The organism is Stenotrophomonas sp. YJH_SMC_16 (assembly GCF_059367875.1).
In genome coordinates, this window is record NZ_JCAFRH010000002.1 from 225,084 (window position 1) to 339,220 (window position 114,137).

99 protein-coding genes and 3 pseudogenes (2 of these 102 cut by a window edge) are annotated in these 114,137 nt (G+C 66.5%); 61 read left to right on the plus strand and 41 right to left on the minus strand.

From position 1 onward, the window contains the following. The 4 genes in view from AC5P6E_RS05790 to AC5P6E_RS05805 are tightly spaced (at most 12 nt apart) and all read left to right on the plus strand, a layout consistent with a single transcriptional unit that may run on beyond the window. A protein-coding gene (locus AC5P6E_RS05790) for a TonB-dependent receptor plug domain-containing protein (RefSeq protein ID WP_329834692.1) crosses the window boundary here: on the plus strand, positions 1-1,831 show its 3' portion. The gene continues 554 nt to the left of window position 1, outside the view; only the last 1,831 of its 2,385 coding nucleotides appear in the window; its start codon lies off the left edge, out of view; its stop codon occupies positions 1,829-1,831. A gap of 10 nt (positions 1,832-1,841) precedes the next feature. Next, the gene (locus tag AC5P6E_RS05795) at positions 1,842-3,305 is read left to right on the plus strand and encodes a DUF3526 domain-containing protein (protein ID WP_029550669.1); all 1,464 of its coding nucleotides are present in this window, start codon (positions 1,842-1,844) and stop codon (positions 3,303-3,305) included. Continuing rightward, positions 3,302-4,660, plus strand: coding sequence for an ABC transporter permease subunit (locus AC5P6E_RS05800; protein ID WP_019336539.1), 1,359 nt, complete (start codon positions 3,302-3,304; stop codon positions 4,658-4,660). The genes AC5P6E_RS05795 and AC5P6E_RS05800 overlap by 4 nt, the downstream gene beginning before the upstream one ends. A 12-nt stretch (positions 4,661-4,672) precedes the next feature. Next, positions 4,673-5,383 (plus strand): ATP-binding cassette domain-containing protein, encoded by a 711-nt coding sequence (locus AC5P6E_RS05805; RefSeq protein WP_019336538.1) that lies wholly within the window; start codon positions 4,673-4,675, stop codon positions 5,381-5,383. Here the strand turns inward: AC5P6E_RS05805 and AC5P6E_RS05810 are convergent. The 3 genes from AC5P6E_RS05810 to AC5P6E_RS05820 all read right to left on the minus strand — a co-directional run bounded on the left by AC5P6E_RS05810 (position 5,380) and on the right by AC5P6E_RS05820 (position 8,172). Then, entirely contained in the window at positions 5,380-7,152 is a 1,773-nt protein-coding gene (locus AC5P6E_RS05810) for an asparagine synthase-related protein (protein WP_495230770.1), read from the minus strand. The two genes, AC5P6E_RS05805 and AC5P6E_RS05810, sit on opposite strands and share 4 nt — an antisense overlap. Before the next feature lie 81 nt (positions 7,153-7,233). Next, positions 7,234-7,935, minus strand: coding sequence for a lasso peptide biosynthesis B2 protein (locus tag AC5P6E_RS05815; RefSeq protein ID WP_029550668.1), 702 nt, complete (start codon positions 7,933-7,935; stop codon positions 7,234-7,236). 84 nt (positions 7,936-8,019) lie between these two features. Next, positions 8,020-8,172, minus strand: a complete 153-nt coding sequence (locus tag AC5P6E_RS05820; protein ID WP_162257677.1) for a hypothetical protein — start codon at positions 8,170-8,172, stop codon at positions 8,020-8,022. A gap of 192 nt (positions 8,173-8,364) precedes the next feature. Here AC5P6E_RS05820 and AC5P6E_RS05825 point away from each other — a divergent pair, with 192 nt between their 5' ends. Further along, complete coding sequence (locus tag AC5P6E_RS05825) at positions 8,365-9,291, plus strand: hypothetical protein (protein ID WP_019336534.1); 927 nt, start codon at positions 8,365-8,367, stop codon at positions 9,289-9,291. Between the two features lie 68 nt (positions 9,292-9,359). Here the strand turns inward: AC5P6E_RS05825 and AC5P6E_RS05830 are convergent, their stop codons facing one another. Both AC5P6E_RS05830 and AC5P6E_RS05835 read right to left on the minus strand, forming a co-directional pair. After that, positions 9,360-10,103 carry a FadR/GntR family transcriptional regulator gene (locus AC5P6E_RS05830; RefSeq protein ID WP_019336533.1) on the minus strand — a complete coding sequence of 248 codons (744 nt, stop codon included), beginning with the start codon at positions 10,101-10,103 and terminating at the stop codon, positions 9,360-9,362. 102 nt (positions 10,104-10,205) lie between these two features. Continuing rightward, entirely contained in the window at positions 10,206-13,097 is a 2,892-nt protein-coding gene (locus tag AC5P6E_RS05835; RefSeq protein ID WP_050815675.1) for a TonB-dependent receptor, read from the minus strand. Between the two features lie 241 nt (positions 13,098-13,338). On the opposite strand from AC5P6E_RS05835, the gene AC5P6E_RS05840 reads away from it, so the two are divergent. From AC5P6E_RS05840 to AC5P6E_RS05865, 6 genes are read left to right on the plus strand one after another with little or no spacing between them, the layout of a single operon-like run. Then, positions 13,339-14,778 (plus strand): chondroitinase-B domain-containing protein, encoded by a 1,440-nt coding sequence (locus AC5P6E_RS05840; protein WP_019336531.1) that lies wholly within the window; start codon positions 13,339-13,341, stop codon positions 14,776-14,778. Next, positions 14,775-17,003: an oligoalginate lyase gene (locus tag AC5P6E_RS05845; RefSeq protein ID WP_019336530.1), complete on the plus strand. Its 2,229-nt coding sequence runs from the start codon at positions 14,775-14,777 to the stop codon at positions 17,001-17,003. The genes AC5P6E_RS05840 and AC5P6E_RS05845 overlap by 4 nt, the downstream gene beginning before the upstream one ends. Then, positions 17,000-18,304, plus strand: coding sequence for an MFS transporter (locus AC5P6E_RS05850; RefSeq protein WP_019336529.1), 1,305 nt, complete (start codon positions 17,000-17,002; stop codon positions 18,302-18,304). The genes AC5P6E_RS05845 and AC5P6E_RS05850 overlap by 4 nt, the downstream gene beginning before the upstream one ends. A 60-nt stretch (positions 18,305-18,364) precedes the next feature. Next, positions 18,365-19,117, plus strand: a complete 753-nt coding sequence (locus AC5P6E_RS05855) for an SDR family NAD(P)-dependent oxidoreductase (RefSeq protein WP_019336528.1) — start codon at positions 18,365-18,367, stop codon at positions 19,115-19,117. Between the two features lie 14 nt (positions 19,118-19,131). Continuing rightward, positions 19,132-20,319, plus strand: coding sequence for a GDSL-type esterase/lipase family protein (locus AC5P6E_RS05860; protein WP_019336527.1), 1,188 nt, complete (start codon positions 19,132-19,134; stop codon positions 20,317-20,319). Positions 20,320-20,329: 10 nt separating this feature from the next. After that, the gene (locus AC5P6E_RS05865) at positions 20,330-21,349 is read left to right on the plus strand and encodes a sugar kinase (protein WP_019336526.1); all 1,020 of its coding nucleotides are present in this window, start codon (positions 20,330-20,332) and stop codon (positions 21,347-21,349) included. Between the two features lie 17 nt (positions 21,350-21,366). Here AC5P6E_RS05865 and AC5P6E_RS05870 read toward each other — a convergent pair whose 3' ends face one another. The 6 genes and pseudogenes from AC5P6E_RS05870 to AC5P6E_RS05895 all read right to left on the minus strand — a co-directional run bounded on the left by AC5P6E_RS05870 (position 21,367) and on the right by AC5P6E_RS05895 (position 30,347). Then, on the minus strand, positions 21,367-22,224 hold the full coding sequence (locus tag AC5P6E_RS05870; RefSeq protein ID WP_019336525.1) for an aspartyl protease family protein: 858 nt from the start codon (positions 22,222-22,224) through the stop codon (positions 21,367-21,369). Positions 22,225-22,386: 162 nt separating this feature from the next. Then, positions 22,387-23,838 (minus strand): S41 family peptidase, encoded by a 1,452-nt coding sequence (locus AC5P6E_RS05875; RefSeq protein ID WP_019336524.1) that lies wholly within the window; start codon positions 23,836-23,838, stop codon positions 22,387-22,389. Between the two features lie 87 nt (positions 23,839-23,925). Beyond that, positions 23,926-25,500: a S15 peptidase family protein gene (locus AC5P6E_RS05880; RefSeq protein ID WP_019336523.1), complete on the minus strand. Its 1,575-nt coding sequence runs from the start codon at positions 25,498-25,500 to the stop codon at positions 23,926-23,928. 154 nt (positions 25,501-25,654) lie between these two features. Continuing rightward, positions 25,655-25,894, minus strand: a pseudogene (locus tag AC5P6E_RS05885) (YadA-like family protein); the annotation flags it as partial. 294 nt (positions 25,895-26,188) lie between these two features. Next, positions 26,189-26,908 (minus strand): annotated as a pseudogene (locus AC5P6E_RS05890) (YadA family autotransporter adhesin); the annotation flags it as partial. Between the two features lie 82 nt (positions 26,909-26,990). Next, positions 26,991-30,347, minus strand: coding sequence for a S8 family serine peptidase (locus tag AC5P6E_RS05895; protein WP_019337399.1), 3,357 nt, complete (start codon positions 30,345-30,347; stop codon positions 26,991-26,993). A 339-nt stretch (positions 30,348-30,686) separates the two neighbouring features. On the opposite strand from AC5P6E_RS05895, the gene AC5P6E_RS05900 reads away from it, so the two are divergent. The 3 genes from AC5P6E_RS05900 (at position 30,687) to AC5P6E_RS05910 (ending at position 33,820) form a co-directional block, all read left to right on the plus strand. Further along, a complete protein-coding gene (locus tag AC5P6E_RS05900) occupies positions 30,687-31,991 on the plus strand; it encodes a hypothetical protein (protein ID WP_019337400.1) in 1,305 nt (434 codons plus the stop codon). A gap of 288 nt (positions 31,992-32,279) precedes the next feature. After that, complete coding sequence (locus AC5P6E_RS05905) at positions 32,280-33,020, plus strand: DNA/RNA non-specific endonuclease (RefSeq protein ID WP_019337401.1); 741 nt, start codon at positions 32,280-32,282, stop codon at positions 33,018-33,020. A gap of 104 nt (positions 33,021-33,124) precedes the next feature. Then, entirely contained in the window at positions 33,125-33,820 is a 696-nt protein-coding gene (locus AC5P6E_RS05910; RefSeq protein WP_010485561.1) for an HAD family hydrolase, read from the plus strand. A gap of 7 nt (positions 33,821-33,827) precedes the next feature. On the opposite strand, the gene AC5P6E_RS05915 is transcribed toward AC5P6E_RS05910, so the two are convergent. Both AC5P6E_RS05915 and AC5P6E_RS05920 read right to left on the minus strand, forming a co-directional pair. Continuing rightward, positions 33,828-34,058, minus strand: coding sequence for a hypothetical protein (locus tag AC5P6E_RS05915; RefSeq protein ID WP_019337402.1), 231 nt, complete (start codon positions 34,056-34,058; stop codon positions 33,828-33,830). Next, positions 34,055-34,480: a VOC family protein gene (locus AC5P6E_RS05920; RefSeq protein ID WP_019337403.1), complete on the minus strand. Its 426-nt coding sequence runs from the start codon at positions 34,478-34,480 to the stop codon at positions 34,055-34,057. The genes AC5P6E_RS05915 and AC5P6E_RS05920 overlap by 4 nt, the downstream gene beginning before the upstream one ends. A 276-nt stretch (positions 34,481-34,756) precedes the next feature. On the opposite strand from AC5P6E_RS05920, the gene AC5P6E_RS05925 reads away from it, so the two are divergent. Next, on the plus strand, positions 34,757-37,240 hold the full coding sequence (locus AC5P6E_RS05925) for an aminotransferase class V-fold PLP-dependent enzyme (protein WP_237707007.1): 2,484 nt from the start codon (positions 34,757-34,759) through the stop codon (positions 37,238-37,240). Between the two features lie 20 nt (positions 37,241-37,260). On the opposite strand, the pseudogene AC5P6E_RS05930 reads toward AC5P6E_RS05925, so the two are convergent. Both AC5P6E_RS05930 and AC5P6E_RS05935 read right to left on the minus strand, forming a co-directional pair. Continuing rightward, positions 37,261-37,704 (minus strand): annotated as a pseudogene (locus AC5P6E_RS05930) (helix-turn-helix domain-containing protein); the annotation flags it as partial. Further along, entirely contained in the window at positions 37,701-38,627 is a 927-nt protein-coding gene (locus AC5P6E_RS05935) for a LysR substrate-binding domain-containing protein (RefSeq protein ID WP_019337406.1), read from the minus strand. The pseudogene AC5P6E_RS05930 and the gene AC5P6E_RS05935, both read right to left, overlap by 4 nt. A 91-nt stretch (positions 38,628-38,718) precedes the next feature. On the opposite strand from AC5P6E_RS05935, the gene AC5P6E_RS05940 reads away from it, so the two are divergent. From AC5P6E_RS05940 to AC5P6E_RS05955, 4 genes are all read left to right on the plus strand, one after another. Further along, positions 38,719-39,759, plus strand: coding sequence for a hypothetical protein (locus AC5P6E_RS05940; protein ID WP_019337407.1), 1,041 nt, complete (start codon positions 38,719-38,721; stop codon positions 39,757-39,759). Beyond that, positions 39,756-40,637, plus strand: coding sequence for a TolB-like translocation protein (locus tag AC5P6E_RS05945; protein ID WP_019337408.1), 882 nt, complete (start codon positions 39,756-39,758; stop codon positions 40,635-40,637). The genes AC5P6E_RS05940 and AC5P6E_RS05945 overlap by 4 nt, the downstream gene beginning before the upstream one ends. A 62-nt stretch (positions 40,638-40,699) precedes the next feature. Next, complete coding sequence (locus AC5P6E_RS05950) at positions 40,700-41,242, plus strand: GFA family protein (RefSeq protein WP_019337409.1); 543 nt, start codon at positions 40,700-40,702, stop codon at positions 41,240-41,242. Beyond that, a complete protein-coding gene (locus AC5P6E_RS05955; protein WP_019337410.1) occupies positions 41,235-41,543 on the plus strand; it encodes a DUF6958 family protein in 309 nt (102 codons plus the stop codon). The genes AC5P6E_RS05950 and AC5P6E_RS05955 overlap by 8 nt, the downstream gene beginning before the upstream one ends. On the opposite strand, the gene AC5P6E_RS05960 is transcribed toward AC5P6E_RS05955, so the two are convergent. Further along, the gene (locus AC5P6E_RS05960; protein WP_312717611.1) at positions 41,544-42,899 is read right to left on the minus strand and encodes a sigma-54 interaction domain-containing protein; all 1,356 of its coding nucleotides are present in this window, start codon (positions 42,897-42,899) and stop codon (positions 41,544-41,546) included. 396 nt (positions 42,900-43,295) lie between these two features. On the opposite strand from AC5P6E_RS05960, the gene AC5P6E_RS05965 reads away from it, so the two are divergent. The 10 genes from AC5P6E_RS05965 to AC5P6E_RS06010 all read left to right on the plus strand — a co-directional run bounded on the left by AC5P6E_RS05965 (position 43,296) and on the right by AC5P6E_RS06010 (position 52,510). Further along, positions 43,296-43,826: a FapA family amyloid fibril periplasmic chaperone gene (locus tag AC5P6E_RS05965; RefSeq protein WP_235650535.1), complete on the plus strand. Its 531-nt coding sequence runs from the start codon at positions 43,296-43,298 to the stop codon at positions 43,824-43,826. Next, entirely contained in the window at positions 43,823-44,440 is a 618-nt protein-coding gene (locus tag AC5P6E_RS05970; RefSeq protein WP_235650536.1) for a FapB/FapC family functional amyloid domain-containing protein, read from the plus strand. The genes AC5P6E_RS05965 and AC5P6E_RS05970 overlap by 4 nt, the downstream gene beginning before the upstream one ends. A 43-nt stretch (positions 44,441-44,483) precedes the next feature. After that, complete coding sequence (locus AC5P6E_RS05975; protein WP_125426229.1) at positions 44,484-45,800, plus strand: FapB/FapC family functional amyloid domain-containing protein; 1,317 nt, start codon at positions 44,484-44,486, stop codon at positions 45,798-45,800. Positions 45,801-45,900: 100 nt separating this feature from the next. Beyond that, positions 45,901-46,605 (plus strand): C39 family peptidase, encoded by a 705-nt coding sequence (locus AC5P6E_RS05980; protein WP_312717615.1) that lies wholly within the window; start codon positions 45,901-45,903, stop codon positions 46,603-46,605. Between the two features lie 12 nt (positions 46,606-46,617). Continuing rightward, positions 46,618-47,367: a hypothetical protein gene (locus tag AC5P6E_RS05985; protein ID WP_312717617.1), complete on the plus strand. Its 750-nt coding sequence runs from the start codon at positions 46,618-46,620 to the stop codon at positions 47,365-47,367. 46 nt (positions 47,368-47,413) lie between these two features. Beyond that, positions 47,414-48,706: a transporter gene (locus AC5P6E_RS05990; protein WP_049409609.1), complete on the plus strand. Its 1,293-nt coding sequence runs from the start codon at positions 47,414-47,416 to the stop codon at positions 48,704-48,706. A 27-nt stretch (positions 48,707-48,733) separates the two neighbouring features. Then, complete coding sequence (locus tag AC5P6E_RS05995) at positions 48,734-49,642, plus strand: NAD(P)-dependent oxidoreductase (protein ID WP_277883831.1); 909 nt, start codon at positions 48,734-48,736, stop codon at positions 49,640-49,642. Between the two features lie 101 nt (positions 49,643-49,743). Next, the gene (locus AC5P6E_RS06000; protein ID WP_049455166.1) at positions 49,744-50,883 is read left to right on the plus strand and encodes an SPFH domain-containing protein; all 1,140 of its coding nucleotides are present in this window, start codon (positions 49,744-49,746) and stop codon (positions 50,881-50,883) included. Between the two features lie 20 nt (positions 50,884-50,903). Further along, the gene (locus tag AC5P6E_RS06005) at positions 50,904-52,256 is read left to right on the plus strand and encodes a TFIIB-type zinc ribbon-containing protein (protein ID WP_197597250.1); all 1,353 of its coding nucleotides are present in this window, start codon (positions 50,904-50,906) and stop codon (positions 52,254-52,256) included. Continuing rightward, entirely contained in the window at positions 52,253-52,510 is a 258-nt protein-coding gene (locus AC5P6E_RS06010) for a hypothetical protein (RefSeq protein ID WP_248853529.1), read from the plus strand. The genes AC5P6E_RS06005 and AC5P6E_RS06010 overlap by 4 nt, the downstream gene beginning before the upstream one ends. A gap of 100 nt (positions 52,511-52,610) precedes the next feature. Here AC5P6E_RS06010 and AC5P6E_RS06015 read toward each other — a convergent pair whose 3' ends face one another. Together AC5P6E_RS06015 and AC5P6E_RS06020 are read right to left on the minus strand one after the other, a co-directional pair. Then, on the minus strand, positions 52,611-53,507 hold the full coding sequence (locus tag AC5P6E_RS06015) for a tyrosine-protein phosphatase (protein WP_329834675.1): 897 nt from the start codon (positions 53,505-53,507) through the stop codon (positions 52,611-52,613). Positions 53,508-53,524: 17 nt separating this feature from the next. After that, positions 53,525-55,813: a TonB-dependent receptor gene (locus AC5P6E_RS06020; protein WP_478416100.1), complete on the minus strand. Its 2,289-nt coding sequence runs from the start codon at positions 55,811-55,813 to the stop codon at positions 53,525-53,527. Between the two features lie 123 nt (positions 55,814-55,936). Between AC5P6E_RS06020 and AC5P6E_RS06025 the strand changes: the two genes are divergently transcribed. Further along, positions 55,937-56,581 carry a TetR/AcrR family transcriptional regulator gene (locus tag AC5P6E_RS06025; RefSeq protein WP_495230771.1) on the plus strand — a complete coding sequence of 215 codons (645 nt, stop codon included), beginning with the start codon at positions 55,937-55,939 and terminating at the stop codon, positions 56,579-56,581. Positions 56,582-56,628: 47 nt separating this feature from the next. Here AC5P6E_RS06025 and AC5P6E_RS06030 read toward each other — a convergent pair whose 3' ends face one another. Next, a complete protein-coding gene (locus tag AC5P6E_RS06030; RefSeq protein ID WP_248853532.1) occupies positions 56,629-56,883 on the minus strand; it encodes a hypothetical protein in 255 nt (84 codons plus the stop codon). A gap of 226 nt (positions 56,884-57,109) precedes the next feature. Here AC5P6E_RS06030 and AC5P6E_RS06035 point away from each other — a divergent pair, with 226 nt between their 5' ends. Together AC5P6E_RS06035 and AC5P6E_RS06040 are read left to right on the plus strand one after the other, a co-directional pair. After that, complete coding sequence (locus AC5P6E_RS06035) at positions 57,110-58,069, plus strand: cation diffusion facilitator family transporter (protein ID WP_248853533.1); 960 nt, start codon at positions 57,110-57,112, stop codon at positions 58,067-58,069. A gap of 233 nt (positions 58,070-58,302) precedes the next feature. Continuing rightward, a complete protein-coding gene (locus AC5P6E_RS06040) occupies positions 58,303-60,012 on the plus strand; it encodes a sensor domain-containing diguanylate cyclase (protein ID WP_329834670.1) in 1,710 nt (569 codons plus the stop codon). 25 nt (positions 60,013-60,037) lie between these two features. Here the strand turns inward: AC5P6E_RS06040 and AC5P6E_RS06045 are convergent, their stop codons facing one another. Both AC5P6E_RS06045 and AC5P6E_RS06050 read right to left on the minus strand, forming a co-directional pair. Continuing rightward, positions 60,038-61,981 (minus strand): MacB family efflux pump subunit, encoded by a 1,944-nt coding sequence (locus AC5P6E_RS06045; RefSeq protein ID WP_329834668.1) that lies wholly within the window; start codon positions 61,979-61,981, stop codon positions 60,038-60,040. A gap of 2 nt (positions 61,982-61,983) precedes the next feature. Then, on the minus strand, positions 61,984-63,165 hold the full coding sequence (locus tag AC5P6E_RS06050; protein ID WP_019337247.1) for an efflux RND transporter periplasmic adaptor subunit: 1,182 nt from the start codon (positions 63,163-63,165) through the stop codon (positions 61,984-61,986). A gap of 236 nt (positions 63,166-63,401) precedes the next feature. On the opposite strand from AC5P6E_RS06050, the gene AC5P6E_RS06055 reads away from it, so the two are divergent. From AC5P6E_RS06055 to AC5P6E_RS06070, 4 genes are all read left to right on the plus strand, one after another. Continuing rightward, positions 63,402-63,959 carry a hypothetical protein gene (locus AC5P6E_RS06055; protein ID WP_019337246.1) on the plus strand — a complete coding sequence of 186 codons (558 nt, stop codon included), beginning with the start codon at positions 63,402-63,404 and terminating at the stop codon, positions 63,957-63,959. A gap of 47 nt (positions 63,960-64,006) precedes the next feature. Beyond that, positions 64,007-64,723, plus strand: a complete 717-nt coding sequence (locus AC5P6E_RS06060) for a response regulator (protein WP_019337245.1) — start codon at positions 64,007-64,009, stop codon at positions 64,721-64,723. A 4-nt stretch (positions 64,724-64,727) separates the two neighbouring features. Next, positions 64,728-65,804: an ATP-binding protein gene (locus AC5P6E_RS06065; RefSeq protein ID WP_019337244.1), complete on the plus strand. Its 1,077-nt coding sequence runs from the start codon at positions 64,728-64,730 to the stop codon at positions 65,802-65,804. A 201-nt stretch (positions 65,805-66,005) separates the two neighbouring features. Further along, entirely contained in the window at positions 66,006-66,932 is a 927-nt protein-coding gene (locus tag AC5P6E_RS06070) for an ABC transporter six-transmembrane domain-containing protein (RefSeq protein ID WP_019337243.1), read from the plus strand. 92 nt (positions 66,933-67,024) lie between these two features. On the opposite strand, the gene AC5P6E_RS06075 is transcribed toward AC5P6E_RS06070, so the two are convergent. Then, positions 67,025-67,639 (minus strand): TetR family transcriptional regulator, encoded by a 615-nt coding sequence (locus AC5P6E_RS06075; RefSeq protein WP_019337242.1) that lies wholly within the window; start codon positions 67,637-67,639, stop codon positions 67,025-67,027. 170 nt (positions 67,640-67,809) lie between these two features. Between AC5P6E_RS06075 and AC5P6E_RS06080 the strand changes: the two genes are divergently transcribed. The 5 genes from AC5P6E_RS06080 to AC5P6E_RS06100 all read left to right on the plus strand — a co-directional run bounded on the left by AC5P6E_RS06080 (position 67,810) and on the right by AC5P6E_RS06100 (position 73,253). Next, the gene (locus tag AC5P6E_RS06080; RefSeq protein WP_029550735.1) at positions 67,810-68,646 is read left to right on the plus strand and encodes a siderophore-interacting protein; all 837 of its coding nucleotides are present in this window, start codon (positions 67,810-67,812) and stop codon (positions 68,644-68,646) included. Positions 68,647-68,841: 195 nt separating this feature from the next. Then, the gene (locus tag AC5P6E_RS06085; RefSeq protein ID WP_019337240.1) at positions 68,842-71,019 is read left to right on the plus strand and encodes a TonB-dependent receptor; all 2,178 of its coding nucleotides are present in this window, start codon (positions 68,842-68,844) and stop codon (positions 71,017-71,019) included. Between the two features lie 52 nt (positions 71,020-71,071). Continuing rightward, positions 71,072-71,371 (plus strand): DUF3649 domain-containing protein, encoded by a 300-nt coding sequence (locus AC5P6E_RS06090; RefSeq protein ID WP_019337239.1) that lies wholly within the window; start codon positions 71,072-71,074, stop codon positions 71,369-71,371. Then, the gene (locus tag AC5P6E_RS06095) at positions 71,368-72,978 is read left to right on the plus strand and encodes a PepSY-associated TM helix domain-containing protein (protein WP_019337238.1); all 1,611 of its coding nucleotides are present in this window, start codon (positions 71,368-71,370) and stop codon (positions 72,976-72,978) included. The genes AC5P6E_RS06090 and AC5P6E_RS06095 overlap by 4 nt, the downstream gene beginning before the upstream one ends. Beyond that, positions 72,975-73,253 (plus strand): DUF3325 domain-containing protein, encoded by a 279-nt coding sequence (locus AC5P6E_RS06100; protein WP_019337237.1) that lies wholly within the window; start codon positions 72,975-72,977, stop codon positions 73,251-73,253. The genes AC5P6E_RS06095 and AC5P6E_RS06100 overlap by 4 nt, the downstream gene beginning before the upstream one ends. Positions 73,254-73,421: 168 nt before the next feature. On the opposite strand, the gene AC5P6E_RS06105 is transcribed toward AC5P6E_RS06100, so the two are convergent. Then, positions 73,422-74,510 carry a DNA glycosylase AlkZ-like family protein gene (locus AC5P6E_RS06105; RefSeq protein ID WP_029550733.1) on the minus strand — a complete coding sequence of 363 codons (1,089 nt, stop codon included), beginning with the start codon at positions 74,508-74,510 and terminating at the stop codon, positions 73,422-73,424. Between the two features lie 104 nt (positions 74,511-74,614). Then, positions 74,615-75,199, minus strand: a complete 585-nt coding sequence (locus AC5P6E_RS06110; protein ID WP_029550732.1) for a TetR/AcrR family transcriptional regulator — start codon at positions 75,197-75,199, stop codon at positions 74,615-74,617. Positions 75,200-75,443: 244 nt separating this feature from the next. On the opposite strand from AC5P6E_RS06110, the gene AC5P6E_RS06115 reads away from it, so the two are divergent. Then, positions 75,444-77,639 (plus strand): TonB-dependent receptor, encoded by a 2,196-nt coding sequence (locus AC5P6E_RS06115; protein WP_019337235.1) that lies wholly within the window; start codon positions 75,444-75,446, stop codon positions 77,637-77,639. A 250-nt stretch (positions 77,640-77,889) separates the two neighbouring features. On the opposite strand, the gene AC5P6E_RS06120 is transcribed toward AC5P6E_RS06115, so the two are convergent. Next, the gene (locus tag AC5P6E_RS06120; protein WP_019337233.1) at positions 77,890-78,555 is read right to left on the minus strand and encodes a TraX family protein; all 666 of its coding nucleotides are present in this window, start codon (positions 78,553-78,555) and stop codon (positions 77,890-77,892) included. 114 nt (positions 78,556-78,669) lie between these two features. On the opposite strand from AC5P6E_RS06120, the gene pip reads away from it, so the two are divergent. The 7 genes from pip (at position 78,670) to AC5P6E_RS06155 (ending at position 86,183) form a co-directional block, all read left to right on the plus strand. Then, positions 78,670-79,617, plus strand: coding sequence for a prolyl aminopeptidase (pip, locus tag AC5P6E_RS06125; RefSeq protein ID WP_029550731.1), 948 nt, complete (start codon positions 78,670-78,672; stop codon positions 79,615-79,617). 206 nt (positions 79,618-79,823) lie between these two features. Next, complete coding sequence (locus AC5P6E_RS06130) at positions 79,824-80,123, plus strand: EF-hand domain-containing protein (RefSeq protein WP_019337231.1); 300 nt, start codon at positions 79,824-79,826, stop codon at positions 80,121-80,123. 292 nt (positions 80,124-80,415) lie between these two features. Then, the gene (locus AC5P6E_RS06135; protein WP_005413574.1) at positions 80,416-80,715 is read left to right on the plus strand and encodes a hypothetical protein; all 300 of its coding nucleotides are present in this window, start codon (positions 80,416-80,418) and stop codon (positions 80,713-80,715) included. A 63-nt stretch (positions 80,716-80,778) separates the two neighbouring features. Then, the gene (gene mgtA / locus AC5P6E_RS06140; protein ID WP_019337230.1) at positions 80,779-83,538 is read left to right on the plus strand and encodes a magnesium-translocating P-type ATPase; all 2,760 of its coding nucleotides are present in this window, start codon (positions 80,779-80,781) and stop codon (positions 83,536-83,538) included. A gap of 30 nt (positions 83,539-83,568) precedes the next feature. Further along, entirely contained in the window at positions 83,569-84,306 is a 738-nt protein-coding gene (locus AC5P6E_RS06145; RefSeq protein WP_019337229.1) for an MgtC/SapB family protein, read from the plus strand. Positions 84,307-84,493: 187 nt separating this feature from the next. After that, positions 84,494-85,549: an ATP-binding protein gene (locus AC5P6E_RS06150; RefSeq protein ID WP_019337228.1), complete on the plus strand. Its 1,056-nt coding sequence runs from the start codon at positions 84,494-84,496 to the stop codon at positions 85,547-85,549. Further along, positions 85,542-86,183: a response regulator gene (locus tag AC5P6E_RS06155; protein ID WP_019337227.1), complete on the plus strand. Its 642-nt coding sequence runs from the start codon at positions 85,542-85,544 to the stop codon at positions 86,181-86,183. Before AC5P6E_RS06150 ends, AC5P6E_RS06155 begins: the two co-directional genes overlap by 8 nt. 162 nt (positions 86,184-86,345) lie before the next feature. On the opposite strand, the gene AC5P6E_RS06160 is transcribed toward AC5P6E_RS06155, so the two are convergent. The 3 genes from AC5P6E_RS06160 to AC5P6E_RS06170 all read right to left on the minus strand — a co-directional run bounded on the left by AC5P6E_RS06160 (position 86,346) and on the right by AC5P6E_RS06170 (position 88,315). After that, positions 86,346-86,780: an EamA family transporter gene (locus AC5P6E_RS06160; protein ID WP_029550730.1), complete on the minus strand. Its 435-nt coding sequence runs from the start codon at positions 86,778-86,780 to the stop codon at positions 86,346-86,348. 86 nt (positions 86,781-86,866) lie between these two features. Continuing rightward, entirely contained in the window at positions 86,867-88,039 is a 1,173-nt protein-coding gene (locus AC5P6E_RS06165; RefSeq protein ID WP_495230772.1) for a low temperature requirement protein A, read from the minus strand. A gap of 9 nt (positions 88,040-88,048) precedes the next feature. Beyond that, positions 88,049-88,315 carry a hypothetical protein gene (locus AC5P6E_RS06170; RefSeq protein ID WP_010485461.1) on the minus strand — a complete coding sequence of 89 codons (267 nt, stop codon included), beginning with the start codon at positions 88,313-88,315 and terminating at the stop codon, positions 88,049-88,051. 202 nt (positions 88,316-88,517) lie between these two features. On the opposite strand from AC5P6E_RS06170, the gene AC5P6E_RS06175 reads away from it, so the two are divergent. The 4 genes from AC5P6E_RS06175 to blaL1 all read left to right on the plus strand — a co-directional run bounded on the left by AC5P6E_RS06175 (position 88,518) and on the right by blaL1 (position 93,344). Next, the gene (locus tag AC5P6E_RS06175) at positions 88,518-89,042 is read left to right on the plus strand and encodes an RNA polymerase sigma factor (protein ID WP_241874860.1); all 525 of its coding nucleotides are present in this window, start codon (positions 88,518-88,520) and stop codon (positions 89,040-89,042) included. Continuing rightward, complete coding sequence (locus AC5P6E_RS06180; RefSeq protein ID WP_430371429.1) at positions 89,039-89,875, plus strand: FecR family protein; 837 nt, start codon at positions 89,039-89,041, stop codon at positions 89,873-89,875. The genes AC5P6E_RS06175 and AC5P6E_RS06180 overlap by 4 nt, the downstream gene beginning before the upstream one ends. A gap of 71 nt (positions 89,876-89,946) precedes the next feature. Continuing rightward, positions 89,947-92,376 (plus strand): TonB-dependent receptor, encoded by a 2,430-nt coding sequence (locus AC5P6E_RS06185; RefSeq protein ID WP_495230773.1) that lies wholly within the window; start codon positions 89,947-89,949, stop codon positions 92,374-92,376. 95 nt (positions 92,377-92,471) lie between these two features. Beyond that, positions 92,472-93,344 carry a L1 family subclass B3 metallo-beta-lactamase gene (gene blaL1, locus AC5P6E_RS06190; RefSeq protein WP_495230774.1) on the plus strand — a complete coding sequence of 291 codons (873 nt, stop codon included), beginning with the start codon at positions 92,472-92,474 and terminating at the stop codon, positions 93,342-93,344. Between the two features lie 115 nt (positions 93,345-93,459). Here blaL1 and AC5P6E_RS06195 read toward each other — a convergent pair whose 3' ends face one another. Then, positions 93,460-93,999: a DUF411 domain-containing protein gene (locus AC5P6E_RS06195; RefSeq protein WP_100050621.1), complete on the minus strand. Its 540-nt coding sequence runs from the start codon at positions 93,997-93,999 to the stop codon at positions 93,460-93,462. A 477-nt stretch (positions 94,000-94,476) separates the two neighbouring features. Further along, positions 94,477-96,762 (minus strand): FdhF/YdeP family oxidoreductase, encoded by a 2,286-nt coding sequence (locus tag AC5P6E_RS06200; protein WP_495230775.1) that lies wholly within the window; start codon positions 96,760-96,762, stop codon positions 94,477-94,479. 244 nt (positions 96,763-97,006) lie between these two features. Between AC5P6E_RS06200 and fdhD the strand changes: the two genes are divergently transcribed. Further along, a complete protein-coding gene (gene fdhD / locus AC5P6E_RS06205) occupies positions 97,007-97,855 on the plus strand; it encodes a formate dehydrogenase accessory sulfurtransferase FdhD (protein ID WP_495230776.1) in 849 nt (282 codons plus the stop codon). Positions 97,856-97,893: 38 nt separating this feature from the next. On the opposite strand, the gene AC5P6E_RS06210 is transcribed toward fdhD, so the two are convergent. Then, complete coding sequence (locus tag AC5P6E_RS06210; protein WP_019337220.1) at positions 97,894-98,430, minus strand: carboxymuconolactone decarboxylase family protein; 537 nt, start codon at positions 98,428-98,430, stop codon at positions 97,894-97,896. Positions 98,431-98,536: 106 nt separating this feature from the next. Here AC5P6E_RS06210 and AC5P6E_RS06215 point away from each other — a divergent pair, with 106 nt between their 5' ends. Next, entirely contained in the window at positions 98,537-99,418 is an 882-nt protein-coding gene (locus AC5P6E_RS06215; protein ID WP_049481039.1) for an AraC family transcriptional regulator, read from the plus strand. A gap of 94 nt (positions 99,419-99,512) precedes the next feature. Here the strand turns inward: AC5P6E_RS06215 and AC5P6E_RS06220 are convergent, their stop codons facing one another. The 8 genes from AC5P6E_RS06220 to AC5P6E_RS06255 form a co-directional block, all read right to left on the minus strand. Beyond that, on the minus strand, positions 99,513-100,076 hold the full coding sequence (locus tag AC5P6E_RS06220; RefSeq protein WP_049481037.1) for a TetR/AcrR family transcriptional regulator: 564 nt from the start codon (positions 100,074-100,076) through the stop codon (positions 99,513-99,515). A 4-nt stretch (positions 100,077-100,080) separates the two neighbouring features. After that, positions 100,081-101,613, minus strand: a complete 1,533-nt coding sequence (locus AC5P6E_RS06225; protein WP_071305286.1) for an MFS transporter — start codon at positions 101,611-101,613, stop codon at positions 100,081-100,083. A 151-nt stretch (positions 101,614-101,764) separates the two neighbouring features. After that, on the minus strand, positions 101,765-102,511 hold the full coding sequence (locus tag AC5P6E_RS06230; protein ID WP_071305287.1) for a hypothetical protein: 747 nt from the start codon (positions 102,509-102,511) through the stop codon (positions 101,765-101,767). Next, a complete protein-coding gene (locus tag AC5P6E_RS06235; protein ID WP_071305288.1) occupies positions 102,511-103,131 on the minus strand; it encodes a DUF3299 domain-containing protein in 621 nt (206 codons plus the stop codon). The genes AC5P6E_RS06230 and AC5P6E_RS06235 overlap by 1 nt, the downstream gene beginning before the upstream one ends. Beyond that, entirely contained in the window at positions 103,121-103,672 is a 552-nt protein-coding gene (locus AC5P6E_RS06240; RefSeq protein ID WP_043396119.1) for a DUF3299 domain-containing protein, read from the minus strand. Before AC5P6E_RS06240 ends, AC5P6E_RS06235 begins: the two co-directional genes overlap by 11 nt. A 2-nt stretch (positions 103,673-103,674) precedes the next feature. After that, the gene (locus AC5P6E_RS06245) at positions 103,675-104,928 is read right to left on the minus strand and encodes an ABC transporter permease (protein WP_143994656.1); all 1,254 of its coding nucleotides are present in this window, start codon (positions 104,926-104,928) and stop codon (positions 103,675-103,677) included. Next, on the minus strand, positions 104,921-105,616 hold the full coding sequence (locus tag AC5P6E_RS06250; protein WP_019659824.1) for an ATP-binding cassette domain-containing protein: 696 nt from the start codon (positions 105,614-105,616) through the stop codon (positions 104,921-104,923). The genes AC5P6E_RS06245 and AC5P6E_RS06250 overlap by 8 nt, the downstream gene beginning before the upstream one ends. Continuing rightward, the gene (locus AC5P6E_RS06255) at positions 105,613-106,146 is read right to left on the minus strand and encodes a ZrgA family zinc uptake protein (RefSeq protein WP_495230777.1); all 534 of its coding nucleotides are present in this window, start codon (positions 106,144-106,146) and stop codon (positions 105,613-105,615) included. The genes AC5P6E_RS06250 and AC5P6E_RS06255 overlap by 4 nt, the downstream gene beginning before the upstream one ends. Before the next feature lie 32 nt (positions 106,147-106,178). Between AC5P6E_RS06255 and AC5P6E_RS06260 the strand changes: the two genes are divergently transcribed. Next, positions 106,179-106,655: a MerC domain-containing protein gene (locus AC5P6E_RS06260; RefSeq protein ID WP_495230778.1), complete on the plus strand. Its 477-nt coding sequence runs from the start codon at positions 106,179-106,181 to the stop codon at positions 106,653-106,655. 57 nt (positions 106,656-106,712) lie between these two features. Here AC5P6E_RS06260 and AC5P6E_RS06265 read toward each other — a convergent pair whose 3' ends face one another. After that, positions 106,713-108,869: a TonB-dependent receptor gene (locus AC5P6E_RS06265; protein WP_495230779.1), complete on the minus strand. Its 2,157-nt coding sequence runs from the start codon at positions 108,867-108,869 to the stop codon at positions 106,713-106,715. 165 nt (positions 108,870-109,034) lie between these two features. Here AC5P6E_RS06265 and AC5P6E_RS06270 point away from each other — a divergent pair, with 165 nt between their 5' ends. The 5 genes from AC5P6E_RS06270 to AC5P6E_RS06290 all read left to right on the plus strand — a co-directional run bounded on the left by AC5P6E_RS06270 (position 109,035) and on the right by AC5P6E_RS06290 (position 113,385). Then, positions 109,035-109,889, plus strand: a complete 855-nt coding sequence (locus tag AC5P6E_RS06270) for a helix-turn-helix domain-containing protein (protein WP_049481020.1) — start codon at positions 109,035-109,037, stop codon at positions 109,887-109,889. Positions 109,890-110,004: 115 nt separating this feature from the next. Further along, positions 110,005-110,382: a copper homeostasis periplasmic binding protein CopC gene (gene copC / locus AC5P6E_RS06275; protein ID WP_049481018.1), complete on the plus strand. Its 378-nt coding sequence runs from the start codon at positions 110,005-110,007 to the stop codon at positions 110,380-110,382. 10 nt (positions 110,383-110,392) lie between these two features. Continuing rightward, positions 110,393-111,277 (plus strand): copper homeostasis membrane protein CopD, encoded by an 885-nt coding sequence (copD, locus tag AC5P6E_RS06280; RefSeq protein WP_329836737.1) that lies wholly within the window; start codon positions 110,393-110,395, stop codon positions 111,275-111,277. Positions 111,278-111,322: 45 nt separating this feature from the next. After that, complete coding sequence (locus AC5P6E_RS06285) at positions 111,323-112,021, plus strand: heavy metal response regulator transcription factor (protein ID WP_109814228.1); 699 nt, start codon at positions 111,323-111,325, stop codon at positions 112,019-112,021. Next, positions 112,018-113,385 (plus strand): heavy metal sensor histidine kinase, encoded by a 1,368-nt coding sequence (locus tag AC5P6E_RS06290; RefSeq protein WP_191862907.1) that lies wholly within the window; start codon positions 112,018-112,020, stop codon positions 113,383-113,385. The genes AC5P6E_RS06285 and AC5P6E_RS06290 overlap by 4 nt, the downstream gene beginning before the upstream one ends. Here the strand turns inward: AC5P6E_RS06290 and AC5P6E_RS06295 are convergent. Then, positions 113,374-114,137, minus strand: partial view of a LysR family transcriptional regulator gene (locus AC5P6E_RS06295; protein ID WP_241877206.1) — the 3' portion only. 160 nt of this gene lie beyond the right edge of the window; 764 of the gene's 924 nt are visible here — the last part of the coding sequence; the start codon falls outside the window, past its right edge; its stop codon occupies positions 113,374-113,376. The two genes, AC5P6E_RS06290 and AC5P6E_RS06295, sit on opposite strands and share 12 nt — an antisense overlap.

The window sequence follows — 114,137 nt, forward strand, 5'->3', positions numbered from 1 at the left end:
TGTGGTCAACATCGTCCTGCGCCGCGATTTCACCGGCTATGAAACCTCACTGCGCTACGGCAGCGTCACCCGCGGCAGCATGGACGAATACCAGGCATCGCAGTCGGCCGGCTGGTCGTGGGAGGGTGGCCACCTGATGGCCAGCTACGAGTTCCTGAAGCAGTCCAACCTCGCCGCGGTCGACAAGGACTTTTCCCGAAACGTCACGGTCAGGCCGTACGACATCTATCCCGGCTCGAAGCGGCACAGCCTGTATCTGGACGGCGTGCAGGCGCTCAGTGATGTGCTGACGCTCAACCTGACCGGCTCCTTTGCCAAGCGCGAGATGGACACCACCATTTCCGGCACTGCCGACGAGACCCGCCTGTTCCCGCACACGCGGCAGTTCGATGTGTTCGCCGGCCTTACCCTCGAGCTTCCGCGCCAATGGCAGGCCCGTCTGAATTCCGGATTCGGCAGAAGCGACGTCTCCTACGAGAGAACCACCATCACCGGCAGCTCGGTCAGCACCGCACCGCCGACGGATACCCATTCCGAATCGCGCTACCTGGAGATGATCGCCGACGGCGAGCTGTTCAATCTTCCGGCCGGCGGCGTACGCACGGCATTCGGTGCGGGCTACCGCCGCGATGGCTATGAACTGCTCGATCACCGTGGGCTTGAGAAGCCGCTGGATCTGCAGCGCACGATCCGTTCCGCTTTCGCCGAGCTCAACATTCCGCTGCTGGCAGACATGCCTGGCGTTCGTCGGCTGTCGCTGACTGCGGCCGCACGCTACGACGACTACAGCGATTTCGGTTCCACCCTCAATCCCAAGCTCGGCCTGCTGTGGGAAGCAACGGAAGGACTTTCATTCCGCACCAGCTACGGCCGCTCCTACCGGGCGCCGGTCTACCAGGACATGCAGCTGAACAACACCGTGGTGGTGGCCAAAGTGCCCAACCCGAGCGCGGCCAACGGAAGCACGGTGCTGATGATGCTCTCCAACGGCAACCCGGACCTGGGGCCCGAACGTGCCAAGACCTGGACCGGCGGCTTCTCGTTCGCGCCCCCGTCGCTGCCGGGCCTCAAGATCGACGCGAACTACTACCACATCGAGTATGCCGACCGGATCGGCAGCGGTTTCGGCGGCAGTTTCCCGTCGCTGTTCCTGCAGTCCACCGCACCCTATGCAGACCTGCTGACCGTCAACCCGACGCCGCAGCAGATCCAGCAGGCGCGCCAGCTGGGTGCCTCCGGCCTGGGACTGTTCCTATCGCGGGTGGGCCCTTATGCCCTGGCACCAGGAACCGATGAAACCAGCAGCGAGGTCATCCTCGACAACCGCTTCCGCAACAACGCGTTCACTTCGCAGCGCGGCGTCGACTTCAATGCCTCCTACGATTTCGACGCCGGCCAGACCCGTATCGCATTGAACCTTGCCGGCCAATACATCATCGATTCCAAGCGCCGCGTGACCGCCACCTCGCCCGAGGTCGACGCGGTGAACGCGGTGTACTTCCCGGTCGACCTGAAGGTGCGCGGTGGCCTCGCCATGAGCCACCGGCAGGTTGCCGGCGGGTTGTTCGTGAACTATGTGGACAGCTATCGCGATCCCGCCAACCGCGCCGACCCCCATGTCAACGCGTGGACGACGGTCGACCTCAATCTCAGGTATGACTTCAGCGGTTCTGCCGGCACCGGCCAGGGCACCTCGCTGGCCTTCAACGTGCAGAATCTGTTCGACAGGAATCCGCCCTTCATCGTCAACAGCATCAACACCGGTTTCGACCCGACCAATGCAACGGCGCTCGGCCGCTTCCTGTCCATGACATTGACCCATCGCTGGTAGGGCGCCCGCCGTGAGCGATGCCTCCCCCGCCCTCTCCAGACCCGCGTCCGCCGTGCGCCAGGCGCTGGCCGTTGCCGCGACCCAGCTGAAGCTGATGTGGCGCGAACGGCGCCTGTTGTGGCTCGCGCTGACCCTGCTTCTGCTTGCGGGAGCGTCGGTTACCACGGGCGCAGCGCGGCTGGCCCAGCAGGCCCAGGAGCGCCAGATCGTAGCGGAGCAGGAGGCCGGGCTGTGGGACAGCCAGGGCACGATCGACCCGCATGCTGCCGCGCACGTCGGCCGCGCCATTCCCGCGCCGGTGCGGCCGCTGGCGGCGCTCGACCCGGGCATCACGGATTTCGTCGGCACCTCGGTGTTCATCGAAGGCCATGCGCAGAACCCGGCCCGGCACCGACCCATCGACGCCGGCACCGCGCTCAGCCGGTTCGATGGCTTCTCCGCCGCATGGGCGCTGCAGGTCGTGGCGCCCCTGCTGATCATCCTTGCCGGATTCGCCAGCCTCTCCGGCGATGTCGCCCGCGAGACCCTCCGCCAGGAGCTCGGCAGTGGTGCATCGGCCCACGTGCTGATCGGTGGCCGCCTGATCGCGCTGGCAACGGCATCGCTGCTGCTGGTCCTCGCCCTGCTGGCGGTCAGCCTTCCGGGCATGGTCGGCCGCACCCTCGGCACGGCCGACATCACGGCGCTCGTTGCGATGTTCGCGGCGTATGCGCTCTATCTCCTGGTGTTCTGCGCCATCACCATCGGTGTCTCGGCGCGCTTCAGCGCAGCACGCACGTCGCTGGTGGTGCTGCTCGGCTTCTGGGTGGTGGCCACCCTGCTCGCGCCGCGGGTGGCCCCCGCACTGGCCGAATCGCTGTATCCCACGCCTACTGCACCCGCGTTCCGGGCGGCGGTCACCGAGGACGCGGAGCACGGCGCTGATGGTCACGACCCGGCGGACAAGCGGCTGGACGCACTGAAAGCAGAGATGCTGGCACGCTACCAGGTGAAGGACGTGGACGATCTTCCGGTCAACTTCCGTGGTGTGGCGCTGGAGTTCGCCGAAGCGAATTCCACCGAGACCTACAACCGCCACTTCGAGCGCATCTACGCCACCTACCAGCGGCAGGCGATCACGCAACGCGCCTTTGCGGCGCTGTCCCCCACCCTCGCGCTGCAGGCCGTGTCACGGGCACTGGCGCGCACCGACTTCCCTGCACATCTGGCGTTCCTGCGCGGGGTCGAGGACTATCGCTACCGGCTGATCCAGGCACTCAACCTGGAAGTGAAACAGCACAAGGCCGCGAACGGCAGCAAGCATCTGGCCGATATCGCGACCCTTACCCGCTCCGTGGCGTACAGCCCGCAACACCCCCCGCTGGGCCACATCGCCGCGGCACAGTCGGTGAACTTCGCCATCCTGCTGGCCTGGGTGCTGCTGGCCCTGGGGCTGGTGTTCACGTCCGCGCGGCATCTCGGGAGTGCCCCATGAGCAGCCTGTCGATCGCAGGGCATGAGATCCGTCGCCTGCTGCGTGACCGGGCGTTGCCGGTGCTGCTTGGCCTGCTGGCGGTGCTGGCGGCCTTTGCAGCATGGAATGGCAGTGCGTGGGTCGGGCAGCGCGAGGCAGCCATCAGCCTGATCAACGCGGAAGAACAGGATGCCAGGGACCGCAGCCGGGGGTTCGTTGGCAAGGCGCCGTCGGTACTGCCCCGCGTCCAGCCTGTGCTCCCTCCCGGCCCGATGGCGGCGTTGTCGATTGGACAGGCGGACGCCTACCCCTACACCGCCGACGTGGTTGCGCTGGGTGACCGTAGCCAGCTGCTCAGGCATGTGTGGTCCGACATCGGTAATCCCGCCGTGCAGGCCGCAGGCCGATTCGACCTGGCCTTCGTCATTGTGTTCCTTCTGCCCCTGGTCATCCTCGCGACCACCTTCGATCTCTGGTCGCGCGAACGCGAGCGCGGCATCACAGCGTTGGTGTTGTCACAGCCCATCGCGGCAGGGCGGCTGATCGCGGTCAAGGCCCTGGCCCGAGGTGCCATCGTGCTGCTGCCTGCGCTGGCGATCATCATTGCCGTTGCCGCTGGCTCGGGCGCAACACGCCCTTCCGGCCTGGCCGTGCTTGCCCTGATCGTGCTCGCCTACGGCAGCTTCTGGCTGGCACTGGCGGTGCTTATCGGCTGCTTCGCCCGGCGCACCACCGAGGCCGCGATCGCCGCTGGCGCACTGTGGCTGCTGATCGTTGTCATGGCCCCATCACTGGTCCTGGCAGCGGTGAACCTGATGGTTCCACCGCCCTCGCAGATGCAACTGGCGACCGCACTGAAGGCGCAGCTGGCCGACACTGCCCGCCAGCAGCAGCTGCGCCACGCGGCAGCCTCCCCCGCCACGCGTTCGCCAGCACCGCGCATTGCGGACGCCGTGCGCGTGGCCTATGCCGATCTTGTCCAGGCCGATCAGGCCATCGCGCCCTTGATCGCCGCGCATACGGAGGCTGAGGACGCGCGGCGCCAGGCACTCGACCGGGCGCGCCTGCTGCTGCCTTCGGTCGCGGTGCAGGATGCACTGGACCGCCTCGCCGGATCCGACGCCGACCGGGCGCTGGCGTTCCAGCAGCAGGTCCTCATGTACTGGCACGCACGTCGGCAGCTGCACAAGGCCTATCTGGACCGTGACCTGCCACAGACGCTGGCCGAGTACGACGCCTTGCCCCGTTTCGAATTACAGGACACGGCGGGCGCCCTGCAACGCGGTGTACTGATCGACATGGCCGCATTGGCCATCGCCACCCTGCATCTGCTGATCGCGGCCTGGTCGATGCGGCGTCGGCTGGCCACCCCCTGAGGTACATCACACATGCTGACTGCAACGCATCTGGTCAAGGAACACGGCACGCATCGGGCGCTGGATGATGTGAGCTTCACGGTGCACCCCGGCGAGATCTTCTGCCTGCTGGGAGCCAACGGGGCCGGCAAATCGAGCACGATCAAGCTGTTCCTGGGCTTCCTCGAACCCACCTCCGGATCCGCCGAGGTTGATGGGCTCAGTGCCTGGCAGCAGCCACACGAGGTACGCCGGCGCCTGTTGTACATCCCGGAGAACGTGGCGCTGTATGACGAACTGACCGGCTATGAAAACCTGGACTACTTCGCGCGCCTGGCTGCGGTGGAGCAGCGCTCGCCCGCACGGCTGAAGGACGCGCTCAGGTCGGCCGGGCTGGCGCCCGAGGCATTCGGGCGACGCGTCGGGCTTTACTCCAAGGGCATGCGCCAGAAGGTGGGCATCGCGCTGGCCATCATCAAGGAAGCCAGGGCACTGCTCCTTGATGAGCCGACGTCGGGCCTGGACCCGACCGCCTCGGCCGAATTCCACGAGCTGATCGTGCGCCAGCGCGACCGCGGCACGGCGATCCTGATGGCCACCCACGATCTGTTCCGTGCCCGCGAAGTGGCAACGACCATCGGGCTGATGCAAGCCGGCAGGCTGTGCAGGACACTGGATGCCAGCACGATCACCGCCAATGATCTTGAGAGCCTCTACCTTGAGGAAATGAGCCGGAGCACCTAGGCCACGCCGGCTGCGGGCATGCCTGGCGCGCCCATCCAGCGCCTGAGCCAGGCTTCGATGTTGACCTGCGGACCGAAGATGCCCAGCACCTGGGATGAGTGATCGGGGCTGACCCTGCGGATGCCCGCGTCGGCCGATGCGCTGTCGATGTAGCCCCGCCGCGCCAGCAGGCCATCCACCAGCAGGCCCCTGATGAACTGCTGATGCCGCTGGGTGACCGCCACCGAGTGATCGTCGAGGTAGGACTTCACCTTGCGCGACAGCAGCGCCTGCGGCAGCAGGCCCTGCAGTGCGCGACGCGCGATCGTCCGGTCTTCCGCGCCGGCCATCAGCAGGTGCAGTGGCAGGCGGGCGAACAGTTCCACCACAGGCTGCGCGCTGATGGGGGATACGCCGTGCCAGCGTCCGGCGCCCTCGAAGGGATCGAGCACGCTGGTCGGGAAGATCATCCGGTCGATGTGCGCCAGCTTGTGCGGAGAGAGCCTGTGCCCCTGTGCGCGTGCCTGCCGCAGCCAGGCCGGCGGCAGGCCATCCTGTTCTGACGCATCCACCTTCACCCATTCGCACGGGTTGCCCCAGCGGCCATTGATGTTGCCCGGCTTCTTGAGCACGCCGTGGACGAAGGCATCCTTGAATACCCCGTACAGCGAATCACCCGACTGCGCGGTTTCGAACGCAACACGGAAAAAGTCACGGTCGATCCCACGCCGCCACGCATAGTCGATGGCAGCGGCATTGCCCTTGAAGCGGAGGAAGACCGCATCGCCGCCGACACCGGTGAACTGCACCGTGTCCACGTCGACATCCACGTCGCGCCGATGCAGCAGGTAACCCGAGCAATGCGCAGGACGCGCGGTTCGCGGGAAGTCCATGATCTCTTCCAGCGAGCAGTGCGGCTGCCGTTGGTACTCGACGAACTCGCAGCTCCTTCCGGAGGATTCACTGGCACCGGCAACGGCCATGCGCGCGAACATGCGCTCATCGGCACCAATGCCGGCATCGTAGTGATGGACGCACTTCACCTCCGGTGCGGAGGGCGCATGCAGCAGGCCGGCGAGGACGATGGAGGAGTCCAGCCCGCCGGACAACTGAAGCTGGATGCATCGATGCTGGCTCGCCAGCGCACCGATACAGCCCAGCAGCGTTGCACGTGCCAGTTGCACGGCTTCCTCCAGATCTTCGATGGGCGCTTCACTGGCCTGCCGCACCACATCCCACTGGTAGTGCCGGCCGATCGGCCGGCCATCACGGATCGTCACTGCCTCGCCCGCTTCGAGCGCGGTGACCTCCTCGAAGCCTGTCTGCAGGCCGTCACGGAACGGGAACAGCAGCGAATAGGACAGGAACGACCAGTCGACGTTGAAGTCACCCACTCCCAGCAGCAGGCAGTCTTCCATGCTCGAAAAGACCACCGTCAACTGATCGACCGTGGTCATGTAGCACGGAATCTCCGCTGTCGGATCGCGCAGCACGAACCAGCGGGTGGTATCCGGCTGGTAGCCCACGGCAACGTAGCGCCCCCAGTACTGCTCCACCAGGCTCCTGCCCTGCGTACTGCAGGCGCTGTCTGCCGATGCAGCATCGGGAAATGCCTGTGCGGGAACGGTATCGGCGCCGAATACCTTGTGGAACAGCTTGCCGAGTACCACCAGCGGACCGGACCGGCTGTACTCGAAGTAGCCCGGGTTGTCGGTCTGGGCATAGGTGGCGCCGCCGCAGCCCTTCATCACGCAGGCGATGCCGGGGCGGCCCGCTTCGATCCGTTCCATGGCCTGCAAAGCCTGCGCACGAGCGGATTCGGAATGTTCGTTCCAGAACAGAGCGATGTATCGGTACATGCCTCAAGCCGGTTACAGCACCAGGATGGGCGTCATCCGGCGCAGATTGAAGGGGATGTCGGTCAGGACCTGGTCGCCGTGCTGCAACCAGCAATGCGCTGCGAACGGCTGGGTGCGCACCGCGAACACCCACGCGGGAACGATGCCGTACCGCGACAGGAACTCACGCATGGCCAGGCAGTAGAGGAAGCACTCATCGGTCTTCCTGAAGGCGATCGGTCGCAACCAATCGAACACCCGGACCAGGAGGGCCAGCTGCTGCAGCTCCACCTCGCCCGGCATGGAGGCCTGACCACGCCTGCGGGCTGCCGACACCGTGTAGTTGAAAGGCAGGAACGTCCTGCTGCAGGCCGCGCGCGTGACCGAGGCCAGGAAGCGGCGCACATCGCAGGCCGTGATCGGCGGACATCCTCGGGACTCGCCCTCGCGCACCCAGTGCAGGGGCAACGCGATTTCGGCACTTGCTGCGGATTTGCCACGCAGCGGATCCTGGGTGATCAGGCGCCGATCAAGCAGCGACTGCAGCATCCTCGGCCTCGGCGCTCCATCGGAGGCCAGAGGCCAGTCCTGCACCAGCCCGCCAAGCGCCGCCGCTCCGCGCCGATCGATGGAGAGATAGCTGCCGGAGGCCTGATCAAGAATGACCATTGCGTCACCGGTCACACAGACATGTGCGTGCTTCGAAAGGAAGTAGGTGGTTTCAGGCTGGTCCATCGCGAGCGTGATCTCATGCTGCTGCAGGCATCAGAGCGGTGCATGCGGGGGGCATGCACCGCAGGTCATGCAGGGTGCGATGGATCAGGGCGAGGTGGTCGGGAAGACGCCATCCCACAACGTGCCGTGGTTGTGCGCCTTCGTTTCGGAAACCACCGAGCCCAGCTCGATCAGTTCACTCGGATCTTCGTGATTCTGCTCTCCAGCCACTACGCCCAGCTCAATCAGTTCGTTCATGAACATCTCCTCTAGTCAGTGGATGCACCCACGCGATGCAGCGGATGCACAGCGGCCAGGCCAGCGTCGCCCTGCGTATTTCAGGACGATTGCCGCCAAGGCACGCAAATGCTACGATATAACATATTATTTTGGTGTGATGGCCGACCGTGATCGGACGCCGCTGCAGCGACTCCCAAGAGAGCGAGATGGATGCCCACCGAGATCAATGACGATGGCCTTGATCCCACCCTTCTGCTGAAGGGCCTGTTTCCACTGCCGAAGTTCATCCGCTTCGTCCGGGAGCGTTGCCCACCAGGAAGCTTTGATGAAGCGATGCTGGTGGAGCAGTGGCGGGAAGCCCGCGCCCTGGTGCGTCGCCTTCATCACGACGAAGCAGACCACGCCGATGCCATGGACGTCCTCGACCTGCCCGAAGAAATGCGGCCACTGGCCGAGCAGGCGCTTCGCCAACCCTCGATGCACCGCATGACGAGCATGGTCCCACGCAGTTGGAGGATGGTGGAGATCGACCGGCTGGTGGTCTTCCAGGAGTGCATCAACCTGCGCCACATCGATCAGCTTGCAGCGGCCACGGCCGCGTCACCCGATGCAAGCGAGATCATGGAGCTGGTGGCGCGATGTGGACGCCACACACATCCGGATGTGCGCTTTACCCAGTCCGATGGCATCTACACGTTCGCATCTGCGTCCAACGACCTGCGCTTCCTCGACGTGGCGACGATCGACCCTCGCACCATCGCCGGTTACGAGCCGTTCGGCGCAGCCAGCCACGCCCTTGTCGTCTATCTCGGTTTCAGCGACAACCTGATCAGCGCCACACGCATTGGCCGCCGGATCATCCTGACCAACGGCTCGCACCGGCTGTACCTGCTGCGCAGGCTCGGCTTCCGCCATGCCCCCTGCCTGGTGACCGATGCGTCCGACAGCGATCTGTCCGACGTGTTGCTGCCCGCCGCGGTGAAGCAGGATCGGCCGTTCTATCTGGGCGCTTCGCGACCGCCGATGTTCAAGGACTACCTGGATCCACGCCTGACCTGCACCGTGCCGGTCACCCGCAAGCACTATGCGCTCAGGGCCAAGCTGGATCTGCAGCGGATCACGGTTCCAGCGGTGTAGAAAGGCCGTGGGCATCACGCCCGACGGCGGTAGCCAGCCACATCAGGTCGTCGCCCGCAGAACGCCTTTCAGATACGCGTCGTCGCCATGAACCGTTCGCGGTCCTGCTGCGTGCGGCGGCGGATCTCCTCCAGCGCCTGGCTTTCGGTCGCCTGCAGCATGGCTTCGAACAGGCGCTGGAAGTGATGGCGCATCGCATTGCGTGCGGCCACCGGATCACGCGCACGCAGGGCTTCGAAGATGGCCATGTGCTCGTCGGCACGGCTGGCGCCATCATCGTGGCAGACCCGGGCATAGACCTCGCTCACCCGCGGCAGTTCGCTGCGCATGCGCCAGATCTGCTGCACGAAAAATTCCACCACCGGATTGCCGGAAAGCCGTGCGATGGCCAGGTGGAAACGGCGGTCGTACTCGCCGGCTTCGGCGTCGCTCAGGTCGCGACGGCACAGCGCTTCGGCCAACGCCTGCAATTCGGCAATGCCGGCATCATCCAGATTGCTGGCAGCCAGCGCGGCAGCCTCGGCTTCGAATACCGCGCGGGCAGCGGTGAGGTCGAAGGCGCTGACATCCGGCAGCCCGCCGGACGCCTGCGTCGGGCGCGGCTTCACATGCACGCCCGAACCGATGCGGATGGCGATCCAGCCCTGTGCTTCCAGTGCGATCTCGGCTTCGCGGATGGTGACCCGGCTGACACCGAACCGTTCGGCCAGTTCACGCTCGCCCGGCAGCCGCGAGCCCGGCGGAAATTCGCCGTCCTCGATCAGCTTGCGGAGCTTGGCAGCGATGGTCTGGTAAAGGCGGTTGGCGGACATGCGGCTGACCCTTGGCGATTCCCTCCGGGTCCCTGCCCTGCCACCGCGGCCGGCAAGGGTCCGGTTGGAGCGACGGCGCGACCACTGGCCGCGCCGCCCTGTTCAGAACTTGTATCGTACACCGAAATACGCACGCCGCCCGTAGGTCACCACTTCGCGGAAGTTCCCATAAAGCGGCTGGTAGGCCACGCGCGGCTCGTTGGTCAGGTTCATCAGCTCCAGCGACAGCGACAACTGCTTGTTCACCCGGTAGCGCAGGCGCAGGTCCACGCTGGTGTTGTCATCGTAGTAGCGGTTCTGCTGCGCGGTATTGCCGGTGAAGTCCTGGTAGTAGTGCGAGCGGAACTTGCCGATGGCCTGAATGTTGAAACGTCCGACGTCCCAGTAGATCGAGCCGGACAGGACGTGCCGCGAGAAGCCGCTGAGACCCGCCGGCGGCACGATCGCCGGAATGATCGTGCCATCACTGGCCAGCTGCTCGCCCAGTCGTGAGTCCTGGGTCCGGAAGTCGGCATCGGCGTAGTTGTAGCTGACCTTGAATCCCAGCCCGTCGAACGGCTTGGGCAGGTACGACAGTCGATGGGTGGCGGTCAGCTCGAAGCCGGTCAGCGTGCTGTCCTCGTCGGTGGTTACCTGCTGCCGCACCGGCACAGTCACGCTCTGGCCGTCGATGGTGTAGGTCTCCGGCACCAGCGCGGTGGCGGTGCCGCCGTTGAACTGCTTCCAGTACACCGCGCCGGCCAGCATCGTGTCCGGGTTCGGGTACCACTCCAGTGACAGGTCGCCGTTCCAGGACATCAGCGGCTGTGCCGCCGGGTTGCCACTGGCGCTGATGTCATCCAGCGCATCGGCCAGGTTGCCGTAGGTGGCATCACTGCTCACGTTGATGGTGCGCCCCGCACCCAGCGCGGCGATGTCCGGCCGTGACATCGCGCGGTATGCACCGACCCGCAGCAACACGTCCGGGCGCAGTTCGAAGGCCGCGTTGAGGCTGGGCAGCAGCTTGTCGTTGCCCGCCTTGAACACCTGCGTGCTGTACTCGCCGGTGGGTTGCAGGCGGATCGTCCCGTCACCGTTGTCCTCGATACGCAGGCCGGTACGCACGCCTTCGGAGCGAACATCGGTCTTGACCCAGCGCAGGCCGAGGTTGCCGGTCACCGGCAAACCGAACAGGCTGCTGCTGAACTCACCCAGCAGATAGAGCGCGCGTGTCTTCTCGGTGATATCGACATTGTTCGGATCCTGGAAACCCGGATCCAGCCCGCTGTCGAGGCTGCCACGGAACGACTGGTACAGGCAGTTCGGATCGAAGTACGCCCACGAGGAGATCGTGTTGCCGCTGGCGGCATCCATGAAGTCATCCTGGGGGAATGGTGCACGGCAGGCCTGGTTGGCAGCGATGATCTTCGCCTTGTCGGCCGCCACGCGCTGGTCGTAGTCGGTTACCAGAGTGTTGTCGCGCAGGCGGTAGTCGGCCTGGCTGGCGCGCACGCCGCCCTTGATGCGGGTGAAGAAACCGGACTCGGGCATGAAACTGGCATCGAAGCGGCCGGCCTTGATCTTGTGGTCATTCTCCGTTGCGCTTGAGGTCACCCGCGCCGCCCCGGTGTAGGCGTCCCAGTTGGTGGGGTCGAAGTTCGGCGCCAGCGCGACACTGGGCACTTCGCCGTGCCAGTCCCAGTCATAGTCCACGTAGCCGGTGGCACCACTGCTGATGCCGGGCACGGCGGCATTGTTGACGTCGCGCTGGTTCGCGCGCAGGCGGGTCATGCGCTCGCTATCGAGGCGATTGGTATGCGAGTACGAAAGATCGGTGGACAGCTCCCAGGCCGGGGTCGGTCGCAGGATCAGGTTCAGGCCACCCCCGGTGTATTCCTCGCCACGCCAGTAGCGGTTGGAGGTGGAGTCGATCGAGGTGCTGCCATGCAGGTGGCGCACGATGCCCTCTGCGTCCACGTCGCGTTGGGTGATGCCGCGACGTGCGTTGGACAGGCTCAGATCGCTGCGGTTCTCGTACCAGTTGCGCTCGGTGTGTTCGAAGTCGAGATTCACTTCAACCACGTCATTGGGCCGCCACTGCAGTGCAGCGAACTCGCTCTGGCGGTCGTTGCGCTCCTGCTTGAGCCGGTAGATGCGGCTGCTGGGCACCAGGTAGTAAGGTGCGCCGTTGGCGATGGCCTGCGCGGACACTTCATTGCAGTTGGCATTGCCCACGTTCTGCGTGCCATCGCAGGCATACCAGGTGGAACCGCTGGTGATGCTCTCTTCCGGATCGGTGCCGTCCAGGCTCTGGAAACCCAGCGAAATGCCCAGCTTCTGTCCGTTTCCGAACTCGAACTGGTCGATGTAGCTGGCGGTGCCGCGGTAGCCGATGCCGTCGTCGTCGCGGTACTTCTTGTCATACTCGGCCCAGCTGCCACGCAGATCGATCTGCGCCGCCCGCTTGCCGTACTCCAGTGGGCGCACTGTTTCCAGGCCGATGGTGCCGGCCACGCCGCCTTCGATGATGTCGGCGCGCTGGGTCTTGTAGATGGCGACCGTATTGATCAGCTCGGCGGGGAACATGTTGAAGTTCACCGAGCGGTCGCCACTGCCGTTGGTGATCTCGCGGCCATTGAAGTTGGTGCTGCTGAGGAAGGCGCCCAGGCCACGGATGGAGATTTCCGAGGCCCCGGTCTTGTCGCGGGTCGAGGCGGCGCCGGTCAGGGTCTCGATCGCGTCGGCCAGCGAGGGCGCCGGCAGGTCGCCGATGTCATCGGCCGAGAGCACATCGGCAATGACCGTGTCGTCGCGCTTCTTGTTGATCGAACTCTGCATCGATTCGCGGATGCCGGTGACCTGCACCTGGTCCAGCGTGGTGGGATCCTGCCCTGCTGCCTCCTTGCTGGATTGCGCCTGGGCCGTGGGCAGGCCCGCCAGCACGGCGAGCAGCGCCACGATCAGGGGTGTGGGGGACAACGAGATGCTATGCACTGCTCCGGCGGGTCGCCGCATGGTTTCCTCCTCCCAAAGGATCGCCTGCATGCCAGGCGTGGGACGCAGCTTCGGCACGGCGACATGAAAATGTCAACCAATTGGTATGTGAATGTTCAAATGCCTTTGATCCATACCAGTTGATCGCAATTTAATGTGCTTCTGCAGCATGACTTTGCGCGAAAGCTGGCTTACAACAGACCCGAAAGTGGTATGCAGACCCACCCTGAAACGACGGCCGGGCCGTCCCTGGAAGGATTTCATGCGCATTCACTCGCTGGCACGTCACCCGTCCAACTATCCATCACTGTTTTGCCTGGCCACTGGTCTGGTCATGTGCCTGACCACTTCAGCGGCAAGTGCTACCAGCTGGCTCGTCCACGATGTCGCTGAGTTCACTACCGCCGCCTCGGCGCTGCAGCCCGGCGATGAGATCGTGTTGGCTGACGGCATCTGGACCGACTCCCGGTTGCTGCTGAAGGGCCAGGGCACGGCAGCCGCGCCGATCGTGCTGCGCGCGCAGACCGCCGGCAAGGTCGTGCTCAGCGGGCGCTCGGACCTGCGCCTGGCAGGGAGCTACCTGCAGGTGTCCAACCTGGTGTTCCGCAACGGCTACGCACCGGGTGATGCGGTGGTGGCATTCCGCGAATCGAGCAAGGCCGTCGCCAGCAACAGCCGCGTCACCGGCCTGGTGATCGACGACTACACCAACCCCGATGCCAGCGACCAGGACTACTGGGTTTCCTTCTATGGCAGCCACAACCGCCTCGATCACAGCCAGCTGCGCGGCAAGACCAATGCCGGGCCGACCGTGGTGGTGGTGCGCGATGCCACCCAGGGCCTGGACAACCAGCACCGCATCGACCACAACTGGTTCGGCCCACGCCCAGCGCTGGGCGTCAACGGCGGTGAAACGATTCGCGTCGGCACCAGTGACACCTCACTGAGCAATTCCAACAGCACGGTGGAGAACAACTGGTTCGAAGGCTGCGACGGCGAGACCGAAATCGTCTCCAACAAGTCTGGCGGCAATACCTTCCGCGGCAACGTGTTCTATCGTTCGGCCGGAGCACTGACCCTGCGCCACGGCAATGGCAACCGGGTGATCGACAATGTCTTCCTCGGCGATGACAAGGCCGGCACCGGCGGCGTACGCATCATCAACGCCGACCAGACCGTCAGCAACAACTACTTCGAACGACTGGCCGGGTCCAGCAACCGTTCGGCACTGGCGGTGATGGATGCGCAGGCCAATCCGCCGCTGTCCGGCTATGCGCCGGTGGTGAATGCCACGATCAGCCGCAACACCTTCGTGGACGTGGCGAAGATCAGTTTCGGCGTCGGCCATGATGAGGCGAAGGGCATCGTGGTGGCCGCCAGCAACAGCCGCTTCACCGGCAACCTGATCGTCAACCGCACCAGCAGGAACCCGCCCAATGCCGCCAGTTCGCTGGCCGGTATCGACTTCAGTGGCAACGTGCAGTCGCCGGCAGCCAGCACTGTGTTCCCGGGAGGCGTAGAGAGCCGTGGTGTCAGCCTGCAGCAGGCTGATAGCGGATTGTGGGTTGCCACGCCTGCCCTGCCCGCCGTGGGTGCCGATCCTGCCCTGGCAATGACCGCGCGCGAGGCGACCGGCGTTGCCTGGTATCCCAAGGTGGGCGAAGTTGCCCTGCCACGCACCCGCAATGGAGTTGATCGATGAGGTTGCAGCCGCTGTTCGTTTCCCTGGCTTTGGCCGCCCCCTTCGCCCTGCTGCCGAGCGCATCGCTGTTCGCAGCCCCCACTGCTGCCGTGCGACAGGCCGAGGCCGCGCCGGTGCTGGTCACCGCCGCACAGTGGCAGCAGATGGCCAGCGAAGGCCGCCGCTACCCGTGGTTTTCCAAGGAACAGGCGCGCACCGAGGCGACGCTGAAGAAGATGATGAAAGCCGGTATCGACGTGCCGGTACCCAAGGACAAGGGCGGCGGGCGCACCCATGAACAGCACAAGCGCAACTACCAGGCGCTGCTGGCGGCGGGCACGCTGTACCGGCTGACCGGCGACAGGGCCTACGTGGACTATGCGCGCGACATGCTGCTGCAGTATGCCCAGCTCTACCCGACGCTGGGCCCGCACCCGGAAGGCCGTGGGCAGATCCCCGGGCGCGTGTTCTGGCAGGTGCTCAACGATTCGGTATGGCTGGTCAACGCCATCCAGGGCTACGACGCGATCCGCGACGCGCTGTCCGCCAGCGACCGCAACACCATCGAATCGAAGGTGTTCCGGCCAATGGCCGAGTTCCTCGTCAGCGAGCCGAAGAACTACGACCAGATCCACAACCACGCCACCTGGGCGGTGGCCGCCACCGGCATGACCGGCTACGTGCTGCGCGACCCTGAGCTGGTGGAGAAATCCCTGCGCGGCAGTCGGAAGGACGATCAATTCGGCTTTCTTCGGCAGATCGACCTGCTGTTCTCGCCCGATGGCTACTACGAGGAAGGCCCCTACTACCAGCGCTATGCACTGGCGCCGTTCCTGCTGTTCGCCAATGCCATAGAACGCAACGAACCTCAGCGGAAGATCTTCGCGCGCCGTGACGGCGTGCTGTTGAAGGCCGTGGATGTGCTGGTGCAGTCCAGTTACAACGGCTTGTTCTTCCCGATCAACGACGCCATCCTGGACAAAGGCATCGACACCGAAGAGCTGGTGGCCGGCATCGGCATTGCCTATGCGCGTACCGGTGATGACCGCCTGCTGTCCGTGGCCCAGCAGCAGAAGCGCCTGCTGCTTTCGCCCGAAGGGCTGGAGGTGGCGCAGGCGCTGGCGGCGAACAAGGCCAAACCTTTCGACTACAGGCCGATGCTGCTGCGCGACGGCCCTGACGGCGACCGCGGCGGCTTGGCCATTCTGCGCATGAACGGCGAGCGCGGCCAGGCGCTGGTGCAGAAGGACACCATGCAGGGCATGGGCCACGGCCACTTCGACAAGCTCAATTGGCTGTTCTACGACAATGGCAATCCAGTGGTGACCGACTACGGCGCGGCCCGCTTCCTCAACGTGGAAGCCAAGCGCGGCGGCATCTACCTGGCTGAGAACCGCAGCTGGGCCAAGCAGACCGTGGCTCACAACACCCTGGTGGTGGACGAGCAAAGCCACTTCAAGGGCGACTGGAAACGCGGCGAGGAACACGCGCCGCAGGTGCGCTTCTTCCAGGCCGATGCCGATACCCAGGTCGCCTCGGCAACCATGCGCGATGCGTATCCAGGCGTGATCTTCACCCGCACCCAGGCGCTGCTGCGCCACCCCGACCTGGGTCTGCCAGTGGTGCTGGATCTGTTGCAGGTGCACGGTAACAAGGCCGCGCGCTACGACCTGCCGCTGCACTTCAACGGTCACATCGTCACCACCGGCTTCGAGGCCGAACACTTCCCCGCCCAGCGCCCGGTGCTGGGCAAGGACAACGGCTACCAGCACCTGTGGCTGGATGCACGCAGCAAACCCGGCAGCGAACCGCGTTCGCTGGCCTGGCTGCTGGACGGCCGCTTCTACACCTACCGCTTCGGCAGCAGCGCACCCGCGCAGGCGCTGCTGGTGGAAAGCGGTGCCAACGACCCGGAATTCAACCTGCGCCGCGAACCGGCCCTGCTGCAGCGCGTGGAAGGCCAGAAGGACGTGACCTTCTTCAGCGTGCTGGAGCCGCACGGCGAGTACAACGGCACCGCCGAGTACGTGCACGGCGCCGACAGCCGCATCAAGGACATCGTGCGCACCCGTGGCAGCGATGCCGAGGTGATCGAACTGCGCCTTGCCAGTGGAGCCCGCATCGCGCTGGGCGTGGCCGATGACAGCAGCGCCAAGGGCGAGCACAGCGTGACCGTCGACGGGCATGCCTACGGCTGGAGCGGCAGCCACGCGCGCATGGACCGCAGCAAGGATGACGCGAAATGAACGGCCCTGCGGTGGTGGCCAACCTGCGCAAGGTGCCGGTGCGTTCAACAGTGCGCTGGCTGATCGTGGGCCTGATCGCCGTGGCTACGGTCATCAACTACATCGACCGCAACGCACTGGCGGTGATGTGGCCGGAAATCGCCAAGGAAGTGGGCGCGACCAAGGATGACTACGCGCTGCTGGTGACGGTGTTCATGCTGTTCTATGCCGCCGGCCAGTTCCTGTTCGGGCGCCTGTTCGACATGATCGGAACGCGCCTGGGTTTCGCTCTGTCGATCAGCGTGTGGTCGATCTCCATCGCCCTGCATTCGGTCACCCATTCGATGCTGTCCTTCAGCCTGGTGCGGGCGATGCTCGGCATCAGCGAGGCCGGTGCCTGGCCAGGCGCGGTCAAGGCCAATGCCGAGTGGTTCCCGGCACGCGAGCGCGCATTGGCGCAGGGCGTGTTCAACGCAGGTGCGTCGATCGGCGCGATTGTCTCCGCACCGGCCATCGCCGGCCTGTACCTATGGCTGGGCTGGCGCGGCACCTTCGTGCTGGTCGGTGCGATCGGCTTCCTGTGGCTGCTGCCATGGCTGTTTGTCTACCGCGCCGGGCCGGACAAGCATCCGTGGGTGAGCGATGCCGAGCGCCGGTTGATCCAGGAAGACCAAGCCGGGCAGCAGGCAGAGGTGGCACCGAAGGCCAGCGTTCGTGAGCTGCTGGCCCATCGGCAGAGCTGGGGCATGCTCGCCTGCCGCTTCCTGCTGGACCCGATCTGGTGGTTGTTCGTGTCCTGGCTGCCGATCTACCTGGCCGAAACCTTCGGCTTCGACATCAAGCAGATCGGCCTGTTCGCCTGGGTGCCGTTTGTCGGCGCGATGCTGGGCAGCCTCAGCGGCGGCTGGCTGTCCGGGCGGATGATCCGTGCCGGGCACAGCGTGGACCGCGCCCGCAAGCTGGCCATCACGCTGGGCTGCGTGATCATGGCCCCTGCCCTGCTGGCTGCCGTGCTGGCCAACCAGCCGCTACTGGCGGTGCTGGCGATCGCCGCCGTGCTGTTCGGCTTCCAGGTGGCCATCGGCAACATCCAGACCCTCCCCGGCGATCTGTTCGACGGCCGCTCGGTGGGCACGCTGGCGGGCCTGGGGGGCCTGGCCGCCGTGGCCGGCACCTTGATCACCACCTGGCTGGTGCCGGTGCTGACCCGCCATTCCTACGCCCCGATCTTCATCCTCGTTGCCGCGCTGGTGCCGCTGTCGCTGGCCGCGCTGTGGTGGTGGACCGGGCCTATCCAGAAGCTCGACCGCCGCGCCGGTTGAGCCTGGGTCTCCTTCTTTTCCAAGTACATCCATTCCCCCGCAAACCAAGGAGTTTTCCGCATGTCGTTCCAGGACAAGGTGGCCATTGTCACCGGCGGTGGCCGCGATATCGGTCGCGCCGTTTCGATCAAACTGGCTGCCGCCGGTGCACGCGTCTGCATCAACTACGCCAATGATGAAGCCAGTGCCCAGGAAACGCTGGCGCAGATCCAGGCGGCCGGTGGCCAGGCCATCGTGCATCGCGCCGACGTCACCGATGCCGCTGCCGTCGCCGGCCTGGTCGCTGCGGCACAGGCCGCGTTCGGTGAGCGCATCGACCTGCTGGTGAACGTGGCCGGTGGCATGGTGCAGCGTCGCCCGCTGGCCGAGATCGACCCGGCGTTCTTCCACAAGGTGATGGACCTCAACATCACCTCCACCTATCTCACCACGCACGCGGTGGTGCCGCACATGCGCGAAGGCGCGGCCATCGTCAATTTCGCCTCGCAGGCCGGTCGTGATGGCGGCGGCCCGGGCGCATCGATCTACGCCACCGCCAAGGCGGCGGTGATGACCTTCACCCGCGCCATGGCCAAGGAGCTGGGGCCGAAGGGTATCCGCGTGAACGCACTGTGCTGCGGCATGATCGCCACCCGCTTCCACGACGAGTTCACCAAGCCGGAAGTGCGCACGGCCGTTGCCGGCGCCACCCCGCTGCGCCGCCAAGGTGCGCCGGACGAAGCCGCTGACGCTGCTGTATTCCTGGCCTCGGATGCGGCGGCGTTCATCACCGGTGCGAATCTGGACGTCAACGGCGGCACCTACTTCTCCTGACTGGAATCCTGCTCATGCAGCGCTGGACGCTCCTGCTTTCATTGACGATCTGTTCCGCCGCGACCGCGCCTGCCGCTTTGGCTGCACCGGTCTGGGTCACCGCCTGGACCGCCTCGCCGGCACCTGACCGCAAGGATGGCACCGCCGAGGCACCCGTACAGTTCGCCGCACAGACCGTGCGCCAGGACATGCGTATCGGCAGCCGTGGCGATGCGCTGCGGCTGCGCATCAGCAACGAGCTCGGCACGGTGCCCTTGCGGGTCGAGGACCTTCGCGTGGGAGTCAAGAACGGCAAGGCCGCACCGCTGCCGGTAACTGTGGATGGCCGCGCGGTCATCGAGGTGCCGGTGGGTGCAGCGCTGCTGAGCGATCCGGTGCGGATGCCGGTGGCGGCGCTGCAGGAAATCAGCGTGAGTGCCTATTTCCCGCAGCCCACCCGTCCCGCCGTGCGCCGCACCGAGCTGCGGGTAGCGGACGGCAGGCAGGCAACCGTTGCCGACAGCGTGCGGCTGAGCTACCAGCAGAACGTGTTCTCGGCGGTGATGGTGCAGCGCGCAGATCGTCCCCAGGTGATCGTGGCGCTGGGCGATTCCATCACGGAAGGTGCCACAGCCCGTCGCGGGACCTTCAACCAGTGGCCGGAGCGGTTGGCGCAGCGCCTGCAGCAGGCCTGCCCGAACCGGTTCGTGGTGCTCAACCAGGGCATCAGCGGCAACAAGCTGCTTGACCATGGCCGCAGCCACAGCGCCCTGTCACGATTGGATCGCGATGTGATCGCGGCGGCCGATGCCGATCAGGTGATCCTGTTCGAAGGCATCAATGACATCCGCCACGGTGGTGGCGCGCAGCCGCTGCCTGGCCGCAACGCGGCGGACATGCTGATGGGCTATCAGCAGGTTGCGGCGCGGCTGCATGCGCATGGCATCCGCGCCTGGCTGGGTACGTTGACCCCATTCGGCGGCTCCGAGCGCTATGAGCCCGTGTCCGCAGCCACCCGCACCACGATCAACCAGTGGGCACGCGGTGGGCAGACCGGGTTCGATGGCATCATCGATTTCGATGCCGCCCTGCGTGATCCGAAAGCGGCGGAATCGTTGCCCAACGAGATCACCCGCGACCATCTGCATCCCAACGACGAAGGCTACCGGCGCATGGCCGATGCCATCGATCTGCGCATGCTGGGCTGCGCCACCGCCGACTGAGAGGGAACCGATGAGCCGCGTCGTTTGTTTCGGTGAGTTGCTGCTGCGCCTGGGTGCGCCGGGTCGTGAACTGCTGCTGCAGACGCCGCAGCTGCAGGTCCATGTAGGAGGCGCCGAGGCCAATGTTGCGGTCTCGCTGGCCTGCCTGGGCCACGATGTGCAGATGGTCAGCACGGTACCCGGCAACGCGCTGGGCCGGCATGCCGTGGCCGAGCTGCGGCGGCATGGCGTAGGCGTGGCCGGCGTGCGCGAAGTGGATCGCGACCGCATGGGCCTGTACTTCCTGGCGCCCGGTGCGGTGCACCGCGCCAGTGAAGTGGTGTATGACCGGGCGGGGTCTGCATTCGCAAACAGCAGCGCCGAGGATCATGCGTGGCCCGCTCTACTGTCCGGCGCGCAGCTGCTGCATGTCTCCGGCATCAGCCCGGCGCTGGGCGACAACGTGGCCGGGTCCGTGCTGGGGGCCGTGCGTGCGGCGCGCGCGGCGCGCGTCCAGGTGTCCTTCGACGGCAATTACCGTCCCTCACTGTGGCGACGTTGGGGCGGCGACGCCGGGGCGATCCTGCGCGAAGTCTTCGCCGAGGCCGACATTGTCTTTGCCGATCATCGGGACATCGAACTGGTGCTGGGGCTGCACTTTCCGCAGGACGATGCCGTCGCCCGAACCGAAGCCGCTGCGGCCGCCGCCTTTGCCGCATTCCCGCATCTGCAGTGGTTGGCGTGCACCCAGCGCGATGTGGTGAGCGCAGACCATCACATCCTGGGCGCGCTGCTGCTCGGCCGCGACGGCTCGCGGGCGCAGGCACCACCGCGCCCGCTCCCCGGTATCGTTGATCGCATCGGGGGCGGCGATGCCTTTGCCGCCGGCATCCTGCACGGAATGCTGTCCGGGCTCGACGCAGAAAGCACAGTGCGCTTCGGACTGGCTGCGGGCGCGTTGAAGCACGCCATTCCCGGTGACTTCAGCCCGGTAGCTGAGGCGCAGGTGCTGGCCCTGCTGGGCGATGGAGGTGCGGATGTCCAGCGCTGAATGCCGAAGGCGCGTGGTCACCCCGCCGGGGTGGCGACGAAGCGACGGTTGGGACGCAGATAGATGCTGCCGGAACGGGCATCCAGCAGGATATTGAACTGCTGCAGGACTTCGCTGCCAAGCGTCCCGTCGTCCGTGGAGCCATCGTCATCGACGGTGATCGAGGCTTTCGGCCCCTTCAGTTGCAGGGTCGAGATGCTGGCCACGGGCACGCGCACGTCCACCGCGCGGATCTTCCGGCCCGCGCTGCCGCTGAACTGTGATGTTCCAAGTCGTTCCGGAAACGCTTCCTGCAGGCGGTGGGCGCTGCCGAAGGCGTAGGACAGGTCGATGTTGCCGTTGCTGCCGGTGTCCAGGGTAAGCCAGGGTGCGAAAGTGCTGCTGCCGTTGCCGAGCGTGACCTGGATGGCTGGGATATTGTCGATCCAGCGCACGTTGGCCCGGATATACCCGGCAAGGTCGGGAACATCGTCGTGCACGCGCAGCAGGCTGCGGTCGTAGTCGATCTCCAGCACCTTGCCCTGGAAGAAGGTCCAGCCCAGTACTGCATCGAAGGGGCGCCCCGTGTAGTCGATCACCACGGCCCCCATCGGTCGCTGCACGCCGCCGATCTGCACGGCGTTGTGCGTGCTGTAGTCGAGAAGCGTGACGCCATCGGAACCGGTGTTCTCACTCTGGTCGTCAATGACCAGCTTCGCGTCCTGCTGGATGCGCCTGGCAACGGCGATGGCCGACGCGCCTGTATCGACGAGAAAGCGCAGTGGTCGCGAGCCGTTGATCGTACCCTCCACGTAGATCCGGTGATCCTTGCCCAGCTCGAACGGAACTTCGGTGACCGCAGCACCTGCTGCGAAAGGCACCAGCATGATCAACATCGCGCATTGAAGCGCAGTACGAGGCAGTTCGCACATCCGAGGGCTCCTTCGGTCAGTAGAGCTGCAGCAGCGGTTGCCGGGCTCATTGCGGGTTGGATGCAGCTGCCGGTGAAAAGGTTTAATGCGCCGGAACTGCTTCACCGGTACGCCACCAGGACGGGATCATCGTCCGGAGATCCACGCCTCAAGTGCTGCGGTGTCCCGCATGTCGCCGGTATAGCGATGATCGGGCACGTGTGGTTCGTTCGAACCACGCACCCGCCCCCGGAACACCTTCATCGGCACCGAAATCCTGGCCAGCCCGCTTGGCAGCCGCTCTGGCCGCACGTCCATGTAGAGACTGTCGGCCGATGTTTCGACGCCCACCTGCACCGCGCCCAACCGCTTCCACAGGTCCAGCGCATCCAGGCAGGCCGAACCACAGGCGGCATCAGCCACGATCACCACCCTGCCCTTGCGCAGCGGTGCGGCCGGGCCTGAGGTTGGTGCTGTATCTGCGCTGGCCTCGGATGGCTCGCGCCACAATGCCTCACCCCGGCCGCGTGCCTGTGCCATGCCCGCCGTCACCGACTCCAGCATACGACGCAGCTCTGGCGACGCGTCGGGCGCCTGCACCAGCTTCTGCAGGAAGCTGCGCAACTGGGCGATGTTGGCCTCGGAGGTCCGCCACTCCACCCAGCTGGGGTCGGGCAGCACGTCCACGGCGGCCCGGCCCCAGATCAATCGCGCCAGTTCGATGCTCCATTGCGAAGCTCCGCCGCTGTTGCCGCGCAGGTCCAGCACCACCGACGGTGCCTGCTGCAGTGCTTCGGCTTTCGGAGCAAGCTGCTCAAGCAGGGCGGTCAGTTCCTTGAAGTTCTGCTCCGTGGGGTCGGCATTGAAGCTGCTGGTGGTGATCCAGTAGCCGCCATCGGGCATGATGTGCCAGCCGTTGGCCGGGCGGAAGCTGCGCCGGGTATCGGCCAGACGCTCCTTGCGCTGTGCCGCCTGCAGTGGCTGCCACTGCAGTGTGTAGGATTTCTCGTGTCCATCCACCTGGAAAACGCAGGTGCGCAGCGTGGGCACGAACGGATTGCCCTGATCCAGCAGCACTTCGCCACCGCCGTGGATGCGGCTGGCCTGCAGGTTCCAGCGCCCGCTGAAGTCCCCGATCCGGCGCGCAGCCAGCGTCTGTGCATCGATGCCATCACAGGACAGCAATCGCGCCCCAAGTGGCGGATGGCCATGGCCACCATCCACGGTCATGACCAACTGCGCATCGCCGTCGAAACCGGTCAGGAACCCGGGCCATTGCGTTGGAACATCGGGAGCGTCGGCAAGCGCGTTGAGGCTGACATGCCCATCGTTGAAGAACGCCGCATAGCCTTTCATCGCCCACCAGTAGCCCTGGTAGTTGGTGACCCGACCTGCACGCGAACGTGCAAGCGCCTGGGCCTCGTCGAGCTGCGCGCCGAACCCGGGATTCCGCAGATCCACTGCGCCCGGATGACTGCCACGCAGGGCGGCGTCGGCAGCGTCCAGATCCTTCAACAGCGTGTCCGGCCAATCGATCGGCGCACCTTTCGCGGTGGGTGCCGCGAGCACCGCACCGAGCAGCAGCCATGCAATGACCATGGATTCATCCGTTTGCCGGGACAAACACGAGTCTCGCAGTTTTCCGGCCCGGTGTACCGCGCCCGCCGCAACGGGCGCGGCCGCACATCAATGCAGCGGCACTTTCAGCACCGACGGCGCATTGGCTGGCGAGGTGAAGGTCACCGCCCCACCCAGCTGGCTGATGCCCGCATAGCGCAGGTCCACGGTATCGACCACCAAGGTCAGGCGGCTGCCGGCTGGAAGGTTCCAGCTGCTCGCTTCCAGCCGCAGGTCGAGCGTTTTCGCCTGGCCCGGCGTGGCACCGCGCAAGGTGTACGGCTTGTGGCTGATCAACTGACCATTGCCCAGCACATCCTCGGCGTACAGGTAGGCGTACAGCGTGGTGTTGGCACGGCTGGGCGTGACCGTCAGGCGCACTTCCGGCGCACCGTCCAGGCGTTTGGCGCTCCACTGGATCGGCCCCTGCCAGACACCGGCGGCACTGCGGCCAACAAACGGTACGTAGGCACCCGGCGGCAGGTTGATCATCTGCAGCGCGCCGGAGGCCATCGCCACGCCGGAATTGGCCGCAGTCAGCAAACCGCTGCCGATGCGGTAGTTCCAGCCGGTGCCGCCACCGTGCTCGGCCAGGCCGCCGGTCGGCAGCAGCAAACCAGAGGGTGCGGTCAGGCCGTAGCTGACCGCACCCTTGCTGGTCGCCTGCCAGTCCGGGTAACTGCTCCAGCTGCCCTTCTGTGACTTCAGCTGCACCGCCGGCTGGCGGTCGATGCCGTTGGCCACTGCCTTCAGATAGTGATCGAACCAGTCACCCACCTGGTCATAGACTTCGTTGGGAATGCCCAGTGCACCGAGCGCTTCGTTGAGCGCGTGGTCACCGTGGCGCAGCTGCAGCTGCTTCGGGCCTTTCAGCCGGTTGAAGAAATCAACCAGCTGGCCCGGCGGGAACAGGCTGTCGTTGAAGGCGTTGGCCAGGAACACCGCCGGCTGGTTGGCGTTGATCTCGTCGATGCTGGCCGCGGGACTGCGCTGCGCCGCCACCGGCAACAGCGAATCCACCGCGCCCTGGTAGTTGCCCGCCAGAACATTGCGGTTGATCGTGGCCAGCTCCGCGCCAGGGCGTCCGGTCACCAGGCCGGCCGCAACCAGCAGTGCGATGCCCTGCGCGCTCGGGGTGTCGTTGCTGTACAGCGAGGCCTGCAGATCGGCCCAGCCACTGAGCGCGGCCACGGCCTTGATGCGCGGATCGCGTGCCGCCGCCAGCAGGCTCGTGCCCGCACCGTAGGAGATGCCCGAAACGCCGATCCGGTCCGGGTCAGCGCGGGTGTTGTCCAGCGCCCAGTCGATCAGCGCGCTGACATCCTCCACCGTGGAGGGCCCGGCGATGTCGATGCTGCCGCCGGATTCCCAGAAGCCACGCGAGCTGTAGCTGATCACCACATAGCCGCGCTGTGCCAGCGACTGCGCCACCCCCACGTACTCCACGCTGGGCACCGCCCAGCTGCTGGGCATCACCAGCAGCGGATAGCGCCCGCCGCCCGCATCCTGCGGTTCGATGACGAAGGCCCCGAGAGGCGTTCCATCCCAGCCGGCAATGGTGCGATGGGTGGTCTTGACCGTCGCGGCCCAGGCAGTGGGCGCCAGGCCGGTCAGCAGGATCAACAGCAGCAATACCTTGCGCATCGTCGTCTCTCCCCGTCGGTGGTGGTGCAACGGGTTGGACCGTACCAGTGCGAATGGTGCGTGGCACCTTGCGACGCAGCATGACGTTTGCTGCACGTTCGCAGCGCTTGTTGGCTGAACAGGGGGCGCTGCACGCCCCCTGCCCTGCATTGCCTTACAGGTCTACGCCGAAGCCCATGCCGGCAGACCTCTCGCCATTGCTGAAGGCACCACCCAGCGAGAAGGAAGCACGCTCGCCGATCCGTTTACCGTATCCGATCGACAGCGCCTGCTCGCCGCCCTGGAAGCCGGCACCCACCGCAATGCGACCGCGCGGGCTCTGTGAGCCGGCGGCGTTGATGGCCATGTTCAACATCGCCGAGCTCATCGCGCCCATGCGATCGATCCGCTGGTCCTGATGACGCAGGCGGCGTTCCATCTCCTGCTTCAGCCCGTTGTTGTCCAGCGCGAACTGCGCCAGGCGCTGGTCGGTGTAGGCATTGGCCGTCGTCACCGCCTGCGCGGACTTCGTGTCGGTATAGGAGTTGGCCGAGGAGAGCGTGGTTGCGCTACTGGCATCGGTATAGGCCTTTGAGGTCGTCACTGCCGCGGCGCTGCTGGCATCGGTATAGGCCTTTGAGGTCGTCACTGCCGCGGCGCTGCTCGCGTCGGTGTAGGCGTTGACGGAGTTGATGGTCGCCGTGGCCCGCGCATCGGCATAGCTGTTGGCCGAAGTCAGCGTATTGGCGTTGGCGGTATTCATCTGATTGAGGTTCACCGCATCGGTGCCCTGCGTGGCGGCGGCCACGTTGGTCAACTGGCGTTCGTTGCCGGCGCTGCCTACCGATACCGAGTTGGCACGGTCGGCGACGGAGCCATTGCCCAGTGCAACGCTGTCGTTTGCAGAAGCGATGGCACCATTGCCCACGGCACTGCTGTTGTTGCCACTGGCTTCGGACAAGCTGCCGAGCGCGGTGCTGTTTTCGCCCGTGGCGTTGCTGCCAGCGCCTGACGCGGTGGAGAACGAGCCCGTTGCGGAGCTGCCCGAGCCACTGGCACTGCTGAAGTCACCACTGGCGGTGGCGCTGTCGCCGATCGCCGCACTGTTGGCGCCGGAGGCGGAAGCACCCACGCCCACGGCTGCGCTCTGGTCGCCGGAGGCGCTGCTGGCTGCGCCGATCGCCGTACTGCCGGTGCCGCTGGCACTGGCGCCGGTTCCGACGGCCGCCGATAGATCACCGCTGGCATCGGCACCACTGCCGCACGCCAGCGAGGCGGCACCACCGGCGCTGGCGCCACCGTTGGACACGCCGCCGAAGCCATCGTCCAGCTGGCAGGTATCACCGGCCCACGCCGGTGCGGTTGCCATGGCCAGTGCCACGGCAAGGATGTGCTTGTGCATCGTCTTCACGGTACCCCCGAGGTCCATCAGGAAGGGTTCCCGGCAAGCGCCGGAAACGGTGGGAAACCGGCCGCCCCTGCACAGGGGCGGCCGGGATGCTGCAGGCGCCTTACGGCGTTACGGTCAAGGCGACACGGACAGCAGTCTTCGGCGTGCTCGGGTCATTGCTGCCGACACAGACGAAGCCCGAATAGCTGCCCGGCGCGAGGCCGCTGGCATTGATCTGCACCTGCGTGCTCTGGCTGCCGCCTGCGGAGATGCGGCCCAGGGCACGGGTCGGTGTGCCGATCCAGCCGGCGCCGCACGCATTGCTTCCGCCCAGCCCATAGGCCAACCCAGGCGCGCCGGCGGTGGCGGACCAGGCACCGCTGCCATCGGGATTGATGATCGCGCTGCGGTACACGCTGTCGCCGCTGGTGGCGTTGAACCAGAACCAGCTGGTAGCCAGCGGCGCGCGCACCGAGACCACCAGCCAGTAGCGGCCTGCCGGCAGGTTCACGTTCTGGCCTGCAGCGGCCAGGTCAAGGTTGATGGTGGCCAGCGTGGCCGACGTTCTTATGCCCGGACCGCTGACGGTGGAGGTGTAGCTCCACAGCGCCAGCTGCGGGCTCGATTCCGGATTGCCCTCCGGATTGCCGCCAACATCCCGGTAGATCGACCAGTTGATGTTGGTCGAAGTTGCCAGCGAGCCACCGTTGACGAAGCCGTCAGCGACGATGCGGGTAATGCCGGTGGCCTCGCCCAGAGTGAAGTCATCGGCACCAAGCTGTGCACGTGCACCCACTGTCGCCGCATCGGTGAAGCGCGTCGAGCGACGGCCATTGGCGTTGTTTGGCGCCTGCGCTACCAGCGTGCGGGTGCCCACTCCGGAATTGTCGATCTGCCATTCCAGCGGTGAGCCGCCGGTATTGGCGATCTGCAGGTTCACCGTTCCACTGCCACCGGCCGGCAGGGTCAGCGAGTTCGTCGGCGGCGCGGCGGCGATCTGCGGCGGCGGCACCGACACGGCGATCGGCAGGCGCAGCAGCGGCTGGCTGGTATCACCGCCCTGCGGTGAGAGGGTGAGCCTGGCAAAGCGCCAGCTGCCATCGTTCGGTACCGAACCGGTGGTGACGATGACCCGCACCGACTTGCTTTCACCCGGCGCCAGGGTAAACACCGATGGCGAGACAACCGCGGTCAGGCCCTGCACCTTCGCCGTCCACGTCTGCCGGGTCGGCAGCACATTGCGGAACACGCGGGTGAAGCTGCAGCTGTCCGCGCAGCTGCGCTTGCCGAGGCTGGCGATGTTGAGCGACGACACTTCACCCCCATTGGCTGGATTGGCGGCCAGGAAGTTGGTCTTGGTCTCGTTGAGCACCAGCCCTGCGCGCAGTGCCTGGTCCACCTGGATGCGTCCAGCGCCCATCGCGAATGCGTCGGCCGGTGTGACGCCATCTTCCTTCAGCACCTCCTGCCGCGCGGTCATCATCAACGCCGAGCGTGTCTCCTGCACGGTCCAGTCAGGACGCGCCTGGCGCAGGAGCGCGGCGGCACCGGCGTGATGTGGTGATGCCATCGAGGTGCCGTCCATCAGGCCGACGGCGTTCTCCGAGCCGGTCACCTCATTGCCTGCGATCACGGCCAGCACACGCACACCCGGGGCGGTCACGTCCGGCTTGACCAGATCAAAGATCCCGGCCGGGCCGCGCGAACTGAAGTCGCCCAGCACATCCGGCGTATTGCTGATCTTGCTGGCCGGATAGGCAATGCCGGCGGTTGCGTTGTTGCCAACGCTCGACGCAAAGGTCCGCAGTGCATTGGCGTCCGACTGGTCGATGGCGAAGGCGGGAATGGTCGCCCCGGCCACGTTGGGCAGGATGGGGGCCGGCTGGTTGTTGCCGATCAGCACGGCGATCGCACCCGCTGCAGCGGCGTTGTTGACCTTGTCGCTGAAGTTGCACGAGCCACGGCGGATCACCGCAACGGCGCCCTGGAAGGTATTGGCCGGGAACGGCGCGCACCCATCGTTGGCACTGTCGATGCCTGCACTGACACGCAGCGGCGTGGTTGCAGGAATCGGCGTTGCGAACGGCACGCCGCCCGAGCCTTCGGTCAGCAGGATGGCAGTGAGCGCCGGCGGCACGCTGCCGGGGCCGCTGACCGCAGCGAACAGCACGATGTCGCCGCGGCCATGCGTGGCCGCCGCAGTGCTGCCGGTCCAGGGTTCCAGATGGCCCATCGTGTTCGGACCTGGGCCGGAGTTGCCGGCCGAAGTGGCCACATAGATGCCGGCATCGGATGCGTTGAGGAACGCCAGCGAGACCGCCTCTCCCCACGGCGCGGTGCCACCGGCAATGGAGTAATTGATGACGTCGACCACGCCATCGGCGAGGGCCTGGTTGACCGCTGCCAGCGTCGAGGTGTTCGGGCAGAAGCCGCGCCCGGTAGAGACCTCGGTGTAGCAGGCGTCGTAGGCGATGATGTTGGCGCGCGGCGCAACACCGGAAATGTGGATCTGGTTGCCACGGTAGGACGCAGTGTGCGGGTTGCCGGCGGCGGTGGAAGCGGTATGGCTGCCGTGACCGTTGGTGTCACCAAATCCAGGCTCCTCGCGTACGTCCGCAACGCCACACTGGTTGCCCGGCGCACCGCAGACGAAGTCGTAGCCGCCGATCAGCTTGCTGTTGCAGCGACCTTCGTCGATGCCGCCCGGCGCGCAGGTACCGAGGTAGTTGCCTGCGCCCAGCGGATTGACGTGCTCGTAACCATCTTCGGCGCGGGCGGTGAAGGCCGGGCTGCCGAAGTTGATGCCCGAGTCGATGACGCCGACCACCACACCTTCGCCACGGAACGGCGCAGGTGTGCCGTTCCACAGCGCAGGTGCGCCGATCAACCCCGGTCCGACGTCGGTGTCCTGCTCATACTCCCTGTACTCTTCAACCAGCTGCACATCGGGAAGTGCGCGCACGCGCTCCGCTTCCTGCGGGTTCATCTGCAGCACCGATGCGTTGATCGCATGCTGCATGCGCCGTTCGACCTTTACGCTGCGACCCAATGCTGCATTGATGCGGGCCTCGTGCTGTACCTGGCGGTCAGCGAGGAAGCGCACATAGTCCTGCGAGCGTGCCCCCTTTACAGCGATGCGCGGTGTCGGCGCATTGCCGGTGGCTGCCGCTGCACGCGCGGCGCTGGCGGATGGGCGCATGCGTTCCGGTGCCGCGAGGCCCTGGATGTCGCCCTTGTAGGTGGCCAGCGGCTCCTCGCGGTAGACCACGATATAGCGGTTGGAGAGCTCGGCGAAGCCGCTACCCGGACCGCGTGCCGCAGGCCCGGACGGATTGCCGGCGCGCGCGTCCACCGAGGGATTGCCGGTCTTTGACTGGGCACCGGTACTGCGTATGCCCACGGCAGCGGCGGCCAGTGCGGCACCCGCCACCAGGGTCAGTGCAACCCATTTGCTTCGTTTGATCCATGCATTGCGCATCGAATACCCCCTTTTCATTGAAAGCCCGAGATGCACGCCGGCGTCAACGCCGGCGCTGTGATGTCTGGTGCTTCAATTGCGGGTGCGGCGCGTAGTCCCCGACGCCTTGCACCCCGCTGCGCCCCGGCAGCAGAATCGACACTACCTCAAAATTTGACGCGGCGCACAGTTTTTCGTGACAGCGGCAAGACAGAGATCAGTACGCGAAAGTATGGATGCGCGCCTGCATGGCGTAGCCATGGCCCCGGCCGCCGAAGCGGCAACGCGTTCGTTGCCCGTCGTTGAAGGGCAACGGTGTCCAGTGCTATGACTGCCTGCGCCCATCAACGCACGGATGCCATGGATATTTTCCGCACTGCACTGATTGCCGGTGTTGCCTGTGCAGCAGGACCGGCATGGTCCGCTGAATCACCGATCGCAGACGCCGACGCGCGCGGAATCTTCATCGATGCACAGCACCTGTGCCAGGTCGATGGCGGCCAGCTGTGGGGGCAATCCCTGTGCGGGCCGATGATGCTGGTCGATCCGAAGAGCCGCCAGGTCACCGCCTCGCATGCGGATGTACACGGCGCGTTGAAGGGGAGTGGCGAGGTGTTCGTGGGCCAGCTTCCGCCCGATGCGATCGTTGCCAACACCGCCGTGGAATGGTCCGGCATACGCTGGACGCAACTGCTCTGGCCATTGCCGCAGGACGTGTCCAGGCGCAGTACGCTGCTGGCTCACGAAATGTTCCATCGGTTGCAACCGGCGTTGCCCATCACCGCGCCGACCGAAGGCGGCAACGAGCACCTCGACACACTTGAAGGACGCTACTGGCTGCAGCTGGAATGGCGCGCGCTTGCGGATGCGCTCACGGCCACCGATGCAATGGCGCAGCACACTGCGGTGAACGACGCACTCGCCTTCCGCGCCGAGCGCCACCGCCAGTTCCCTGCGGCAGCGCAGGAAGAAGCGGCGCTGGAATTGAACGAGGGCCTGGCCGAGTACACCGGCGTGTTCGTCGGCAACCCAACGCGCTCCACACGTATCCAGGCGGCGCTGCATGACCTTCGCGCGCACGTTGCCGATCGCAGTTTCGTCCGCTCTTTCGCCTATGCCACCGGTCCGGCCTATGGCCTGCTGTTGGACCAGGCGGCCCCCGGCTGGCGCAACCATCTCGCCCACCCCGCCCGGGACCTCGGCACGCATCTGGCCGAAGTGACCCGGACCCCGATGCAGCGGGGTGCGACCGAGCTGCGGGCCGCTGCTGCGCGCTACGGCGGACGGGCACTGCGCGAAGCCGAAATGCTGCGCGAACGGCAGCGCATTGCGCAGCTGGAACACAACCGTGCGCGCTTCGTGACAGGCCCGGTCGTGCGGCTGGATCTGCGCAGCATGCGCATCCAGTTCAATCCCAACACGATGCAGTCGTTGCCGGGCCGTGGCACGGTATATCCAACGATGCGGCTGACCGACACCTGGGGCAGCCTGGACGTCACCGACGGAGCGTTGATGCAGAGCGACTGGAAGGCCGTGTTCGTGCAGGCACCCGCAACTGCCCACCCGCCGCTACAGGGTCCAGGGTGGTCGCTGAGTCTGAAACCAGGATGGTTACTGGTGCCGGGAACACGCAACGGCGATTACGTGTTGAAGGCGACCCCCTGACAACACCCGCAGGCATCGCGATGCTCTAGCACGCGAGCGTTTCAGCCACGTCCTGCTCCATTTGACACATCTCCAGTGCTTGCGCGCTGTCACAGCTTCGTCTTTTCATCGTTGACCGAAAGACGACAGCTTGTGACGCTTACGACACCGCACGGCCTCCACGGCCCTGTCATCGCGGTCACGTCTCACCGCAATCCGTAGCACCCGTCTCCGCAACGTCCCCCATGACCTCGCCTCGGCCCGGTCGTGGCGGACGGCTGCGCCCTGAACTTCTGCTGGAGAACCGCAATGCGCCTTGCAAGCCTCTTCTTCGCGTTCGTCCTCAGTGCCTTCGCTGGCGCTGCCCAGGCCCAGGTCGTCACCCTCAACAAGGGCGGCTTCGTGCTCACCTACGACTGCAGCATCCACAGCGCCACCCGCTACGAGTACACGCTCACCGCCGACACCGGCTCGGCCGCGCGCCCGTCCAGCTTCTACAAGGATCCGGACCTGCCGGCAGGCTGCCTCGGCCAGACCAGCACCGCCTCCTACGCCAGCATCAAGTCCGGCTACGACCGTGGCCATCTCGTCACGTCCAATCACATGGACTACAACGCGACCTACATCCGCCGCGCCAACTACATGACCAACATCGTTCCGCAGGTGTCCAGCTTCAACCAGGGCATCTGGGTGAAGGCAGAGAACGTGGCCGAGTGCTACCGCGACATCGCGCCGGTGGATGTCTACGGTGGCGTGGTCTACGGCGACGCCTCCAACGACTACTTCCTTTCCAGCCACGGCATCCCGACACCGGAGTTCTTCTGGAAGACCATCATCACCCGTGACCCGAACACCGGCACGGCCAAGGCGATCAGCTGGATCATTCCCAACGAAGCCAATCTCGGCAGCCTCGACAGCTACCTGGTGACCATCGCCGATCTGGAGGAGCTGCTGGGTGCGAGCTACGTCGCGATCAACGCACCGGCCTCGCTGAAAAACATGCTGCCGGCCAGCACCTGGCCGCAGCCGGCGGGGTGTGACCTGGGCTGACCGGCCTGCCGGGAATGGGTGGCACCCTGCCCGGGTGCCACGCAAGGATGGCTGTGGGAAAATGACGGGCAATTGCACCACCGCATTGCCCCCTGGAGCTGTAGATGTCCCGTTTTCCCTTCGATGCCGTGCTGTTCGACTGCGACGGCGTATTGGTTGATTCCGAGCCGCTGGTGGCCCGCGTCCTCTCCGAGATGCTGACCGAACGTGGCTGGCCATTGACTCCGGCACAGGCGGGTAAAGTCTTCCTTGGCCAATCCGTTGCCCACTTGGCCGGACTGATCGAAGAACGCACCGGCAAGCCGTTCACCGAGGCGTGGCTTGAAGAGTTCCGCCAGCAGCGCAACCGGGCACTGGAACGTGACCTGGAAGCGATCCAGGGGGCACCCGAGGCCGTGCGTGCGATCGCTGCGGCCACCGGTGGGCGGATCGCCTGCGCCTCCGGCGCCGATCTGCTAAAGGTGAAACTGCAGCTGGGCAAGGTCGGCATCCTCGATGCCTTCGGCGACCACGTCTACAGCGGCCAGGACATGCCGAACACCAAGCCGCACCCGGACGTCTACCTGGCGGCCGCTGCCGCGCTGGGTGTGGATCCGAAGCGCTGCGCGGTCATTGAAGACACCGTGACCGGTGCGACCGCCGGTGTGGCCGCAGGTGCCACCGTGTTCGGCTTCAGCGAGGGCGGCCCGCACCACAGCACGCCCGAGGCTCTGCGCGCGGCCGGTGCCCAGGTGATCTTCCAGCGCATGGAAGATCTTCCCGCACTGCTGGCGGCCTACACTGCCGACGCTGCCGCCTGACCCGGCGTCAACCCGCAGCGCCCTGCCCGGCGCTGCGGCACCTGCCGCTGTAGTGCAGCGCAAACAGGTACAACCCGGTGAACAGCTGCAGGAACAACGGCGGCAGCGGCGAATAGGTGATCCACGCCGCAGGCTCGCCCTGCCCCAGCCCGCGCACCACGAAGTTGGCGATCACCGCCAGGGTGAACACGATCGAGGTCCAACGATGCACGGGCCGTGCCCAGCCACCGCGGCTCATTGCCGGCGCCTCGCTTCGGAACGGGCTTCGATCATCTTCCAGCCATTGCCCGATGGATCGCGGAATCCGGCGTCGACGGCGCCAAAGCGCTCGATCGGCTCCTGGGTGAATTCCACGCCCTGTGCCAACCACTGCGTGTAACGCGCCTGGCAGTCATCCACAGCCAGCACCAGGGGCGGCATTGCGCCTTTGGCCACCAGCTGCTGCAGCGAAAGCGCGGTGGCCGCATCGTGGGTGGGCGGACCCGGCACGAACAGGCCCAGCTGGAAACCGTCCTGGCCTGAGCTGCGTACCGTCAGCCAGCGGTAGCTGCCATTGCGCACGTCGGTATGCACTTCGAAACCGAGCTTGCCGACGTAGAACGCCAGCGCCTCATCCTGGTCGCGCACATACAGGCCGACCGTGTTCACCATATCTGACATGCAGCACCTCCTCTCAAGTGCGCCTACGTTACGCCCCGACGAGGCGGTTCTGCTTCTCCAAAACTGCGCCAATGGCTGGGACGGCGAACGTGAAGGAATCAAAAGTACATGGCCCTCCCCAAAAGCGGATGAATACGCAGTTCCGCGACGGCGGATAATCCGCCCCGGCATTAAGTCAACTTAATGTGATGCCAATCACGCACGCGCCTGGGGGCGCATGCGATAACCGCGCGGACCGGGATTAATCGGCACCATCGCGCCGACAGGGAGCGCATCATGCAGGACGTAACGCAACGCCAATGCAAAGTTGTGTCCGACAGCCGCTGGTCGCTCAGTACCTTCATGGAATTCTATGAGCGGATATTGAGCCCTCGCATTTTCCAGCCTTACGGGATGCTGCTGGCCGGGGAAATCGCCAGCGACATCGATGCAGGGTTCGCGGTCAAGGACGTGCTGGAAGTGGCATGCGGCACCGGGGTGATCACCGCCAGCCTGTATGAGGATCTTGCGCGGCCACGGGGCTTGCGGCTGGTGGCCAGCGATCTCTCGCAGATTGCGGTGGACATGGCCCGACGTGTCCTGAACCCCGAGATCCAGCAGAACGTTCCGTTGTTGGCCGACGTGGACATGGCAGAGCTTCCATTCGATGACAACAGCTTCGATGTGATTGTCTGCGGCTTCGGCCTGATGTTCCCGCCCGACAAGGCGCGCGTGGCCAGGGAGTTCCGGCGCGTGCTGCGGCCGGGGGGGCGTGTCTACGCGACGATGTTCCACTACAACCAGCTCTTCGAACTCACCCGCCAGCAATCGCAGCTGCATTTCGGCATGCCTTCCCGGTTGATGGACGCGGCGCTGAGCCTGACCGACCCGTCGCCGATCACCCGCGCCTTCGCGATCGAAGGGCTGTCCCGGGCCAACGACGTGCCTGCTGGGCTGCATCCCCTGTCGTTCTCGCTCGACGCAGCCGGTGCGCGCGAGTTCCTGTTCAATGCCTGCATCCTGCTCGAAGAGTTCAACCAGTGCGACACCCGCACCCGTGAGCACTACCTGGACCTGATGCTGGCGCAGTTCGGCAAGGACGTGCCTGACCAATGCTACCGGGTGGAGGCATGGTTGCTGCGCGGCCAGGCCGATCCCGCCAATGCGAGCACGACGGTGGACATCGCGTCGCCCGACTTCTCGCCGCTGGTGCGCTGCCAGCAGCTGACCCATCGCGCGTCCAGCGCGGGCGTCGAGTGCGCAATCGCCGTGCAGGAGGCACAGGGGCTCGCTGCATTCACCGCTGCCAAGGCGGAGTTCCTGGCTGAGTATCCCGGCTTCCCCGACGCATCGGTAGAGAAGATGCGCAACGAGGAGTACGCACGGCTGGACGAGCAGCACGTCACGTATCTGGATCATGTAGGCGGAACCCTGCCACCCGAAAGCCTGCTCGAACAGGACCTGCAGGCGTTGAAGCACGCAATCCTGGGAAATCCGCATAGCGGATCGAAGGCCTCGCAGGCGGCATACCAGGAGGCGCGGGATGCCATCTACGCCTTCTTTGACTGCTCTCCGGACGAGTACGAAGTGATATTCACTGCGAACGCCAGCAGCGCGATCCGGCTTGTGGCGGAATCGTTTCCGTTCCAACCGTGCACGCAGCTGCTGTTGACCAAGGACAATCACACGTCGGTGCATGGACTGCGCGAATACGCCAGGGCCAAGGGCGCCTCGGTGAAGTACATCCCTCTGGACGACGATCTGCTGCTGCACGACGACCTGATGCGGCGTGCGCTGCAGCGGCTGGGCGACGGCGCCCCACACCTGCTGGCCTTTCCCGCCCAGTCCAACGCGACCGGCGCGCGGCATGACCTCGCCTGGATCGCCCGCGCGCAGGCGCACGGTGCGATGGTGCTGTGCGATGCAGCCGCACTGGTCCCGCAGGCGCGGCTGGATTGCGGCACCCTTCAACCGGATTTTGTGGTGGCCTCGTTCTACAAGATCTTCGGCTACCCCACCGGCGCAGGCTGCCTGCTTGCCCGCCGCTCGTCGCTGCAACTGCTCAGGCCACCGTCCTTTGCCGGTGGCGGAGTCTGCTACTACTCAGGCCCCTGGTCGCCCACCGAGCGGCTGCTGTATCGCGATGCCGGGCAACGTTTTGAGGTGGGAACACCCAACTACGCCGCGTTCCCGGCGATCGCCCGGGGCTTTGCCTTCGTGGCACGGATGGGCGGCGCCGAAGCCCTCGCGCTGCACTCCACTGCACTGGCCCGGTGGATCGAGGTGCGTCTTGCCGCGCTTCGCCATACCGTGCGCGGCGACACACCACTGTGCCGCGTGTACGGCCCGCCGGCACAGCGAAAAGGAGCGACGGTGATGCTCAACTTTTTCGACTGCTATGGCTCGATCGTGCCGCATGCCCGCGTCAAGCACCTCGCCGACCGCTTCGGCATCACCCTGCGCAACGGATGCTTCTGCAACCTCGGAGCTGTCCAGCAGGCAACCTATGCAACTGCGGGTGCCGAGCACTGCGAACTGGACAAGACCGGGAAGATCCTCGACTGCACCGCCTTCGATGAGAAGATCCTGGACAAGGGAGATTGTGGCGCGGTCAGGATTTCATTTGGGCTCGGTTCGAATTTTGCCGACGCCTACCGCTTCCTGATGTTTGCGACCTGCCTCCTGGACACCGACGTTTCTGGTCCTGAAGGTGTGCTCGCCGCGAGTGACCCTGAAGCCGATGCCGGCAGTCCTCGTACCGCTCCTGCCGTGCCGGCCTGACGCTCCACGGCGAGTGCCACCGCCGGCGCGCGACGGCGACGTTGTTCCAGCACGGATGTGTCCAGGCGGGGGCGCTGCGCGGCGCGTGCGTGGCATTCCGGCACACTGGCCGACGCCGCCTGGCCAGCACGCTCACGCTCGCGCACAGTGCCCGGGCTGTCACCGGTGATGTCACGGAAGATGCGGCCAAAGGTACCCAGGCTGCGCCATCCGGTCTGCGCGGCGATTTCGGTCACCGCCAGATCGGTATCACGCAGCAGCGCCACCGCTCGTTCGATGCGGCGGCTGAGCAGATAACGGTGCGGCGGCAGCCCGAAGGCCTGCTTGAACGAGCGGGCGAAGTGCGCCGGCGACACCGCACTGACCTCAGCCAGGCGCGCGACGGGCCATTCCTCATGGCTGGCCCGATCCATCCGGTCCTTGGCGCGCAGCAGGCGCCGGAGCAGTTCGGGGCTCTGGCTCATGGCATTACCGCCCGGGCCAGGTAATGGCGGGCTGCATGCCGCGCCTCGGCGGCCTGCTCGACCAGCCAGTCACGGAATGCAATGACCTTGGCACTGCCACCTCGCGCCGTGGGTGCCACGAACCAGAAGCTGCGACCGTCGCAGGCCACCCCCGGATGCGCCTGCACCAAACGCCCGCTGTCCAGCTCGGCCTGGAACAGGATCGGCGAACCAATGGCGATGCCCTGCCCTGCGATCGCGGCGCCGACATCCAGATGCTCGACGGCAAAGGGCGCGACGAAACTCTCCGGTGCCGGCGGTGGAAGGTCCCCGTGCGCGGCAAACCACAGGGCCCACCAGTCCGGCCGCCCGAGCAGGGGAATTTCCAGCGCGCTGCTGCCCAGCCCACGGGCCGCTGGTAGCAGCGCCGGCGCACACAACGGTGTGAACACGCTGGGAAACAAAGGAGTTGCCTGAAGACCTGGCCATTCGCCCTGGCCATTGCGGATGGCCGCATCGAAGTGACCGGCGGCCAGATCCTGCGGCGCTGCCGACAGGTCCAGCTCCAGCACGAACTGCCGGTGGCGGGCGCGGAACGTGCCCAGCCGCGGCGTCAGCCAACTGGTGCCCAGCGTGGGCAGTACAGACAGGCGCAGTCGCGCCGCATCCATGTCTGCGGCGCGCATGAAGCTGGCGCGCAGTGCATCGAATGCCCGGGTGGCCTCCTGCGCGACGCTGGCCCCCGTCGCCGTCAGTTCTACGTGCTGTGCATGGCGCAGGAACAGGGAGGTACCGGTCTGGGCCTCCAGCCGCCGCACGTGGTAGCTCACCGATGCCGCGCTGGTGTCGAGCTCTTCGGCGGCACGCGCGAAGCTGCCCAGCCGCGCCGCCGCCTCGAAGGCACGGATGGCGGCAAGCGACGGAAGCTGGCGTTGGGTCACCATAAGTGTGGCTTAGCCTGAGCCCCGATATCTACGTGGTCAATCCCCCCTCGTGCCCGCAACGATGGAGGCACCTTCGGTAGCGGATCAGCACATGGATCGACGGCAGTTCCTGGCCACTTTGGCCGCCGCGGCAGCGTCCACCGCCCTGCCCTCCGGGTGGGCCCTGGCCAGCCACAGCGAAGATTGGACATGGTTGCAGGGCAACTGGCGGGTCCGGCACCAGCGCCTGAAGGAGCGCCTGGTGGGCGATACCCGCTGGGAGTCTTTCACCGGCTCCAGCGCGGTCTGGCTCACCCTGGGCGGGCTCGGCACCATTGATGACAACGTCATGGCGCTGCCTTCGGGCCCCTACAGGGGGCTGGGCGTGCGTGCATTTGATCCAGTGTCTTCCACGTGGTCGATCTGGTGGATCGATGGCCGCAATCCTGCCCATATCGAAGCCCCCGTGCGCGGGGGCTTCGAGGGCGATGCCGGCAGCTTCCGTGGCACCGACCGGATCGACGGGCGCCCCATCGATGTGTGGTTCCGCTGGCATGACATCCACGGCGAGGAGCCGTGGTGGGAACAGGCGTTCTCCGACGATGCCGGTGCGCACTGGGAAGTGAACTGGCGCAACTGGTTCCGCCGAACTGCTGCGGCCCCCTCTCCGCTTCCGAAGCTGCCGGATGCACCGGGCGACTTTGATTTCCTGGTGGGCCATTGGAACGTGCGCCATCGTCGCCTGCGTGCTCGGCTGGCAGGCAGCGATGCGTGGGACGCGTTCAACGGCACCCTGCACAACTGGCCGGTCCTGGGAGGATTCGGCAACGTGGGAGACAACCTGATGGACGTGCCTGGAGCACCGCTGCGCGGCATGGGCATCCGTGCCTGGAATGCGGCGGAGCGGCACTGGCTGAGCTGGTGGCTGGATGGCCGCGAGCCGACCCGGATCGGCGCGCCACTGCGTGGTGGTTTCCAGGCCGGTGTCGGCCGCTTCTTCGGCGAAGACCAGCACGACGGTCGATCAATCCAGACGCGGGTGATCTGGTCACGCATTACCCCGCGCTCGGCGCGCTGGGAACAGGCGGCCTCGGCCGATGGTGGGCGCAGCTGGGAAACAAACTGGGTCAGCGACTTCGAGCGACAGGCATGAAGGCGCTGCTGGCCGTGATGCTGCTGGTTGCTGCGTCGCCTCCCGCGTCTCCATCAAGGGTGCTGCGGATCGTCGGCCCCGCCGAGCGCTTTGCCCCGGGCGTTGCATCCACGCAATACGACGAGATTCGACTGACCTTGAGTCCGGACGGGAAAACCGCACTGTGGTTCAGCCGCAACCGGCCCGGCGGTCCGGGCGGGTATGACATCTGGGTCTCCCGCAACGATGGGCAGCGCTGGCGGCCGGCGACGCCGGTGCCGTTCAACACGCCGGGGCGCGACTTCGATCCCGCCTTTTCCGCCGATGGCCGCGTGGTGTATTTCTGTTCGGATCGCGCAGGCGGCCAGGGCGGCGACGATCTGTATCGGGTCAGCATGGGGAGCGACGGTCGATTCGGGGAGCCAGTCAATCTTGGCCCCGCAGTGAACAGCGCGGCCGATGAATTCGCGCCGATGTTCTCGCCGGACGGTCGTACGCTGTTGTTCTCCAGCGATCGTGCGGGCGGTGCCGGCGGCCATGACCTCTACAGCGCGGCGATGATCGGCGGCGTCGCGCGGCCGGCACGGCCGCTGCCGGAAGACCTCAATACCGCAGCGCAGGAGTTCGATGCCACCTTCCTGGGCGACGGCCGAACGGTGGTGTTTGCCCGCGCCCAGGACTTCGGCAGTGCACCGGTGCGCCAGTTCATTGCCTACGCGCGTGGAGGCCGTTATGACGCAGGCCATGCATTGCCCTCGCCCTTGAACGAGGCCTCCGGCGACAGCTACGGCGCGATGCTGGATGGCTCGCAACCCGGCACCTTGACCTATTCGGCGCGGCGCGCAGACGGTGCAGGGTTGGACCTGTACCGCATCCGCTACCAGATGTCGCGACCTTGAGGGCAGGTGGTGTCGATTTCCAGCGCGCTGGTTCGTCGAGAGGATGAATGCCCCAGGAGAAAATGCAGATGCCCTCCCATCAGTCGCTTGCATGCGCGTGCGGCCAGGTACGCCTGACCGCCACGGGCCAACCCATTGCCACCGTCGAATGCTGCTGCGACAGCTGCCGCAAGGCCGGCGCCATGCTGCAGTCGATGCCCCGAGCACCGGCCGTGCTGGGCCCGCACGGCCAGACGCTCTTTGTAATGCACCGCAAGGATCGCGTCAGCATCGATGCCGGGCATGCCATGCTGCGTGCCTTGCGATTGCCCAGCAGGGGCGGCAGCCGCCGCGTGCTGGCGGGCTGCTGCAATACGCCGCTCTTCCTGGAGTTCAGCGGCGGCCATCGGCTGAGCCTGTATGGCCTGTTGTGGCCGGCATCGACAAGACCTGCCGTGGAGATGCGGACCATGGTCAGTGATCTTCCTGATGCGTCTGTGCTTCCTGACGATGTGCCGAACCTGAAGACCCGGTCGCTGCGCTTCTATGCGCGGTTGATGAAGGCGTGGATCGCCATGGGCTTCCGCAGCCCACGCATCGAGGTCGCGGGAGATACCCATGCCTGAGCCCGGACGGATCGAGATCGAAAGCATCACCACGCCCGGGCACATCCAGCGCGTGGATCGCGCCAAGTACCTCGCCATGCGCCATGCCTTGCTGCGGGCGCTGCCCGCGCAACCGCCCGGCCTGACTGTCGCGCAGGCGAAACAGGCACTGCTGCCACACCTGCCCGCCGCGCTGTTCCCGGCAGGTGCCACCGCCGGCTGGTGGTTGAAGGCCGTGCAGCTGGACCTGGAAGCCAAGGGCGTGATCGAGCGCGTCGCGGGCAAACCGTTGCGCCTGTTCAAGCACCTGGCGGCCGGCTGATCAGCGCTGTGCAGGCAGTTCCAACCGGTGCTTGCGGCACAGGCGATACACCGTGACCCGCGATATCTGCATCTGCCGCGCGCATTCGGAGACGTTGTAGCCGGTCTGGCGCAGGGTCTGCAGTAGTACATCGCGCTCGGCCTGGCCGCGCGCGTCGTGCAGCACCGCCGCGGGCAGGACCGCTACCGATGCGCCCAGCTCCAGGTCACGCTCACTGATCAGCTCGCCCTCGGCCATGATCGCTGCACGCTGCACACGGTTCAGTAGTTCGCGTACGTTGCCGGGCCAGTCGAAGCGCCGCATCGCCTGCAGTGCGGCCGGTGCGAAGCCGCGTGCACGCACGCTGTGGCGCAACCGGAAGCAGCGCAGGAAGTGCTCGGCCAGCAGCTGCACGTCGGCACCGCGCTCGCGCAGCGGTGGCATCAGCAGGCGCAGCACGTTCAGGCGGTAGTAGAGATCGCTGCGGAACCGCCCCTGCGCCACCGCGTGTTCCAGTTCGACGTGGGTCGCGGCAAGTACCCGCACGTCCGCGCGCAGCGGCTGGCTGCTGCCCACGCGCTCGAAGGTCCCCTCCTGCAGCACGCGCAGCAGGCTGGTCTGCGCTTCTGCCGGCAGATCGCCTACCTCATCAAGAAACACCGTACCGCCATGGGCGGATTCGAACACGCCGATCTGCCGCTTGTCGGCCCCGGTGAACGAGCCACGTTCGTGGCCGAACAGCTCCGACTGCACCAGGTTGGCCGGAATCGCACCACAGTTCACCGCAATGAAAGGCCTGCCGGCGCGCCCCGACAGCGCATGCAGCGCATGTGCAGCCAGTTCCTTGCCTGTACCGGTTTCGCCGGTGACCAGCACCGGCAGTTCCACCGGCGCGAACTTGTGCAGCACCGTGCGCACCGCATGCAGCGCAGCGCTTTCGCCAATCAATGCGTGCGGTCCGTACCCACTGCAGGTTGCATCGACTGGCGGATCATCCGCATCGAACTGCTGGCGCATTGCGCAGACCAGGTCCTGCAGGCCGAACGGCAGCGTGAAGCGCGCACCGCATCGCTGCAGCAACGGCAGCCAGGCCGGCGATGTGGGTCCGGCGCCCGGTGGCAGTACCGCCAGCCAGGGCAGATGCTGGTGCTGCTCGATCCACGGTGCCAGCAGCTGCAGCGCCGCCGCATCGAGATGGCGCAGATCGAGTACGGCGAGCAATCGATCGCGCCCACGCAGGCCTATCGCCATGGCGGGATCAGGATGGATGCTGCGCACATACCAGCCCGCTGCCGCCAGCGCACTGCGCTCGTTCGCCAACGGCTCGCCAAACCAGAGCACGCAACGTGATGTAGAAGCCTCCGGGACCGCTGCCATGCTTCCCCCAGCATCCGGACACCGTCGGCGGACTGTCAGGCAATCGCCGGCGTGCCGCCCCCCGCCGGGACCTCTACGGCCACCGGGGCGGCCTTTGTTGGGCGGATCCTAGCGCTTCCCTAAACGGCAGCGCAATGAGCAATGCGTCAAGAAATTCGTGGCTGAACCGGCACCGTTGCAGACGGCGGCGCCACCTGTAACACCCATGCGACAGTTGCCCGCCGCCCTTGCCCTGCGGTGCCTGGGGCTTCGAAATCCCAACGATTCCGCGACGTGCCTGTAACACCGTGGCAGCAGCACGGTCAGGTGCTGCACGGTCCCGACATTGGCGGGTGGGCACTTCCAGGTTGGCACGGTTGATGCGTGGTTCCGCCGCACCCATCGCGGGAGATCGGCATGGACGGCACCACCCTGATTCGCTGCTTGGCCGCAGCACTGGCAATCGCCCTGCTGTTGGTTGGCGCGGGCGCATCCGCGTCCGGCGCCCGCCAGGGCGTGAAGGCACAGCCGGGCGAAATCGTCCTGTTGCGGGACGTATCCGCGCGGCCGGCCTATCGCATGGCACCACCGGGCATGGCGCTGATTGCCGACCCGAAGCCACAGCGCGAGATCGCCACCGCATTGGGCGCCGGTGGCACGAGGAACGGCATGGACGAGTTGAGCGATGAGGACTATGCCGGCATGGGTGCCGGCCAGGCAGCGTCCGTCGCGACACCGGGCGGCACTACCGTTGAACGGGTCACCCAGCAGGCCCTGGGCGGCACGCTTGGCCGCGGTGGTGATGGCATGGTCGGCAGCAACCTCGGGGGCGCCATGAGCGGTCCGCTCGGTGCGGTCGGCAGCAGCACCCGCGGTATCGCCGATACCGTGCGCGGCGCACTGGCCCAGTTCCCCCTGCAGGGCACGGCCCCGGCAGGTGGAAAATGAAGGCCCTGCACGGCTTGCTTCTGCTGCTCGCTGCCGCGCCCTGGGCGACCCGCGCCGATGACTACGGCGGCATGCTCGCCTATCTCGACGTGGCCCGCATCGACGGCCACGCACTGGCCGGGGCGACGGGTGCCATCGCCGTCAACCAGGCCGCCGGCGACCTCAACGTGCAGGCCAACCTGCGGGGTATCGCCGAGGGCGATCGCGCCGACGTGGCGATCAATGCCCGGCAACTGCAGCAGGGCAACCGCGTGCTGTCCGGGCCGCTGCAGGCCACCGCGATCATTGGCGGTGACGCACTGGCCGGTGCCAGTGGCATCGCATCCATCAACCAGGCCAGCGGCATCGCCAACACGACGCTCAACGTCGTCAGCGCGACGCTGGCCCGACAGGGCATACGCGAAACCGACGATACGGCCTTGGCCGCCGAGGGTTCCGCGTTGGCAGGGGGGCGGGACGACACCGGTCGCGGCGTCGCGACGGGCACCCGCAGCGCCGGTGTAGCCAGCACCGCACTGCGGGGATTCGACGGGGTCCTGCAACTCAATCAGATCGCGGGCAACGGCAACGACACGGCCAACGTACTGGGCCTGGTCGTGCAGGACCGCCCGTGACAACCACCCAACCGATGCACCACCTGATGAGAGAGAGGGCACCATGAAAGCGACCGTCAAACAGACCATGCTCGCCATGGCGATTGCCACTGCCTCGACCGCCGCTGCGGCCAATGGCTGGGACAACCAGAACGCCAACGCGAACATCAACCACAACCACACCGTCAGCGAGACCCGCAACGACACGCACAACCATACCGACAACGACGTGCGCAACCGCACCGTCAACGTCAATGTGCAGAAGCACAGCAACATCCAGGCCGACGAACGCAAGGAAAAGAACAACCACGGCGTCGACGTGAACCTGGAGAAGGACCTGCGCCTGAGCACCGACATCAATTTCTCCGGCGACCCGAACATCACCGGCGACATCGACCTCGACTCGGCGGCCATTGCCGTGATCGACAACCGCCAGTCGATCAGCAACAACGCCACCAGCAACAGCCTGGTCACCAACAGTGCGTCCATCGGTGACAGCGTGGGTGCCGGCGCATCGGGCAATCTCGGCTTCAACGTGGTATCCGGCGACAACAACGCCCAGGACAATGCCGCGTCGCTGTCCGCGGCCGATGCGTCCTTCAGCTTCGGCATGGCCGACGCCGAGGTGTTCGTCAACCAGGCCGGCTTCGGCAATGCCACCATGAACTCCGGCGTCACCAACGCCGCAGGCCTGGGCGGCAATGCCTTCGGCGGCGCGTCCGGCAACATCGGCGTGAACATCGCCTCTGGCAACAACAACGAGCAGAAGAACGCGCTCGCGGCCTCGGTAGCGACCACGGCGGTGGCGCAGTCGAGCATCAGCTCCAACCAGGTCTCCACCGGCAACACGGTCAGCAACGCCGGCTTCGTGCAGTCCTACACCGATACCGTGCAGGTCGGCATGCGTGGCGGCGTCAGCGGCCTGACCCTGGCCTATGGCGCGGGCACCTACCGCGGCACCGGCAATGCCTATCAGATGGCCAACTACTACCTGGATACGTGGAACGGCGAGCTGCCGCATCCGGGTGGCAACAGCACCGGCCACATCGACCTGGACAACCAGATCCAGAACGCAACGATGAACCCCAACCGGCCGGGGGTGGGCGGCCTGGGCTTCGATACACGTGAGAGTGGCACCAGCCAGTTCGTCGAACTGGGTGTGGCCGACCTGTATGCCAGCCTCAGCGGCACGGTCAGCACCACGCGCTGGGTGAACGTCAACGCGACCAACACCTCGGCCTTGTCCGGCAGTGCCTTCTCGGGCGCCTCCGGCAACATCGGCGTGAACGTTGCTGCGGGCACCGGCAACCTGCAGGCCAACAGCCTGGCCCTGGCAGTCGCCCAGCCCAGCACCGGCGGCGGTGGCGGCAGCGGCGAGTAAGCGCAACACCCCGGCCGTCCGCCAATGGCCGGGTTCCCGGGAGCCCCTGTTCCTCCTCCCCCTTGGGACAGGGGCTCCCCCCTGCTGCTGGAGAACGTAGATGATCCGTTGCCCGCCTTCGACGCGCCTGCTGGCCTTCCTGTTGCTGATGGGCACCGCATCGGCATGGGCGGGCGAGGTCCACTTCGCCGGCGTGCTGCCCAATGGCGCGCTGCTGCAGCAGAAGGTGGAGAGCATGCAGGAGCGGCGCTACCGCAACGTGGTGCGCCAGCACACCGATTACAGCTGCGGGGCAGCTGCGTTGGCGACCATCCTGCGCCATGCCTATCACCTGCAGACCGACGAAGCGACGGTGATCCAAGGAATGATGGGGGTTTCCGATCCAGCGCTGGTGGCCGAGCGCGGCTTCTCCCTGCTCGACATCAAGCGCTACGTGGAATCGCTGGGCATGCGTGGCCGGGGCTACCGCATCGATGAAACACGACTGCGCACCCTCCGCGTGCCAGGGCTGGTGCTGATGGATGTGCGCGGCTTCCGCCATTTCGTGGTGCTCAAGCAGGTCCGCAACGGCATCGTGGAAGTGGCTGACCCGATCCTCGGCAACCGCAGCCTGGCGCTGCCGGAGTTCCTGGCTGCCTGGCCATCGCGCGCGGTCTTCGTGGTGATCGGCAGCGACTTCGATCGCAATACCGTTCTTCTGCAACCCAGCGAACGGCCAAGTGCCCGCGCGCTCTACGCGCGGCAAGGGCCGATCACCGATGCCGAACTGGTCGACTTCGGCTTCAGCCATGCCGACCTGTTCTGAGGAGGTACGACCATGTTCCGTCAACACGTATGGATGGCGCTGCTGCTGATGGCCCCTGCCTTGCCCCTGCTGGCCGCCGACGGCAGGACCGGGCGTGGCCTCACGGAAATCCCCGACCCGGAGCTGAGCCTGATGCGGGGGCGCTACACCGTGGGCGGCAACAACGTTGCCTGGTTCGGGGTCACCATGGTGTCGCAGTGGCAGGCCAGCAACGGCACGACCCTGCAGGGCAGCCTCACTCTGGGCATGGACTTCCGTGGTGGTGGCGCGCCGAAGCTCAGCTTCCAGCCCAGCGTGCATGTCACGGCAGCCGATGCGCCGCTGCCCGATACCCGCGGACGCAGCATCGACAGCAGCGGCCTGGCCAACGCCAGCGGCCTGGTGCAGAGCGTGCAGGTGGCCGGCGATGGCAATGTCGCGCGCAACGTCACCACGCTGACCGTCCGCGAGGGTGGCGTGCCGGCTGTTCTCTCTGATGGCGCAAGCAACGTCACCGCGCAGCAGGCCGGCACCAGCGCGACGGCCGTGCTGGAAGGCAACCAGGCACGCCTGCTGCTGCAGGTGGATGGCCAGGGGCTGGTGCAGCAGTGGATCCGCAATGGCAGCGTCGGCCAGGGCATCGCCCTTACCGGTGACGGCCAGATCGCCAGCAACCAACTGCGGCTGGAGCTGGTGCGCAACGCCGTGGGCGGCAACCTGCCGTTGAGCCAGAACGTGGCCCAGGCGATTGCGTTGAACCGCGGCATGGGGCCGGGCCAGTAGCAGGGCCTGGCATTGGGGGAAACGCTCCACAACGCAGGACACGAACATGCACACCCTGATGAGGATCACCCCGTTGGCGCTGGCGGCGCTGGCGGGCACCGCCCTTGCCGTGCCGCCGACGCCTGACGATGGCGCAGACGTGCAGGCCCTGGCCAACCAGCTGGAACAGCTGAAAGCCAACTACGCACAGGAAGTGCGGCGGCTGCGCGAACTGGACATGCAGGTGCAGGCCATGCAGGCACGCTTGGGCGGGCGGGTTGGCCCAGCCTCGACCCCACCGGCCGCACCATTGGCGCAGGCAGCGGCCGCCGCGGTTCCACCGAGCAGCGAGGGCTACGCCAGTACCGCTGCCGAGGCCCAACAGGCCAAGCAGGAGTCGCGGCGCAGCGTGGACGACGTGAAGCAGCAGCAATCGGCCCTGTTCTCCCGTCGCTTCACCATCGAGAACAGCCTCACCTACGCCCGCTATGACCGCAAGCAGCTCACCCTCAACGGCTTCCTCGCGTTGGACGCCATCTTCCTCGGCAATATCGCCATCGAGAACGTGGAGTCCGACTCGCTGACCTATAACGTGGCGGCCCGCTGGGGCGTCAGCCCGAACCTGACCCTCAACCTGGATGTGCCCTACCTGGCGCGGCGCACCGTATACCAGAAAGGCGGCGCCGGCGGTGCAGCGGCCGCCATCGCGCAGGAGCAGACCAACGGCAACGGCCTGGGCGACATTGCACTGAGCGCGAACTACCGGCTGTTCGGCGAACGCGGCTGGCGCCCGGAGACCGTGCTCACGGCCGGTGTCACCGCCCCCACCGGGCGCGCGCCCTACGGCCTGGACTGGAAGGTGATCGAGCGCGATGACGACGACTACATCCGCTTCGCCGTGCCGCGCGAGCAGCCCACTGGCAACGGCGTATGGCAGGCCAACCTCGGCCTGTCGATGGTGAAGACCGCTGACCCGGCCATCCTGTTCGCCAACATCGGGTACGTGCACTCCATCCCTCGCGGCTTCAGCGACATCGACAGCAATCCGGATACGGTCAACCCAGGCGACGTGAAGCTGGGCGGCTCGGTGTACTTCGGTGCAGGTGTTGCCTTCGCATTCAACGAGCGGACCAGCCTGAGCCTGTCCTTCAGCGACCGCATCAGCGCCCGCGCCTCCACCCGCTTCCAGGGCGGCAAGTGGATGAAGGTGATCGGCAGTGACGCCAATGCGGCATCACTGAACCTGGGCGTGACCTATGCGTTGAACCAGCACACCACGCTGGTGACACTGCTGGGCATCGGACTGACCCCGGACGCACCGGACTTCACGTTGGCGTTCAAGATTCCGTACATGCTCTAGCGGCCACTGCCCATGGCATGATGGGCGCTGTGCGGCCAGCGGACGTCCATCATGCGCATCGGATTCCTGGGACTTGGAGTGATGGGAACGCCCATGGCGGCCCATCTGGCTCGCGCAGGTTACGAGGTATGCGGCTGGTCGCGCTCCGACCGCAACCATGCGGCCGCGCGCACCGCCGGCATCAACGTCTGCGAGGCGGTGGACGAGGTATTCGCGGCCTGCGACACGCTCATCCTGATGCTGGCCAATGACGATGCCATCGACAGCGTGCTCGATCGGCATGGCGCGGCGTTTGGCGAGCGGGTCGAGGGCCGCCTGCTGATCAACATGGGTACCAGCTCGGCAGCGTACTCACAGGCGCTGGCCGAACAGATCCGTGCCGCGGGCGGCCGCTACGTGGAAGCGCCGGTGTCTGGTTCACGCGTGCAGGCCGAAGCGGCGCAGCTGGTGATCCTGCTGGCCGGTGCCGATGTCGACCTCGCGGCAGCCGCACCACTGGTTGCACCGATGGGCAGGCAAACGGTGTGCTGTGGTGCAGTGCCGTCCGCACTGCGCATGAAACTGGCGGTGAACCTGTACCTGATCACCTTGGTCACCGGCTTGGCCGAAGCGGTGTACTTCGCCGAAGCACACGGCATCGAGCTTGACCGCTTCGCGCAGGTGCTCAACGCAGGGCCGATGGCCAGCGAAGTATCGCGAATCAAGCTGGACAAAATGATCCGTGGTGACTTCAGCGTGCAGGCGTCGATCACCGACGTGCGCAAGAACAGTGGGCTGGTAGCCGCTGCCGCCCATGAGGTGGGCATGCATGCGCCCTTGATCGACGCCAGCGACGCGCTGTTCGCACAGGCACTGGCGTCCGGATCGGGGGCGCTGGACATGGCGGCCGTGCTGCAGGCGGTACGGGCCGGGCCAACCGGCACTGGCCGGCGCTGATCCGGATTCATGTTCCGGCACTACTGCCGTCCTCCACCGCTGCTATATTCAGTCCAGCTCGGCAGGCATGGTGCCTGCCTTCGAATCACAGGGAGTTGGTCATGGGTCTGGTACAGGCGGTGAAGGGTGCGGTTGGCGGTGTGCTGGCCGACCAGTGGAAGGACTTCTACACCGTGCCGGCGGGCCTGCCGTCCACGGCCGCCCTGTTCGCGGCGGTGCCGCAGGGCACCAATGCCGGCCGCGGCTCCAACACCAGCGGCTCGTCCAACATCATCAGCAACGGCTCGAAGATCATCGTGCCGGAGGGCTACGGCCTGCTGCTGTTCCAGGACGGCGCGATCACCGCGTTCGTCGCCGAACCGGGTGGCTACGAGTGGCGCTCGGACGATCTGAACTCGCAGTCGATCTTCGCCGGCGACGGCCTGGTCAGCACCTTCATCAAGCAGAGCTGGGAACGCTTCAAGTTCGGCGGCCAGCCGGGTTCGCAGCAGGCGGCCTATTTCGTCTCGCTGAAGGAACTGCCGGACAACCGCTTCGGCACCCAGTCGGAAATCTACTGGGACGACGGTTTCCTCAACACCCAGGTAGGCGCGGTCACTCGTGGCTCGTACACGCTGAAGATCGTCGACCCGATCCTGTTTGTGAAGAACTTCGTGCCGGCCAGCTACCTGCAGCCGGGCCAGGTGTTCGACTTCACCGATCTGGACAACGCCGCCGCCAGCCAGCTGTTCAATGAAGTGGTCGGTTCGCTGGCGCCGGCCTTCAGCCTGTATACCAACGATCCGGGCAAGGGCAACCGCATCACCAAGCTGCAGCAGGACTCGCTGGGCTTCGCGCAGAGCCTGTCGGCCGCCGTCGAACAGGGTTACCAGTGGAAGTCCGACCGCGGCCTGGCCATCGTCAAGACCGCCATCGTCTCGATCGAGTACGACGCCAACACCCGCGAGCTGCTGAAGACCGTGCAGCGCGCCGATGCGCTGTCCGGTTCGCGCGGCAATTCCAACCTGCAGGCCAGCGTCGCCCAGGGCATCCAGTCGGCCGGCGAAAACGGCGGCGCGGCAGGTCTGGTCGGTGTCGGCATGGCGTCTGGCATGTTCGGTGTCGGCGGCATGCAGCAGCCGGCCACCCCGGCGGCCGACGATCCGGTCGCCAAGCTGAAGAAGGCCAAGGAAATGCTCGATCTGGGCTTGATCACCCAGAGCGATTACGACGCGCTCAAGGCCAAGGCACTGGGCCTGTAACGGCAGGACGTACACCCAACATGTCCGATCCCCGAAACGGCCCACCGCCGCTGCCCGGATCCGCGCCCACGACGCCGCCACCCTTGCCGGCGGCGTCGTTGGATGGGCCCGGTTCGCCGCAGGACGTCCCTCCCCTGCCCGGCAGCTTCCCGCTGGACACCTCCAAACTGCCGCAGGCCATCCGCGATGAAGTGGAAGCGCCCGATCCTGTGGCCATCGATACCTCGGCCAGCGAGCTGAAGGACGGTCTCAACCGCTGCCCGAAGTGCGGCGCCACCGACATCCGGCCCAAAGCCGGGACCGATATCCTGGTCTGCCTGTACTGCCGTCACGAATGGCATGGCGCGCGGGTCGAGGAAGAATTCGGCCTTGGCGAAGCCATCGACCAGCTGCGCGGTACGGTCATCGCCTCCGGTGCGCGTGACATCGATGCCGACACCTCGGCACTGATGACGTTCAAATGCACCGGTTGCGGCGCCGAAGTCACGGTCAATACCGAGAGTACGATGACGGCGCGTTGCCACTGGTGCCGCCACGTCTTCGGCGTCAACGAGCAGATCGCCAACGGCGCGGTGCCCGACGCGGTGCTGCCCTTCCATATCAAGAAGGACGATGCGGTCGCGCGCATCCGCCAGTTCGTCGACAAGCGCCGCATGTTCGCGCTGAAGGCATTCAAGGACCAGTTCACCCCCGAGAACGTGGTGGGCGTGTTCCTGCCCTACATGATCGTCGACAGCAATGTCAGCGCGGCCGTGGCCGGCAAGGGCGAGATCCAGACCCGGCAGTACACCGTAGGCAGCGAGAAAAACAAGCGCACCCTGTATGACGCCGACGTCTACCAGGTCGAACGCCAGGTCGATTTCACCGTGGATGACCTTCCGCTGGAATCCTCGGCCGAGCGCGGCAATCTGGATACCCGCGCCAACACCAACAACATCATCAACACCATCCTGCCGTTCGATACCAAGAACGCGGTGAAATGGAACGCTTCGTACCTGGCCGGCTTCACCTCTGAAAAGCGCAACCTCGACGTGGAGAAGCTGCGGCCGCGGCTGGAAGACCAGCTGCTGTCAATTGCCCGCGCACAGGTGGAAGGTTCGGTGAAGCGCTACAACCGTGGCGTGCGCTGGGAGCAGGAACAACTGGAGGTGCATGGCACCCGCTGGGTGTCGATGTACCTGCCGGTGTGGTTGTATTCGTACCACCAGCCCGGCAAGAACGGCGGCATGCTGCACTACATCGCAGTGAACGGCCGTACCGGCGAAACCATGGGCAGCGTGCCCGTGCAGCAATGGAAGATGCTGCTGGCGGCCTTGGCCACCGGCACCGTCATTGAAGCCCTCGCAATTGCCTTCCTGGTGGCATCGACATGAGCGACGACAGTGGCCTCTGGCTGTTGGCGGCAGGTCCGGCCGGCGCAACCGCGCTGTACTGGGCGTTGTACCGCTATTACCGCAACACCGACAAATCGCACTCCTTCGAGCACGAGACCGAGATCGAGGCCAAGCCAGTCACTGGTTCGGACCAGCAAGTCGGCCGGGTCACCGGCACCGAGGAGAAGCGCATCCGCGGTGACAACGTGTACGAGTACCGGAAACGGGTAGTAAGGGTGAAGCCCGAACGGTAGCGCCAGGCCATGCCTGGCGGCGGGGAGTGCCGGCCGAGGGCCGGCATCCCTTCGGTCTCTGGACGTCAAAGGGGAGCCGGCCAGCGGCCGGCACTACCTGTCAGCCGGCCTGCCCCAGCCGCGCCTTCAACTGCTGGATCTCCTGCTCGCTGACCCCGATCGCCTTCAGGTAGCCCTCCGCTCCACCGTACTGGCTGTGCAGCGCCGCCAGAAACTGCTCCATGTTGTCCGGCGCAGTACCGGCCATGCCCGCCATCTTGCGACCGATCTCCGGGTTCCGCTTGACCAGCGCCATGATCTGCGCGTTCATCGCGCTGTCCTTCGGCTGCCCTTCAAGGTAATGCGCGGAGATCGCGTAGTTGTGCACGATCTCGGCCTTCGACACGCCGGCCAGGTCCAGCAACAGGCCGGCGATGATGCCGGTGCGGTCCTTGCCGGCCGTGCAATGGAACAGCACCGCACCATCCTGCTGCGCGGCGATGCGCCGGAACACCTGCTTGAACTGCGGCTGGCTGTGGTCCAGCCACTGCACATAGGCTTCGCCCAACGAATCCGGGAAGCTGGCCATCATCTTCTGCAGGTCCATCTTCTCGGTGCCCATCAGCGAGATGCGCTGATAATCGAAACGATCATCGCCGGCCAGCAGGTCCGGCGACTGTGCTTCCTCATCGGCGGTGCGCAGGTCGATGTCCAGCTTCACGCCCGCGGCGACCAGGGCATCACGGTCGGCATCGGTGAGGCGGCCGAGGTCGGCGGTACGCACGAACGCATTGGCTGGAATCGGGCCGTGGCGACCCTGCAGGCCGGCGAACGTACGTACGTTCCAGGCGCCCTGCAGCGGAATCACCCGCTGTGTGTCGGCGGCGACAGGCTTCACATTGGCGGCGGTCGTCGCCTTCGTGGAAGCCGCCTGCGATGCGTCGGCGGCAACCGCGGTTGCGGCCATCGGCAGGCTCAGCATCAGGGCCAGGGCGAGTTCGGTATGGCGGATCTTCATGGGGCTCTCCGTTCGAATCAGAAATTGACGGCCATTTCCAGGCCGAAAGTACGCGGGTCGTTGAAGATGCCGCTCTGGCCCAGCGCCGCGCTGTTGATCTTGTAGAACAGGTGCTGCTCATCGAGCAGGTTGCGTGCCCACAACGAGAACGACATCGTGGTGCCGGTGCTGTTGACCGGAACATCCACCAGTGCCACCCGTGCATTCACCACGAAGGAGCTGTCGGTGAGCATCTGGTCGTACTCGCTGGAGTAGTAGCCATCGGACCAGTTGCCATCCACATGGAACTTCAGTGCCGAGAAGTTGGCGAACGGCACCAGGTAGTCCACCGACAGGCTTCCTGCATTTTTCGGGGCCAGCAGCGGCTGCACGGTCACCTGCACGCCGGCGCCGAACGGGTCCGTTGCGGTCTGCGCATCGATCTTCGTGTAGGCGTAGTTGAGGCCGAGCGTGAGGTTGTCCATCGGCATCACGTTGAACTCCAGCTCCGCACCCCGGGACTTGCCATCGCTCAGCGCATTGGTGGTGACCATGGTGGTGCGGGTTTCACCGCTGTTCGGGTCGAACGGCAGCGAGAAGTCCATCTGCTTGTGCGCGATGGTCGAATCGAACACCGCCAGGTTCAGGCGCGCACGGTTGTCCCAGAACTGAGACTTGAAGCCCAGCTCATAGGCCGTCACTTCCTCTGGACCGAAAGCGGTGTAATTGGTCGAGCGCGAGTTGGCACCGCCGGCCTTGAAGCCGGTGCTGTACTTGGCATAGACCATTGCGTGCTCGCCAAGGTCGTAGGCGATGTTCACCATCGGGTCGAAGCGGCTCCAGCGGTCCTTGAACGCAAGGTTCGTTGCCGCGCCATTGACGATGTACAGGCTGCCCTTCTTGTCGTCACGGGTGTAGCGACCGCCGGCAGTCAGGTGCAGTCGCTGCAGCGCTTCGGGCGTCCACGTGGCCTGGCCGAACACGCCCAGGCTGTCGGTCCACGCCTTGCTGGCGCGGTCGATCCGTACACGGGAAAGATCCAGCGGGCTGGTCGCCGGGTTCACCGTATAGCTGTTGCCGCCCGGCCCCCACACCAGCATGTTCGGCGTCTGCGCGTTGTCGCCTGCGGTTTCGTGGTAGTAGAACGCGCCGCCGAGGAACTGCACCTGCGAGGTGTTGCCGATCAGCTGGAGCTCCTGGCTGTACTGGTGCTGGTAGACCTGCGCCAGGCTGTAACGGCCGAAGGGCGTGCCGGCGCCGCCGTAGGCCGAAATCGCATCGACCAGGCCCATGTCGAACTGGCCCTGGGTCAGTTCGCGGTAGGAACTGATCGATTTCAGCTCAAGGTTGTCATTCAATACCCACGACAGGTTCAACAGATGGCCACTGGTGCGGCCGATGTTGTCTTCCTGCGGTCCACCCAGGATGGCGCTGCCGCGACGGTCCTGGCTGGCACCGGCCTTCTGCAGCGGGCTGAGGTAGGCGCCCGATGCCAGCACCTGGGTGTGGTACGGCGTGGTGGCATCGTAGGAGCGGTCGAAGGCGTACAGCAGCGAGAAGTCATCGCTTGGCTGCCACAGCGCGCTCAGGCGGGCGCCGCGCTTGTCATAGCTGTTGAAGTCACGCTCGCCGCGCATCGGGTTGTCGGTGGTGCCGCCGCGCTTGGCCTGCACGGCGTCGATCTTGAAGCTGACATCGCCCACCTTGGGCAGGTCCAGGTGCAGCGCGCTGTTGTAGCCGCTGAAGTTGGACACCCCCGCGCTGACGCTGCCGCCAAACTCGCCGGTCGGCGCCTTGGTCACGATGCTCACCGCACCGCCTTCGGTATTTCGGCCGAACAGCGTGCCCTGCGGGCCCTTCAGCACTTCGATGCGCTCCACGTCGTAGAGCATGCTGCCCAGGCCCTGCGCACGGCCCATGAACACACCGTCGACGTAGATGCCGACGCCGGCATCGCGTGCGGGTTGGTTGGCGTCGCCGGAGGCGCCGATGCCACGGATGCCGATGTTCAGTGCAGAACTGCGGGTGGCGAACGGTGTGACCCGCAGCGACGGGATGGAACCATCAGACAGGCTGCCGAGTGAGATCGCGCTGCGATCCTTCAGCGCTTCGGCATCGACCACCGACACCGAGATCGGCGTCTCCTGCAGGTTGGTAGCGCGCTTCTGCGCGGTCACCATCACCTGGTCGAGGGCGACCACGGTGCGCGCTGCATCAGCGGATGCGCTGGCATCCGCAGTTGGACTTTCTTCGGCATGGGCCAGCGCCGGCAGAGCGGCAGCGATGGCGAGGGTGAGCAACGGGCGGTGCAACGTGGCGTGGCGCATCGGACTCATTCGCGGAAGGAGAAGGCCGGCGCAGTCTGGGAGGCGGGAATTACAAATGAATGACCGTTCATTCACATCTTTTGTGACGTACTATCCCGCCTCTGGACGCCCTGACCTCACGCAATGACGCCGAAATCCACCGCAGCCCCGACCTCCGAAGATCCCGCTGCGGCCCATGCCGAGGCCCAGCGCCGCCGCATACTCGACGCCGCCCAGAAGTGCTTCATCACCCGCGGCTTCCATGCCGGATCCATCGGCGACATCGCTGCCGAGGCCGAGATCAGCCAGGGGCTGATGTACCGCTATTTCGCCAACAAGCGCGCCCTGATCCTGGCCCTGATCGAGCGCCAGCTGCGCCACGACCAGGCCTCGATCAGCGAGATGCCCGCAGCCTCCGACCTGGTCGACGGGCTGCTGGAGTGCTACCAGCAATGGGCGCGTGGTGAGGTACTGCCGATTCACGGCAACGCGATTGCCAGCGTTGCGCTGTATGCGGAGATCAATGCCGAGGCCCATCGCGATCCGGAGCTGGCCGCTGTGCTGCGTACCCACGACAAGCAGACCAGCGCCGCCATCCAGGCCTGGCTGCGACAGCGTGATGCGAGCCTTGGCCGGGCGCTGGACGAAGAACGGATTGCCGGCCGCACCCTGTTGCTGCGGTTGCTGGTGGAGGGACTGGCGATGCGTGCCGTGCGCGATCCGGACCTGCCGCCGGCGCGGGTACGCGCCCTGCTGGCCGATGCCATTGGGCGCGTGATGGCCGATTGAACGGTAGTGCCGGCCGCTGGCCGGCACCCCGGGCCCAAACGGTGGTATCAGATGAAGAAGCGGGCCGGCAGAGCCTTCTGCGCGGCCTGCGCGCTCGCCCTGAAGTACCAGGACGCCAGCGCAAGAAACCCCATGACGATCAGCAGCCCGTATCCAGGGGGTCCCCAGCTTGCGATCGGGGCTGCACTTGCCGCTACGAGAAACTTGCCACCCGCAGCGAGCAGGAGGGTGTTGGAGATCCGCGCGACGCTGGCGCAGAGCAACAGAATGAGGAGGGCGCACCAGGGAAATTTGTGATTCATCGAAGTCTCTTCAGGTTATGGAAAATGGTCAACGTCGCTTCGAACAGGGTTGGCAACGAGGACTGACCCCAGCGTAGGGCCTGGCGTCCGCAGTCACGTCGTCTAACCGGCTTGATCGCAGTGGCAGTTAGGCGCCAGCCCGGCCCCGGCACATCGGACACCTGCACATCCCGGGAACATCCCCGTCCGGAAGATCAGGCATCCACCTGCCCTCCCCCTTGCCTTGATGTCAGTCCCCACCGGTTCCCGTCTGGTCATCTACGCCGCCCTCGCGGGCAACCTGGCCATTGCCATCGCCAAGTTCATTGCCGCAGGCATCTCCGGCAGCTCGGCCATGCTCAGCGAGGGCGTGCATTCGCTGGTAGACACCCTCAATGAGGTGCTGCTGCTCTACGGCCTGCGTCGTGCAGGCAAGGCCCCTGACCCGGTACATCCTTTTGGCTATGGCCGCGAGCTGTACTTCTGGAGCTTCATTGTCGCCCTGCTGGTGTTCGCCGCCGGTGCCGGCGTTTCGGCCTACGAAGGCATCCAGCACATCCGCCGGCCGGAGCCAGCTACCAACCACGCGTTGAGCTACAGCGTGCTGGGCATCTCCATCCTGTTCGAGGGGGCTTCCTGGTGGGTGGCGCTGCGTGAGTTCCGGCGCACCAAGGGCAGACTTGGCTACTTCGAAGCATTCCGCCGCAGCAAGGACCCGTCCACCTTTACCGTGCTGCTGGAGGATAGCGCGGCCCTGCTGGGCCTGGTTTTCGCATTGATCGGGCTCGTGGCCGCCCAGGCCCTGGACATGCCGGTGCTTGATGGTGTGGCGTCGCTGTGCATCGCCGGCGTGCTTGCCGCCACCGCCTTTCTTCTCGCACGCGAAACCAAGGGACTGCTGGTAGGTGAGCCGGCCCACCCGGCCGTGGCCGAGCGGATCATGGCCGTGGCGGAAACCGATCCAGACCTGCGCCGCGCCAATGGCGTGACCACCATGCAGATGGGACCACAGCAGGTCGTGGCCATGCTCAGCGCGGAATTCGAGGATGACCGGCGCACGCCGCAGATCGAGGCCTGCATCACCCGCATCGAAACTGCAGTGAAGCAGGAGTTTCCGGAATTGGTGGCACTGTTCGTCAAGCCGCAGACGCCGGAGGTCTATGCTGCCCGGCGCGCTGCACTGGCCACGCCGCCAGCACCGGACTGATGATGTCTATGTACGCGCTTTGCCCTGCAGATCCTCCGATGCAAGCTCCGCCGGCGCGCGCTCGTTCGCGACCACCGTCACGCTTTTTCACCCCTCGCGTGCAGTTCGCAAACGCAGGCGGAAGCGCGTCACGTCGGCATCACCTCACCGTAGCGATACATAACGTGGTGCGCACTAGCGTAGTACCTGACAGCCGCCGAAGCCGCCCTCGCCACCCAGCCCTGCAAAGCGCCATGGACGAAGCCGACCGCCTGCTTGAAATCGATCGCCTGCACCTGCTCGACACGCCAGCCGAACCGGTGTTCGATGCAATCGTTGCTGCCGCCCGCGCAGCGACTGGCATGACCATGGGCCTGATCTCGGTGGTCGCCGAGGAGCGCCAGTGGTTCAAGGCCAATATCGGCCTTGAAGGTGTCAGCGAGACTGCACGCAACATCTCGTTCTGTACTCATGCCATCGAGCAGGACGAACTGTTCGAGATCCCGGATGCCCGGCAGGACCCGCGATTCTCCACCAACCCCCTGGTGACCGGTGGCCCGCGCATCCGCCACTACGCGGGAATCTCGCTTGGGTCGGCGCAGGGTGCCCGTATCGGAACACTGTGCCTGCTCGATCCGATGCCGGGCGTACTGTCGCCCTCGCAGCGCGAACTGATGGTGCATCTGGCGCGGGTCACCACCCAGGTGCTGGGACAGCGCAGCACCCTGATGGCACAGGTCGGCCAGGCCAAGGCACTGCACCGCGAACTGAAACGCAGCGAGGACTTCCTGGAACGCACCAACCGCGCGGCACGGGTGGGCGGCTGGGAGATGGACCTGCTCTCCCACGAAGTGCGCTGGACCCGCGAAACCAAGCAGATCCACGGCGTGCGCGGCAACTATCAACCCACGTTCGACACCGCACTGTCCTTCTATCGGGAGGACAGTCGCAACATCATCCGCAGCGCGGTCCAGCGCTGCATCGAGGAAGGCACCTCATGGGAAGTGCAGCTGCCAATGACCACCGCCGATGGGCGCTCCATCTGGACCCGGGTGGTCGGTGGCCGTCAGCAGGTGGATGGGCACCCTCGCCTGGTCGGCGCCATCCAGGACATCACCGAGGAGCGTGCCGCGCTGGATGCCCTGGAGGCGAGCGAAACGCGCTACCGGCGCCTGTTCCACTACAGCCTCGGCCTGATCTGCACGCACACGCTGGAGGGCGTGCTGACATCGGTGAACCCGGCGGCCGTGCAGTCGCTGGGCTTCGATGAGACTCATATGATCGGGCGCAGCCTGTGCGATCTGATGCCTCCCGAGAAGCGTGCTGCATTCAAGGCCTATCTCGCGCGGATCACGGTCAACCACACCGATGCCGGCGTCATCGAACTGATCGCTGCCGATGGCACCCGCCATTTCTGGGCGTATCACAACGTGCTCGACAGTGAGGCGAACCCACCCTATGTGCTGGGCCATGCACAGGATGTGACTGCACTGCGGATGCAGGAGCAGCAGCTGCGCGAGATGTCCTTCAAGGATCCGCTGACCCAGAGCTACAACCGCCGCTTCCTGCCGCGCCTGGACGAGCTGGTTGATCAACCCTGGGCCTGCCTGATGTTCGATCTGGATCATTTCAAGCAGATCAACGATACGCAGGGCCATGCGCGAGGTGACACGGTGCTGGTCGAGTTCGCCGCCTTCCTGCGCGCTCCATTGGGGGCAATGGAAAGCGTAGTGCGTATGGGCGGCGACGAGTTCATGGTGGTGCTGACCTGCCCGGAGCCGGGGCGGTTGGCCGCGCTGGAGCAGTGGTATACGCAGCAGGCCGGTCGGTCACCCACGCCTTTCTCACTGGGTGCGACCCACCACGCGCCGGGTGAGTCGGTGGCCGACACCCTGCAGCGTGCCGACAGTCGCCTCTACCGCGAGCGCGCACGCGTGCGCACGCACCCGCGACCTGCAACCTGAGACTCTCCCCGCAGCGGGTGCAATCCTACTCCGCCGCCAACGCCTGGATCGGGTCGAGCTGTGCAGCACTGCGCGCCGGGAAGTAGCCGAAACCGAGCCCGATGGCAGACGAACATGCCAGCGCGGCGAGCACCGGCCCAGGCGTGAACAGGAACGGCACCCCCAGCGACAGCAGGCTGGACAAGGCGCCCACAGCCAACGCGAACAACACCCCGAGTACCCCGCCGAACAGGCAGATCAACACGGCCTCGATCAGGAACTGGCGCAGGATGTCGCCCTGACGGGCACCCACCGCCAGCCTCACACCGATCTCGCGCACGCGCTCCTTCACCGACACCAGCATGATGTTCATCACCCCCACACCACCGACCACCAGCGCCACCGCTGCAATGGCCGAAACCAGTGCCGCCATGGTCTGGCTGGACTTCATCACCGCCTTGCGGATCTGGTCGGCGTTGTAGATGAAGAAATCACGCCGGCCGTGCAGGCGTTGCAGCTCCGCACCCAGCGAGGCTTCAGCGGCGGTGGTTGGCACGTCATCCCGCACGCGTACGGTAATGCTCTCCAGCCGCTGGCTGCCAAGCAGACGCGAGGACGCGGAGGTGTACGGCACATACACCGTCGGCGTCGCTCCGCCGGCGAATGCGTTGGGGCCAACCACGCCGATCACTTCCACCGGCATGCCGCCCAGCAGCACCGTGCCGCCGATCGGATTGCCGCTGAACAATGCCTTGGCCGCCTTCTGGTCGACCACGCCCACCGCGCGATGTGCCTCCACCTCGGCATCGGTGAAGAACCGGCCCGCCTTCAGGCGCAGCCCGCGCACACGCGGTAGATCAGCGCCCACGCCAAGCACCTGCGTGTTGGCGCGCCGGTTGCCCTGCAGTGCCGCCACCGAACCGCTCAGGTTGGGGCTTACGCTGTCTACGTAACTCAATGCGGCCAGGTGATCGGCATCGTCCACCACCAGCGTTTCAATCTCGCCCGAGCGCGGGTCACCAAAGTCCGCGCCCGGGAAGATGTCCAGCGTACTGGCACCCAGTTCGTTGATCTGTGACTCGACCTGTGCCTGTGCGCCCTTGCCCAACGCAACCACGGTCACCACCGCAGCCACGCCGATGATGATGCCCAGCATGGTCAGCAGGGTGCGCAGGCGATGGGCCAGCATCGAACGTACCGCCATCCGTGCAGCTTCCCTGATTGCATCCAGGCGCGCGCGGCGCTGGGCGGCCGGTTCTGGACGGCGCTCGGGCACAGCGGCACTGCGTGCAACCGCAGGATCACCCATGCCACGGTCGGATACGACCTGACCGTCTGCGATCTCGATCACGCGTGAAGCGTGCGCGGCAATCGCTGCATCATGGGTCACCAGGATCACGGTATGGCCCTGTGCATGCAGGCGCTTGAGTTCCGTCATCACCTGCCGGCCGCTGGCATGATCCAGCGCGCCGGTCGGCTCATCGGCCAGCACGATGGCGCCGCCATTCATCAGCGAACGCGCAATGGAAACGCGCTGCTGCTGGCCGCCGGACAGCTGGCTGGGCCGGTTCGTGGTGCGCTCACCCAATCCCAGCGTTTCCAGCAGCATGCGCGCACGGGCGGTGCGCGCATCGGCATCCACGCCGGCATAGACCGCCGGCAGTGCCACATTTTCCGTGGCGCTCAGGTTCTCCATCAGGTTGTAGCGCTGGAAGATGAAGCCGAAATGCTCGCGGCGCAGGTGCGCCAGTTCATCGGGTGACATCTGCTCGGTTGCCGCGCCCTGCACGCGGTAGCTGCCTTCGCTTGGCCGGTCCAGGCAGCCCAGAATGTTCATCAGCGTGGATTTGCCCGAACCGGACGGGCCGATGATGGCGATGAACTCGCCCGCCTCGATGCGCAGCGAGACGTCCTTCAACACCACCACCTCGCCGGCGGCCGAGCGGTAGGCGCGCGATACGCCATGCAGTTCCAGCAGCGCGTCGGCCATGTTCACATCCCCAGCAGGCTGGTGGGCTCGGCTTCCGCGCCGCTAGGCGCCTGCCCGACCACCACGTTCTCGCCCGCCTTGAGGCCGGACAGGATCTGCACCGCAGTCGCGGTGCGCAGGCCGGTCGTCACCGCCCGCTCGTGCGCGCGGCCCTTGGCATCGATCACCTGGACGGTCGCACGGTTGCCCGCCTTGTCGTCGCGCTCGGACACTGCCGTCAACGGCACCTGCAGCGCATTGGCGGCACGCGCCAGCTGGATCGTCACCTTCACCGTCATCGACGGCTTCAGTTTCAGGCCTGGATTGGGCACGTCAAACAGCCCGGCGTAGTACACCGCCTTCGGCGTCTGCGCCGATCCGCCGGTGTTGCCGGTGGCCACGTCGGCAATCGACGACGGCGCAGGTTCAAGCTGCTGCAGATGCGATTCGTAGCGGCGTCCGCCCGGCCCCAGCGTGGAGAACCACAGAGGTTGGCCAGGCGCGATCAGTTCCACATCGGCCTCCGCGATCTCGGTGCGAACCGTCATCGTGTCCATCTGTGCCAGCATCACGATGGTCGGCGTGGTCTGCATCGAGTTCAGCGTCTGCCCGGCCTTGGTGACGATGGCCACGATGTAGCCGTCGGACGGTGAGACGATGCGGGTGTAGCCGAGGTTGATACGAGCGGTCTCCACCTGGGTCACCGCCTGGTCGATCTGCGCCTGCAACGCGGCGGCCTCCGCGCGCGCCGCATCGCGCGCCACACGGGCCGCTTCGAAGCCTTCCTGCGAGACCAGCCGCGATGCCACCAGCTGCGACTGGCGCTCGTACGTGCGAAGGGCCTGGCTGTAACGCGCCTGGCTGGCCGCGTGCTGCGCACGCAGTGTGTTGGTGGCTGCTTCGGCGCTGCGCAGGGCGATGCGCTGCGGCTGCGAATCCACTTCGGCAATCAGGTCGCCAGCGTGCACACGCTGGCCCAGCGCCACATGCAGGCGCGTGACCTGGCCCGACACCTGCGCGCCCACCGCCACCAGTTCCTTGGGGTTGACCCGGCCAACGGCCTGCACGATCTTTTCCAGGTCCGCCACCCTTGCCGGGGCCGTGATCAGCGCGGCATCATCACCTTCGGCGAACAGCCACCCGCCGGTGCTGCCTGCAAGAAGTACAACGATTGCGGCAATGATCCAGGTCCTGCGATTGTTCATCGGAAAGCTCGCATGCACGCAGCCACCGGATGTGACCGCAGAAGCCGCAGTCTGGAAGGTAGTGGTGGATGTTTCTTGGAGCCACTGTGGAGATTGCATGGAGGCCGCACATCCGTTCAGGCACGGGGCCCGCTCCTGAACGGCACGGATCGCGTCCACGAAATCTCGACACAATCTCGACCAAGTCTCCATCAACGGCCCCTAGCCTTGTCGGCCTCGCCGACTGCTCCGCCGCCGTGTCCTTCCCGTTTCCAGACCTGCCTCCCATCGATGTCCGCCGCGCCTACCTTGCCTGGTGCGCGCCTTCGCCGTGGCTGCTTGCGCTGGTGCTGACGTCCACCAGTGCCTGGATGCTTGCCAGCGCGAACCCGGCGCCGCCCCTGCTGGCGGGCGCCGGTGCTGCCGCGCTGGTGTGGTTCCGCAGCGAAGGCCCGGGTCATTCGGCGCGCGCGGGCACCCTGGCGTCGGCGTCGCTGATCGGCCTCGCGGCCTGGTCCGCCTCCGCCGCTGACGTGAGCCTCATGCCAGCAGGGATGGCTGCTGTCCTGGTGGCCGCGTTGCTTGCCCTGCGCCTGCGGGCCGTGGTCCGCATGGCCCGCCGCCTGCAGGACCGGGTGGACGCAACGGGCATGCAATCGCGGTGGAGCAAGCTGCCTGCGGCCGTATCGACCCTGCTCGCACAGCACCTGCGCGCCACCACAACACTGGCGCCCGCCCTGCAGCACACGCTGGTGCTGGCCACCCTGGCCTGGGCCGCCCACGAAGAAGCGCAGACCCTGGAACGGCCACGATGACACCGTCGCCGGCGTTTCCCATTCCTTACTTGAAACCGCAGCATGCAATGAAATCCGATGCCCGCACGCGCCTGGCGCCCCTGGTGCTCATTGCCGAAGATGAAGGCGAAATCGCCGACATTCTCGGCGCCTACCTGGCCCGCTCCGGGCTGCGCAGCGCCCGCGCCGCCGACGGCGAAGCCGCCCTCACCAGCCACCGCCAGCTGCGCCCCGACCTGGTGCTGCTGGACGTGCAGATGCCGAAGATGGACGGCTGGCAGGTGCTGAGCGAGTTGCGCCGGCGCGGCAACACCCCGGTAATCATGCTCACCGCACTGGACCAGGACGTGGACAAGCTCACTGGCCTGCGCGTCGGTGCCGACGACTACGTGGCCAAGCCATTCAATCCCGCCGAGATCGTCGCCCGCATCCAGGCGGTGCTGCGCCGTAGCGCGAAGCCCATTGCAGAAGAGCCCAACGGGCTGATCCGGCAGGGGCCGTTCGAGATCGACCTGCGCAGCCATGAAGTCACCGTGCGCACCGATGACCACGTGCATGCTCTGAGTTTCACGCTCACCGAGTTCCGTCTGCTGGTACACATGGCGCGCGCACCGCGCATGGTGCACAGCCGGCTGGATCTGCTCCAGACCTGCCTGCCGGAAGGCGATGCGCAGGAGCGCACCGTGGACAGCCACGTCAGCAAGCTGCGCCGCAAGCTGGAGGAAGCAGGCGTCATCGGCATTCCCGCCACCATCCGCGGTGTCGGCTACCGCTTCCTGGACTGAGCCGATGAACCCCAAAGGCAAGAGTATCGGGCGCCAGATCACGCTCTCCATCACGGTCGCGTCGCTGTGTTCAACCGTACTGTCGATCAGTGGTTTCTACCTGTTCTATTACCTGATGGAGGTGTTCTATCCACGCTGGTACGACGAACCGGAAACCATCATGCCGTCAGGCCTGGAATGGATGTGGATCGGCCTGACCGCCACCGTGGTCGTTGCGCTGGCCACATTGATCGCCTCGCGCCTGACCCGGCGCATCATCACCCCGCTGAACTCGGTCGCCGAAAGCCTGCGTCGCGTCGCCAGCGGTGATCTGGAGGCGCGTGCGCGCGGCGGTGACACCTCGATGACCGAGGCCGCCGCGCTGGTCAGCGACTTCAATTCCATGGCCGAGCGATTGAGCCGGATGTCGGAGAACCGCGTGTTCTGGAACGCGGCGATCGCACACGAACTGCGCACGCCGATGACCATCCTGCGCGGCCGCCTGCAGGGCATCGCCGAAGGCGTGTTCGAGCCGGGGCCGGAGCAGTTCAACAGCATGCTCACCCAGCTGGAGGGCCTGACCCGCATCATCGAGGACCTGCGCGTGGTCAGCCTTGCCGAGAGCGGCCACCTCGATCTGCGCATGCAGCGCAGCGACGTCAGCGTGCAGGTGGCCGCAGTAGTGGAAGCGATGTCCGAGGCGCTGACCGAGAGTGGTTTCTCGGTGACCTTGGACGCGCGTTCTTCACTGGCCGACTGCGACCCGGCGCGCATCCGCCAGGCGGTGCTGGCGCTACTGGAAAACGCACGCCGCCATGCCATTCCCTGCCCGCTGCGCGTACACGTGACGCTGGCCGAAGGCCATTGCACCGTAACCGTTGAGGATGGTGGCCCGGGTGTGCCGGACGACCTTCGCGACAGCATCTTTGAAGCCTTCCAGCGCACCGATGTATCGCGCTCGCGGCAGAGCGGCGGCTCCGGTCTCGGCCTGGCGGTGGTGCGGGCGATTGCCGTGGCCCATCACGGAACCGCGCGATGCCGGGCTACCGAACGTGGCGGCAGTGCCTTCGAAATCCGCTGGCCGGTGCACGCGCGTCGTTGAGAGCACGGCGTTGCGGCAGACGCTGCTCTGGTAGCGGCCCACCTTGGTGGGCACCACGCCCTCCACTGAACGCCACTGGTTTCTCCACGCAATCTCCATCGTCCCTCCATGCCCGCTCCAAAGGGCTGCAGATACTGGGCGCGACCCGGGAGATCGCAGGCATCCGTCCCCTGCCCAGTCCCCGACCCACCCAGGCATCCCATGAAACACCCCCATGATCCAGCGGCCGCCGCCGGCAGCATCGGCCAGCAGAATGCGGCCGCCACCCTGAAGGCCATCCTGCGCACCTACCCTTGGCAGCTCACCGGCACGTTCTCGCTGGTGGCACTGGAGAACACACTGCTGCTGGCCTATCCCTTGTTCGCCGGCTTCGCGGTGGACGCGATCATCAGCGGCAACATCGGCCATGCCGTCTCCTATGCCGGCGTGGTGCTGCTGTTCTGGTTGGTCGGTGCCGCCCGTCGAGCGGTCGATACGCGCACTTTCACCCGCATCTACGCCGATCTGGCGGTGAGCGTGGTGCAGGCGCAGCGCCGCCTGGGCCAGGCCACGTCCACCTCGGCGGCGCGCGTGGTGCTGGCCCGCGAGTTCGTCGACTTCTTTGAAAAGCACGTGCCGATCATCGCCACCGCGCTGGCATCGATGTTCGGTGCGGTGGCCATGCTGCTGGCGATCGAGCCGATGGTCGGTGCCGCTGGCCTGGTCACCCTGCTCGGCGCCCTGCTGGTGCTGCCCTCGTTCGCACGCCGCAACGAGCAGCTGCATGGCCGCCTGAACAACCGCCTGGAACACGAAATCCGGCTGGTCGACCGGGTCAGTCCCTCGGTGCTGCGCCGCCACTACACCACCCTGTCGCGCCTGCGCATCCTGTTGTCAGACCGCGAGGCCGGCGCCTATGTGGTGATCGGGCTGGCTGCAGCGGCATTGTTCGCGCTGACCATAGGCCGCCTGGCCACCAGTGAAGGCGTCACGCCGGGCCATGTCTACGCGGTGATGACCTATCTGTGGACCTTCGTCGGCAGCCTGGACGATGCGCCGTCGATGGTGGACCAGCTTGCACGGCTGAAGGACATCGGCCGGCGAGTCAGTCCCGGGATGGACGACGCGGAGCACAAGGACGCCGCTTGACCGGTAGATGCCACCTTGATGGGCACCGACACATCGCGGGGCCAACCAAGGTTGGCGACTACCGGGGCAACGGTGCCAATCAGTATTGGCGGTCACCTCGCGCCTACCGTGCGCCCGCACATCGCCAAGGCACCGATGATCAATGCCTGCATGCTGCGGTCGAACTCGGCTTCCTGCGCCGCGCGGTCCAGTGGCCGGCGCGTGGTGTCCACGACGGCATGCCGCGAGTACACGGTATCGGCCAATGCCACGGCGTGATAGGCCACGGTCGACAGCAACCATGCTGCCTGTTCCTGCGGTAGTTCATGCACACGACTGAACTCGGCATGGTGGCGCTGGATACGCGCCACCATTTCCGGCGTCTTCGCACCGTGGCTCACCAGGAACGGAGCCAGGCCGGGGTTCTCGTCCACGAGCATCCGCAGGGAACGCTGGAACGCGTACAGATCGTCGTCGATGCTACGTCCCGCGCCAGCTTCCAGCGGCGGTGCCTGCCAACGCTCGAAGATCGCTTCAGCCACCAGCTCGCGCAGCGCCGCCAGATTCGCCACATGCTTGTACAGCGCGATGTGGCTGACCCCCAGCGCTGCGGCCACGCCCACGAAGCTCAGCCCCGGCAGCGTCATCGCGATGCCAGCGTCGGCGATGCGCTCTCGGGTGATGGTGGGCGGTCGCCCACGGGCAGCGGTCTTCTTCGGTGCAGCCATTGCTGTTGCGGTTCCTGCGCGGCGCGCTGGCAAGGCCTGTCATGGTGGTCTGCGGCAACGCAATGGTCAACGCGCTGCATACGCTTCCAGCAGGCCTGGGTTGCGGGACGATCAATTTAGTTTACTATGATGTAACTAATTCGCATTCGCAGCCTTCTGGATCGTTGTCGATGTCCGCGCCTACCCTTTCCACCACCCCGGCCGGGCCGCTGCGCGGCGCCGAACACGACCGTGGCCTGCAGGCGCTGCGCGTCCACGTGGTTGACGTCACGCAGCCCTGCGCGAGCCTGCTTCGGCTGGTCGTACAGCTGCCGCCACAGGCCGAGCTGGCACCCTGGCAGCGTGCCAACACCGCCGTTCGCATCCAGCTGGGTGCCGCGTTTACCGATGTGTCACGGATCTACACCGTGCGCAGCGTCGACGCGCAGGCGCGCCGTTTCACACTGGACGTGGTGCTGCACGAGGCTCCGGGGCCGATGCTGGCCTGGGTGCGCGCACTGGAGCCCGGCGACGCCTTCGATCTCACCGGTCCGCGCCCGCATCTGCAGGTGCCGCACCGCGAGGGTAGCGTTGCCCTGCTGTTCGCCGATCAGAGCGCCATCCCGGCACTGTCCGCCTTGCTGCAGCAGTGGCCCAACGGCCTCCGCGCGCAGGCCTGGATCGCTTCGGATGATCCCTTCCCGGTAGACGAACTGCCCGCCGTCGAAGGCGTCTGCATGCAGCGCGTGTCCACGGGCGCTATGCCGTTGCTGCAGCAGGCACGCCGTCTGCGCACGGGGGCAAACAACACCGTCTGGGCCGCAGGCGAACGCGAGGAGATGCGCGCCCTGCGCCGCTACTTCCTTGAAGCGTGTGGTCTGCCGCGCGCAGACGTCGCCGTGGCCGGTTACTGGAAACACGGCCAGACCACCACCGAGACCGACCAGCGCCGCCGTCGCAACTACGAGCGTGTGCTGGCGCGCGGCGGCGGACTGCAGGACCTCGACGATCTCGCCGACGACATCTGATCCACCTCGCACCACCCGCGCCCTGCGCTTCGTTCCACCCAGCCACAGATCGCCCACGCACCTCGCGTGCAGCACTGCCCCAGCGGCAGTGCCGTGCCCTCTGCCAGCCATTCCACAGCCCGCGTCGTCCTGCCCGTGCAGGTCATCGACGGCGCCGTGCTGGCCGATTGCACGCCCCATCACACGAGAACTGCCATGTCCCTCCCCCTTCGAGCCCTGTCCCTCCCACGCCGCTCCGCGCTGTCCCTGGCCGCACGTGCCGCGTTGCTGCCCACCCTGCTGATCGCCACCGCCGCCCACGCTGACGACGCGCCCGACGGTGCCCGCCAGCTGCCTACGGTGAACGTGCGCGCCGACAAGACCACGCCCACCGATGCCTATGCCGGCGGCCAGGTCGCCCGCGGCAGTGGCGTCGGCCTGCTCGGCGAGCTCGACTTCATGGACACCCCGTTCAACACCACCCGCTACACCGCCGGGTTCATCGAGAACATCCAGGCACCGGATCTGGTAAGGGTGATCGCGCTGACCGATCCCAGCGTCTACAGCAGTGGATCCAGCGGTGGCATCACCGACTACTTCAACATCCGTGGCTTCGGTGTTGCCTCGTCGGATATCGGCTTCGGCGGACTCTACGGCCTGATCCCCTACTACCGAGTCACCCCCGAACTGGCCGAGAGCATCGAAGTACTCAAGGGGCCATCGGCACTGCTCAACGGCATGCCGCCGGGTGGCTCGGTGGGCGGTGCGGTGAACCTGGTACCCAAGCGCGCAGGTGATACGCCGTTGACCCGCTTCACGGCCAGCTACAGCAGCGACGCGCAGTTCGGCGGCCATCTGGATGTTGGTCGTCGCTTCGGCGCGCAGCAGCAGTTCGGTGTGCGCCTCAATGCCGTGCATCGCGATGGCGACACCGCCACCGACCACCAGCAGCACAAGACGCAGCTGGCGTCGCTGGGCCTGGACTGGAGGGGTGAACGCTCGCAGGTCTCGCTGGACCTGTTCAGCAGCCGTGACCATGTGGATGGCCTCAATCGTGGCGTTTCGCTGGCAGCCGGCCTGGCCGTGCCCCGCCCGCCGAAGGCCAGCACCCTGTTCGCACCGGATTGGACCTTCAGCAACGTCAAGGACTCGGCCGCCGCGCTGCGCTGGTCGTTCGACATCACTGACCACTTGCAGGCGCATGCCAGCTACGGCCACGGCCATACCGATTTCGATTCCATCGCCAGTGCCACCACGCTGATCACCAACACGGCCGGCGATTTCCGCAACAACTTCGCCCACCAGCGCTTCATCTACAGCAAGGACACCGCCGAAGCCGGTCTCTCGGCACGTTTCCGCACCGGCCCGGTCGATCACGCACTGGCGATCAGTGCCGCCTGGTACCAGCACGACCAGAAATTCGGCTTCAAGCGCAATCTGCTGGCCCGCGACTGGGTGACCAACCTGTACGACCCACAGTGGGGCCCGGCTATCGATCGCAGCTTCAGTGATGCGTCGCTGCCGAAGACCGCGGAAGTGCGTACCACCAGCTTCGGCATCGCCGACACGTTGTCCTTCATCGATGACCGCGTGCAGCTGACCCTGGGCATCCGTCACCAGACCGTGCTCAGCGACACCTTCGACGGCAGCACCGGCAAGCGCACCACACGCTACGATGCCAGCGCCAATACCCCGGCCGCTGCACTGCTGTTCAAGGCCAGCGATCGACTGTCGCTGTACGCCAACTACATTGAAGGCCTGAGCCAGGGCAGCACCGCCCCGGTCAGTGCAGCGAATGCGGGCGAGGTGTTCCCGCCGTTCAAAACCCGCCAGCGTGAGGTCGGCGCCAAGTTCGACTTCGGCCGTCTGGCCAGCGCATTGAGCGTGTACGAGATCGAAAAGCCCAGTTCCTATACCGATCCGGCCACCAATGTGTTCTCGTTCGGCGGCCAGCAGCGCAACCGTGGCGTGGAATGGACCGTGTTCGGCCAGGCGACCGAACAGCTGCGCGTGCTGGGCGGCATCGGCTGGCTGCAGCCGAAGCTGACCCGCACCCAGGGCGGCATCAACGAAGGCCGGCTGGCCACGGCCACACCGCAATGGCAGGGCAAGCTGGGCGTCGAATGGGACGTGCCAGCCGTGGCCGGCCTCACCCTCACCGGCAACGCGGTCAGCCTGTCCAAGGGTTACATCAATGCTGACAACAGCCAGTGGGTGGCAGGCCGCACCGTGTTCGATCTCGGTGCCCGCTATGCGACGCAGGCGGCCGGCCATCCGCTGGTACTGCGCGCCACCGTGCAGAACGTGACCAACAAGGCGTACTGGGCGGGCAGCCTTGGCTCCGGTCTGGGCACGCCGCGCACCGCCGTGCTGTCGGCCACCGTCGATTTCTGATCCTGGATTCAAGGACACCACGCCATGGCGCGTGGTGCCCTGGAGAAGTGCTTTGACCGTTTCCCGTACCGCTTCCGTGCTGGCCTGGCTGCCCCTGGTCTCACGCATCATCGCTGCGTTGTTCGGCGGCTATGTGCTCGCCGCGCTGTGCAGCATCGCTGCACTGGCGCTGCCCATCGATGGCCGCCAGGCCGTGTTCACCGGCATGCTGGCCAGCTTCCTGCTGTATTCCGGCGCCGTGGTCTGGGTGTTCGCGGTGCGCTCGGCGCGGCGCGCATGGATCGGGTTGATCATGATCGCCCTGCCACTGTGGTTGGTTGCGCAATCGGTCGCCAACGGAGGCGCTGCATGAGCAAGATCGATCGCACCGCCAAGCCACGCGGCATCCGCCAGACCATGTCCGACCTGCATATCTGGGTCGGCCTGCTGGCCGGCTGGATCCTGTACGCGATGTTCCTCACCGGCACCGCCAGCTATTTCCGCGACGAGCTCTCGCGCTACACACGCCCTGAGATCGCCACGCCCTCCACGTTGCCGGAGGCGGCGATGGTCGCGCAGCGCACGGTCTCCAGCATCATTGCCGAGACGCCTGCAGCCCGCCAGATCAACCTGAGCCTGCCAAGTACGCGCATGCCCTGGGTGTCAGCGATGTGGGCCAGCCCGGGTGGGCGCGGCCGACATGGCTTCGATTCAGGCCTGTTCGATGCCAGCACCGGTACGCCCTTGCAGGCGCGGGATACCGACGGTGGCGACTTCTTCTATGCGTTCCACTTCAACCTGCACTACATGCCGGCCATGTGGGGCCGCTGGATCGTCGGCGTCTGCGCGATGTTCATGCTGGTGGCCATCGTCAGCGGCGTGATCACCCACAAGAAGATCTTCGCCGACTTCTTCACCTTCCGCTGGGGAAAGGGTCAGCGCTCGTGGCTGGATGGTCACGCGGCGCTGTCGGTGCTCGGCCTGCCGTTCCACTTCATGATCACCTGGAGCGGCCTGGTGATGCTGGCGGTGCTGTACATGCCGTGGGGACTGGCCAAACTGCCGGACAAGCGCCAGCAGGCCGAGGTGGTCAGCGAGATGCGGCTGTTCCTGCCGCCGCAGAAGGCCGCCGGTCACGCCGCTCCGCTTACAGACATCGGCGCACTGGTGCGACAGGCCGAACAGCGTTGGGGAACCGGCGCGGTGGGCAGCGTGCAGGTGCAGAATCCCGGCGACGAGAACGCACGCGTGGCGGTGGTGCGTGCGCAGTCAAGCCGGGTTTCGACCACGCCGAACTACCTGCTGTTCGATGGCAGCGGCGGGCAGCTGCTGCAGGTCAAGGAGCACTCGGGCGTCGCCGCCGATACCCAGGGCGTGCTGTATGGCCTGCATCTGGGGCGCTTTGCCGACGCCACGCTGCGCTGGCTGTACTTCATAGTCAGCCTCGCGGGCACCGCCATGGTCGGCACCGGGCTGGTGCTGTGGACGGTGAAGCGGCGTACCCAGCTGCCTGACCCACAGCGCCCCTACTTCGGTTTCCGGTTGGTGGAGCGCCTCAACATCGCCACGGTGGCTGGCCTGTCGGTGGCGATGGCGGCCTATCTCTGGGCGAATCGACTTCTACCCACCTTCATGGAGGGGCGCGCGGCGTGGGAGGTGCATGTGTTCTTCCTGGCCTGGGCAGCGATGTTCGTGCACGCCACGCTGCGCACACCCAAGCGTGCGTGGATCGAACAGTTCGTGCTGGGGGCGTTGTTGCTGACGCTGTTGCCGGCACTCACGGCGACGACGACGGCACATCCGTTGTGGCGCACCCTGACCACAGGCGACTGGGCATTCGCCGGCACCGATCTGACCTTGCTGGCATTGGCCGTCCTGCATGCAGTGCTGGCGTGGCGCATCTGGAAGCACGCACCGAAGGTGAAGCGTGCACGCCCGCCTGCTGCACCACGCACTGCAGTACCGGAGGCCAGTGCATGATCCACGTCATTCTGTTTGTGCTGTCACTGGCCGCGTTCGGTTGCCTGGCACTGGCGATGGAGCGCCATCAGCGCGATGTGCTGCGCCGTGTACTGAGCGCGCAGGCCGTTCAGCAACTGCGCGCAGTCGGTTGGGCGCTGCTGATGTTCAGCGCCGTGTTTGCCATGCGCGCGTTGGGCGTGGGTTTCGGCCTGGCCGCGCTGTCCGGTCACACCAGCGTCGCCGCCGGTGTGGTGGTGCTGGCGATGGTGGCGCATGGGCGGCTGAATCGGTAGATACCCACCTTGGTGGGCACCGGGCCTGAGCGGCGTTGCTCTGATAGATGCCCACCTTGGTGGGCACCGATGGAAGCCGGTGCCAACCAAAGTTGGCAGCTACCGGGCGCGATGAACGTTGCTTCGATTCGCTGGCCCGCGCGAAAAACAGCCGAGCATGGCTCGGCTCTACAGGAACTCCGCCATGCGCTGCAGCTCGTCTTCCAACGCGCCACGAAACACCCTGTCGCGGGCCAGCGACTTGCCTGCATAGCCCACACTCGATGCCAACTCACCGTCGCGCACGCTGAGATTGGCCCAGCCCACCACCTGGTCGTGCCACAACACCGGCAGAGCGTAGTACCCATACTGTCGCTTCGGTGCAGGTGTATACGCCTCGAACTTGTACACCCATCCCCACAGCAGCTCGAAGCGGCGGCGGTCCCACACCACCGGGTCGAACGGCGCCAGCAGGCGCACCTGTTCGTCCGGTGCATGGCGGCGCGAGCGCGGATTCTCGTCCACCGGCCAGTACCAGGTGGTGCCCTCCAGCGTGCAGCTGGCCAGTTGTTGCTTGGCCAACGCCAACGCCTGCCGGGTCTGCTCGGCCAGATGTGGGGCGCCATAGCCCAGCAGGCGCACCAGATAGGTCAGGCTGGCCGAGGGCAGCGGCGCGTACTTGCGCACCACCAGATCGATCAGGGCGGCGGCCCGTTCAACCTGCGCCTGCTCGCTGGCGTCCGGCTCGGCGTGCTCGGCCACTGCATAGATGCGGGTGCCACTGTCGCGCCGCTGCACCCGCAGCAGGCCACGGTAGTGCATGCCGTCAAGCAGATGCGTGCTTGCGTTGCTGGTGCCGCCCCAGTAATTGGTCACCCGCCCATGCGCGAACGCCTGGTCCACCTCACGCGGGTGCACGCTGCCGCGCTCGCGCACGAAGGCCAGTACGTCGGCCGCGCGGCGATGGGTCTCGGCGTCCCATTCGCGCTTGGACACGCGTGGGTGCATCAGTGCCAGATGCTCGCGCGGCAGGAAGCCGTAGTTCACCAGGCAATCCTCTTCCACCGGCAGGCGCGTGTAGCGCCGCTCAAGATCGCCTGCGCGGTAGTCCTTCACCCGGTGGCGCAGGGTCAGGTCCTGTGCGCGCGCCGGTGCCCTGATCGGGTCGGCCTGCACGAAGCCCAGCCGTCGTATCGCGGTCAGCAGCGTAGTCGGCTTGAACAGGGTGCGCGCCACCGCGTAGCGGCGAAGATCATCGAGAGTAGGCGTGGCAGGCATGGCCGCATTGTATTCTCGACACCACGCGATCCGTCCAGTAGAGCCAGGCCATGCCTGGCTGGCGTCAGGGTGAACGGCCAGGATCGTCCACGCATGGCGTGCATCTACCGAAGCCGCGATACCTCCAGCGAACCGATCACCAGCGCCCGCATGCCCTGCTTGAACTCGGTGATCACCTGCCCTTCCTCGTCGTCCGCAATCGCATAGATCGTATCGGCGCCGGCGATGCAATAGAACGCGATCGTGGCCAGCAGCCAGCGCGCCTTGTCCACCGGCAGGCCGAACACATCAGCCACGTGTGCCTGGTGCGAGGCGATCTTTTCCAGCATCGGCGCGGTCGCCACCGTGCGCCGCAACAGGTACGGTGGCAGCCCGGGATGCGCCTTCACCACCTCGCACAGTGACTCCACGAACCGCATCAGGTAGGCCTCCAGCCCACCCGGTGCGTCGACCGACGCGCGCGGAATCTGCCAGCGCTGGAACACCGCCTCGGCCACCAGGCGTTTCAACGCCTCCAGGTTGGCCACGCGCTTGTACAGCGCCGCCTGGGTCACCGCCAGTTCGGCGGCCGCGTTGGCCATGGTCAGGTTGGGTAGGCCCAGGCGGATGCCGATGTCGGCCAGGCGCTCCGGGGTGATGGTGGGCGGGCGGCCACGGGTCGGCGCCGTTGGATCGGAGTGAGGGCTCATACGGTGCGTGCTCATACCCTGCTGAGGGTGCCAGCAAAGGGACCCTCTTGTCCGCTTCGATTGATTTAGTTTAATTTACTCAACTAATTCGGAATGCGTCCAGCACGCTGCCCGTAGTCGAGCCCATGGCTCACCTTCCGCCAGGTCCCCACCCAGCCAACAACCCTGCGCTGCGCCCTCTCCCCGTGCTTGCCGTCGGCAGCGCGCCAGGCGCGCTCGCGCCTGCGATTCACAGGAATCTGGCATGACCGTGTACAACTTCTCTTCTCTGCAGCATCGCGCTGCCGCCGCATCTTCCGGCCTGATGCATCCACCAGGCATCGCCCGGCGCTATCGGATGTCGGCCCTCGCGCTAGGGCTGCTGGCCTCGTTTGCCGCGCTGGCCGACTCCGCGCCGTCCACCCTGCCCTCGGTGCAGGTGCAGGAACAGCGCCGGGTCACTGCAGACTATGCGGGCGGGCAAGTGGCCGCTGGCAGCCGCGTCGGCCTGCTCGGCGACAAGGACTTCATGGACACGCCGTTCAATACGGTCAGCTACACCGAGTCCTTCATCCGCGACCGCCAGGCCAAGGACCTCACCGACGTCATCGCCGCCACCGACCCCACGGTGTTCAGCAACGGCGTCACCGGTTCGTGGAGCGAGAACTACGCGATCCGAGGCTTTGCCTCCAACACCAGCGACACCACCTTCAATGGCCTCAGCGGCATGGCGCCGTACTACCGCACTTCGCCGGAAATGTTCGAACGCATCGAGGTGCTGAAAGGCCCCTCCGCGCTGCTCAACGGCATGCCGCCGGGCGGCTCGGTCGGTGGCAGCGTCAACCTGGTCCCCAAGCGTGCCGGCGATCAACCGCTGCTGCGGGTCAGTGCCAACTTCGCCTCCGATGCGCAGTTTGGCGCCCATGTGGATGCGGGGCGTCGCCTGGGCGCGGACAAGCAGTTCGGCATCCGCTTCAACGGCGCGTACCGTGATGGTGATGGCGCGGTCGGCAAGCAGAGCAAGAAGGTGCAGCTCGGCGCACTGGCAGTGGACTGGCGCGGCGAACGTGCGCGGCTGTCGGCCGATCTGTACAGCGCCGATGACCGCGTGGACGGCCCGGCACGCGGCGTCGGTCTGGCACCGGGCGTGGCCATTCCGCGGCCGCCGCGTGGCGATACGCTGATCAACCCGGACTGGGCCTACGTGGACAGCCAGGACAAGGGCGCGATGCTGCGGGGCGAGCTGGACATCAATGACACCCTGATGGCCTACCTGGCCTACGGCACCAGCAAGACCGACTACCGCTACAATGGTTCGATCAGCGCGCAGATCCTCAATCCAGCCGGCGACTTCACCACAGTGATCGGCCAGCTCGCCTTCGATATCAAGAAGCAGTCCGCAGATGCCGGCCTGCGCGGCTCGTTCCACACCGGCAGCATCGGCCATCAGTGGGCCGCCAACGTGACCCACTACCAGCACACCCAGAACGATTACGGGCGCCGCAGCGTGCCGGGCTGGGACTGGACCACCAATCTGTACAACCCGGCATGGGGCCCGGCGGCACCGTTCGTAGCGCCGCACATCTCGCACACCGAGCTGCGGCTGGACAGCCTCGGTTTCGCCGACACCCTCGCCTTCGCCGATGACCGCGTGCAGCTGACCCTGGGCGTGCGCCGCCAGCAGGTGGTCAGTGAGACCTTCAATGTCGCCAGCGGTGCGCGCACCTCGCGCTACGACGAGAGCGCCAACACGCCGGCAGCGGCGCTGCTGGTGAAGGCCACCGGAAGGGTCTCCATCTACACCAACTACATCGAAGGCCTCAGCCAGGGCGCCACCGCGCCGATGACCGCTGCCAATGCCGGTGATGTGTTCGCACCGTTCCGCACCAGGCAGAAGGAGCTGGGCCTGAAGCTGGACCTGGGCAGCTTCGCGCACACCTTCAGTGTGTATGAAATCAAGCGGCCCAGCAGCTACACCGACCCGGTCACGAATATCTTCTCGTTCGGTGGCGAGCAACGAAATCGCGGCGTGGAATGGGGCTTCTTCGGCACGCCACTGGATGGCGTGCGCCTGCTCGGTGGCGTGGCCTACGTGCAGCCGAAACTGACCCGCACGGCCGGTGGCGTGAATGAGGGACGCATCGCCACCGCCGTAGCGCAACGGCAGGCCAAGCTGGGGGTGGAATGGGATGTACCGACCTTGCAGGGCCTGACCTTGACCGGCAATGCCACGGCGATGTCGAAGCAGTACATCAGTGCCGACAACAGCCTGTCGGTGCCGGGCCGCACGTTGTTCGATGTCGGGGCGCGCTACAGCACCACCGTGGCGGGTCGACCGCTTGCGCTGAGAGCCAGTGTGAACAACGTGACCAACAAGGCGTATTGGGGCATGCCGTTGCTTTCCAGTCTAGCGCTGGGAGCGCCGAGAACGGTGCTGGTGTCGGCGACGATGGACTTCTGAGGCAGGCGCCTCCACGCCAGACATGCATCACCTGTGGAGTCGAGCCATGCTCGGCTCGCTTTGCCGGTCACGCATGGCGTGGATTTCCCAGAACGTGTAGAGCTGAGCCATGCTCGGCTCCGGCTCGCCCGCTGAGTCGGGCATGGCTCGACTCTACACACGCCGATGGCGGCATGCTTCACCCCCACCTGCGACGCGCATTCCTTGACCGCATCCGGCATTCAAGACACTCGACATGCCAGTTCCGAAATTACACAAGCAGATGGGCAACCAACGCCAGCACCGCCAGATGCCCCACGTAATACCCGTAGAACGCCCACCGCCAGCGCGGCAGCTGCCACGGCACCCGCGCCGCCAGCAGCACTACCGGAATGGCCAGCAGTGCCCAGCCGTTGTGGTTGGCCCAGCACACCGCTGCAAGCGCAACCAGCAACAGCCACCACGCCCGGTGCCGGAACGCGATCCAGGCCAGCAGCACGCTGCCAACCCCGGCCCACTGATAGTCCACGAACATCGGCAGCACGCCGGCAGCCAGCAACAGCTGCACCGGCCGATTGTTCGCCAGCGCATGTACGGCTACTGCTGCAAATGTAAAGGTGAGCAGGATGTTGAGCGGCAGCCAGGAACCAAACGCGAATGCGTGCAATGGCTGTGCGATCAGCCCCCACAGCGCGAGCCGGCGCATCGACTTGCGCAGGTCGGCCCCGGGCTGGGCGAGATTGCAGGCCATCACCAGCGCGAACAGCGGGAAGGCGATGCGCCCCAGTTCGCTGACCACCGGCACGTAGCCGCCGAAGACCACCTTGGCCACGTGGTCACCCGTCATGGCCAGCAGTGCGATCCACTTCAGCAGCTCGCGCGCGCCGCTGCGGAGGGTGAAGTTGAAGGTTGACATCCCGGTCGTGGTCGCTTGCATCGCGGAAGCTTATGCGCATCGGCCAGCCCATTTCCAGCGCCGCGCAGGAGCACGACGCTGCAGGCAGCAGGCGGGGGCGCTATGCTGGCCGCCCCTGCTTGTGAGACGTCCGCCGTGCGAACCCTATACCCCGCCATCGAGCCGTACCGCGAGTTCACCCTGAAGGTGAGCGATCTGCACACGCTGCACATCGAAGAGTGCGGCACGCCAGAGGGCATTCCGGTGGTGTACCTGCACGGCGGCCCGGGTGCTGGCATCTCGCCCACCCACCGCCGCTTCTTCGATCCGGCGCGGTACCGCATCGTGCTGATCGACCAGCGCGGCAGCGGCCGCTCCACACCGTTCGGCGAACTGCGCGACAACACCACGCAGGATCTGGTGGCCGATATCGAGAAGGTGCGTGAGCACCTGGGCATCGAGCGTTGGCTGGTCTACGGCGGCTCATGGGGTTCGACGTTGTCGCTGGCCTATGCGCAGGCGCATCCCGAACGCGCCACCGGCCTGATCGTGCGTGGCGTGTTCCTCGGCCGCGAGATCGAGAACCGCTGGTTCGCCGAGGCCAACGGCGGTGCGCGCTGGATCTTCCCGGAACGCTGGGAACGCTATGAGGCCTACATACCGGAAGCCGAGCGTGGCGACATGATCGCGGCCTACTGGACGCGCATGGATGGCCCGGATGAAGCGACCCGCATCGAAGCCGCGCAGGCTTGGCTGGGCTGGGAAGACAACGCCGCCACCCTGCAGCACGACGTGGATGCGCAATCCACCGATGACCCGCTGGACACATTGGCAAAGGCCCGCATTGAAGCGCATTACTTCCGCAACAACATCTTCCTGGAGCCGGACCAGCTGCTGCGCGATATCGATCGCATCCGCCACCTGCCCTGCGTGATCGTGCAGGGGCGCTACGACATCATCTGCCCGCCGCGCAGTGCGTGGGATCTGGCCAAGGCCTGGCCGGAAGCCCGGCTGCAGATGGTGACCTCCGGCCACAGCGCGAACGAGCCGGCCACGGTGGATGCGCTGGTGCGGGCGACGGACGCCTTTGCCGACCGTTTCTGAGCAGATGGTAGTGCCGGCCGCTGGCCGGCCTCCCACCGTTCGAGGGTAGCGTCGACTCCGCGTGATCGCTGCTGCGCGGCCAGGTGAATGGCGACCCACCGACAACGGTCCACGGCCCCATTCTTCGCAGCCCGCTTACAGCTCCGCGCAGAAGATCCGGCGGTGACCACCGCACGGGTGGTTCGCCCTTTCCCCAGGAGCACGCCATGACCGGTTATCGCTGCCTTCCCATCGCTCTCTCGCTATCTGCGGGCCTGCTGCTGGGCGCCTGTTCCAATCCCCAGGAGGCCAGCAAGGCCACCGCCGCCGAGGACGTGACAGAAGTAAGGCTCATCCCTGCCTACGAATCGCTGGACAAGGACAAGGACGGCATCGTCACGCTGGCCGAGGTGGATGCCGTGGCACCGGACTGGGCCGAACGACTGCACGCCTGCGACACCGACCGCAACAAGACGCTGAGCCGCGGCGAGTACGACGTATGCAAGCAGACCAGCGCTTCGCATTGATCCATCATTGAGCCCTCGACTGGCGCTGCGCATGCCGGCTATACCAAGGTATAGCCGGGCTAACCCACGAGCCTCTAGGCCCGTCCCATTCAGGGGCGGACAATAGCGCCACTGGCCAGGGCAATCCTGGCCGGCACCCTCCCCTCATGGAGACGCAGATGGACCCCGACCCTGCCGGGCGCACCGCGCCCCGGATGACCGCTTGTTGCCTGTTCCTGGCGCCTGCCCGCCGGCCCCTGCCTGCCTGAGTGACGGGGGGCCGCCAGGCGCCGTTTGCCTGGAGAGCACCCCCATGTCCTACAAGATCCTCTACATCACCCTGCGCCGCCTGATCGGCGAGCGCGATGTTGCCGCGCTGCGCAGCCAGCTGCTGCAGCACGGCCCCGTGATGTTTGCCCGTTCGCTGTCACTCGGTTCGCCACGCGTGGTGGCCGACGCCTTGTCGCTGCTGCCGATCAGCGAGCGCATCACCGTGCTGCGTCATCTGCCCTATCCGCTGCGTGATGCGATGAAGCCGCTGTGCATCGGCGGCAGCCAGCGCCTGCACATGCAGCCGTGGTCGCCGGCGGTGCTGGCGATGCGCCACGCCTGATCGGTTGCATCCGTTCCGTTCGTGTTCCGGCCCCGGCCGGCTCTGACATTCGAGGAGAGTCCCATGAGCCTGCTCAACGCCTGGTTCAATGCCTTCCTGCGCAGCCGTCGCGCAGGCAACCTGTTCCGCCGCCGTGCGATGCCCGAAGCCGGGTTTGGCCCGGGCAGCGCCGACGCGGCACCGTTCGCGCTCACCACCGGCCTGGTCACCCTGGCCCAGCAGGAGGAAGCCGAGCTGCTGGCCACGCTGGGGTCGCATGCCGATGGCCTCAGCCCGCATGAGGCCGAGGACCGGCTGGCGACGCTCGGCCCCAACGAGGTGGATCACGAAAAGCCGCTGCCGTGGTGGCGGCACCTTTGGCAGTGCTACCGCAATCCGTTCAACCTGCTGCTGACCGTGCTGGCGGCGGTGTCCTGGCTGACCGAGGACATCAAGGCCACCATGGTGATCGGTGCGATGGTGCTGCTGTCCACGCTGATCCGCTTCGTGCAGGAGGGCCGCTCGAACCGTGCAGCCGAGCGGCTGAAGGCGTTGGTCGGCAATACCGCGCGCGTGCTGCGCCGCAATCCCGGTACCGAGGCCGCCGATGTGGCCGACCAGTACTTCGGTGCGCACCTGCACAGCCGGCGCCCGGCGCGCCTGCTGGACCTGCCGATCCGCGAACTGGTGCCCGGCGACCACATCGTGCTGTCGGCCGGCGACATGATTCCGGCCGACTGCCGCGTGCTGACTGCCAAGGACCTGTTCGTGGCACAGGCCGCGATGACCGGCGAGTCGCTGCCGGTGGAGAAGTTCGCGCACCCGGGCGACGGCCTGGCTGGCCTGCTGGAACAGCATAACCTGCTGTTCATGGGCACCAATGTGGTGTCCGGCACTGCCACCGCCGTTGTGCTGGCCACCGGCAACCGCACCTATTTCGGCACGCTGGCCCTGCGCAGCACCGCCACCGACCGTGCGCCGACCGCGTTCCAGGCCGGCGTCAACAGTGTCAGCTGGCTGCTGATCCGCTTCGCGCTGGTGATGGTGCCGTTCGTGCTGCTGATCAACGGCTGGACCAAGGGCGACTGGACCGAGGCGTTCCTGTTCGCGCTGTCGGTGGCGGTGGGCCTGACCCCGGAAATGCTGCCGATGATCGTCACCTCCACCCTGGCCAAGGGCGCGGTGCTGTTGTCGCGGCGCAAGGTCATCGTCAAGCGCCTGGACGCGATCCAGAACTTCGGTGCGATGGAAGTGCTGTGCACCGACAAGACCGGCACCCTCACCCAGGACAGGATCGCGCTGGAGCGGCACACCGATGTGTTCGGCCACGATTCGGAAGACGTGCTGACGTTCGCCTATCTCAACAGCCACTTCCAGACCGGGTTGATCAACCTGCTGGACCGCGCGGTGCTGGAGCACGTGGAGCTGCAGAGCTCGCTGCGGTTGTCGCAGGACTACCACAAGGTGGATGAGATCCCGTTTGACTTCGAGCGCCGCCGCATGTCCGTGGTGGTGTCCGAGCGGGAGGACCATCACGAGCTGATCTGCAAGGGCGCCGTCGAGGAAATGCTGGCGGTGTGCAGCACTGTGCGCGAGAACGGCCTGGATATGCCGCTGGACGAGCGCCGCCTGGCGCGGGTGAGGCAGACCACTGAGGAACTGAACGAACAGGGCCTGCGGGTGGTGGCGGTGGCAATGAAAGAGACCGCGGCCAGCCAGACCGTCTACTCGCAGGCCGACGAGTGCGGATTGACCCTGGTCGGTTACGTGGCCTTCCTGGACCCGCCGAAGGAATCGGCTGCGCAGGCATTGCAGGCATTGGCCGCACACGGCGTGGAGGTAAAGGTATTCACCGGTGACAACGAGCTGGTCACCGCCCGCGTCTGTGCCCAGGTCGGGCTGGATGCCGACACCATCCTGACCGGCCCTCAGATCGAGCGCATGGATGACGGCGCGTTGTCGCGGGCACTGCACCACCACCGCGTGTTCGCCCGCCTGACGCCGCTGCACAAGGAGCGACTGGTGCGCGAGCTGCGCGCACAGGGCAAGGTGGTCGGCTTCCTCGGCGACGGCATCAACGATGCCCCGGCGCTGCGCGCGGCAGACATCGGCATCAGCGTGGACAGCGCGGTGGACATTGCCAAGGAGGCCGCCGACATCATCCTGCTGGAAAAGAACCTGATGGTGTTGGAGGAAGGCGTCATCCAGGGCCGGCGCACGTTCAACAACATGCTGAAGTACATCCGCATGACCGCAAGCTCCAACTTCGGCAACGTGTTCTCGGTGCTGGTGGCCTCCGCCTTCCTGCCGTTCCTGCCGATGCTGCCGCTGCAGCTGCTGGTGCAGAACCTGCTGTACGACATCTCGCAGATCGCCATCCCGTTCGACAACGTGGACGAGGAACTGGTACGCAGGCCGCTGAAGTGGAACCCGGCGGACATCGGCCGCTTCATGGTGTTCTTCGGGCCGATCAGCTCGATCTTCGACCTGACCTGCTTCGCGCTGATGTGGTACGTGTTCGATGCGCGCACCGCCGGCGACCAGAGCCTGTTCCAGTCCGGCTGGTTCGTGGTCGGCCTGCTGACCCAGACCCTGATCGTGCACATGATCCGCACGCCGAAGGTACCGTTCCTGCAGAGCATCGCCGCGCCGCCACTGCTGCTGATGACCGGCCTGATCATGTCCATCGGCGTGGCCCTGCCGATGAGCCCGTTGGCCGGTTACTTCAAGCTGCAGGCGCTGCCGGCTGGCTACTGGCCGTTCCTGGTGGCGATCCTGTTCGGCTATGCGGTGCTGACCACCGCGCTGAAGAAGTTCTACATCCGCCGGTACGGGTGGCAGTAAACGCCCGCCGCTTGTCCAGGGAGAAACACAATGGACATCAATCCCAACCTGCCGGCCTTCAACGCCGGCGCGACCCTGAGCTCGCTGATCAGCCTGTCGGTGGCGTTCGTGCTGGGCACGGTCATCGGCCTGGAGCGGCAGCTGCGCCAACGCACCGCCGGCCTGCGCACCAATACGCTGGTAGCGGTGGGCGCGGCAGTGTTCGTCGATCTGGCGGTGCGCTTCCATGACCTGTACGGCGGTCCACCCTCGCCGCTGCATGTGGTGGCCTATGTGATCTCCGGCGTCGGCTTCCTCGGCGCCGGTGCGATCATGAAGGACGGCGCCCAGGTGTCCGGCCTGAACACCGCCGCCACCCTGTGGGGCTCGGCGGCGGTAGGTGCGTGTGCCGGTATCAAGCTGCTGCCCGAGGCGGTGCTGGCGGCAGTGTTCGTGCTGGCCGCCAACACCCTGCTGCGGCCGGTGGTGAACCGCATCCAGCGGCAGCCGCTGCCGGAAGCGTTCAGCGAGGCGACCTATGCGATCAACGTGGTCTGCCAGCGCGAGCAGCAGGCCGAGGTACTGGACCGGTTGTTGCTGCTGCTTGAGCAGGCGCAGTACCCGGTGCGCGCGGTGGACCAGCGGCCATTCGGCGAGCGCGATGTCGAGATCGAAGCTGTGCTGTACGCCACCACGGTCGATGGCGGCGAACTGGATGCCGTGCTGGCGACGTTGGCGGCCACGCCGGGTGTACTGCAGGGGTTCTGGAACGCCAGCCTGGAGGAGTAGTGCCGGCCGCTGATGGACGCATCCCGCCGGGCATGGCCCGGCGCTACCGTGCACCGCCTTGGTAGGTGCCGACCGGTCGGCACAATCCGTCAGGCACCATGACCGCGCACAACCCATGCCGACCAAGGTCGGCATCTACCGAACAGCGCTTTGCTATCCTTTCCACCCACGCCAGGGAGCCATCCCGATGCCATCGCTGTCGCCCCGCCGCCCCCTGGTCGTGCTGGCCCTGATCATCGTGATGGCGGCCATCTTCCTGGTCGATACGGTTACCGACTACGCCGTTGCCGCCGCCTGCTTCTACGCTGCCGTCATCCTGGCGGCGTCACGGCGCCTGCCCGCACGCGGTCTCATCCTGCTTGCCGCGGTCTGCATCGCGTTGACCGGCCTCAGTTTCTTCCTGACCCGCTTCGGCACCTACCGCATCGGCCTGGTCAATTCAGCGATCGGCATGCTGGTGATCGGCATCACCACGTATCTGGCATTGAAGATGGAAGCGGCCAAGGCCGCGGTGCAGGATGCGCAGGCCCGCCTGCTGCGGGTGGCGCGCGCCTCGACCGTGGGCGAACTGACCACTTCCATCGCGCATGAAGTGAACCAGCCGCTGGCGGCCATCGCCAGTAGTGCCGAAGCCTGCCAGCGTTGGCTGGCACAGGATCCGCCGAACGTGGACAAGGCACGCCAGACCGTGGCCCGCATCCTGGCCGACGCGCACCGTGCCGGTGACGTGATCGCCCGCATCCGCGGACTTACCCAAGGCGCCGCTCCGGAACGGCACGCCTTCGACCTGAACCAGGCCGTGGAGGAAATGCTGGCGCTGTCGCGCAGTGAACTGGACCAGCATGGCGTGGCCGTGGCCCTGCTGCTGGATGCCGACCTGCCCCCGGTGCAGGCCGATCGTGTGCAGGTGCAGCAGGTGATCGGCAACCTGATTCTCAATGCGGTGGACGCAATGGAAACCGTGCCTCCCGCCGACCGACGCCTGTCGCTGCTGACCCGACGTGACGGTCAGCGGGTCAGTCTCAGCGTGCGCGACCGCGGCGTCGGCCTGCCCGCCGATCATCCCGAGCGTGTATTCGATGCCTTCTGGACCACCAAGTCACACGGGCTGGGACTGGGCCTCAGCCTGAGCCGTTCGATGATCGAGGCCAACGATGGCCAGATCCGCGCCGAACGACCAGCAGGCGGCGGTGCCTGCTTCGTCTTCGACCTGCCCATCGCCACGGACGTTCAACATGCGTAAGCCCGTTGCCCCTGCCATCGACCCAGCACCCATCGTCTATGTAGTCGACGACGATCCGTCGGTGCGCGCCGCACTGGAAGACCTGCTGGCCTCAATGGGCCTGCAGGTGCGGGCGTTCACTTCCACCCAGGCCTTCCTCGAACACGAACTGGAAGATGCGCCGGCCTGCCTGGTGCTGGACGTGCGCATGCCCGGCCAGAGTGGGCTGGAGTTCCATCGCACGATGGGCAGTCACGGCCTGCAGCTGCCCGTGGTGTTCATCACCGGCCACGGCGACATCGCGATGGGCGTCAACGCGATCAAGGACGGGGCCATCGAGTTCCTGACCAAACCCTTCCGCGACCAGGAACTGCTGGATGCCATCCACAAGGGCATCGAGATCGACCGCCAGCGCCGCCGCGAGGGCGACGTGCTCGGCGCGCTCCAGCAACGCTGGGATTCGCTGAACGCGGGCGAGCGCGAGGTGGTCGATGGCGTGGTACGCGGCCGCCTCAACAAGCAGATCGCCGGCGACCTCGGCGTCAGCGAGATCACGGTGAAGGTGCGCCGCGCACAGGTGATGCGCAAGATGGGTGCGCGCACCCTGGTCGACCTGGTGCGGATGTATGACCGCCTGCAGGCGGGTACTGCGTGAACGCATCGGAGCCGGTAGAGGCGACTGGCAGTCGACTGCTGTTCGTCCGGACGGGGAAACCTCACGCCTTGCGCATTAGTCGACTGACAGTCGACTCTACACGTGGGTACCGCGCGCTTCGCCCTGCATCCTGCTCTCCCTCGTCGATGGGTTTGAACGCCGCTACTTCTTCGTCGCCAGTACGATCACCCCGGCCACCACCAGGCCGATGCCGCTCCACTCCCGCAGCGTCGGACGTTCGCCCAGCAGCAGGTAGCCCAGCACGATCACCAGCACCACACTGAATTTGTCGACCACTGCGACCTTGGCCAGCTCACCACTCTGCAGCGCGCGGAAATAGAACAGCCATGAAGCGCCGGTGGCCAGTGCCGACAGCACCAGGAACAGCTGGGTGCGGCCCGGCAGCAGCAAGGGATTGGACCATTTGCCGGTGACCACCACCAGCGGCAGGATCACCGCGGCCACCACCAGGGTGCGGATCGCCATGGCCAGGTCCGAGTCGACGCCCTTGACGCCAACCTTGGCGAACAGCGCGGTCAGCGCTGCGAACACGGCAGACAGTCCGGCCCACAACAACCATTGCGGCAGGTTCTGCATGAAGTGCTGCTCCCGGTTCAAAGGGGGGTGCCGACAACGCTACTCTCATCGCCCGCCCGCGCAAGTCCGGCAACGGCGCGTGCGGATCATGCGCGCTGCAGGCGACGCTTCAACTGCGTATCCATCAAGCCCACCGCCAGCAGCACCGCGCTGGTCAGCCAGCCAGCGGCCAGCAGATGGGTGTGCGGCAAAACCACGCCCAACACGACCAACGCCACTGCACCGACCAGATGCGAATACGGGGCGCGCCCGTACACGATGCGCTTGTACAAGGCGCTGCCCAGCAGGTAGATCAACGGTCCGGCAACCAGCACCGTAGCGTAGACCAGGGTCACCGCCGCGCCAGGATGGTCCATGACCAGGTCATTGCCGACCGCGGTGGCGATGATGCCGGCGATCAGCAGCGCATGCACGTAGTGGAAGTTGGCCCCCATCCGCCCGGCGTCCTCGGAATGGGTGATCGCCGCGGTGGCATCGCGGCTGGAGATGCCGAAATACAACCACCACATGGCGATGGTGCCGGCGAAGGTGGCCAGCACCGCCGAGACCACATCGCCGCTCCAGTGCTCGACCTCGCTGAGCACGCCGCCAGTGGCCAGCAACGTTTCACCCAGCGCGACGATGACGAACAACTGGCAACGTTCGGCCAGGTGCCCGCCTTCGATGGTCCACTCGCGGGTGTGCGAACGGCCCAACCCCGGAAACGCGAAGCCGAACATCGGCGAGATGTACTCGCAGGCCACCGCCACCGCCCACAAGGCCAGGCGCAGGTTGCCCTCGGCAGCAGCGCCTGCCAGCCAGAAGCAGGCCGACACGCTCACCCACGCCAGCATGCGGCGGAAATTGGGCGCCAGCGGATGGTTGCGCCCGACCTCCAGCAGCACGAACACCGTGCGCCCGACCTGCATGGTGGCGTAGGCCCCCGCGAAGACCCAGGCGCGTTCAGCGAAGGCCTCGGGAATGGATGAGGACATCAGCAACGCCAGCAGCATGGTGACGAACAGCAGGCTGCGGATGCGTGGCGTCTCCGGATCGAACCAGTTGCTGACCCAGCAGGCGTACTGCCAGCCCAGCCAGACCGCGAACCACAGCACCAGGGTCTGCATCACCCCGACCAGATCCAGGTGATGCAGCAGATGGTGGCTGAGCTGGGTAACCGCAAACACGTAGACGAGGTCGAAGAACAGCTCTTCGTAGGTCACGCGGGCGTGGTGGCCATCGCGCTGGCGCAGGGCAGGCAGTCGCAGTCGTGTGCTCATGGCCGTCCTTCAGCGCGCCAGGCGCCAGTACAGCAGACCGGCCAGCAAGGCCGGCACCGCGAACACCAGCAGCAGGATCGGCAGCTCCTCCCGGACGGCGTAGCCGGCCTTGCTCACGCCCACCCACATGTTGGCCACCGTCACCAGCAGCCAGGTGGCGATGAACGCGATCAGGGCCGTGGGCAGCTGTGACTGGCCTACGCTCCACAGCCGCCCGAAGAGCAGGAACACCCCCAACAACAGCACCCCACCCACCATCACCAGAAGCACGTGCATGGTCCATCTCCTTGAGCCTGCTGGCAGGCTAGCCGCGGCCGATTCTGCGCTCCAGCCGATGATCGTGGTTTCACTTTCCAGCCTCCCCGAACAATCCCAATCCCCGAACCACATAGCAAACGAGAACGGTTCCCATTAGTATTGCGTCATCGCGCAGGGATGCCCTCCCCGTGCCCGCCCCTTGCCCCTGCTTCCGGTCCGGATGTCCCGACTACCTTCCCCACACCCTCCTGCGCTGCCGCTGGTGTCCTCGCTGGTGCGCCACTACGAGGAACTGGTGGAGTACCTGCGCTGCCGTTTCCGGTCGCCAGGGCTGGCCCGTGAAGTGGTGCACGACGTCTGCGTGCGGCTGCTGGAACGCCCCGCCGCCTACGATGCACGGCAACCCATCGCACTGCTGCGGCGCATCGCCCACGATGCGGCGGTGGACCGCTGCCGCGCCGAGGCTCTGCGCCGGCACTGGGTGGAGTCGCGTGCCGAACTGCCCGATGACGCCTGCCCACGCCCAGGCCCCGAGCAGCAGGCGCAGGGACAGCAGGCGTTGCAGCGCCTGAGCGCGACCATCGAGCGCATGCCCTGCCGGCGCCGGCAGGTCTTCATCCTGCACAAGATCCACGCGCTGCCGCAGGCCGACGTCGCGCAGCGCATGGGCATCGGCCTGAAGGCGGTGGAGCGTCACCTGCGGCTGGCCATGGCCGATTGCCGCCAGCAGGGCACGCTGCAATGAGCGATGCACCTGCACCACCGCCGCCACCCGAAGTCCCCAGCACCGACCAGATCCTGGACCAGCATCGGGACGCCCTGAAGCAACGCTTTCCGCTGCCCGACCCGGAAACGCTGCGCCGCCGGGGTGGCGGCGCGAAGCGGGTACTGCCCGTGTTGCTGGTGCTGGCCGGCGCCGTACTCGTGGCCGACCCGGCCTGGCAGGTCCGCGATTACCAGACCGGCGTGGGCGAACGCCGTGAACTCGTCCTGGCCGACGGCAGTCGGGTACAGCTGGATGCAGGCACCCGCGTGCAGGTGCGCCGCCATCTGCGCTCCCGGCAGGTGCTGCTGGAACAAGGGCGGGCACGCTTCGAGGTGCAGCACTCGGCCTGGCGACGCTTCGGGGTGGATGCCGGCCCGGTCCACGTGCGCAATTACGGCACGGTGTTCGACGTCGACCGCCAGGGGGAACTGAGCGAAGTGACACTGTGGCGCGGCGAGGTCGGCGTGCGCGTCGACGAGGGCGGCAGCGAACAGCGGCTGGAGCCAGGGCAGCGCCTGCTGGCCCAGCGCGGTTCGCTGTCACCTCCGGAAGCCATCGATCCAGAGCAGGCGGACTGGACCACCGGACGCCTGCAGTTCGACCGCATGCCACTGACCGAGGTCCTGCGCATCCTGCAGCGCTATCACGACCGTCCCATCGTGCTGGACGACCCAGCGCTGGGGCCCCTGCAGGTGTCGGGCGTCTTCGATGCCGACCGCGCCGAGACCGTACTCGCGCTGCTGCCCGAGATCCTGCCGGTGCAGGTGCATGCCGGCACCGATGGCAGCCTGCATCTGCGCGCCCGCGATTGAATGCCACACCGAGGGTGGGTTGCGCGCCGTCCCATCCGGCAGGTGCTTGAACCCTTCCGAAGGACCCCCGCATGACCCGCCCTGTTCCGCCTGCCGCCCTGCGCCGGCTGGCCCCCACCCTGCTCGCTGCCTGCCTGTGTGCAGCCCTGCCCGCCACGGCGCAGACCGCTGCGTCCGCACCCATCGAGCTGCATCTGCCGGCCGGCCCGTTGCAGGCGTCGCTCAACTCGCTGGCGCGGCAGAGTGGCATCCAGCTGCTGTTTGCGGCCGACAGCGTAGGCGGCCGCAGCGCCCCGGCTGTTGATGGCCGTTACACCCCGCGCGAAGCCCTGCAGCGGCTGCTGGCCGGGCAAGGCCTGGCCCTGCAGGAACGTTCGCCGGGTGTGTTCGTGGTGAGTGCCGCATCCGCGCCGGCCACGCCGCGCCCCTCGGCCCGGGCCGCGTCTTCGGCGCCGCAATCCGCCACGGCGACGTCGCTGGCCCGCGTCACGGTATCGGCGTCGACCGCGCGCATGCCGCAGGGCGAGACCGCCATGCCCAATACCATCACGGTGCTGACCCGCGAGGACATCGCCCAGCAGCTGGCGCTGGGTTCGGATGTGTCGCGAGTGCTGTCGTCGCAGATCCCGGCGTTTGCCCCGGCGCGCGAGAAGATGTCCAACTACGGCGAAACCATGCGCGGCCGCGGCATCCTGTACATGGTCGACGGTGTGCCGCAGTCCACGCCGCTGCGCGATGGCTCGCGTGATTCGCACACCATCGACCCGGCGATGATCGAGCGCATCGAGGTCATCCACGGCGCCAACGCGCTGCAGGGCATCGGCGGTACCGGCGGCATCGTCAACATCATCACCCGCAGTGCGCCCAATGAGCCTGGCGCGTTCCTGCTCGACACCAATGTCAGCTACAGCTCCGCCCTGCCCAGCCGCCACGATGACAATGGCCAGCGCGGCTCGGCCCTGGTGGGCGTGCGCGGCGAGCAGTTCGACCTGGTTGCCGGCCTGGCCTATGAGAAGCAGGGCCTGTACCACGACGGCGAGGGCCGATCGATCGGCACCAACGCGCAGGGCGAGCTGATGGACTCGACCTCATCGATCGTGTTCGCCAAGCTGGGCTGGAACATTGCCGAAGGCCACCGCCTGCAGGTGATGGCCAACCGCTACGAACTGCGCGGGCGGGACAATTACCTGGCCATCAACGGTGACTACCGGACCGGTCGCCCGACCATTTCGGTCCCCGGCGATACGCCACTCGATCCGCCGATGAACCGCTCGCGTTCGCTGACGGTGGACTACAGCGCCGCCGACCTGCTCGGTGGCCGTTTCCAGGCGCAGGCCTTCGCGGTGGATTTCGAAGGCCGCTACGGTGCCAGCCAGTGGGACCCGTGGGGCAACACCGGCGCCAACGCCGCCTGGGACCAGACCCAGAACGAATCGGACAAGCGCGGCTTCAAGCTGACCCAGAGCTGGACCCGCGTCGCCGACACCACGCTGGACGTGACCCTGGGCCTGGACGGCCTGCGCGACCGCACCCACCAGGTGCTGCTGGCCAGTGGCATGAACTGGGTGCCGCAGACCACCTACCAGAGCCTGTCACCGCTGCTGCAGCTGCACTGGTGGCCGACCGATCACCTGATGCTGTCCGGCGGCCTGCGTTACGAGAAGGGCGAGCTGGACGTGGGTGACTACACCACCCTGCCCCGCTACGGCGCTCGCAAGGTGGCTGGCGGCAAGCCGACCATGAGCGAGACCCTGCCCAACTTCGGCGCGGTCTGGTACATCAACGACCGCCTGAACGCCTATGCCTCGTACTCGGAAGGCTACACCGTGGCCGACGTCGGCCGCGTGCTGCGCGCGATCAACCGCGACGGCCAGCGCGTGGACAGCCTCATCGACCTGTCACCGGTGGTGTCGGACAACCGCGAGATCGGCCTGGAGTACGACGATGGCCGCTTCAGCGGCGACATCGCCTACTACACCTCCGAATCCAGGCTCGGCTCGGTACTGATCTACGATCCGGGCATCGATGCCTATGCGGTGCAGCGCCAGGCCACCCGCGTGGAAGGCTTTGAAAGCAACCTGCGCCTGCGGTTGGGCGACAGCCGGCTTGGCCTGGGCTATGCGCGCGCCAACGGCCGCTACGATGCCGACGTTGACGGTCGCCTCGACAGCGACCTGGCTGGTGTGAACATCGCACCGAACCGGCTGACCGCGTTCTGGGAACAGAGCTGGACGCCGCAGCTCAGCACGCGCCTGCAGGCCAGCCATGCCTTCGACCGTGATTTCGACCTGCGTGGCGCGCAGGTGGCGGAGTTCAAGGGTTACACCACTCTGGATCTGGTCGCGCGCTATACGCTGGACAAGCACGCCTTCACGCTGGGCGTGCAGAACCTGGCGGACAAGCAGTACATCAGCTACTACTCGCAGACCACGCCGTCGAATCCGAGCTATTTCTCCGGCCGCGGCCGGGTGCTGACGCTGGGGTGGCAGTACCGGTACTGATCCATGGCGCCCTTATGGGAGCCATGAAATCTATGCGAGACGCGATGAAGGGGGCCCATGCTAGTTTCTGGGCCTCCTTCAAACGGACGTGAACCATGCGTTGTTCCCTGCTCGCCTTCGCCCTGGCCGCTGCTGCTCCGGTCGCGCACGCCAGTGCCGCCGACGCACCACTGCCGCAGCTGCGGGCCTACACCGTGGACACCTCCTGGCTGCAGCCGATGGCACCGCTGCAGATCGCCGACCACACTTGGCAGATCGGTACCGAAAACCTGACCGCGCTGCTGGTGCAGACCGCCGAGGGCGCAGTGCTGCTGGACGGCGGCATGCCACAGATGGCCGGCCACCTGCTGGACAACATGAAGGTGCGCGGCGTGGCCCCGCAGGACCTGCGACTGATCCTGCTCAGCCATGCGCATGCCGACCACGCCGGCCCGGTGGCCGAGCTCAAGCGTCGCACCGGCGCGCACGTGGTGGCCAATGCCGAATCAGCGGTGCTGCTGGCGCGCGGCGGCAGCAACGACCTGCACTTTGGCGACGGCATCACCTATCCGCCCACCAGCGCCGACCGCATCATCATGGATGGCGAAGTGGTCACGGTGGGCGGCATCGCATTCACCGCGCACTTCATGCCGGGGCACACCCCGGGCAGCACCGCCTGGACCTGGACCGATACGCGCGACGGCAAGCCGGTGCGCATCGCCTACGCCGACAGCCTGAGCGCGCCGGGCTACAAGTTGGCGGGCAACCCGCGCTATCCGCGCCTGATCGAGGACTACAAGCGCAGCTTCACTACCGTGCGCGGCCTGCCCTGCGAACTGCTGCTGACCCCGCACCCGGGTGCCAGCAACTGGAACTATGCCGCCGGCAGCAAGGCCGGCGCCAAGGCACTGACCTGCAGCGCCTACGCGGATGCGGCCGAGAAGACGTTCGACGCGCAGCTGGCCAGGGAAGCTGCGGCACACCGCTGATCCTGTAGAGCCGAGCCTACGCTCGGCTTGCCGGAAGAAAACAGCCGAGCGTGGGCTCGGCTCTACACAGGACACGTGGGAAGGTGCCGGTCAGGGCGACCGGCACCTGCGACCATCAGCCACCCTGCCCGTGCTGGGCAAACGGCTCGGTGCTGCCGTCGGTGCGCACCAGCTCGACAGTGTATGGCTGCACGTAGCCGTCGGGCATTTCCATGCCCGGCGAACCGGCCGGCATTCCGGGCAGCACAAGCCCGCGCACCGCCGGTCGCTCGGCCAGCAGTCGCTTGATGTCCTCGGCCGGGATGTGGCCTTCAACCACGTAACCACCGATCTCGGCGGTGTGGCAGGACGCCTTGCCGACCGGTACACCCAGGCGGACCTTGATCGGGTTCATGTCGTCGGTGTCGCGCACATCCACCTGGAAGCCTTCGGCCTTCAGGTGATCGACCCAGATGCCGCAGCAGCCACAGCTGGCAGTCTTGTGCACGATGGCGATGGGCAGTGCAGGATCCACCTGCGACGGACCGGCCATGATCGGTGCCGCAGGGGCTTCGCTGGCAACCGGCGTGGCGGCGGATTCTTCGGCGGCACGCGCGCAGGCGGAGGTGGCCAGCACGGTGCCCAGCAGCAGGCCGACGGAGAGAGAACGGTTCATGGTGTTGATTCCTTTGCAGATGCGGGCAACGCGGCCCGCTGCCTGCGCATCGAAGGCACAGGCAGAGTCGAGAATGAGTCGAGCAGCTATGGCAGGCACTTGAGGCCTGCAGGGAATCACACGATGGGAGGCCGTAACGGGTCCGGCAACGGCGGCGGTGCGCGTTGCTGGGCGCTGGCTGGCAAAGGCGCCTCACGCCATGGCAAGGCGGGCGTTCCGCTCAGGGAGGCCAGCATGCCGAGGCTGGCCGGCGGGCATTCGCACTCATTGCTCTGGCAGACCGTTGATGCTGCATCGTCGCAGCATCCGGCCATGGCCGCCGAATGCGGTGCAGCGCAATGGTCCTGGCTGGCCGGGCCGCTGTACGAAGACGCGGCGAGCGCCAGCGCCGGTGCATTCAGCACCAGGGCGACAAGCAACATCCATCGCAGCAGCAGGCCAGGGAGGTTCACACGCCGATGATAGCCGATGCGCGCGCTACGCAATCGCCGCGGCCATCGCCTGCACCCGCACCGGAATCGACTTGGCGGCGGGCGTGCCGCTGATGCGGTCGTAGTAGTCCAGCGGCAACAACGGGTTCAGCTCCGGGTAGTAACCGGCCAGCGCGCCGCGCGGCATCGGGTAGTCCAGCACGGTCAGGCCCTCGATGCGCCGCTGCACGCCATCGCCGCTGATCGTCTCCAGGCTGACCAGCGCCTCCTTCTGCAGTCCGCGCGCCAGCCGGTCCTCGATATTCATGAACAGCACCATGCGATCGTTGTACACGCCGCGATAGCGATCGTTGTAGCTGTAGATGGTGGTGTTGTACTGATCGTGCGAGCGTACCGTGGCCAACCGCAACATGTCCGGATCGTGCACCGGATCGTCCACGTCCAGGCCGGGCATCACCAGGATGTTGGCCTTGCCATTGGGCGTGGGCCAGACGCGGCGGCGCGGCGGAATGTCCAGATGGAAACCGTGTGGCTGCTGGATGCGCTCGTTGAAGCCGGTGTAGATCTCCGGGTACACGGCAGCGATCAGATCGCGGATGGGCGCATAGTCGTGCATGCAGCGCGCCCAGTCGACCTTGCTGTGCGGCAGCGCAGCCATCGCCATGCGGCAGACGATCTCGACCTCAGGCAGCACCTCGGTGCTGACCGGTTCGAGCACGCCGCGCGAGGCGGTCACGTTCGACATCGCGTCTTCGATGGTGACGAACTGCTCGCCGGCCGGCGTGACGATGCGCTCCGAGCGCGCCACCACCGGCAGGATCAGCGCATCGCGGCCATGAACCAGATGACCGCGGTTGAGCTTGGTGGCGATGCCCACGGTCAGGTCCAGCCCACGCATCGCTTCATACGCGCGAGGCGTATCGGGCACCGCATGGATGAAGTTGCCACCCAGGCCGATGAACACCTTGGCGCTGCCGTCCAGCATCGCCTCGATGGATTCAACCACATGATGGCCATGCTCACGCGGCGGATCGAAGCCGAACACCTGCTGCACGCGGTCCAGATAGGCCGGCTTGGGCTTCTCGTCGATGCCGACGGTGCGGTCGCCCTGCACATTGGAATGCCCACGGATCGGCCCGATGCCCGCACCGGGCTTGCCGAAGTTGCCGCGCAGCATCAGCAGGTTGGCGACCTGCTGCAGCAGGCGCGAGCCATACTGGTGCTGGGTCAGCCCCATGCCGTAGCAGATCACGGTGGCCTTGGAGCGGATGTAGATCTCCGCACAGCGTCGGATCTGCGCCTGCGAAATGCCGGACACCTGCACGATCTCGTCCCAGTCCTGCGCCATCACGTCTTCGCGCAGCGCCTCCAGGCCCACCGTGTGCTCTGACAGGAACGCATGGTCGAGCACGCGCTCGCCCTGCGCCTCGCGCTCGAACATCACCTTCATCATGCCTTTGATCAGAGCCAGGTCGCCGCCGATACGGATGTGCACGAACTCGCTGGTGATCTCGGTCGAACCGAACGTGGCCATCTGCACCACGTCCTGCGGCTCGGCAAAGCGGATCAGGGCGCGCTCGGGCATCGGATTGACCGCCACGATCGGGATGCCGCGTTTGCGCGCCTCGACCAGGTTGCTCATCATCCGCGGTGAATTGGTGCCGGTGTTCTGGCCGATCACGAAGATCGCCTCGGCGTGCTCGAAATCCTGCAGCACGATCGTGCCCTTGCCCACCCCGATGGCCGGCGGCAGGCCGCGGCTGGTCGGCTCGTGGCACATGTTCGAGCAGTCCGGGAAGTTGTTGGTACCGAACTCGCGCACAAAGATCGAATACAGGAACGCCGCTTCATTGGGCGTGCGCCCGGAGGTGTAGAACTCGGCCTGGTGCGGGCTGTCCAGCGCCTGCAGGTGGCGGCCGATCAGCGCGAAGGCATCATCCCAGCTGCACGGCACGTAGTGGTCGGTGGCTGCGTCGTAGCGCATCGGCTCGGTCAGCCGGCCCTGCATCTCCAGCCAGTAGTCGGTCTGCGCCATCAGTTCGGTAACGGTGTGCTGGGCGAACAACTCGCGACCGGCGCGGAACTGGGTGGCCTCCCAGGCCAGCGCCTTCGCGCCGTTCTCGCAGAACTCCAGCTTTTTGCGTTCGTCGGCGTCGGGGAACGCGCAGCTGGGGCACTTGAAGCCACCCGGCTGGTTCATCGCCAGCAACGCCTTCGAGCCTTTGCCGATCACGCTTTGCTGCAGCAGCACCTTGGCCGTGGCACCGGCGGCACCCCAGCCACCGGCCGGCTGGTTGTACGGCTTGTAACGCGGTGGCTTCTGCTCGGACATGTTCGGGAACCTGGCGGGAGGAACGCGGCAACAATGGGCACAACGCGGTCCGGCGGTGCTTTCCAACGCACGGCCAGCCCCACAGTCAAACACGGCCTGCACGGCTTCGCCAGTGGGTGCACGCTGTTTTCAGCGCAGCCTGCCATGACAACGGTTACACCCGCGTCAGCGCATGGCCACTGCGCTATTCTCGACGCCGTGGGTGATCCACCACCTGCGTATCTCCTTAGTCCGGACGCGCTGCATGCCTGATTCGACCCCACCGCACACCCCGCCTGCCGGCACGGCCCTGCGCCCGTTGCAGCGCTGGCGCAGCGAGGGGCAACAGCCGCTGGTCGACGTGGTGGCTGAGGAAGTGCCGGTGGCGCTGCGTTACAACGGCGCCGCCTTCGCGGTGATGATGGCCACACCCTGCGACCTGGAGGACTTTGCGCTGGGCTTCTCGCTCAGCGAGGGATTGATCGCTACGCCTGCCCAATTGCTGGCCATCGAGGTACGACCGCAACTGGAAGGCATCGAGCTGCAGATGACCGTGACCGAGGATGCACCCGGTGCCGACCTGGATCCGGCCAACGGGCGCCTGCTGCCCGGCCACGGTGGCTGCGGCCTGTGCGGCACGCGCCAGCTGGAGGAAGTGCTGCGGCCACTGCCCGAGGTGCGCGAACGGCGAACCTACCCGCCAGCAGCCCTGCAACGGGCGCTGGCCACGCTGGTGCAGCATCAGCCGATGAATGCGGTGAGCGGTTCGACCCATGCCGCGGCCTGGGCCGACGCCAGCGGTCGCATCGGCTGGGTGCGCGAAGACGTCGGCCGCCACAACGCGCTGGACAAGCTGATCGGCGCCCTGCATCACAATGAACACACGATCGAGGGGGGGCTGCTGGTGATTTCCAGCCGCGCCAGCTACGAAATGGTCAGCAAAGCCGTACGGGCCGGCGTCAGCGTACTGGCTGCTGTCTCGGCACCGACCGCGCTGGCGATCGACCTTGCCCGTAGTGCAGGCCTGTGCCTGGTCGGGTTCGCGCGGGAAAGCGGATTCAACGTGTATACCCATCCCGAGCGGCTGCAGGCGAACGATAACCGGGACGACTGAGAACGACCGGGAGCACGACGCCCCCGGTCTGGCACAGCTCAGCGCAGCGCCACCTTCGGGAAGTCCACCGGCACGTCGAACGCTACGTTGACGTAGTTCGTGAACAGGTTGAGCGCTACGTGGGCGAGGATCTCAACGATCTGCTCATCGTCGAAGCCGGCCGCACGCAGCGCCTGCACATCGCCATCGGTGACCTGCGCACGCTGCTCGACTACCTTCAGCGCGAAGTCCAATGCCGCCGAGGTGGCCGGATCGCTGGACTGACCGATCTGTGCAGCGGCCATCTGCTCGCTGCTGGCACCCGCCTTGCGGCCCAGCGCGGTGTGTGCGGCCAGGCAATACTCGCAGGCATTGCGGTTGGCGATGGCCACGGCGATCTGCTCGCCCAGCAGCGGCGACAGGCGACCGCCGCCCAGCGCGCCGAACGAACCCCACATGCTCTGCAGGGCGGCTGGCGAGTTGGCCACGGCGCGGAACATGGCCGGGGTGGCGCCGAAGGCAGCGTGGACCTGACCCAGCAGGGCCTCGCGGTCGGCGGTGGTGTTGGCGGCATCGATCAGGGGGACACGGGACATGGTGGATCTCCTTGGGAAAGCGCCCGGGATTGGACGACCCGCTCATCCTAGGTAGACTCGCTGGACGCTTCAGGCGCAATCAGCCACACATGTTGTCCATTCATCCATGAGCACGCCCACCGACACCTCCCCACCCGACCGTCTCTCCTCCCTGCTGGAACGCTTCCGGGTGCAGGCCGCGCTGTTCCACAGCGGTCCGCTGTGCGGGCGCCATGTCTTCGAGCCGCAGCCCGGTCGTGCCTTCCTGCACATCCTGCGCCAGGGTGAAATGGAGGTCCGTCATCCCGACGGCGATATCGCGCTGCCCCGGTTGAAGATCGACACACCCAGCCTGCTGCTGTATCCGCAACCGCTGCACCATGTGTTCTTCAATGCACCGCTGGAAGGCCCGGATTTCACCTGCGCCACGCTGGATTTCGATGGCGGCGCGCGTAATCCGATCGTGCAGTCGCTGCCGCCGGTGATGGTGGTGCCACTGGCCGCGATCGGCGAACTGGATGACACCCTGCACCTGCTGTTCGCCGAGGCCGATCGCCAGCGCTGTGGTTCACGGCTGCTGACCAACCGCCTGTTCGAGGTCGCGCTGATCCAGATCCTGCGCTGGGTGGTGGACCACCCGGATGCGGCCGGCGTCAGCCATGGGCTGATGCGGGGGCTGTCCGATGTACGGCTGGCACGCACACTGGTGGCGATGCACCAGGCGCCACAGGACGAATGGACGCTGCCGCGCATGGCCGCGACTGCCGGCATGTCGCGCAGCGCGTTCGCGGCCGTGTTCAAGGACGTGATGCAGGCAACGCCGGCCAGTTATCTGCTGGACTGGCGGCTGAGCCTGGCCTGCGCGCAATTGAGGGCCGGCGTGGCGGTCAAGCAGGTGGCGATCGAGGTGGGCTTTGCCGATACCGCGTCGCTGTCGAAAGCGTTCCGCAAACGGTTGGGGGCCTCGCCGAGGGCGTGGTTGGCCGCGAGCGCAACGCCGGCTGGGTAAATAGGTAACGGGTAGAGTCGACCGCGGGTCAGCTATCGCGCGAAGCGCGGGGTTTTCGTTGCCTGACCGAAGAGCAGTCGAGCATGGCTCGACGCTACAAGTGCGGTGACCCATCAGGCTTCGCCAGCAGCCCGGCGATGCGCTCGGCAACACGGGCGCGCACGCCTTCATCGAGCTGTCCTTCGTACATCGCCTCGTAGATCCACAGGCCATCGGCGGCCAGCCGCGCCACGAAATTGTCGAGCGCTGCGCTGTCTTCCGCTGTACCCGCCTCCGGCGGCAGCGGTGCCCAGCGACGCACCGCCGGTCCCCACGGGCGCTCTTCGGCGTCCGGGTCGGCCGATTCGAGCATGAACATCAGCTCGGCACGGGTGGCGCTCTGGGCCGACACGCGCACGAAGGTCTGGTAACGCTCCAACGCAGTGGCCTGCTCGGCGGTCTTGCCCAGCAACGCTTCCATCGACGTCTCCCAGGCCTGTACCAGGTGTTCGTCGATCCCCCGCAGCAGCGCCTCGCGGGACGGGAAGTGATACAGCAGGCCACCGCGTGTCAGCTGGGCCTCGGCCGCCACCGACTCAAAGGTCACCGCGCGCACGCCGTCACGATTGATCACGTTGACGGCGGCGTCGAGGATGCGATCGCGCTTGCTGGTTCTCATCGCTTCATTTTACGCGATCGGCCGCGCCCTCGCGGCTGCCGACGCGGCCGCGCAGCAGGCGCGCGATGATCGCCGCACCCAGCGCCAGCACCGCCATGATCACCAGCAGCACGATCTGGTAGCCACGGTCATACGCGGCCGCAGCCAGTGCGAACCACTCGCCCTGCCCGCTCTCGCGCGCGGCATGCAGCGCCTGGGTGAAACCCTCGCGGGCAAGCGCGGGCATATCGGCCGAGACCGGCAGGAACGCGCTGTACATTGCGGCACTCAAGCTGCCCAGCATCGCCACCGCCAGCAGGCCACCGAACTCATAGGACACTTCTTCCACCGACGAGGCCATGCCCGCACGGTGCGCCGGCACGTTGTTGAGGATGGCGGTGGACGCCACCGAGATGGCCGAACCCATACCGAAGCCGGTGATGGCCATGCCAGCCGCCACCCAACCAAGGCCGTGCAGGAAGCCGAACGCCACCACGCCGACGCCCAGCGCACCTGCGGCCAGGCCACCACAGATCAGCGGGCGCAGGCCCACCCGGTGCAGGATGCTGCCGCCGAGCAGCGCACTGGGCAGGCTGCCCAGTGCCGCCACCGACACCAGCAGGCCCGCCTGCAGCGGCGTGAAACCTGCCACCAGCTGGAAGCGCTGCGTGGTGACCAACTGCAGGCCGGCCATCGCGAACAGGGTGAACACCGCCGACAGTGTGCCGGCCAGGAACGCCGGATTACGGAAGATCGCAAAGTCCAGCAGCGGGTACGGCAGCTGCTGCTGGCGGCGCGCGAACGCCGCACCGCTGATGACGGCCAACACCAGCGCGGCTGCGCCCAGCGCATATGAGGGCGGCGTGGCGATCAGCGACTTGATCGCCAGCACCAGGCCGGACAGTGCAGCCAATGCCAGCACTGACGACACCAGGTCCCATGGCCGCGAGGTGTCGCGCTGTCCTTCCGGCGCCAGCAGCAGCGTGGCCACGAACGCGACCACCACCACCGGCACGTTGATCAGGAACACCGAGCCCCACCAGAAGTGCTGCAGTAGCCAGCCGCCAATGATCGGGCCGAGCGCCGCACCGACGATGGCGACCGAACCCCAGATCGCGATGGCGATGTTGCGTTCGCGTTCTTCGTGGAAGCTCAGTCCGATCAACGCCAACGTGGCCGGCATCATCGCTGCGGCACCGATCGCCAGGAATGCACGCGCGGCAATCAGCTGCGTTGCGGTGTCAGCGAACGCCGCTGCCAGCGAGGCGACGCCGAACACCACCAGGCCGATCAGGAACATGCGCCGGTGACCGATGCGGTCGCCCAGCGTGCCCGCACCCAGCAGCAGGCCGGCCATCACCAGCGGATAGGCGTTGATGATCCACAGCGCCTGGCCGGCACTGGCCGAGAGTTCCTCGGTCAGGGTGGGCAGCGCGGTGTAGAGCACGGAGTTGTCGAGCGTGACCAGCAGCAGGCCAGCGGCGACGGTGAACAACAGTGCCCAGCGACGGGCACGCGACAGGGCCGGCGCACCGGCCAAGGGCTGGGACAAAGCCATGGGAGAACCTGATCGGGGGTGGAATACGGCCATAAATATACAGGATGTCCTGTATAGTTATGAAAACAGCGCCACCAATTCAGATTGGGGCCCGGGCAATGTTCATGTTGTCGTGCCCCTCATGCCGGGTCGTGCCCGGTGTCAGGGATCATCACCGGCAATCTTCCGGCAGTGCGGCAATCGCCGATACCACCGCCGCCTGCATGCCCTTCCCCACGGCCATGTCCAGTTCCCCGCCAGTTCCCCCATGCTGGCGCCGCAGCTCGTCCTCGCACAGGCCGCGCACCCGCGCACGGGCATTCGCGCGCAGGCTGCTGCACCGCCAGTCGGCGCCACCCAGCGGCAGCACCGAATACACCACGCTGTTGCAGGCGTTGCCGGCACGCTGCTGCAGCGACAGTCCACCAAAATCCCGCGGTTCGCTGCTGCGTTGCGGGTCGAAGTAGCTGTCCGGAAACGTGCGCGCATACTGTTCGATGTCCACGGCCATGCTGCGCCCACCGGCCAACGGCATCTGCAGCGGCTGCCCGCACGGCGTCGCATCGGCGCGGTGCTGGATGTACTGGTAGATCGGCCGGTCCAGCGATGGGTCCTGCTGGGTCACCGCGCTGACTGCCGCCAGCACCGGCAGCGATGCACGATTGGCCATGCGCGCCAGCAGCCCCGCCTGCGCCGGCTGGCAGCGGTCGCGCAATGTTGCTGCGAGCAGGAAGAGCACGTCGTTGCGAAACGCGGGGTCATCACCCAGACGCTGTTCGATACGCTGGCTGGCATCGGACGCCGGTGCCGGAAACGCGACCGCAGGCGGCGCGGTGGGTGCGCGCTGCCGCTGCCACCACACCAGCAGCACCACCGCGCCCAGCAGCACCCCGGTAGCCATGAGCCATCGCCTGCGCATCAGTTGCGGATCGCCGTCAGCGTGGCTGCCGCGGCATCGTAGGACGCGCTGGCGATGTCCGCGTCGAAACGCTTCACCTGCAGGCGGCCGGCAAGCCGGTACGGATCCCACAGATCGCCCAGCGCGATCGGTGTCGCCAGGGTCACGTGGATGATCTGGTTGGGTGGCGGCGGCGGCACATGGATACACGCGCCGTAGAACGGCACGAACAGCAGTTCATCGACCAGGCCGGCATCGTTGGTGCCGAGCGGCACCACGTAGCCATCCAGATCCACCGCGCGACCGTCGACAGCGTCGACCACGCGCGAGGAGCCGAACTGCTTGGCCCGGTCCGGGCTGGAATGGTCGATCTCCAGCCCCGGTGGCGTGCCCGAGCCGGTGTCGTCGATCAGGCCACCCACGCCCTCCATGCCATTGCGTGACAGGCCGATCTGCGGGGGTGGGCGCTGGTAGCTCACTTCGTCGGGTCGCAACGCGTCCCAACGGTCGATGGGGGCTTCGGCCGTGGCGGAGGGCGCCGGCTTGTCCTGCGGCCCGACCACCAAGGCATCGCCGCCCGGCGCCGTACAGCCTGCCAACCACAGGCATCCCGCCGCCAGCAACAGGTGACTACGGTTCATAGGGCCTCAGCTGTGCGTCACGCATGGTGTAGGCCGAACCGGCCAGATCGTCATCCAACCGTTCGGCGCGCAGGGTGCCCGCCAGGAAGAACGGTGAGTACATGTCCGGCATCTCGATCGGGCGCGGCAGCACGACGTGCACGATCTGGTTCGGTGGCGGTGGTGGCACGTGGATGCAGGCGCCGTAGTACGGCACGAACAGGAATTCGGTCAGCCGCCCGTCCTGCGCGTTGGCCAGTGGCACCACGTAACCCGGCAGGCGCACCGGCCGCTGCAGGACCGTGTCCACCGTGCGGAAGGTACCGAACTGCGGCATGCGCCGGTTGCCGTTGTGCTCGACCTCCGGGCCCTCGCCCCGCTCCAGCGCGGCCAGCTCGTCCTTGGGCATCATCTGCAACCAGTCCAGCTCCTGCTCCACAGCGCCTGCAGGGTCATCGCGGTCGACGACCGGCGAGGGTGGCAAGGCCTGTACGCCGGTATCCACCGGCCGCTCACAGGCGGCCAGCGCCAGCACCATTGCCACTACCCGCATCCATCGCATGCTCAGCCTCCCGGTGAAAGGCCATCGGCCAAGGTGCGCCGGTAAGCGAGCAACGCCGGGACCAGCCCGGCTACGGCGCTGATCAGCAGCACGCCCGCAGCCCATGCCAGTTCACGGCCATCCGGCCAGACATGGGTGATCGACAGACCGAAGGTGGCCAGTACCCAGCCGCGCCCGGCAATGCTGGCGACCACCAGCAGCGACAGGGCCAGCACGCTGGCCACCGCACTGGTCGCCACCGCTTCCACCACGAGCAGGCCCGCGATGTAGCCCGGTCGCGCACCGGTGGCACGCAGGATGGCCATCTCGCGCCGCCGCTCCTGCAGGGTGGAGACCAGCAGCGCCACCAGCGAGACCATGCCCAGCAGCACCACCATTGCACTGATCAGCTGCAGGGCTCGCTCGGCGGTGCCCAGCGACTGCCACAGCTGCTGCAGGGTCACGCCGGGCAGGATCGCCAGCATCGCCTCGTCCGGATACTCGTTGATCCTGCGCTGTACCGAGAACGTGGAGATGCGCGAGTTCAGGCCGAGCATGAAGGCGGTGATGCTGGTCGGGGTCAGGTCCAGGTGGCGCGCCTGCTCGGCGCTGACGCTCTGGCTGCGCAGCTGCACGCCCGATCGCCAGTCAACATGGATCGCCTCGATGGCCGGCAGCGAGACCAGCAGCGACGAATCCACCGGCGTGCCGGTGCGCTGCAGGATGCCGGCAACGCGGAACGGCTTGTCGGCATGCGTGGCCAGCGTGACCGCGCCGGTGCCGTGCGCCAGCACGATCTCGTCGCCGAGGCCGACCTTCTGCGCGCGAGCCACCTCCGCGCCGATCACCGCGTCATACAGATCATCGAAGGGCCGCCCCTGTGCAAAGGCCAGCGCGTGGCCGGAACCATAACGATAGTGTTCAAAGTAGCCGCCAGTGGTACCCACTACCCGGTAGCCGCGCCAGGAATCGCCCAGCGACAACGGCACCGACCACTTCACCTGCGGCAATGCGGACAGCTCCTGGTAGGACTGCCAGGACACGTTGTTGGTCGGGTCGCCGATATGGAACACCGAATACAGCAGCAGGTTCACCGGTCCCGAACGCGCACCGACGATCAGATCGGTGCCCGATACGGTGCTGGCAAACCCCTCGTGCGCCTGCGTGCGTACACGCTCGACGCCCAGCAGCAGCACCACGCTGAGGGTGATGACCAGCACGGTCAGGCCCACGCTCAACGCGCGGCTCCGCAGGCTGGCCCAGGCAAGCTCAAGCATGGCCGGCACCTGCCTGGTTGATCTCGGTCAGTGAAATGGTGCGATCGAACAACGGCTGCAGGCTGTCGTCATGGCTGACCACCAGCACCGTGGTGCCGGCCGCCTGGCACTGCGCGGACATCAGCTGCAGGAAGGCGCTCGCCGCTTCGCGGTCGAGCGCCGAGGTGGGCTCATCGGCCAGCAGCAACGTCGGACGGCCGATCAGGGCGCGCGCTGCCGCCACGCGTTGTTGCTGGCCAACACTGAGCGTACCCGCCCGCCGCTGCATCAGCTCAGGATTGAGCTGCAGGGCCTGCAGCAGGCGGGCGATCTCGGCATCCAGCGGCCCGCTGATGCGTGCGCTGCGCAGGCGCGAGAAGCGCAGGCCCAGCGCGATGTTGTCGCGCACGGTGAGGAACGGCAGCAGATTGAACTGCTGGAAGATCACGCCCAACTGGTCGGCACGGAAACGATCCCGCGCCGCACCACCCATGTCCTGCAGTGCGTGGCCGGCCACCTCGACACGGCCCTTGCCGGGCAGCAGCACGCCCGCCAGCAGGCCCAGCAGGGTGCTTTTGCCGCCACCGCTGATTCCGCGCAGCAACACGCTGCTGCCCTGCTCGACCCACAACCGCGGGATGTCCAGCACCAGCCGCGTGCCGTAGCCGAACTGCACGTCTTCCAGCGAGATCACCGGTGCCGCGCTCACGGTGCCAGCACCACGCGCAGGTTGTCGGGCGTCAGCACACTGCGGTTTTGACCATTGGCGGTTGCGCTGTTGACGATGACTTCGTGCAGGCCCGGGAAAAGTACGGGCAGGCGCACGACGATGGCGCGCAGCGCGGCAGGTTTGGCACAGTGGTACTGCAGCGTTGCGCTGAAACCTGCGTGCCGGTGCTGTCCCGGCGGCGGCACGGCGGCCGTCGCGTCGAAGCCCTCCGCATCGGCTTTGCTGGTGGCCAGACGGCAGCCCGCAGCGGTGGGCAAGGTGACCCAGCTGCCTCCCTTCAGCACTGTCGTAGCCCGTGCCAGCGCGGCCTGCTCGGCTGCATTGGCCGGCGGCCGCTCGTAATCGAGGATGCCGATGCCGGGGGCCTGAAGGGCGAATTCCAGGGTTTGCTGGTCAAGCGCAACATCCACTGTCGCCTGGCCATGCACATGCGGTGCGTTCTGGCGGATGTCGTGGGCCTGCGCGGCGCTGGCAGCCAGCAGCAGGAAAAGAGCAGCGGGAAGCTTCATGGGAAAGACTCCAATTGTTACTATGTAACATTATGGACCACATTCCCACGACCCCCGCAAGGGCCCTGGCCCAGCCGCCAACTTCGGCACGCTGGCACCCCCGCTTCGATCTTGCCGGTGCCTGGCTGTCCCTGGCCTGCGCCGCCCACTGCATCGCCCTGCCCCTGCTGCTGGCCTTCGTGCCGGCAGCGATGATGGCGCTGCGCTCGTTCCAGCATCCCGGCCATGGCGCGATGACATTGCTGCTGATGATGTCGCGCTGGGAATGGCTGTTCGCGCTGCTGGCCTCCTCGCTGGCCTTGGCGAGCACCTCGGCCGGCGTGCACCGGCACGGGCGCTGGCAGCCCCTGCGGGTGGCCTGCGCCGGCGCCATCCTGCTGCTGTCGGCCTCTCTGTACCTGCCGCTGAAGGAATCGCTGCTCTGGCATGGCGTGGCCACGGCATGTGGTGGCGTGTTGTTGGCGGCGGCGCACGTCGGCAATCGACGGGCGTTGCGTAACCGCCGGTAGCGCCGGCCGCTGGCCAGCGCCCCGAAAATGCCGGCCAGCGGCCGGCACTACCTATCATCAGAAGCGGTAGCCTAGTTCCGCGCCGAAGATGCGCGGGCTGTCGACCGGGCCGTAGTAGTTGCCATCACGCCCAAAAGCCAGATTGTCGAAGATCAGGCCGTTGATGCGACGCTTGTTGGTCAGGTTCTGCACGAATAGCCGTGCACTCCACGGCCCGGTTTCGTAGCCCAGCTGCGCACCCAGCACGGCGACGGTCGGCTGGAAGGCGCGGTTGCGCTCGTCAAGTGCGCTGGAGCCGGTGAACTGCGACTCCAGCCGCGCGTAAAGTCCAGACTCGAACTGGTAGCGTGCGGCCAGATAGCCGGTGTAATGCGGCGTCAACTTGACCCGCTTGCCATCCAGGTTCTGGTCGACGGTGACCCACAGCTTGGTGTACTTCGCGTCGACGTAGCCCACATTCGCCATCAGCGTGAAGCCAGGCACTACTTCGAACACCCCCTCCAGTTCTGCACCCCGCGACCGGATCGAGGCGTCCGATCCCACGTAGTCCGACGAAATCGGGCGGCCGTTGGCATCGGTGGCCACCTGGATCTCCTGCCAGTTGTCCGAGGTGATGTGGAAAAGTGCCCCGCCGATGTGGCCACGACCGCCGGCCAGATTCATCTTGAACCCCAGCTCGTGGCTCCACATGCGTTCGGATTCGTAGCGCAGCACCTTGTCGTTGACCACGTCGCTCTGCGCTGCGGCCAGGTTGAAGCCACCTGGAATGTAGCCCTTGGCCGAGGCGGCATAGAACGACAGATCGTCAGTGGCGTCGTAGCGCAGCGACACCCGCGGCAGCGTCGCCGTGAAGGTATGCGCCAGCGCGGCGTCGCGGTACAGGACGCGGCCACCGGCGCCCAGATCCAGCGCACCGGAACGCTGCTCGGTGGAACGCCGCGCCTGCTCATGGCGCAGGCCGGCACTGGCGGTCAGCTTGGGCTGCGCGGGGAAGGTGTAGCTGGCGGTAGCGAACACACTGTAGTCCTCGCCCTTCGAGGTCTGCCGCGGCGCCAGGTTGTAACTGTCCAGCCCACGCAGCGCCGGACCGACGAACGTGCCAAGGATCGAATCCTTGCTGTTGCGGTAGGTGGACACACCGGCCATCCAGGTCAGGGCCTGGTCACTGGGCGAACTGAAGCGCGCCTCGGCCGTCCACTCGCGCTTCCGGTCGTAGATGCGGCCTGCCAATGCTGGGCTCTGGGTCATGTCAAAGTCATAGCCGGCGGAGGTCACTTCCTCGCTTCGCCAGGAGGCGGCCACGTCCAGCGTGCCTGCCTGCAGCTGCCATTGCGCGCTCAGGCCCGCAACCGACTCATCCTTTTCGGTGCGCTTGGGTGCGTCGTTGATGTAGGTGAAATCACCGGCACGACGGCCACCGTTGAGCGACGTGCCGTAGGTGCGGTTGTACAGGTCGGTGTCCAGCGGCAGGTACTCGTACTCGAACATGCCGGGCGCGCGGGTGCGCAGGTGATAGGCCAGCGCGTTCACCGAAACATAGTCGCTTGGCCGCCAGCGCAGCTTGCCCTGCAGGTAGCCTTCGCCCACCCTGCCGCGCGCACCGGACGGCGTGAGGTTCTTCAGGTAGGCGTCCTCATCCGAGCCCATGAACGCCACCGAGCCGGACAGGCTGCCCGTCTTGTTCAACGGCCCTGCCAGGAAGCCATCGAGAGCGGTGCCATTGCCGTTGCCGAACCAGGTGCTGCGCACATTGACCTCGCCCTCTCGCGCATCGGCCGGGCCGCGTGTACGCACCAGCACCAGCCCCGACTCGCTGTTGGCACCGTACAGCGTGCCCTGCGGCCCGCGCAGCACCTCCACCGACTCTACCTGGTTGAGCACGGCATTGCTCAGCTCACGGAACGGAATGCCGTCGATGTAGACCGAGGCCCGGTTGACCAGGAACGGATTGGACTCGATGCCACGGATCGAGATGAACATGTTGCTGAGCTGGCCCATCGCGTTGAACTTCACGTTCGGCGCCAGATTGTCCAGGTCACGGAACTCGGTGACACCGGCCTCCTTCAGCGCCTGCCTGTCGAGTACCGTCACCGACAGGTCGCTCTTCAGGTAGGGGGTATCGCGCTTTGAACCGGTGACGCGTACACCGTCGAGCGTGGCCGGGTCGGCCTGCTGGGCCAGCACGGGCATTGCGGGAATGAGCAGGGATGCCACAACGAGGGCGGCGGCAGGCGTGGACGACTTCAACGGGGAGACCTCGACGGGCTGGACTGGAGGACGCGCGAGCGGCGGCAGCGCGGGACAAGAGTGTTATCATGTAACACCCGCGCCGCGCTGCCACTCCATTCCGGGCGGCACTGCTCCATTCCCGGATCCGAAATGCCAACCCTCGCCGACCAGCTGTTGCAGGAAGCCGGCCCGCAGCCCCCTGCGGTTCACGCCAGCAATGATGGCGCGGTGGTGCTGCTGCGCCACCACTTCGACGCAGGTGAAGGTGAGATGGGGCATCCGCACCAGCTTCGCCTGGGCATGGCCGTGGGCGGCGGCGGACGACTGCAGCAGCACACCCTCAACGGTCTTCTGCAGGCCTCCTGGCGACCTGGCCAGTTCAACCTGGTGCTGCCCGCAGACACCGGCACCTATGTCAGCCCGTCAGTGGATCTGATCGGGATCGCCATCGATACCCGCATGCTGCCGCACAACGTGCAGACGCTGCATCACCTGCAGCCGCTGGCGGCGCGGCTGCACCGCGATCCGGTGGTGTCCGCGGTGCTGAGCGCGTTGTGGTGCAGCACGCAGGCCGATGCCTGCCTGCCCGGCTTCCTTGAGCATGGCGCGCAGGTGCTGTTGCACCGCCTGGGCCAGCTTGCCGGCCAACCTCGCGAGGCACGCGGCACCACGTCCGCGCTGTCGGCACGACGGCTGCGACAATTGGAGGCCTACATCGACGCGCAGCACGGTCGGGCGCTGACGGTCCCACAGCTGGCTGCTGCAGTGCAGATGGAGGCCGCAACGTTCAGTCGGGCGCTACGCGCGGCCACAGGCCTGCCACCCTACGCGTTCCTCACCCAGCGCCGCATGCACTGGGCGCGCACCGAACTCGCGCAGGGCCGCCGTGTCACCGATGTTGCCCTGGCCAGCGGGTATGCCAATCCCAGCAAGTTCAGCGCGGCATTCCGCCGCGTGCTCGGCTGTTCGCCGTCTGCATGGATCGCGCAGTCACGTACCCGGTAGTGCCGGCCGCTGGCCGGCAGCCAACCAACATTACAAGACGGTAATGTCCGCGTCAGAGCAGCGAAAGGCGCCACTCTTCACCCTGAGGGCCAGTTCTCCCACAGGTGTCCCGCGCATGACCCGCTTCCCGATCCGCTCCGTCTCCCTTGTTCTTCTCCTGTCCGGCCTCGCGGTTGTGCCGCCGGCGCTGGCCCATCCCAGCCTGGTGCGTTCGACGCCGGCCGCCGACGCCACCGTAGCCCCGGCGACCGAGATCACGCTGCAGTTCAGTGAGAAGGTGATGCCGCGTGCCACCCGCATTGAACTGAGCATGGACCATGGCCGCATGAAGATGGCCATGCCTAACACCGCGCAGGACCTCTCCGAAGATGGCCACACGTTGCGTGCGCGCTTCGCCAAGCCGCTGCCGGCAGGCAGCTACGCACTGCAGTGGCGCGCGGTGGGCGAGGACAGCCACCCGATCACCGGCAGCTACCGCTTCACCGTGAAGTAAGGCTGCCGTCGTGGCCGAGCTCTCGCCGTATGCGCTGCGGCTGGCGCTGTACCTGGTACTGATGCTGCTGTTCGGGCGGCTGCTGTTCGTCCGCCCCGGGCTGCCACGCGACATCTCGCTGGCGCTCGCCGTGGTTGCGCTGATTCTGGTCGTCATCGATGCCGTGAACCGGTTGTCGGGCGTGCTCGGCATCCCGGCAGCCGATATCGACCCAGCAACGGCGCACTGGTTCCTCACCGGTACGCCGGTGGGTGAGGCGGGGCTGCTGCGCATCCTGGCCCTGCTGGCAATGCTGCCGCTGCTGGCAGTCAATCGCCCGGTGCAGGGCCTGCGCCGTCTGGCGCTGCTGATACTCACGGCGGTAGCTCTGGCCAGCCTCGCCTGGAATGGTCACGCCGCCGCCGGTGATGGATTCGGCGGGACGTTGCGGCTCGTGGCCGGCATCGTGCACCTGCTGGCCGCCGGTGCCTGGGTCGGCGCGATCGCCGCCATCCTGCAGCTGGCGCTGCGTCCACAGGGCCTGCGCCTGCACGAACGTACCCGCGAACTGTGGCAGGCCGCGCACAGCTTCGCCGTGCCGGGCACGATCATCGTCGCCCTGCTGGCGATGACCGGCACCTACACCTATGTCGATCTCGGCGGTTCCATACAGACCCTGACCGGCGCCGCGCATGGGCGTTGGCTGCTGCTCAAGCTGGCGCTGGTGGGCGGCATGCTGGGGCTTGCCGCGCTGCATCGCTGGCGGCTGGTACCAGCGCTGGCCAGCTCCATCCGCGGCGGCTGGCAACCCAGGCCGCTGCGCTCACTTCGCCACAGCCTGACCTGCGAATCAGTGCTGGCGGTATTGGTGCTGGCCTGCGTCGCGGTGCTCGGAATGCTGGACCCATTGGCATGACTCATCCGTTCCAGCACGGGCCCAAGCTGCGATGATGGGCACACCATGAAACTGCTGATCGTCGAAGACGAACCCAAGACCGGCAACTACCTGCGCCAGGGCCTGATCGAGGCCGGCTACGTGGTCGATCTCGCCTGCAACGGCGTCGACGGGCTGCACCTGGCCGGCAGCGGCGAGTACCAGCTGGTCATCCTCGACGTGATGCTGCCCGGCCTGGATGGCTGGAACGTGCTGTCGCGGCTGCGCGAGGCCGGATGGCAGGTACCGGTGCTGTTCCTCACCGCGCGCAGCAGCATCGCCGACCGCGTTCAGGGCCTGGAGCTGGGCGCGGATGACTACCTGGCCAAACCATTCGCCTTCGCAGAGCTGCTGGCGCGCGTGCGCACCCTGCTGCGTCGTGGCCAGGCGCTGCCGCAGGCCGAGCGCATCGTCATCGCCGACCTGGTGGTGGATACCCTGCGCCGCCGGGTCGAACGCGGCGGCCAGCGCATCGCCCTCAGCCAGAAGGAATACACCCTGCTGGAACTGCTGGCGCGCCGACGCGGTGAAGTGCTGCCGCGCTCGTTGATCGCCTCGCAGGTATGGGACATGAACTTCGACAGCGACACCAACGTGATCGACGTGGCGATCCGCCGCCTGCGCGCGAAGATCGACGATGACTTCGACGCCAAGCTGATCGTCACCGTGCGCGGCATGGGCTATGTGCTGGAGGCGCCGGACGACGGTGCATTGCACAGCGGATGAGCCTGCGTCGCTCCATCGCGGTACGGCTGACGCTGCTGTTCGCCATCGTGGCTACGCTGGTGCTGGCCGCATTGGGCGTGGCGATCTATGTCAGCGCCCGCCACGACCTGGTGGCCCAGGACTTCAGCGAACTGGAGAACAAGGTTGCGTTGATCCGTGACCTGGCCGGCAACGGACCTGCGTCCGCACGCGGGCAGCGCTTGGCGGACGCACTGGGCCACCATCCGGATATCGCCTTCCACATTGTTGATGGGAGCGGCGCAGTGCTCTTCTCGACCGCACCGGCACTGCTGCGCGAGCATGCACGCAGCCAGCCGATCGACGCCGCGCCACGGCGGCACGACTGGATCCTCGCCGATGGTCGCTGCATGCATGCCCTGCACCTGCGCCAGACCCTGGCCGACGGCAGCGAGCTGGTCACCCTGCTGGCCATCGATGACGACCGCCACGCCGATTTCCTGCAGCGCTTCCGCCATCTGCTGGCGATCGCCATCATCGGCGCCGCCGCGGCCAGCAGCCTGCTCGGCGGCTACGTGGTGCGGCGCACGCTGCGGCCGCTGCGCACGCTGGCCGATGAGGCCCGGCAGATCACCGCCGGCCGGCTGCAGCGCCGACTGAGTGCACGCAGCGCACCGGCCGAACTGGAGCAGCTGGCGCAGACGCTCAACGGCATGCTGGCGCGCCTGCAGCAGGACTTCGCGCGGCTGACCGAGTTCTCCGGTGATCTCGCCCATGAACTGCGCACACCGATCACCAACATGCTGACCCAGGTGCAGGTGGTGCTTGCGCACCCGCGCAGCAATGAGGCCTATCGCGAGACGCTGGCGTCCTGCGCCGAGGAACTGCAGCAGCTGGCGCAGACCGTGGGTGACCTGCTGTACCTGGCGCAGGCCGAAGCGCCGGGTGCACTGCCCTCGCGCGAGCCAGTGGCGCTGGATGCGGTGGTGGATTCGCTGCTGGAGTTCTACGAGCTTCTGGCCGAGGACCGACAGTTGACCCTGCGCCGCGAAGGTGTGGCGAGCGTGGAAGGGAACCGCTTGATGCTGCACCGGGCGATTGCCAACCTGCTGTCCAACGCGTTGAAGTACGCAGCCGTGGGCAGCGAAGTGCGGGTGCGGCTGGTCGAGGCCGATGGCGTGTGCAGGGTCAGCGTGCACAACCTTGGCACGCCGATCGCCAGCGAGGCGCTGCCGCGCCTGTTCGATCGTTTCTACCGCGGCGAGCGTGGCCGCCAAGAAGGTGCCGGACTGGGCCTGGCGATCACACGCGCGATTGCACAGGCGCACGGCGGCAGCGTGAGTGTTGTCTCGGATGACACCGGCACCCTGTTCGAGCTGGTGCTGCCGAGCACCTCAGCCCGGTAGTCCCGGCTGCTGGCCGGCAACCCCGGTCTGCTCAAACACCCCGGCCACCCAATCGATGAACACCCGCAAGCGCGGTGACGGCGTGCGGTTGCGTGGGTAGACCAGGCTCAGTGGACTCGGCGTCGGTGGCGTCTCGGGCAACAGCTCCGCCAACTGTCCGCGCGCGATGTACGGGTCCATCCGGTAGCGCGGCGCCTGGATGATGCCCAGGCCCGCCAGCGCGGCACCAAGGAACGCCTCAGCACCGGACACTCGCACCCGTGCCGGCAGCGGCACGTAGCGCACCTGCCCGCCCTGCTGGAACTCCAGGGGAATCAGCTGGCCGGTGGCACTGGAGCGGTAGCCGACCATCTGGTGGCCGTCCTGCAGCGATTCGATGGTATCGGGCAGGCCGTGCGCCTGCACATAGCCCGGCGAGGCCACCGTGACCTCGCGCAGCATGGTCAACCGTCGCGCCGCCAGATCGCTGTCGGCCAGCGTCCCCACCCGCAACGCCGCATCCACGCCTTCACGCAGCAGGTCGACATAGCGGTCACCCTCGCTGACGTCCAATTCGATCTCCGGGTAGCGCTGCAGGAATTCCGGCAGGTGCGGAAACAGCAGGTGCCGGCCCAGCGTGCCATGCACTTCGATACGCAACGGGCCGCGCGGCGGCGCGTCACGGAACGCAGCCTCGGCATCATCCATGTCGGCGATCAAGCGCAGGCAACGGCCATAGAAAGCCTCGCCTTCCAGCGTCGGCACCACCAGCC

Coding starts and splice junctions, on each gene's coding strand:
- AC5P6E_RS06285 (WP_109814228.1), top strand. CDS start 111,323: ATGAAACTGCTGATCGTCGAAGACGAACCCAAGACCGGCAACTACCTG.
- AC5P6E_RS06115 (WP_019337235.1), top strand. CDS start 75,444: ATGACCGTGTACAACTTCTCTTCTCTGCAGCATCGCGCTGCCGCCGCA.
- blaL1 (WP_495230774.1), top strand. CDS start 92,472: ATGCGTTGTTCCCTGCTCGCCTTCGCCCTGGCCGCTGCTGCTCCGGTC.
- AC5P6E_RS06135 (WP_005413574.1), top strand. CDS start 80,416: ATGTCCTACAAGATCCTCTACATCACCCTGCGCCGCCTGATCGGCGAG.
- AC5P6E_RS06255 (WP_495230777.1), bottom strand. CDS start 106,146: ATGAAGCTTCCCGCTGCTCTTTTCCTGCTGCTGGCTGCCAGCGCCGCG.
- AC5P6E_RS05970 (WP_235650536.1), top strand. CDS start 43,823: ATGAAGGCCCTGCACGGCTTGCTTCTGCTGCTCGCTGCCGCGCCCTGG.
- AC5P6E_RS05955 (WP_019337410.1), top strand. CDS start 41,235: ATGCCTGAGCCCGGACGGATCGAGATCGAAAGCATCACCACGCCCGGG.
- AC5P6E_RS05835 (WP_050815675.1), bottom strand. CDS start 13,097: ATGCGGCGACCCGCCGGAGCAGTGCATAGCATCTCGTTGTCCCCCACA.
- AC5P6E_RS06080 (WP_029550735.1), top strand. CDS start 67,810: ATGTCCGCGCCTACCCTTTCCACCACCCCGGCCGGGCCGCTGCGCGGC.
- AC5P6E_RS05920 (WP_019337403.1), bottom strand. CDS start 34,480: ATGTCAGATATGGTGAACACGGTCGGCCTGTATGTGCGCGACCAGGAT.
- AC5P6E_RS05940 (WP_019337407.1), top strand. CDS start 38,719: ATGGATCGACGGCAGTTCCTGGCCACTTTGGCCGCCGCGGCAGCGTCC.
- AC5P6E_RS06155 (WP_019337227.1), top strand. CDS start 85,542: ATGCGTAAGCCCGTTGCCCCTGCCATCGACCCAGCACCCATCGTCTAT.
- AC5P6E_RS06070 (WP_019337243.1), top strand. CDS start 66,006: ATGAAACACCCCCATGATCCAGCGGCCGCCGCCGGCAGCATCGGCCAG.
- AC5P6E_RS06240 (WP_043396119.1), bottom strand. CDS start 103,672: ATGCGATGGATGCGGGTAGTGGCAATGGTGCTGGCGCTGGCCGCCTGT.
- AC5P6E_RS05875 (WP_019336524.1), bottom strand. CDS start 23,838: ATGGTCATTGCATGGCTGCTGCTCGGTGCGGTGCTCGCGGCACCCACC.
- AC5P6E_RS06270 (WP_049481020.1), top strand. CDS start 109,035: ATGCCAACCCTCGCCGACCAGCTGTTGCAGGAAGCCGGCCCGCAGCCC.
- AC5P6E_RS05800 (WP_019336539.1), top strand. CDS start 3,302: ATGAGCAGCCTGTCGATCGCAGGGCATGAGATCCGTCGCCTGCTGCGT.
- AC5P6E_RS05860 (WP_019336527.1), top strand. CDS start 19,132: ATGCAGCGCTGGACGCTCCTGCTTTCATTGACGATCTGTTCCGCCGCG.
- AC5P6E_RS06075 (WP_019337242.1), bottom strand. CDS start 67,639: ATGGCTGCACCGAAGAAGACCGCTGCCCGTGGGCGACCGCCCACCATC.
- AC5P6E_RS05910 (WP_010485561.1), top strand. CDS start 33,125: ATGTCCCGTTTTCCCTTCGATGCCGTGCTGTTCGACTGCGACGGCGTA.
- AC5P6E_RS06050 (WP_019337247.1), bottom strand. CDS start 63,165: ATGAACAATCGCAGGACCTGGATCATTGCCGCAATCGTTGTACTTCTT.
- AC5P6E_RS06015 (WP_329834675.1), bottom strand. CDS start 53,507: ATGAAGATCCGCCATACCGAACTCGCCCTGGCCCTGATGCTGAGCCTG.
- AC5P6E_RS05945 (WP_019337408.1), top strand. CDS start 39,756: ATGAAGGCGCTGCTGGCCGTGATGCTGCTGGTTGCTGCGTCGCCTCCC.
- AC5P6E_RS06060 (WP_019337245.1), top strand. CDS start 64,007: ATGAAATCCGATGCCCGCACGCGCCTGGCGCCCCTGGTGCTCATTGCC.
- AC5P6E_RS06180 (WP_430371429.1), top strand. CDS start 89,039: ATGAGCGATGCACCTGCACCACCGCCGCCACCCGAAGTCCCCAGCACC.
- AC5P6E_RS05825 (WP_019336534.1), top strand. CDS start 8,365: ATGCCCACCGAGATCAATGACGATGGCCTTGATCCCACCCTTCTGCTG.
- AC5P6E_RS06235 (WP_071305288.1), bottom strand. CDS start 103,131: ATGAACCGTAGTCACCTGTTGCTGGCGGCGGGATGCCTGTGGTTGGCA.
- AC5P6E_RS05850 (WP_019336529.1), top strand. CDS start 17,000: ATGAACGGCCCTGCGGTGGTGGCCAACCTGCGCAAGGTGCCGGTGCGT.
- AC5P6E_RS05900 (WP_019337400.1), top strand. CDS start 30,687: ATGGATATTTTCCGCACTGCACTGATTGCCGGTGTTGCCTGTGCAGCA.
- AC5P6E_RS05815 (WP_029550668.1), bottom strand. CDS start 7,935: ATGGACCAGCCTGAAACCACCTACTTCCTTTCGAAGCACGCACATGTC.
- copC (WP_049481018.1), top strand. CDS start 110,005: ATGACCCGCTTCCCGATCCGCTCCGTCTCCCTTGTTCTTCTCCTGTCC.
- AC5P6E_RS06120 (WP_019337233.1), bottom strand. CDS start 78,555: ATGCAAGCGACCACGACCGGGATGTCAACCTTCAACTTCACCCTCCGC.
- AC5P6E_RS05935 (WP_019337406.1), bottom strand. CDS start 38,627: ATGGTGACCCAACGCCAGCTTCCGTCGCTTGCCGCCATCCGTGCCTTC.
- AC5P6E_RS05980 (WP_312717615.1), top strand. CDS start 45,901: ATGATCCGTTGCCCGCCTTCGACGCGCCTGCTGGCCTTCCTGTTGCTG.
- AC5P6E_RS06110 (WP_029550732.1), bottom strand. CDS start 75,199: ATGAGCCCTCACTCCGATCCAACGGCGCCGACCCGTGGCCGCCCGCCC.
- fdhD (WP_495230776.1), top strand. CDS start 97,007: ATGCCTGATTCGACCCCACCGCACACCCCGCCTGCCGGCACGGCCCTG.
- AC5P6E_RS05895 (WP_019337399.1), bottom strand. CDS start 30,347: ATGCGCAATGCATGGATCAAACGAAGCAAATGGGTTGCACTGACCCTG.
- AC5P6E_RS06020 (WP_478416100.1), bottom strand. CDS start 55,813: ATGCGCCACGCCACGTTGCACCGCCCGTTGCTCACCCTCGCCATCGCT.
- AC5P6E_RS05865 (WP_019336526.1), top strand. CDS start 20,330: ATGAGCCGCGTCGTTTGTTTCGGTGAGTTGCTGCTGCGCCTGGGTGCG.
- AC5P6E_RS06130 (WP_019337231.1), top strand. CDS start 79,824: ATGACCGGTTATCGCTGCCTTCCCATCGCTCTCTCGCTATCTGCGGGC.
- AC5P6E_RS06045 (WP_329834668.1), bottom strand. CDS start 61,981: ATGGCCGACGCGCTGCTGGAACTGCATGGCGTATCGCGCGCCTACCGC.
- AC5P6E_RS06040 (WP_329834670.1), top strand. CDS start 58,303: ATGGACGAAGCCGACCGCCTGCTTGAAATCGATCGCCTGCACCTGCTC.
- AC5P6E_RS06175 (WP_241874860.1), top strand. CDS start 88,518: ATGTCCCGACTACCTTCCCCACACCCTCCTGCGCTGCCGCTGGTGTCC.
- AC5P6E_RS05965 (WP_235650535.1), top strand. CDS start 43,296: ATGGACGGCACCACCCTGATTCGCTGCTTGGCCGCAGCACTGGCAATC.
- AC5P6E_RS05880 (WP_019336523.1), bottom strand. CDS start 25,500: ATGCGCAAGGTATTGCTGCTGTTGATCCTGCTGACCGGCCTGGCGCCC.
- AC5P6E_RS06165 (WP_495230772.1), bottom strand. CDS start 88,039: ATGAGCACACGACTGCGACTGCCTGCCCTGCGCCAGCGCGATGGCCAC.
- AC5P6E_RS05805 (WP_019336538.1), top strand. CDS start 4,673: ATGCTGACTGCAACGCATCTGGTCAAGGAACACGGCACGCATCGGGCG.
- AC5P6E_RS05950 (WP_019337409.1), top strand. CDS start 40,700: ATGCAGATGCCCTCCCATCAGTCGCTTGCATGCGCGTGCGGCCAGGTA.
- AC5P6E_RS06150 (WP_019337228.1), top strand. CDS start 84,494: ATGCCATCGCTGTCGCCCCGCCGCCCCCTGGTCGTGCTGGCCCTGATC.
- AC5P6E_RS06100 (WP_019337237.1), top strand. CDS start 72,975: ATGATCCACGTCATTCTGTTTGTGCTGTCACTGGCCGCGTTCGGTTGC.
- AC5P6E_RS06000 (WP_049455166.1), top strand. CDS start 49,744: ATGGGTCTGGTACAGGCGGTGAAGGGTGCGGTTGGCGGTGTGCTGGCC.
- AC5P6E_RS06145 (WP_019337229.1), top strand. CDS start 83,569: ATGGACATCAATCCCAACCTGCCGGCCTTCAACGCCGGCGCGACCCTG.
- AC5P6E_RS06200 (WP_495230775.1), bottom strand. CDS start 96,762: ATGTCCGAGCAGAAGCCACCGCGTTACAAGCCGTACAACCAGCCGGCC.
- AC5P6E_RS06195 (WP_100050621.1), bottom strand. CDS start 93,999: ATGAACCGTTCTCTCTCCGTCGGCCTGCTGCTGGGCACCGTGCTGGCC.
- AC5P6E_RS06085 (WP_019337240.1), top strand. CDS start 68,842: ATGTCCCTCCCCCTTCGAGCCCTGTCCCTCCCACGCCGCTCCGCGCTG.
- AC5P6E_RS06010 (WP_248853529.1), top strand. CDS start 52,253: ATGAGCGACGACAGTGGCCTCTGGCTGTTGGCGGCAGGTCCGGCCGGC.
- AC5P6E_RS06185 (WP_495230773.1), top strand. CDS start 89,947: ATGACCCGCCCTGTTCCGCCTGCCGCCCTGCGCCGGCTGGCCCCCACC.
- AC5P6E_RS06260 (WP_495230778.1), top strand. CDS start 106,179: ATGGACCACATTCCCACGACCCCCGCAAGGGCCCTGGCCCAGCCGCCA.
- AC5P6E_RS05915 (WP_019337402.1), bottom strand. CDS start 34,058: ATGAGCCGCGGTGGCTGGGCACGGCCCGTGCATCGTTGGACCTCGATC.
- AC5P6E_RS05985 (WP_312717617.1), top strand. CDS start 46,618: ATGTTCCGTCAACACGTATGGATGGCGCTGCTGCTGATGGCCCCTGCC.
- AC5P6E_RS05820 (WP_162257677.1), bottom strand. CDS start 8,172: ATGAACGAACTGATTGAGCTGGGCGTAGTGGCTGGAGAGCAGAATCAC.
- AC5P6E_RS06210 (WP_019337220.1), bottom strand. CDS start 98,430: ATGTCCCGTGTCCCCCTGATCGATGCCGCCAACACCACCGCCGACCGC.
- AC5P6E_RS05925 (WP_237707007.1), top strand. CDS start 34,757: ATGCAGGACGTAACGCAACGCCAATGCAAAGTTGTGTCCGACAGCCGC.
- AC5P6E_RS06025 (WP_495230771.1), top strand. CDS start 55,937: ATGACGCCGAAATCCACCGCAGCCCCGACCTCCGAAGATCCCGCTGCG.
- AC5P6E_RS06215 (WP_049481039.1), top strand. CDS start 98,537: ATGAGCACGCCCACCGACACCTCCCCACCCGACCGTCTCTCCTCCCTG.
- AC5P6E_RS06005 (WP_197597250.1), top strand. CDS start 50,904: ATGTCCGATCCCCGAAACGGCCCACCGCCGCTGCCCGGATCCGCGCCC.
- AC5P6E_RS06225 (WP_071305286.1), bottom strand. CDS start 101,613: ATGGCTTTGTCCCAGCCCTTGGCCGGTGCGCCGGCCCTGTCGCGTGCC.
- AC5P6E_RS05830 (WP_019336533.1), bottom strand. CDS start 10,103: ATGTCCGCCAACCGCCTTTACCAGACCATCGCTGCCAAGCTCCGCAAG.
- AC5P6E_RS06170 (WP_010485461.1), bottom strand. CDS start 88,315: ATGCACGTGCTTCTGGTGATGGTGGGTGGGGTGCTGTTGTTGGGGGTG.
- AC5P6E_RS05855 (WP_019336528.1), top strand. CDS start 18,365: ATGTCGTTCCAGGACAAGGTGGCCATTGTCACCGGCGGTGGCCGCGAT.
- AC5P6E_RS06220 (WP_049481037.1), bottom strand. CDS start 100,076: ATGAGAACCAGCAAGCGCGATCGCATCCTCGACGCCGCCGTCAACGTG.
- AC5P6E_RS06160 (WP_029550730.1), bottom strand. CDS start 86,780: ATGCAGAACCTGCCGCAATGGTTGTTGTGGGCCGGACTGTCTGCCGTG.
- AC5P6E_RS06095 (WP_019337238.1), top strand. CDS start 71,368: ATGAGCAAGATCGATCGCACCGCCAAGCCACGCGGCATCCGCCAGACC.
- AC5P6E_RS06105 (WP_029550733.1), bottom strand. CDS start 74,510: ATGCCTGCCACGCCTACTCTCGATGATCTTCGCCGCTACGCGGTGGCG.
- AC5P6E_RS05905 (WP_019337401.1), top strand. CDS start 32,280: ATGCGCCTTGCAAGCCTCTTCTTCGCGTTCGTCCTCAGTGCCTTCGCT.
- AC5P6E_RS05990 (WP_049409609.1), top strand. CDS start 47,414: ATGCACACCCTGATGAGGATCACCCCGTTGGCGCTGGCGGCGCTGGCG.
- AC5P6E_RS05810 (WP_495230770.1), bottom strand. CDS start 7,152: ATGGAACGGATCGAAGCGGGCCGCCCCGGCATCGCCTGCGTGATGAAG.
- AC5P6E_RS06290 (WP_191862907.1), top strand. CDS start 112,018: ATGAGCCTGCGTCGCTCCATCGCGGTACGGCTGACGCTGCTGTTCGCC.
- AC5P6E_RS06035 (WP_248853533.1), top strand. CDS start 57,110: ATGTCAGTCCCCACCGGTTCCCGTCTGGTCATCTACGCCGCCCTCGCG.
- AC5P6E_RS05845 (WP_019336530.1), top strand. CDS start 14,775: ATGAGGTTGCAGCCGCTGTTCGTTTCCCTGGCTTTGGCCGCCCCCTTC.
- AC5P6E_RS05960 (WP_312717611.1), bottom strand. CDS start 42,899: ATGGCAGCGGTCCCGGAGGCTTCTACATCACGTTGCGTGCTCTGGTTT.
- mgtA (WP_019337230.1), top strand. CDS start 80,779: ATGAGCCTGCTCAACGCCTGGTTCAATGCCTTCCTGCGCAGCCGTCGC.
- AC5P6E_RS06230 (WP_071305287.1), bottom strand. CDS start 102,511: ATGCGCAGGCGATGGCTCATGGCTACCGGGGTGCTGCTGGGCGCGGTG.
- AC5P6E_RS06065 (WP_019337244.1), top strand. CDS start 64,728: ATGAACCCCAAAGGCAAGAGTATCGGGCGCCAGATCACGCTCTCCATC.
- AC5P6E_RS06245 (WP_143994656.1), bottom strand. CDS start 104,928: ATGCTTGAGCTTGCCTGGGCCAGCCTGCGGAGCCGCGCGTTGAGCGTG.
- AC5P6E_RS05840 (WP_019336531.1), top strand. CDS start 13,339: ATGCGCATTCACTCGCTGGCACGTCACCCGTCCAACTATCCATCACTG.
- AC5P6E_RS06030 (WP_248853532.1), bottom strand. CDS start 56,883: ATGAATCACAAATTTCCCTGGTGCGCCCTCCTCATTCTGTTGCTCTGC.
- AC5P6E_RS05870 (WP_019336525.1), bottom strand. CDS start 22,224: ATGTTGATCATGCTGGTGCCTTTCGCAGCAGGTGCTGCGGTCACCGAA.
- AC5P6E_RS05975 (WP_125426229.1), top strand. CDS start 44,484: ATGAAAGCGACCGTCAAACAGACCATGCTCGCCATGGCGATTGCCACT.